The sequence below is a fragment of the Occultella gossypii genome (genome assembly GCF_019947135.1).
Taxonomy (GTDB): Bacteria; Actinomycetota; Actinomycetes; order Actinomycetales; family Beutenbergiaceae; genus Occultella; species Occultella gossypii.
The window spans coordinates 115344-226548 of sequence record NZ_JAGSHT010000013.1; the positions used below are offsets into that span (position 1 = coordinate 115344).

Consider the following 111205-nt stretch of genomic DNA (forward strand, 5'->3'; position numbering starts at 1 on the left):
TATGCCTTACTAGCGCTGTTCGGAGTCAAGGTGGTGCCGGTGCCGGGCCTACGCCGGAAGGCGAGGTTCATCCGCGAAGAGCGGCTTGCCCTGGTGCGGGCGGGCCTCAGCGACGACGACGCCGAAGAGTCTCTGGACTGGTTGCTTCAGCGGGCGTCTGCGGCATCGCCTCCGAATTAGGGCCATCCTCGTCGTCCGCGTAATCATCGGCCGCGCTCACCGCGGCCTGGTTATTGGGGGGGGAACGTACGTCATGTTCCTCACCGTCCTCTCGTTCGTTCTGCATCTGTTCGACTGTCGCCTCGACTGAGGCGAGCCGATATTGCAACTCCTGCAGGAACCCTTCGACGCGCCGTAGGTAGTCGGGCTCGTCGTAGCTGCCCCCAAACATCGGGCCATCGGCCATCTGGATCGGCTCGCGCATCTCGGCAAGGGCCTCCGCGACCTCGGTCGCGCCGACTGCCTGCAACTGCGCGACCGGGACTGCGGTCGCGTTTGCCATGCGTGCCAACGTCTGAGCCGGCGCATTGACCGGAGCTCGGACGTCGGTCGTTACCTGTTGATACCCCTTCTCGATCTGACGCCAGCGACCCTCGCTGATGCCCGCGTCTCGGGCAACGGCTCGGACTGAGAGTCCTGCCCGCTTCCTCGCTGCCGTGATCACCTGTGCGGCCGGCGAGGGCCCGTACTCGTTCATGGCAGCAACGGTGGCACGCGAACATGTGCGAAGTCCACTACGCAGGCATACGCGAATCTTCGCAGTTACACGGCTGTAACTATCGAACACCGCAGGTCAGAGCACATTCCGTGCGTAGTTCGCGCGTAGTAGTTGCACTACGCACTCCTACGCACTACAGTTTGGGGCATGGCAAAGACAAGCGCACCGCCCGACGTCTGGTGGGAACTCCGGGTCATCCGGGAGAAGGACGGGCACTCCCTCACCTCGCTGGCCAAGGTCGCCGGGATGTCGCTCGGCTACCTCTCGGACCTCGAGAACGGCCGCCGCTGGCCCAACGCGACCATGACGAAGAAGCTCGCCGTCGCGCTCAACGTCCCCGTGTCCGTGCTCGAGAAGCCGCGGGAGGTGGGGTGATGTCCTCCTTCACCTTCCAACCCGGCGCCTTCTCCCGCGAGATGGCAGCCGCCTACCTCGCCGGGGCCAGCGTCCGCAAGGTCGACGAGTGGGAGAAGAAGGGCCTGCTGGTCGGCCTCGCTCTCGACGGCCGCCGCGTCTACACCCGCGAGGAGCTCGACCGCTTCATCGCCAGTCGCCCCGAGTGGGCCAACCGCAACGACGACGCCTAACTCACCGCACGACAAAGCCCGGCCTCACCGCCAAGCAGGACCGGGCTTCATCTATCCACAAGGAGTATCGCAGATGAGCACCGACCTTGTTCAGCACGCGTTCCACGGCCAGTCCGTTCGAGTGATCACCGATGAACACGGGGACCCGTGGTTCGTCGCGGCCGACGTGGCCACGATCCTCGGCTACCGAATGGCGTCGGACATGACCCGGCGACTCGACGACGACGACAGGGGTACGCGCTCAGTGCGTACCCCCTCCGCCGACCAGCAGATGACCGTGATCACCGAGGCCGGCCTGTATGTCGCAGTCCTCGGCTCGATGGTCCCGGGCGCGAAGGAGTTCAAGCGCTGGGTGACTCACGAGGTGCTCCCCACGATCCGCCGCACCGGCTCCTACGCCACGCCGGTACTGACCGGTCCCGAGCTCATGGCCACGGCGCTTCTCGAGGCGGCCAAGACGCTCGAGCAGAAGGACGCCCGGATCGCGGAACTCACGCCGTCCGCGCACTCGTGGGACGCGCTCGTCGCTGACACCGGTGGCGACTGGTCCATGCGGGACGCGGCACAGATCCTCTCGCGTGACCCGGAGATCGAGATCGGGCAGAACCGGTTGGCGAAGTTGCTGCGGGAGATCCACTGGATCGACCGGCAGGGCATCCCGTACCAGGCGCAGGTGAACACGGGCCGGATGTCCGCGAAGCCGCAGACGCGCCTCTCACACCGGACCGGTGAGCGCATCGCGTGCGACCCGCAGGCTCGCGTGACGCTCAAGGGTCTTGGGTGGTTGCACTCGCACCTCGGTGGCGTCGAGCCGCTGGACGCGACCGAGCGCCGGTTGACGGTGGCCCGATGAGCAACGACGACGCCGTCACCCCGACCGAACTCGACCGGGACGAGTGGGACACCGCCGCCCAGTGGCACCCCCGCCCCGTCCCCACGCACGACCGCGACGCGCTGATCCAGCAGGTGGCCGCGCGCTACCGCAGCGAGGGTGTCCGTATGGCCGAACTCGTGGCCATCCTCATCGTCGACGACATCATCCTCCCCGCGCTCACCGCAGCCCGCGAGATCGGCCGCATGTCCGGCTACGGCCAGGGCTACATGGCTGGCCTCGACAAGGGCACCGTCGAGCGGGCAGCGCAGGCCGCACGTGAGCACCACGAGCGGGTCGAGCGCATGGCCGAGCGGCAGCAGGCGCGCTGGTCGTCAGTCAGTGGGCTTGACGGCATCGTCGCCGGCGCGGTGGCGACTGGCGGTCGCGTGATCTGCACCTACCCGCCGCGCACCGGTCCCGAGCCGTTCGCCGCCACCGATGGCGACGTGGCCGGGCACATGGAAGGGCGCGCGTCATGACCACCGCCGACGTCCTCTACGCCGCCGAGGCTGACCGCGCCATCGAGGACGGGGAGATCGAACCCCACGAGCGCGCCGAGTTCATCGCGCAGCTGCGTGAACAGGACAACTACGACAACGCCGAGCACGAGGCGGACATGGAGAGGGACGAACGATGAGCACCTACGCCACCCACGCCGAAGCGCGCGCCGCCGGCCAGCACTCCCGGCGCCACGTCACCCGTCAGGCGCAGGACGAGGCCCGCGAGGACTACAAGGCCTACGTCGGACCCGCTGCTCGTCGCTCTCGGGTCGAGTACATGCGGCGGTACCGGGCACTGAATCCCGAGGAGCGCCTGCTGCTGGCGATCTTCGGCGGCTCCATCGAGGCCATGGACAAGGCGGCCGTCCGATGAGCACCGACCCCCGCCCCCTGGATGAGCGCGACCCTGCCACGCCGGCCTCCAAAGGTCTCGGCTTCATCCTCGACCTCGCCGTCCTCGTCCTGTTCGTCGGGTCCCTGGTCGCGCTCGCGGTGGTGCTGACATGACCTCCCCCGACCCGACCCCGAAGCCGCAGCCGCCCGCCTGGTCGCCCCGAGTCTGCGCCGCGTGCGGATGGACGAACAACACCCGTGACCCCCACTGCCGCGGCAATAGCAAGTGCCCGTGGTGGAGGTGCCACCGGTGCCGCGTCGCCAACGACATGCACGGCAACCACGCGGGGCCGAAGGAGGAGACGAAGTGAGCGCCATCGAACTCGCCATGGACGAACCCACCTACCACGATGTGGAGCAGCGTTCGCCCGAGTGGTACACCCTGCGCTGCGGCATGCTCACCGCGTCGGCCATCGGGCAGATGGTCACATCCGCAGCACCGGGACCGGACTCCTACGACTGCCCCGAGTGCCAGGCCGCCGAGGGATTCGATTGCGTCTCGCTGCGCGACAGCAGCAAGCCGATCAAGACCATGCACCCCGGCCGTGCGAAGGCTGCACGCGATGGAGCAGCGACCGCGGCACCTGTCCTCAGTGTCACCCCTGCGGCCGAGGCCCGACCATGGCTCGCCACCCTCGCCGCCGAACGCATCACCGGTCACGTCGAGCAGACACCGACCACCAAGGACATGTGGCGCGGCATCGACTCCGAGCCCTACGCCCGCGACGCCTACTCCGAGCACCGAGCGCCGGTCGTCGAGGTCGGATTCGTCACCCGCGACCTAGGAGGCGGGCTGACGATCGGCTACTCCCCCGACGGGCTGGTTGGCAACGACGGGCTGATCGAGATCAAGGCACCCCGCGCCAAGGGTCACCTGCTGACCGCCGTCGAGGACACGATCCCGACGCAGTACATGGCGCAGCTCCAGACCGGGCTGCTGGTCACCGGGCGGCAGTGGATCGACTACATCTCCTTCGCTGGCGGCATGGCGCTGTGGTGCAAGCGAGTCACGCCGATCCCGCAGTGGCAAGAGGCTCTGACCTTCGCTGCCCGCACCGCTGAGGGTGCCATCAACGAACTGACCGAGCGCTACCGAGCAGCCGTCAACGGGCTGCCGGTGATGGAGCGCATCCCCGACGCCGACGAGATCGAGTTCTGACATGGACATCACCGACGCGCTCGCACCGACGAGCGACCAACTGGACGCGGTTGAACTGGTCAACCCGCGCACCTTCACCATCGACACCGGTTCGCGGCTGGGTAAGCGCGAGGGCAAGACCGTGGCCGAGATCCGTCTGGTCAACTTCGACCGTGTCTGGCGGCCAAGCAAGGGGATGCTCGACGTCCTCGCCGGATGCTGGGGCACCGATGCCAAGGCGTGGGTCGGCCGCTCCGTGACCCTCTACTGCGATCCCGAGGTCATGTTCGGCCCGAACAAGGTCGGCGGGGTGCGCATCAGTCACCTGTCGCACATCGACAAGGCGCGCACCCTCAGCATCCGCGCATCCGGGCAGGGGAAGAGGAAGGACTGGCACGTCGAACCCCTCGCCGCGCCCGTCCCCGAACCCACCGCCGCCCAAGTCGCCGCATCCACCGACCACGCCGAACTCCGCGCGTGGTGGCAGGTCTCCGGTGACGAACGCCGCGCGCAGATCCAGGCGCGCGCATCCGAGCTCAAGACGCCGGCCAACGTGACCGACGCGGACGAACTCACCGACGCCGAGTTCGCAGCCCTACACCCGGAGGCCTCCTGATGCGCACCCACCTGATCCACCACCGCATCCCCATGCGTGTCCGTGACCGCGTGTACGTGGCGGTCCTGTGCCTGTTCCTCCTGGCTGCTCTCAGTGTCGGCGTGTGGGCGTTCGGGCGAGTGTTCATGGGGGGCGGGTTCTGATGGCGACCGTCACCACCCCCGAGCAGTGGATGGAAGCCCAGCAGGAGGCGTTCGAGCAGGGCCACTGGCTCATCGTCGTGGAGAACGGCTGGCGGCCCTGGATCGTGACCGAGGACGACCGTGGCAACTCGTGGGCGCACTCGTGGCACCAGGAGGACGAGGTGTACCCGTACAAGTCGTCCGAGTCGCTCCGGTTGCCGCTGGAAGTCCTCGCCCAACGTGAGGTCGCGCCCGAGGTCCGGAGTGACGGCACCCTCCGCTACCCGCCGACCGACGACCTCGCCCGCTACAAGGCGTTCACCGAGGACGTGATGGCGCTCGTGGCGGAGTGGGCATGTCTCGATGACGGCGCACTGACCGAGGTCGTCGCACAGATCCGCGACGCTGCCGAGCGGGCGGGGGTGACGAAGTGAAGCGCCCTCCCTACGTCCGCACCATGGGTCAGGCCGCGAGGGGGGAGGGGTGATGGGCGCGCCATCGCACGACACGACACCCATCGCCCGCACTGACCACCAGTGCCAGCAGTGCGGCCGGACGATCCGCCCCGGCGAGAAGTACCACCGGTGGGACGGCCTCTACGACGGCACGTGGCAGACGACCAAGACGTGCGCCCAGTGCCGACACCTGCAGGACGACCTCTGGAACGTCGACGAACGTAGCGAGGACTTCGAGACGGGTGACGAGGCATACGCCTGGCTGGGTGAAGTCGACTGGAACGACGTCGTGCTTCGCACCGGCGACCTGCTGTGGAACCTCCGGCGCGACGGGTTCCGCCTCCAGTGGGCGGACCGGGTCTACCCAAAGTCCACCCCATGACCCGCCGCGAGGACTGGGGACCCTCATTCGGCGTCGATGAAAACTCCCCCACGCCCCCCTTGAACACAGCAGCACACCGACCACCCACCGACACCGAACGAGGCGAGCTGATGGACGCGCTCGCACGGGATGTGGCGGCGATGAGAGACAGGAGAACGAGATGAGCGAGTACGTGCCGAACGCGGACGACGTGCGCGAGTCGTATGCGATCGCCCAGCCCAGGAAGCACATGCGCCAGTCGCGCGCCGAGTTCGACCGTTGGCTGGCCGCGCACGACGCCGAGGTGGCCGAGAAGGCGTTGCGCGAGTACGCCGAGGCTGCTGGCGAGAACGAGTCGATCGACAACTGGACCGCCGCAGAGGTGCGTCAGGACGTCGAAGCGTGGATCAGCGATGGCATCGCATGTGAGGCGGTGACCCGATGAGCACCCGCGAGCGCATCTGGCACCACGCCTACTGCCGCTGGTACGACCACCGTGCGCTCGGGCACCACGGGCGAGCGGCTGCGTGGGGATGGGTCGCTGACCGGCTCGTCGCGCGTGAGGCGACCCGATGACCCACGAGCCCACCAGCGCGCAGGAACGGGCCGAGTGGCTGAGGTTGGCGGACCGTGCGGCGACCGTTGTGCACAAGGCTGCGAACGGGTACGGGGCCGTCTCCATGGTCACCGGGTCCACTCTCCTCGCCCTGGCTGAGGACGCCCTGCCGAGGCTGGTGGCGGACGTGGAGTGGTGGACGCACAAAGTCGGCGAGCACGAGCGGCGAATGTGGGCATCCGTCCAGGAGCGCGCAGTCTGGGACCACGAGCGCGGTGAGCACGACGGGCCGCTGCCAGTCACGCCCTGCCCGATCTGCGAGCGTGAAGTCGCCATTGCCGAGGTCGACGGAATGCACGCCCTCATCCAGCGGCAGGGCGACCTCCTCACGGGCGTCGTCAACGCGCTCAGGGGAGATCCGCCGCCCCTGGTCTCGTGGAGCCACCACGACGCACCAGAACTCGCTGCCGACGCCGAAGCAGAGGTCGAACGGCTGACGGCCCGCACGGTCACGACAGCTGCCGAACTCGACGCGCTGCCCGTGGGGAGCGTAGTGCTGGACCGAGACGGTGACGCATGGCAGAAGGGCGCCATCGGTCGCGGCTGGTCCTGCACCGTTCAGGTGCTCAACTCGCACGACCAGCCCTCACACAGCGTCGCCGCCATCCTCGGGCCGCTGACCGTGGCGCACGTCGCCCCGGACCACGGATCGCCCGAGCGGGAGTCTTCGGCGGGTGGGCGACCATGAGCCCCGACGATCGCCACGGCCTCGGATGGCAGAGCGTCCGAGGCAACGTCATCTGCCTCTGTGGCGAACAGTTCCCAACCAACATGCGGCTCAGCACGCACGTCTCCAACATGCGCGCATGGGCACGACGGAAGGGTGCGCGATGAGCCCCGACGCCCCCGACCGCGACGACGCTCGCGACAACCCTCGCGCGTGGATGCGGGACGCCGTCTGCGCCGAGATCGCCGGCGACCTCTGGTTTCCCGAACGAGGCGAAGGAGGCATCGACGCGGCCGTGGCCATCTGCCGCACCTGCCCCGTCATGGAGCAGTGCCGGGAAGCCGGGCAGGGCGAACGGTTCGGCATCTGGGGTGGCATCACGGCCAACGCCCGAACCAGGACCGGAAAGAAGACGGCAGCGTGAACAACTACGACACCTTCCCCGACAACGTCCGCGTCACCATCCAGCCGAACGGGCTCACCGGACGCATCGTCGCCCGCTGCCACAACAACCCGTTCATCGAGCGGTACCGGGTCCTCGTCGACAACACCACCACGACCCTCGACATCGAGGCCAGGAGGCTCCGACGCCGCGACGACATCGACATGCGACCACGACCAGGAAGGGGGCCACGGTGAGCGCACGACCAGCCCAACGCACGGCGATGCTCCGCGCATGGTGGGTGCACGACACCCTCCAGACGGCGCGGCGCATGATCGGCGAACCAGACCCCGCATGGCAGATCGCCGCCCGGCAGAACCGGGCCGACCTCGAAGACGTCCTTGCGGGGCAGCAGGACCGGCATGTGCGACACGGGGAGGTGACGTAGGTGGCACTAGCGCCCCCCGCCCCATACTTCGGCGGCAAGCAGCGGATCGCTCAGCGTCTCGTAGACCTGCTCCCGGCGCACGAGCACTATGTGGAGCCCTACGCGGGCGGGCTGTCCATCCTCATGGCCAAACCGCCGTCGAAGCTCGAAACGATCAACGACCTAGACCAGGACATCATGACGTTCTGGCGGGTCCTGCGTGACCGTCCGGCCGACCTTGAGCGCGCATGTGCGCTGACCCCCCACTCTCGCGCCGAGCACCAGGTGTCACGCGATCGCACCGGACTCGACGACATCGAGCGGGCCCGCCGAGTTTGGGTCTCCCTCACCCAAGGCCGAGGTGGGCAACTCATGCGCACCGGGTGGAGGTTCTATCTGAACCCTGCCGGGACGTCCATGGGGATGCCCGGGTATCTCGATGGCTACGTGGACCGCCTCGCGCCAGCTGCGGAGCGGTTGCACCGGGTGTCGCTGGAATGCCGCCCCGCGATCGAGATCATCGAGGCATACGGCGGCAGTCCGGACACCTTGCTCTACGTGGATCCGCCCTACCTCGGCGAGACCCGCGGCGGACGCCACGCCACCAACGCCTACGTCCACGAGATGAAGGGTGAGGACGAGCACCGCGAACTCGCCGCCGCGCTCCATGCCGCCGCGGCGGCAGTCGTGCTGTCCGGCTACCCATCGCCGCTCTACGACGACCTCTACGCCGACTGGCACGTCACCGACATCTCCGCGTGGACCGGGCAGGGCAACCACGGCCGATCCTCCGGCGGTGCGCGCACCGAGCGCCTGTGGTCCAACGTGCCGCTCGGCCACCAGCAGATGTTCGATCTGGAAGGGACCGCCTGATGGCCCGCGACTTCACTCTCAAGCCATATCCGCCGTTCGACGGGTCGGTGCCGCTGGACGTCTACCGAGCTCGCATGGCGCGGGACTACGGCCTCCAACGTGCCGAGTTCCTACGTCAGGGCCGCATGGGGCAGGCGCGGGACGAGAACGGGAAGCTCCTCTACCTCATCACCGACCGCGGCGAGTGCCGCAGGACCCGCGATATCCCGAAGCGAACAAGGGCGGCCGTCCTCGCCCGCGACGGCCATGCGTGCGTCAACTGCGGCGCCACGCGATCGCTCGAGCTCGACCACATCGTTCGGTACATCGATGGCGGCAGCGACGAGCCCGACAACCTCCGCACGCTGTGCCAGCCCTGTCACGCGAAGCGAGGTGGCCGACCATGACGTGGTTCAAGGTGGACGACACTCTCGCATTCCACGCCAAGGTCATCTCCGCCGGGAACGCAGCCATGGGCCTCTGGGTCCGCGCCGGCTCGTGGTCCGCACAGCAGCTCACGGACGGGCATGTCCCCGCCCACATGATCCCCGCGCTCGGCAACCGCGCCCAGGCGAACGCACTGGTTCGCACCGGGCTCTGGGTCGACGACGACGAGGACGGCTACCGGTTCCACCAGTGGGCCGAAGAGGGCCGCCAGCCGTCCCGCGAAGAGGTCGAGACGAAGCGCCGCGAGTGGCGCGAGAAGAAGCAGCGGCAGCGCCGCGGCCCCTCGGGACAGTACGAGACGTCCCCAGGGGAGTCCCCCGGGGACACTCGCGAGACTCCCTCGGGGAGTCCCGCCGTCCCGTCCCGTCCCGTCCCGACCCGACCCATAGATGGGGTTCTTTCCGTAGGTGGATCCGGGCAACCAAGTCCAAATCGTCACTTACGTATCGCGCAAGACGAGACCGGATTGGACTTGGACTGATGGCATCGAAAATCGAGATCGACCGCCTCGCGCACATGGCCAACGCCCTGCGCCCCGACTGGCCCATCCGGTCCCTCGTCACCTACCTCGCCCGGGAGCACGTCGCCCGCGGCTACCAGGACCTCGCCAAGGCCATCGCCCACATCGCCACCGACCCGGCGACGTCCACGCCTGCCCGCCTCGGCGAGTCCGGCCCGTGGTGGCCGACCCTTGGGACCACGTCACCTGTCATCGGCCCCGGACGCGCCCGCTGCGACCAGTACGGCCACGAGCACTACCCCGCACACAACTGCCCCGGCTGCAGGACCGACGCGCTCACCGGAGTTCGACTGCCGGCACCGCTGCCCGAGGACTACACCGACGCTAAGACCGCAGCCGCAGAAGGAGACCGATGACCACCTTGACCCTCGCCATCCCCGCCCCATGGTGGCTCTCGTCGAACCAGCGCATCCACCGCATGCAGGTCGCGGGACGCACCAAGATCATCCGGGCAGCAGCCGCACGAGCCGCACGCACGATCGGCCGCACGTTCGAGCAGGTCCACGTGTGCGCGTTCATCCAGTACCCCACCGCGGCGAAGGCTGACCCGCCGAACGCATGGCCCACCGTCAAGGCCATGCTCGACGGACTCACCGACGCCGGGATCTGGGAGGACGACGACAGCAAGCACGTCATCGCCACCGAGTTCCGACGCGAGGTCGGGAAGTCGCCACGAGGGGAGTACCGGGTGCGGTTGGTGCTCACGGATCAGGACGTGCCATTCGCTGCACAGAACACCATCCTGCGCGACCTGCTGGTCCACCGCGGGATGCCAGACGCCCAGATCGACCTATGCCTCGGTGGTGCGTCATGAGGATCCTCATCCGGGCACGTGGCTGGACTCTCGACCTCGACGTCGACCGCACCCCGAAGCCCAAGCCTGCCGACCCGACCGTGGGCACGCATCCGACGGGCGGGCTGACCGCATCCGTTGGGCACGGTGCGGCACCACGCACCAACGCCCGTAACCCGTTCCCGCGTGCTGCCGGGTTCGGGTCCGACCTTGAGGAGAAGCGATGACCGAGACCGACCCGTACTGGTGCGAGGCGTGCCAGGAGTATCACGTGGTGCCGTCCATCGCGCGAGGCCACGAGCAGTCCGCACATGCCGACCAGGAGGACCCGTCATGACCACGGCCGAACTGATCCCCGTGATCGTCCAGATCGTCGTACTCAACGCGATCTGGATCACCTGCGTCGTCATCTTCGCCACCGACCGCATCAAGGCCAGGAAGGAGCCCGCGAAGCCCGCCCCGAACCCCGCGGCCGGGTGGTGCGTGGCTTGCTCGCGCATCGTGCGCCGCTGGGAGCGCTGCGCGTGCGGGGAGATGTTCGCCTACAACGGCAGGTGCGTGTTCGACAACGTGAGCGTGCCCTACGTGAGCAGGCTCACCGCCGAGCAACTCGCCCACATGCCTGACGACGCCGACCGACCAGAGGAGCCAGCGTGAGCGAGCCACGGCACCAGCACTGGTGGACCCAAGGCCCGACGGGCGAGTGGGTGTGCACCGACTGCGGCGAGACCTGCGCGACCTGCGGCACCTGCGGCCGGGCGACGGGTGGTGCGCTCCTGCTGTGCGACCCGTGCCACGCCCGCGAGCGCCAGGTACTCGCCGACATTGAGCACGCGATCGGGCTCTACCTGCCATCGCCCGGACGCAGCCCGTACTCGTCCGCACGGATGGACGCCATGCGCGTCGCGGGGTCCAAGGCGGCCAGGGTGACCGACCCGGAGGACAGCATCGACTCGACCCTGTTCGGATGGGTGGCGCTCTGGACCGAGGCGAGTGGCGATGCCCAGAACCTCGGAGCACTGGAGTACCTCGCCGGCCATCTGCTCTGGGCCGCGCACAACCCCGATGCGTCACGGTGGGAGGCCTACCGCAAGTCGATCCGTGCCCAGCGTGGAGCGGCTCGCCGTGTCGCCCAGATCGCACCGCAGCCTCAGCCGGCGCCGTGCATCCACTGCGGCGGCAAGGTCGTGCAGGACTGGGCCGACCATGACTGGAACCCACTCAAGACGGGGCTGTCCGACGTCCACCGCTGCACGGGCTGCGGCACCACGTGGGGCGATCACGCGCACTGGCGATTCGCCCAGCGGCACACGATCTTCGCACTGCCGACCGACGACCCGGATCGGCTCGTCACCCTGGCCGACGCACGGACGATCTTCCCCGACGTGCCCGCCGGGACGTGGCGCACGTGGATCAAGCGCAGCCGTGACGAGCACGCCCGCACCGTTGCCGAGTGCGACGCGTGGGACGACCGATGGACTGCCTACGAGGACGCGGGCTACCTCGGACCGATACCCGAGGCGCCCGAGATCGTGGAGGCGGTGTGCTCGCGCGGTGAGACCGACCAGAAGGTGAAGCTCTACCGGCTCGGGGATCTCGACGCGCTGGCGATGCGACGGGTCAGCGAGACACGCCGTGGTCGACCCGCGAGCGCTATGCAACTCACGGGAAGCACCGTCTGCTAGCATCGGGAATTGAAACGCCAGCCTGTAGTTGGCGACCCAGAAGGCCTCCGAATCCATCACGGATCGGAGGCCTTCTCCCGTTCCCCCGACGTTGCCGCAGCGGACCCACGGTCTAGTACCTCGGGTGAAGCGTGGCGAGCCCTGCCTGCGTCGGGTCCAACCCAGCCCAAGCCGAACGGGTGGTGGTGATACGTGGCCGCCCGCACCACCTCGATGCACAACCGCATGTACGGCTCGCAGCACCAAAAGCTGCGGGCATGGTGGGACGAGCAGATCCAGGCAGCGGCACGACCTCAGTGCTACCGGTGCGCCGAGCCCATCGGACCCGGCAAGGCGTGGCAGCTCGACCACATGGACGACGGACCGCGAGCGTGGGTTCCGATCGACCAAGACCGTTGGCCGAGTCACAAGGCATGCAACCTCGGAGCAGGTGCGGCCAAGGGCAACGCGCGACGGGGGGCCACAATTTTTGGTAGCGACCATGCGCCTGACCCCGCTCTGCAAATTTCCTCTCTCTCCGAGCCGGCCGAACCCTCTCCCGTGGACCCCCGCCTAGCCTGGACCCCCTCTGACCTGCGGTTTTACCCATGGTTGGCCGATCTCGCGGACGTGCCGGAGGATGCCAGCGCTCCTCTGATGATGTCGCCGGTTCCTGACGATGCGGTGTGTTCCTACGCGTGGGACGGGTGCACTCACGCACCGGCCGGCGGGACTGGGATCGCGTGGATCGAGCAGACGCAGAAGATCACTCTCCGCTGGTGGCAGCGACTGTCGGTCACCCGCCAGCTGGAGCACCGAGCAGACCTCTCCCTGTGCTTCCGCGAGAAGGACGAGAGCGCGCCGCGCCGGTCGGGTAAGTCGATCGGCATGAAGGGCCAGGCGCTCTGGCGCTTGCAGTTCGGTGAGGTGCTGTTCGGCGAGGTTCAGACCATCATCCACACCGGTTCGGACATGGCGATCTGCCGTGAGATCCAGCGGCAGGCGTGGCGCTGGTCGGAGTCGGTGCAGTGGGTGGTGACTCGCGGCAACGGCAAGGAAGCGATCGAGACGCCCGCGGGTGACCGGTGGCTGGTCCGGGCTCAGGATGCCGTCTACGGCTACGACGTGTGCCTGGGCATGGTCGATGAGGTGTGGAACGTCAAGCCGGACACGGTCTCTGAGGGCTTGGAGCCGGCGACGCTCGAGCGGCAGTCTCCGCAACTGGTCCTGACGTCGACCGCGCACCGTCGGGCCACGTCGCTGATGCGGTCGAAGCTGGTGGCGGCCATGTCGCTGGCGGACCCAGGGACGCTGCTGCTGCTGTGGGGCGCTCCGATGGGCTCGGACCCGTCGGACCCTGCCGTGTGGCGGGCCGCATCGCCGTACTGGTCCGAGGATCGCGCGCAGTACATCGCGGCGAAGTACGCGAAGGCGGCGTCCGGCCAGGACGATCCTGAGTTCGACGACCCGGACCCGATGAAGGGGTTCGAGGCGCAGTACCTGAACATCTGGCGGGTCAAGGAGCCGAGGCAGGTTGGCCGGCCCGTGGTCGACTCGGAGGCGTGGGGCCGCATCATCGGCACCATCCCGGAGCGCGTGCCCGATGCGGTGGCGATGGAGTCGTGGTTCGACGAGGGCGTGTCGGTCGCGCGGGCGTGGGTGCAGGCGGATGGCCCGGTGATCGTGGCCGTGGTCGACTGCCCCGACATGCCGACCGCCGTCGAGACGGCCGCGTCCTACGGCTCCGACACCATCCGGGCGGGCGCATCGCTCGCCGAGCATGCCGCCTGGGAGTCGCAGGGCATCGAGCCCGAGAAGGCGACTGGCGGGGTCCGCGCGAACGTCGCCGAGCTCGCTGCGGCACTCAAGGAGCACCGGTTCGTGCATGCCCGCTCAGGCGTGCTCACAGAGCAGGTTCTGGCGCTCCGGGTGGCTGAGGGCGTGGACGGTCCCCGCGTGGTCTCCAAGGGCCGTGCTGACGCCGTGAAGGCCGCTGTCTGGGCTGTGACGGCGGCGCTCGAGGTCGGCACCTACAACGTGATGGATTCGATTCTGTGAGGGAGGCGCCATGAAGGCTCTACGCGCAGTGGCGCTCGACCTGTTCGGGATCGCCTGCCTGGTGGCGTTCGCCGCGATCGTGTGGTGGCCGTCCTCGCTGCTCGTGCTGGCAGCTGCGTCCCTGTGGATCTCCTGGAGGCGCTCGTGAGTCTGCTGTTCGGTGAGCGTCGCGCGATGACGTCGTGGATGGATGAGGGCACGGTGACCGCTTCGGGCCGCCGCATCTCGCCGGACACGGCCAAGTACCTCGCGCCCGTGTTCGCGTCCTGGCGTCACATCTACGACTACATCTCGACGCTGCCCGTGGTGGCGTACCGGATGAACGAGGACGGCACTCGGGCACGCATGAACTCGATGCCGCCGCTGCTGGCCGCCCCGGAGAAGGGCACGGGGCCGGCACTGACCGGCTACGGCATCGGTCAGTGGTTCGGTCAGGCGGCACTGTCGCTGGCGGCCTACGGGAACGCCGTGGGGATCGTCCGCGACACCGACAAGTACGCGACCATGAAGCCGACCGACGTCCGGTGGTTGCGGCGCTCGGACTGGGGCTTCGACGAGAATGAGCGCGTCTGGCGCGTCCACGGCAAGGTGACGCCGTCCGAGCTGATCGTGCACATTCCGTGGATCCCGATGCCGGGCTACGTGCTGGGACTGTCCCCGATCGACCACTTCGCGACGATGGTCGCGGCCGGTCTGTCGGCGCAGGAGTACGCGGACGTCAAGCGCGGTGGTGGTATCCCCCCGGCGATCTTGAAGAACACGAAGCGGACCCTGGACCCGAAGCCTGCCGAGGCGGTCCGTGACCGTGCGGTGACGGCGTTCGCGTCGGGTAAGCCGTTCGTCTCGGGCAACGACTGGGACCTGTCCATCGTCAGCATCCCGCCGGCTCAGGCGCAGTTCATCCAGACGCTCAAGATGACGGCGACGGGCATCGCGTCGATCTACGGCCTGGACCCGCGCGAGGTTGGTGGCGAGGCGGGCGAGTCGCTGACGTACTCGACGGACGAGTCGCGGGCGCTGAACCGGGCGAACAACATGCGCCCGTACATCGAGCGGCTCGAGCAGGCCGTTGGTCGCCTGCTGCCCAACGCGCAGTCCGTGAACCTCGACACCGACGCCACGATCCGGACGGACATCAACACCCGGACCAGCGTCATGGTCCAGGAGATCAACGCGGGCGTCGCGAGCCGCAACGAGTGGCGAGCCCGAACCGACCGTCCGCCCATTCCGGGTGGCGATGTCTTCAACGTGCCGCGTCAGTCAGACCCGGCCGCAACCGAAAGGGAAGGGGCGCCGTCATGACGGACGCTGAGCGACGGTTTGCGTCGCAGTTCAACGAGGGCGCCGACGTTCCTGTCCAGGTGCGCGCCGCCTCGGTCAAGACCATCGGCGGGTATGCGGCGAAGTTCGACCGCATGAGCCAGAACCTGGGGGGGTTCAAGGAGCGCATCGCCCCCGGGTTCTTCAACTACTCGCGCTCGCAGGGCTGGCCGCAGGTGCTGGCCCGCTACAACCACGACGACAACATGCTCCTCGGCACGACGGGCGCGAACACGCTGCGCCTCGACGTCGACAGCGTCGGACTCACCTACGAGGTGGACGTGCCCGACGCCCGCGCCGACGTCTACGAGCTCACCCAGCGCGGTGACGTGCGGCAGTCCTCGTTCGCGTTCTACGCCGACGAGGACGCGTGGGACCAGGACGACACCGGGTTCGCGCGCCGGACGCTCATCTCCGGCCGCCTGTTCGACGTGGCCCCGGTGAACGTGCCCGCGTACCTCGACACGTCCGTCGGTCTGCGCTCGCTGGCGACGTTCATGCACGCCGACCCCGACGAAGTGAGGGCGCTCGCCGCGGCCGGCGAGGTGCGCAAGCTCTTCGTCCGCACCGACAGCGCTCCCACCGCCCCGACGTTCGGCGGTCTCATCGGCGGCCTGCCGAACCTCTGACCCCCGCTCACGCACGGAGGACAACCTCTGCGCGCCGTGCGGTCAGCAGTACCCCGCTCCATCCCGGGCGACAACTCCTGGGGCTCATCCACCATCACCACCAGCCCCCAGGAAGGGGACCATCATGTCGCTCTACGTGAAGGCTCTCGAGGAGATGCGAGACCTGCTCGCCTCCCAGAAGGCCGAGATCATCAACGCCGCGCTCCGCGAGAAGCGCGCGCTCACCCCCGACGACCAGTCGAAGTCGGACAACCTGGACACCGCCCTGGTGGACGCCGACAAGCGCCTCCAGGCCGCTCGGCAGCACGAGCAGCGCGAGGCCGACATCGAGGCGTCCCTGACCCAGGGTCGCAAGGGCGCCGGCACCGAGGAGCGGTCGGACTTCGACAAGTTCATCCGCGAGTCGCGTGCGGGTGACGGCTTCGACCTGCAGTTCCGGGCGAGCGACATCGAGCGCCGGGCCATGTCCGCCACGGGCGGCACCGGCAAGGCGTCGGTGGCGTCCACCCTCTGGGAGTACGCGGTCGAGGCGTCGGAGATCCTCGCCTACGCGCAGGTGATGTCGACCGCGGACGGGAACACCATCCCGATGCCGAAGGCCACGGTTCACGCCGAGCCCGGCGCGACCGACATCCCGGCCAACGACCCGATCCCGGAGGACGACTCCACGATCACCACGGTGGACCTGTCGGTCGCCAAGCGCGGCTACCTCACCTTCGTGCCGAACGAGCTCCTGCAGGACGCCACGTTCGACGTCGAGGGCTACATCGCCCGCAACGCCGGCCGAGCCCTGGGGCTCAACGTGGCGCAGGCCGCGGTGGCCGCCGCGATCGCCGGCTTCACCACGCAGGGTGCGGTGACCCCGGCGGGCGTGCTGACGGGCCTCGGCGCCCAGAACGAGGTGGGTCAGGGCTCCGACCTCCTGGTGGACCTGTTCCACTCGGTGATCGCGCCGTACCGCACCTCGGCGTCGGCCGCGTGGGGCGTGGCGGACCTGACCGCCGCGGTCCTCCGCAAGCTCAAGACGAGCACGGGTGACCTGGTGTGGCAGGACGGCCTCACGGCGGGCAACCCGAGCGTCGTGCTCGGCAAGCCGGTCTTCATCGCCCCCGGCTTCGACACCTTCGCGGCGTCGAAGAAGCCGATCTTCTTCGGCGACTGGCAGGCGCTGGTGGTCCGCATCGCGGGCGGCCTGCGGTTCGAGCGCTCGGCCGAGGCCGGGTTCAAGAACGACCAGACCGCGTTCAAGGCGATCGTGCGCCGCGGTGCGGTCGCGCTCGACCCGAACGCCGTCAAGTTCCTGGCGACCCCCGCCGTCTGACCGAACGGAGCGGGGCGGCCCCGCGTCGCCCCGCTCCCTCGGTCTCGTCACCGCTTCGGAGGTAGTCATGAAGGTTCGCATCAAGGTTCGTCCGACCGGTTCGGTCAACGGCCACCCGTGGCCCGCTGTCGGCGAGGTCATCGACCTGGCCGACGTGTCCGCGCTCGGCATGATCGAGGCCGGTCAGGTCGAGGTGGTCACGGAGCGCGCGGCGAAGGTCGAGACTCGTCCTGCAAAGGACACCGCCGCCGCCGAGACCCGCATCCGCACGCGCCGCCGGAAGGTCTGACCGTGGCCGTCACGGTCGCCCAACTGCTCGCGCGGGTCGGCGCCGAGGCGTCCGAGACGGCCGAGGCGTCCCGCATCCTCCTGCTCACCGAGCAGATGGTCGGGGACTACATCACTGAGCACACACCCGACCCGGACACGCCGCTGGTCATCCCCCCGGTCGTCCTCGATGAGGCCGTGTTCCGGTGCGCGGTGGACCTGTGGAACAAGACTCAGGCGCCCAACGGTGTGCTGATGACGACGTTCGACGACGGCGGCGACGGGTCGGCGGTGGCGCTGCGCGTGTCGTCCGATCCGCTGCACGCCGCACGTGTGTTCCTGGCGCCCTACGTCCCCCCGCTGGGGTTCGCGTGAACGCGGTCACGGCCGCGGCCAACGCGCTCGCTGACGCTCTCACGGCGGCCGGGCTCAAGACCTACGGCGAGGTGCCCGAGAAGGCGTCCGCGCCGTTCCGGTACGTCCTCATCGGCGGTGTTGTCACGGGCCAGTCTCTCGGCTCCTGGCTGGCGGTCCTGCGCGTCGTGTGCGTGGCGAAGCCGGGGACGAACGCCGTGACGTCCGAGCGGGTCATGGACATGGCCGTCGGCGTGATCAACGCGACCGCCGACCTCGACGGCTACGAGGTGGCAGCCGACGCCGTTGATGAGCCGGCTGAGTTTCAGATCAACGGGCAGCCCACCCTTGCGGCTGCCGTCAACGTCACCGCACGCCTCTCGCGTGCTCAGATGAAGGGCTGACCATGGCAACCACGAGGATCAACGGCCGGGACCTGGTGGTCCTGATCGACTCCATCGACCGATCCGACGAGACGACGTCCGTGACGTTCGGGTACGGCACGCGGCAGACGTTCACCGACATGCGGGGTTCGATCCCGAAGCGGTTGGACATGACCATCCTGCAGGATCTTGCGACGGGCTCGCTGTACAAGCTGGCGATGGCCGGCGGCGGTGCCCAGGTGACGGGCGTGCTCAAGCCGCTCGGCAACGCCGCACCCTCCGTGACACAGCCGCACTACTCGTTCAACGTCACGCCGTCCGGCCCGACCGGCGACGCCTACATCGGTGGCGACGCGGCGGAGGACGGGTCGCAGACGCTGACCGTCGAGGTGCAGTGGCTGATCACCGACTGGCTCGAGGTGACGGCGTGAGCGAGCCGCAGTCGACCTCCACCGCGCTGGAGTTCTACGAGTCCGTGACGGGCGAGGAGCGCGGCCTGGTGAACCGGGCGTTCGGCAACCCGCTGGCGCACATGGCGAAGGCCGACCCGGAGACGTGGGTTGAGGCGCTCGTGTTCCTCGACCTGCACCGGCAGCGCGAGCCCGACCCGAAGGCGCGCGCGTCGGCGCTGACCGTCGGCGAGTTGCAGTCGTGGTTCGCCGAGAAGCCCGCCGAAGGTGGCGATGCCGCGGGGGAAGCCTAAGAGAGGATGCGCGCGGGATGGCCCGGTGGTGTCTGACCACGGACCAGCCGGTCGCGTCCTGGATGGTGCTCACCGAGTTGGAGCGCCGTGAGTTCTACGACGAGGCAGTGAAGATGAACCGCCGGATCCGGGAGGGGGCCCGTCATGCCCGCTGAGGTTCGATTCGAGGGCGGGGAGTCTCTGGACGCCCTGGCCCGCGTGATGCGCAAGGTCGGCGACGGCAAGGACATCAAGAAGCGCCTCGCTGCCGCCCTGCGCGAGGCCGGGCAGCCCGTCACGGACGACATGCGGTCGACCCTGGCGTCGAAGCTCCCGAAGCGCGGTGGGGCATCCCGGGCGCTCACCAGTAAGAAGCGGCTGTTCGCGGTCCGCAACCGACTGACGAGCGCGGAATCCCAGGGAGCCGGGATCAAGATCGTCTCGACCGAGAAGAAGCACGACTACGCCTCGCTCGAGAAGGGCACGCTGCGGCACCCGATATACCCGGGTCGCCGGCCACGCCGCTCGTGGCGCTGGGAAGAGCAGAAGGTCCCAACCAAGGATCTACTCGCTGACGTCATCGCCGATCACGAGTCCGACTTCCTCGAGGCTGCTGCTGACGCGATGTTGCAAGCTGCCCGCGAGATCGAGCAGACGCTGAACAGGGAGGTCTGATGACTGCCGCTGTCGAGTTCACCGTCATCGGCACTGACAAGGCGTCGTCCACCTTCGACGAGGTCGCCACCTCTGCCGAGCGGGCGTCGGACTCGATCGAGCAGTCCTCGCGCAGTGCGACGGCGAGCATGGACGGCATGTCCGAGGGCGCGGGCACCCTCGCAACCCTGGGCGCTCAGGCCGGTGGCGCGCTGATGGGGCTCGGCGATACGGTCGGCGGCCCGTTCGGTGCGGCCATGCAGGTGGGTGGCGCGGCGCTGACGACGGCTGCCGACGCGGGCGACCTGTTCGAGGCGGCGATGGTCGGCGGTAAGGCCGCGGTGGACGCGGTCAAGAACTCCGCGATCGCGCAGAAGGTCGCTCTCGTCGCGGGCACGATCGCCACGGGTGCGGCCACGGCTGCTCAGTGGGCGTGGAACGTGGCGATGAGCGCGAACCCGATCGCCCTGATCATCATCGGCATCGTGGCCCTGATCGCCATCGTCGTGCTGCTGGTCAAGAACTGGGACACGGTGAAGGCTGCGGGTGCGGCTGCGTGGAACTGGATCAAGGGTGTGTGGGCGTCGGCGTCGGGATGGATGAACACCAACGTCGTGCGACCCATCGCGGGCTTCTTCTCCGGCCTCTGGGACGACGTGAAGAGTGTCTGGAACGGCGCGACGTCCTTCTTCGAGGGCATCGGCTCCGGCATCAAGAGCGCCTTCCGGTCCGCGTTCAACTCGGTCGCCGGCTTCTGGAACAACTCGGTCGGGGCTGTCGGGTTCACCGTGCCGGACTGGATCCCCGGCGTCGGTGGCCGGTCGTTCTCCGTCCCGAACATCCCCATGCTGGCCCGCGGTGGCGACATCGCCCGCGGCGGCTGGGCCGTCGTCGGTGAGCGGGGCCCTGAGGTCGTGAGCCTGCCGACCGGGTCTCGGGTGCACCCCAACGGCACCGGCCCTGGTGGCGTCCAGATCATCGTCAACCCGCAGCCCGGCATGTCCGAGGAGGCCATTGGAGCATCGGCGGCTCGGCAGTTGACGTTCGCGATGCAGGGATGAGAGGGAACGCCTGATGGCTTTCGTGCCGAAGACGGACTGGGTGAACGACTCGCCCCCGGGTTTCGAAGCGGACGAGATGATCCGCATGCAGATCGGGATCGCTGACGCTTCTGCCGATGCAGCGTCCGCCCAACTGGCCGCGGCACAAGCCACGCTGGACGCCTCGACGGCCCTGACGACCGCCGAGACGCTCAGCTCCTCCGGCCTGATCCGTGGCGTCAGCGGTCGCAACTACCGGCTCGTGTCATGTGCGCTCCGCAACCCAGGCGGGACGACGTGGGGCGTGATCTCCGACGCCACCCACACCTCAACAGGCGTGGCCTCCGTGGAGACGATGGCCGACCGGGTCCGCGTGCACTACGACTTCACGGGGCTGCGGGTGTCGTCGCTCCAGGCGACCACCGACGAAACCATCACCGAGCACGGCATCACCGCCGGCGCCTCGGTCGGCGTGAGTTACGCCGACATCTACCTGTACCGCGCGGGTGAAGGGATCGGCGACTACGTCGTCTACACCGCCGGCGCGTGGTCCTCGTTCGCTGGGGTGTTCACGATCCTGGACTACGGCGTCTTCGGCCCTGGCGTCTTGCAGCTGACGCACCAGTCCGTGGGCGAGTCGACCAACCCGATCGGCGGCGCCACCGCCCGTGACCCGCAGTGGCGGGTGGGGGTGGCGTCGATGTCGCAGACGCTGACCCAGGTGCAGTTCATGAACCTCGGCGCAGCCACCATGGCGGGCGCGGCGGTCAACACGATGAAGGCGTGGGTGTGGCGGGGTGGGCGCACGCAGAAGACCCCGATTGACCCGGCCACGGTGAACATGGCGGGCGGCAACCTGTGGGTCACCGGCCTAATCGAGGTCTGACGCCACGACCGCGTGGAACTCGTGAGCGCACAGGCACGCCTCGGCGTAGCCGGACGGGTTCACACCCCAGTCGCTGGCTCGGCATACGGCCCGGAACCTGAACCGACGGGCCAGCCACGACGGCCGCTCTCGGGGGTGCTGGCACTCAGGGCACAGGTCCATGCCTCATCAGTACAACGGGCCAGGCGTGCCGCGGGCGTGATTGACGTTTCCGTTACCCAATCGTGAGCATGGAGAGGGGAACGCCCCGTGTACCTCGGCCCTGAGAACTACCTTGGCACCACCGCCTACCTCGGGCCGGATGGCGACGTCGCCCCGACCTTCCCGCTCGGCACGCTCGCGGTGACGGTCGATGGCGTCACGTTCTTCGGGTCGGTCGCCGATGGTGACTGGTCCGTGCAGGAGGAGGGTATCGAGGGCTGGTTCGATGGCGCACCGGTGCGGTCGGACGCCCCGGACCGGCCGGGCCAGCATGGGCAGTTCGGGCTCCCCGCTTACCGCGGTGGGCGCACGGTCGGGCTGTCGGTGCAGTGCGAGACCCGCAGCGACCTCGACATCGGCGCCGCGCGTCGTGTGGTCACGTCGATCCTGGCTGACGGCGAGTACGGGCTGCTGACCGTGGTCGAGCCGGATGGGCACACCACGAGCGCCGCGGTCCGCCTGAACGGGCAGCCGCTGGTGCGGACCGATGGTTGGCGGTCCGCCACGGCGCAAATCGAACTGTTCGCCCCCGACCCGTACCGGTACGGCCCGAAGCGCCAGCACTACACCACGTTGCCCGAGCTCGTCGGCGGCCTGGAGTTCGACCTGTTCACCGACGGAACTGTGGACACCGGCTATCTCGAGTTCGGGGAGCAGGGCTCCACCGGCCGCGTCATCCTCACGAACGAGGGCACCGCCCCATACTTCCCGGACTTCGAGGTCCGTGGGCCGGCGCCGGGAGGGTTCACCTTGACGAACGTGGAGACCGGGCGGCAGATCGTGTCGTCGACTGTGATCCCCGCCGGCTCGACGCTCACCGTGCGGTCGGCGATCGGTGTGGCGACTCTCGACGGCGTCGACAGGTCCGGGCAGTTGGTCCGCCGCGAGTGGACCCCGGTACCCAAGCAGGGCTCATCCGAATGGGCGTTCTCCGCTCCGACGTTCACCGCCGCCGCGCTGGTCGCCTCCGTGCGTGATGCGTGGTGGTGACGGTGGAGATCCTCGCCGGGGAGATGGTCACCGGCCGCCGGCTAACCACGCTGCCGATCACGGCAGGTGGGTTCACGGCCGCGCTCGGGGCCAACGGTGAGGTGACGTGCACGATCCCGTTGCGCGACCGCGAGGTACGCACACGGGTTGGCGAGTTCTTCGGCCAGCTCGAGCCGTGGCGTTCGTTCCTCGCCTGCCAGGTGGGTACGCAGATCGGCGAGGCTGGCCCGATCGTGGCGCACGACTACGACGACACCACCGGCAACCTGACGGTCAAGGCGATCGGCCTGCGTGGCATGTTCGCCCATCGGCTCGCTGTCGACGCCACGGCCGCCGAGCCGCAGAAGACGAGCCTGTCCTACGGCCCTGGGTCGTTGGGCACTATCGGGAAGCGGCTCGTTCAGCGCTCGCTCGCGAACCCGGGCGGCACGCTGCCCATCGTCCTCCCGCCCGACGAGGGCGGAACCGACACACGCACCTACCCGGGTCACGAGCTGGTCAAGATCGACAAGGCTCTCGCCGACCTGTCCGACGTCGAGGGTGGCCCTGAGTTCTCGTTTGAGCCGCGCCTGACCTCCGACGGGAACGGCATCGAGTGGGTCATGCGCACCGGCATCACGGGCGACCCGCTGCTGCACCAGTCCGGCGATGACTGGCCGTGGGACCCGAGCGCCAGCGGTGGTGTCATGAGCCTCTCGGTCGGCCGAGACGCCTCCACCCGCACGAACTCGGTGTGGGTCACCGGCATGGGCATGGACACGGCAATCCTGCTGTCTCGCGCGACCGGCGCGGACGAGTGGGCGCGCGGATACCCGCTGCTCGAGTCGACCTACTCGCACTCCACGGTGGGCAAGCAGGCGACGCTCGACCAGTCGCCGCCGGCCTACCGCGACCAGGGGTCCGCCCCGTGGACGACGTGGTCGCTGCAGGTCGCGCGGGACACGTTCCCGACCCTTGGCGAGTACCGGCCGGGCGACTGGGCCGCGGTCCACATTGGCACCGACCACGCCTACCTGCAGGCTGGGGTGTACCGGTCCCGGATCGTGTCCATCAAGGCGTCGGCTGGATCTGCTGTCGTCGACATCGAACTCCGACCGACTCTGGAAAGGCGCTGACGTGGCTGACGCTGACGGCTGGAACGGTGGACGCCGCAACGACGAGTCCGGGTATGGGCGGCTGCTGAACATCATCCGTGCCCAGGAGGATCGGATCGCCGCGCTCGAGCGTGGCGCGCCGTTGCGGGCGGCCGGGATCGGCATGTCTCCCGAGGGGATGGTCATCGGGTCATCGCTCGGCGTGACGGGTGACCTCGACGTGTCGGGCGGCGCCGACTTCACCGGCGACACGACGATCGGCGGCACCCTCGGCGTCTCGGGCGATGCCACGTTCTCCGGGGACACGACGATCGGCGGGAACGCGGCCATCACCGGGACACTGTCCTTGCCCAACGGGATCATCGACAACGACGCACTGGCGAGCCCGGTCGAGTTCGACCGCTCGGGCGGCGGCTCGTCAGGCTTCGTGGTCCCCACCACCCGCACCCTCGTTGCGTCCATCACCCTGGACGTGCCCGCGGGATATTCTCGCGCGATCGTGTTCGCGGTCGGATCCGCGTCGGCTCAGAACACCACGGCGGCACCGACCTACCTGTACGTGGGTGCGCAGATCGGCTCCGCGCTGTCGAACCTGACCTATGACCAGGCGCTGGCCAGTGGCCACGCGAACGCGACAGGGTCGGCGTCGCGTCTGCTGACCGGCCTATCGGGCGGGACTATCAGCGTGGCCACCTGCGTCTATGTCGACGCGGGACCCTGGACAGGTCCGAGCGTGGCGAACACTGACGCGATCGCGATCTTCCTGCGCTAGGGAGCCTCGGTCGGGTCGGCCGGGATGATGACCTCAGTGTTCGGAGGCTCGCCCGGTCCGACGAATACCGGCGTGTGCTCCTCGGCCGGCTCGGGTGCTGGCGCCGGCTCGGGGGCAGGTGCGGGTGCGGGCTGCTGGGTCACGACGGGCTCCGGTTCCGGTTCGGGCGCAGGGACAACGGGCGCGGGCTCGGGCTCGACGACAACCTCAACGGTCGGCTCGGGCTCGGGAGTGGGCGTCGGCTCGACGACAGCGACGGGCTCCACGGTCGGCTCAGGTTCGGCCTGCTCGATCTGAGAGAGCGACCGGGGCAGCGGCTCCGAGTTCGCGTTCGCAGTGGCAGCAGCAGTCACGCCCCCGGCCACGACGACGAACGCCGCCACGGCACCTACGACAACTGACTTGGCACTCATCTTGCTCCTAGACTGGGACACATCGACTCCTTAGTAGTCGGTCACGCCCCCGGACTGTTCGCAGCAGTCGCGGGGGTCTCTGGTGTGTCCCGGATTCTACCGCGCTCAGCCGTCATCCGGGAAGGGAACCCCACCATGGCAATATTCCGAGGCTTGTTCGTCCGCAAGGACGCCACGAGGGGCACCACGCCGAACGAGGCGAGGAAGGCGCTCGCGGGACTGTTCGACGCGTTCGGTGTCCTGGTTCCGGGTAGCGTCACGGGCACGGCCGGATGGGCGTACCTGGTGTCGTCGGTCACGGTGGCCGCCTCCCGGCAGCCGAGCGATGGCGCGGTCCTGTACGGGAACTACGGGGCGGTGACCGTCGGCACGAACGGCGTCGGTGACACCATCCCGCCCGCGCCCGGCACCGGGTCCCGCATCGACATCATCTACGCCCTGCACCGCGACGTGGACAACGCGGACGCCGACTCCGAGGCGATCATCGCGGTTGCGTCCGGCACTGCGTCCGGCTCGCCCGTCGCGCCGTCGATCCCGACCGGCGGCGTCGAGCTGGCCCGGGCGACGGTCGCGGCGGGTGCGACGAACACCGCGCACGCCAACGTGACGATCTCCGCGGCGAACCGACCCACCGCCCGCCTGCGCGGCACCCAGCCACCCGAGGTGTTCACCGCCCCGGACGGCGGGTGGCCGAACTCCCTGGTCAAGGCGACGTCCGGCATCCTCACCCAGATCACCATCCCGTCCGCGACCTTCGCCCGCACCGTCGACGTCGACGTCGTCGTCTCGGCGTCCGTCGGAGCAGGGGAGGCGTGGGAGGTGCGGCTTACGTCGTCCCTCAGCACGACACCCATCAACTCGACCAACCCGCCCCCGCTGGCCGGCGGCGCCAGCGCACTCGCCCCGTTCGCGTCCGGGGTGTCCGTCGGCGGATCCACCGCCGTCCACGGCACCCTCACCATCGCCGCCGGGGTGGCCCAAGTCCTGCGCGTGTGGGCGATCGGGAGCGGCACGTTCAACCCGACTGGCACCGCGTTCACGCAGCTACGCGTCCGCGCCTACCCGGCCTGATCCGATGAGTGACGTCGTCATCGGCCAGATCATCCAGGCAATCGGCCTCGTCGTCGTCGCGTTCGTCGGCGGGCGGAAGCTCAACCGCATCGGCAAGGACGCACGCACCAGCGCCACGCAGACCGAGAACGAGCACTCCGACGGCGACTATCCGAATCTCCGGGACGAACTCACCTCGGTACGCACGTCCGTCGAGAAGGCCGTCCACGAGATCGGCGGAGTCCGTTCAGAAGTCGGCGACCTCCGGGGTGAAGTCGGCGACCTCAGAGGCGAGCTCCGTGGCGTTCGTAAGGACGTCGTCGGGCTGCACCAAGAGGACGCGCAGATCCGGGACGAGCTCGCCCTGGCGGTAACCGAACGAGAGCGCCGGCTGACCAGCCTGTCCCGGTCCATCCCGGGCGTGGTCGCCGAGTTGATCGCCGACAAGTTCCAGGAATGGACGCGACCGAAGGAGGAGGGCGAATGAGTAAGCCCGTGCCCAACGGCGGCCGCTACCCCGGCGCCGACTGGGACCCGATCAAGGGCCGCTCGACGCGAGTCAACCGGCCCGTCCGGATGACGGTGCACATCACCGCTGTCCGCGCGAACGACATCTACGGCCCCGGCAAGGGCCCGTCCGGCACCTACGCCCACCTCCACAACTCCCGCGACGGCGACTTCCGCCAGCACCAGGAGCTGCACCACCGCACCTACGCCGACCTCGACGGCAACGGCAAGACGGTGTCCGTCGAGAACGAGGGCCGCGAAGGCGACAGCCTGACCGCCGACCAGGTCGACAACCTGGCCCGCCTGTTCGCGTACCTCGTCACCGAGTACGACGTCCCGAACCGGATCGCCACCTGGAAGGACACCCGCGGGCTCGCGTGGCACCGGCTCGGCGTCTCCGGGAACTTCGGCCGCTTCTCCACCAAGGACCGGCGCACGTGGTCCGCCGCGCAGACCGGGGAGCGGTGGACCGAGGACCGCGGCAAGACGTGTCCCACGAACAGGGTCATCGACCAGATCGACGACATCTTCAACCTCGCCCAGCGCTACATCACCGGGAAGGGCGCCACGCCCGCACCGACCCCCGAACCCGCACCCAGGAAGGCACCCACCATGTACGTCACCAAGTACGGCCGCAACGCCTGGCGCCTCATCACCGGCGACTACATCATCGCCATCCCCGAGGCCGACTACAACGCGTTCGTGAAGGCCGGCGTCCCGCACGAGACGCTCACCAACGAGCTGATCAAGACGCTCGAAGCCCACCTCAAGTTCGGAGCCTGATCATGCCCAGCCCCAAGGTCCGCCAGTACATCTACGGCATCCTCGTGACGCTCGCACCCCTGGCCGTGATCTACGGCTTCGTGTCCGAGCAGGAGGTTGCACTGTGGCTCGCCGTCGGTGCGGCCATTCTCGGCAACGGCCTCGCCCTCGCCAACACGCCCGGCACGCCGAAGCATCGAGCCGAAGAGTAGCCATGCACCGGCGGCGGGAGTGGCTCGACGTGGACACCGACGACGACGGCACCGTCCTGGCGGTGGCCGTCGAGCAGCTCGCCCAGTACGACGACCTCTGCTCCGACTGACCGAATCCCTGGAAGGGGTCTGACTGATGGTGGCTGTCCATATCGACCTGCGAACCCCTGCCACTCCCGAGCCGGTCCCGGCGGTCGGGTCCGTCCTGTGGCAGCCCACGCGCCGCCGTCACATCGACACCCCCGGCTCCGATCACGTGGTCACCCCGGCCGCTTTCGTTGCCCGGCTCGTTGACGGCACGGTGACCGTGGACGTGGACCCGACTGGCGCGGACTGGTGCTGGCAGGTGGCCGAGCGTGTCCCCTACGGCGCCATCCGCCACGTCGTCGTTCCTGATGTCGAGTCCGTGGAGTACGGCGCGCTCGTTGACGTGGACCCGGCCACGTTCGAACCCACGGCCGAGCCCGAGGCGGCATGGTTCCTCGCGCTCGAGGGCAAGGCTGACACCCCCCCGCTGCGGCGCCAGGTCTACGTCGACGCCACGGCAGGGTCGGATGCGCATGACGGCCGGAGTCTCGCCCAGGCGTTCGCAACCATCCAGGCCGCGGTGGACGCTCTGCCTGAGGGCGGGACGGTGCTGGTCGCCGATGGAACCTATGCGCCGTTCACGGTCACAACGTCAGGCGTCCACGTCGAGTCCATCGGCGGCCGCCGCGAGACGATCATCGCGACCACCGACCTGGCCGAGAATGGCGTGACGTTCCTCGGAGCGTCCTCCCTCTCGACTTTGGTGCAGGTGGGGATCCGGGGCTTCACCATCGTTGGGCCGGGCAAGGCCTCAGGCGGGACCGGCGTCGGCATCCACATCAAGTGGGCCAGCGTGGATCTGACCGTCGAGGACTGCTGGGTCACCAGCTGGGGATCGCACGGCGTTGCCGCCGAGGACTCCTACTCGATGTCGTTCGTCCGCACGCTCGCAGACCAGAACGGCGGCGACGGGTTCCACGGCGCGACGAACTTCAACAACGTCACCTTCGACCGCACGATCTCCATCCTGAACAACGGGCGCGGGTACGCGATCGTTGGCGGCACGACGGTCCTGTTCCAGAACGCCGACGCCGAGTCGAACACGGGCGCCGGGTTCGATCTGCGCTACGTCGTCGCGGCCACTCTTCTCGGGTGCCACATGGAGAAGAACGGGCAGGACGGGTCGAGCCCCAACATCTACCTCCACTACCGCGCCGGCCTCTCCGAGAAGGCGTCGTCCACGAACGTCACGGGCTGCCTGATCCAGGGCTCGGCAGTGACGCAGCGAGGGCTCGTCATCGACGGCGCCTCACGCACCACCATCCAGGGGAACTGGTTCGCCGGCCACGTCGTGGATCACGTGCAGACCACCACCAGTGCGGACCGCACGTGGATCGGCCCGTGCACGTACAGCGGCGCGGCGGCCGAGATCACGGACCTGAGTTTCACCACCGTGCGGATGGACTACGACTACACGGCGGGCAGCGCCCGGACCGACGTGCTGCGGTATGTCCCCCGCGCTCTGAACCCGGCCATCCTCACCCGTGGCCAGACCTGGTTCGCCACCACGGACCAGCTCAAGGTGCGCGACACCACGCGCGTGCGCACCGTGTTCTCCGGCGTCGAGGGAACGGCCACGCTCGACTTCCCGTCGATCGCCGCAGGCGGATCGGCCGACCTGACGATCATCATCGCCGGAGCGGTGGTGGGTGACCGCATCGCCTTCGGCCCGCCGGTCCTGCCCGCGGGGCTCATCCCCCAGGTCTACGTGTCCAACCCGGACACCGTGACCGTGCGCCTGACCAACGTCACTGGCGCCGCCATCGACCCCGCCTCGTCCGGGTGGAAGGTCGCCGTCCTCAAGGCATGACGCCAACGCTCGGCATCCAGTGAGGAGGTGACCGCCATGTTCCGCTTCTTCTTCGGCTTCCTCGGCTGGGGTGACGAACTCATCTGAGTCGCCGCCCGCAGCACGCTCGCCCCCGCTCGGCTCCGGCTGGGCGGGGGCGATTCCGTCGTTGGCGCATGTGTGCACCTCTGTGTGAACCTAGCCTCTCACCGGCCCTACGACGAAGGCCCGGAACCGTTGAGATTCCGGGCCATCCATCCGAGCCGCCTCAGGGAATCGAACCCTGGACCTTCTCATTACGAGTGAGACGCTCTGCCGACTGAGCTAAGGCGGCGGATGCCCCGCAGGTGGAGCCGCGGGGCGCGCCCACTGTACCCGCCGCCGTCGGCGTTGACCAAAACGGTGACGGTGTGATCCGGGCCTCAGCAGGACAGCCCGTCCTCCGGGACGGTCCCCTCGACGAGGAACGCATCCACGGCATCGTCGATGCAGCTGCCCGCCCCGTAGGCGGTGTGGCCGTCGCCGTCGTAGGACAGGAACACGCCCGAGGAGAGCTGCTCGGCCATCGACTCGGCCCACTCGTACGGGGTGGCCGGGTCGCGGGTGGTGCCGATCACGAGGATCGGCGCGGCACCCTCCGCCGTGAGCGGCTCGCGCACGGCCGTGGACTGCACCGGCATGGTGGCGCAGCCGACCTCGCCGTAGCCGTTGTACGGGCCGAACAGGCGGGAGATCTCGGTGAGTTCCTCGACCTCGGCGCGCATCGCGTCCAGGTCGATCTCGACCGGGTAGTCGAGGCAGTCGATCGCCCGGAACGCGCCCTGGTCCTCGGGGTAGTTGCCGTCTTCGTCCCGGTCGAGGGCGTAGTCGGACAGGAACCGGATCTGGGACCCGTCCCCCTCCTGCAGCGCGGTGATCGCGCTGGTGAGCGAGGCCCACGACCCCGGGTTGTAGAGCGCCACGATGATCGAGTTGAGCAGGTCCGCGTCGTTGACGGGACGGTCCGGGTCACCGCTGTCGACGGGGGTGTCCGCAAGCTGCTCGAGCAGCGCGATGGTCTGGTCGATGCCGGCCTCCACATCACCGGTCAGCGGGCAGTCGGTGCCGGCCTGGCAGTCCTCGAGGTAGGACCGGTAGGCCAGGTCGAACCCGCCGGTCTGGCCGCGGATGATCTCGCCGTAGCTGAGCGCGGGGTCGACCGCACCGTCGAGCACCAGGCGGCCGACGTTCTCCGGGAACATATCGGCGTAGTGGGCGCCGAGGAACGTGCCGTAGGAGAAGCCGAGGTAGGTCAGCTGGCTCTCCCCCATGACCGCGCGCAGGATGTCCAGGTCCCGGGTGGCGCTGACGGTGTCCACGTGCCCGATCAGCGGACCGGTGTTCTCCGCGCAGGCCTCGCCGAAGGCGGTGTTGCCGTCGACGTAGGCCTGGAAGCCCTCATCGGTCTCGACGTCGAACTCGGTGCCGTACCACTCCTCGAGCTGCTCCGAGTCGTAGCAGCGCACCGCTGACGACTGCCCCACCCCGCGCGGGTCGAAGCCGACCACGTCGTAGTTGCGCAGGATGTCGCTGCCGAAGTAGGCAGACGCGGACTCGGCCATCTCGATGCCGGAGCCGCCTGGCCCGCCAGGGTTGACGAACAGCGAGCCGATCGGCTCCCCGACGGCCTCGAACACCTTCACCGCGATGGTGATCCGTTCGCCGCCCGGGTCCTCGTAGTCCAGGGGCATCTCGACGTCCGCGCACTGGTAGTTCGGGTCGCACTCGGACCACTGCGGCTGCTGGGAGTAGAACTCCTCGAGTCCCTCGGGCACCGCACCCCCGCCGGCGGCCGGTGGCTGCACGAGTGGCGCCGGCGCGGCGCACCCCGCGAGCAGGGCGATGCCGGCGAACACGGCAGCGACGGCGGACGAGCGGCGGGATGGGGTGCGCACGAGGGCAGCCTATAGAAGCAAACTGACGTGTCGGCGCCGGGTCGAGGGCAGAACTGCCCGACGGCGGAGGTTCCGTGCGCGTGGACGTCGCGTTCGCGATCGGTTCAACGGTGTCGGAGTCGGTTCCGAGGGTCGGGCGGTTCATGGGGCAATTCGGTTCGGTGCGCCGGCCTGTTCAGCGTGGCGGCGGTTCCGCTCCGCGCGGTTCAGTTCTGTGGGCGCAGCGCGACCGTCATCGCCTCGATCGCGAGCAGCGGCGCGGCACCGGCCGCGATCCGGGTGCGCGCCACCCCGACGGACTGCATGCGTTGCAGCGACTGCTCGGGTGCGGATCCGGCCGCCATCTCCCGCACCGCGGACTCGGCGGCCCGGTTCATCAGCACCTGGTCGCTGTCGAGCTGGACCACGAGGACGTCCCGATAGAACGAGAGCAGGTCCACCATCGCCCGGTCGAGGACGTCGATGAGCGCCCGCCGGGCCCGGCGCTTCTGCTCCTCCTCCAGCTGGCGCACCTGGGCCCGCAGCGCGGGCGGGATGGTGCCACCCTCCTCGGCCCCGAGGTTGCGCAGCAGTTCTGCCTTCTCCACCGCGTCCCGCTCGGCGGTGGCGACCTTGCTCTCCTCGGTGGCCTCGTCCACGAGGGTGCCAGCGGCCAGGATCGCGTCCCCGACGCCGCGGATCGTCGCCGGGATGGCCAGCACCTTCGCCCGGTACTCGCGGGCCTTCGGGTTCGCGGCGAGCCGACGTGCCATCCCGATGTGACTCTGCGCGGCGAGGGCGCACTCCATCGCCAGATCCGGGTCCACGCCGTCGGAGCGCACCAGCAGGTCCGCGACGGCCTGGGCCGGCGGCACCCGCAGGTTCACCAGGCGGCACCGGGACCGGATCGTGACCAGCACGTCCTGCGGGCTCGGCGCACACAGGATCCAGACCGTCCGCGGCGGCGGCTCCTCGATGGCCTTGAGCAGCACGTTCGAGGTCCGCTCGACCATCCGGTCCGCGTCCTCCACGATGATCACGCGCCATCGACCCTGCGACGGCGCGCGCTGCGCCAGGCCGATCAGGTTCCGCGCCTCGTCGATGCTGATGACCACCTTCTCGGTGGCGAGCACGGTGACGTCCGCGTGGGTGCCGGCGAGCGCCGTCTGGGTCTCGTGCGAGGTGCCGTCGACGTCCGCGGGGTCCTGCAACGCGGCGGCGAACGCGCGGGCGGCCACGGATCGGCCGGAGCCGGGCGGGCCGGTGATCAGCCAGGCGTGCGTCATCGCCTCCGGGCGGCGCACGGCCTCGCTGAGCACGGCGACGGCCTCCGGCTGGCCAACCAGGGCATCCCAGACGCTCACGGCCGCTCCCCCGCAACCGCGCCCGCGAGCAGCGCATCGACCCGCACCCGGATCGCCGCGGCGAGCTCCTCGCGCGGCCGCGCGGCATCGAGGACCAGCCAGCGGACCGGATCGGCGGCGGCCCGGTCGAGGAACGCCTGCCGGGTGCGGACGTGGAAGTCGGAGCCGGCCCGTTCGAGCCGGTCCGGGGCGTCGCTGAGCCGCTCGGTCAGCAGGACCGGGTCGAGGTCGAGCAGCACCGTCAGGTCCGGCAGGAGCGAGCCGGTGGCCCACAGGGAGATCTGCTCCACCTCCTCGGCGGGCAGGACCCTGCCGCCGGCCTGGTAGGCCACGGAGGAGTCGAGGTACCGGTCGGTGAGCACGGCTGCCCCGCGCGCCAGCGCCGGGCGGATCAGGGACGCGACGTGGTGGGCCCGGTCCGCGGCGAAGAGCAGTGCCTCGGTGCGCGGATCCAGGTCCGACCCGTGCAGCAGCAGGTCCCGCAGCGTTCGCCCGAGCTCGGTGCCGCCGGGCTCACGGGTACGCACCACCTCCCGGACACCGCTGGCTGCCAGGGAGTCGGCGAGCAGGCCCAACTGCGTCGACTTGCCGGCGCCGTCGCCGCCCTCGAAGGAGATGAAGAGTCCGGTCACGTCCTGCAGCCTAACGACGCCCACCGACGGAGCGGACCACGTGCCCCTGCCGACCGCCTGCGCTGCCATTCGCCGGACGGCACAGGCCACCGGATGCGACGATTCAGCATGCGCGTGTTGTGCTCCACGACCGCCGGCGATGGCCACTTCGGTCCCCTCGCGCATGTGGCTCGCGCCTGCGTCGATGCCGGGCACGACGTACTCGTGGCCGCGCCGGCGTCCTACGCCGGAGCGGTCGCCCGGGCCGGCCTGGCCCACGCCCCGTTCGCGGACGTGCCGCCGGAGCTGATCGGCCCCGTGATGGCGACCCTGCCCATGCTGGGCTTCGATGAGGCCAACGAAACCGTGACGCGGGAGATCTTCGGCCGCCTCGACGCCCAGCATGCCCTGCCCGGCGTCCGCCGCACGGTCGAGGCGTGGCAGCCGGACGTGATCCTGCGCGAGCCGATGGAGCTGGGATCGCTCGCTGCCGCTGAGGCGAGCAGCATCCCGCACGTCGAGGTCTCGATCGGACTCACCTCGATGATGAGCTGGGCGATCGGCCAGATCGCCCGGCCGTTGGCCGAACTGGACGCACTGGCCGGCCTCCCCGAGGGTCGACTCCTGGCAGCCATGCGGTCCGCGCCCGCCTTCTCCGCGATTCCTGCGATCCTCGACGACTCAGAAGCCATCCCTGGCGAGGCCGGCCCGAACCGCCCGGTCACCCGGTACCGAGCCGACACGGCGCGGGGCGCCGGACGCCTGCCTGCGGCATGGGGTGAGCCGACGGATCCCCTGGTCTATGTGACGTTCGGGACCGTCGCGGCCGGTCTGGACCACCTCTCCGGACTCCACGAGGCGGCCCTGGCCGCCTTGGCCGATCAACCCGTCCGGGTGCTGATGACCACGGGTCTCGCCGCGGGGGCGCTCGTCCCGCCGCCCTGGCCCAGGAATGCCCGGGTCGAGACGTACTGGCCACAGGACGACGTGATGCCGTTCGCGGCGGCCGTGGTGGGACACGGCGGATTCGGCACGACCATGTCGGCGCTGGCCGCGGGCGTTCCGCAGGTGCTCATGCCGTTGTTCGCGATCGACCAGCGCATGAACGCCGATCGGGTCGCAGCGATGGGCGCCGGCATCCGGGTCGAGGATCCCCCCGCGGGCGCCGACCAGTTGGCGCAGGCAGTGACGTCGGTGTTGGCCGATGACCGGTACGGGGCGCGCGCGCAGGAACTGGCAGCCGAGATCGCGGCACTGCCCGAGGCCGCCGCACTCGTGCCGGAGATCGAGCGGATCGCCGAAGCGCGAACGGGTGAGTAGTCGTCGACCCACCTCTCGACCCCTACTGCGCGACGGCCCTCACCATCGCGGCGAGGTCGGCCGGCCCTCCCACCGGCCAGCCCGCCTCGGCGGCAGCGAGCCGGAGCGCCCCCACCACGGGCATCTCGGCGGTGCGCAGCAGTGCCGCCGGGAACCCCGTGGCCAACGCGGCGCGGACCCCGTCCCGGACCGGGCCGTCGGTCGTGAGCAGCGAGCCGGCGAGCACGATCTCCGCGGGGGTGGGGTCCGCGACCACCTGTGCGGTGCCGACCAGTGCGGCGACAGCGTCCGCGATGATCACGCCGGCCACCTCGTCCCCAGCGGTGGCAAGGCTCGCCACCAGCGGCGCCACGGCGCCGTACTGGGCGGGTGCCATGGAGTGCACGGCGACGACGAGTGCCTGGCGTGCCTCGACGCCGTCGGGGACACCGGCCCAGTCCAGGACGGCGGCGGTGAGCGCAGTGCCCGGGCCGCGCCCGTCCAGCTGCGCGGCCGCGGCGCGCAGCCCCGCCAGCCCGATCCACACGGCGGACCCGCCGTCGCCGAGGATCCAGCCCATGCCGTCACATCTGGTGGTGACCTCGAGCCCGGCCCACGGGTCACGGGTGGGCCCGATGGCGCCCCGGACACGGTCCGGGACCCCGACCCGGCACGCGACGGCGCCGGTGCCGCTGAGCAGCAGCATCCCGTCCGGGGCCTCTGCGGCCGCCGCGTAGGCGATCGTCAGGTCGCCGCGGACCTGGGGGACGCCGGGCAGGCCGGCGTCCGCCCAGGCGGCGGCCGTCACGTCGAGCACCTCGCGGACCGGTTCGCCGGTGCCGGCGCCTGCCATGCCGAAGAACCCGGACACCTCGATGGCGTCGGCAACCAGCCCTGGCTCCCTGGCCCGGGCGGCCACGAGCGCGGCCGTGAGCGTCTGGGCCAGGTTCGCACGGACCGAGCCGGGCGAGCTGCGGATGTTGCCACCCGGGCCGGTCCGGTAGCTCAGCACCGGGCCGCCGGCAAGCCCGACGGCCACCTTGCTGGACGTACCACCGACGTCGGCCCCGACGATCACCCGGCGGCGCACACCCACCGGACCGGCCTCACTCACCGGGAAGGACCACCCCGAGCTGGCGGCGGGCCTCGTCCATGGTGGCCATCACCGCGATGGTCCCCTCCGGGTCGTGCCGCGGGGAGAACGTCTCGCCGGCGTGCACCCGGCGGGCCACCTCCGCGGCCTGGTAGGCGAACCCGGCGCTCACCTCGGGCGAGAAACTGCGGGCCTCACCGTGCCGTGGGCGCACCGTGACGGTCGTGGGTGCGTAGAACGTCCCGGCGAGCTCGATCCGCCCCTCGGTGCCGTTGATCGTCGCGGCGTTCGCGGTCGCCGAACGCATCGTCGCGTGCAGTAGCGCCACCGCCCCGGCGGCCGTCCGCAGCGTGATCGCCTCCGTGTCGTCCACGCCGGTCGAGGTCAGGGTGCCGACGGCGGTGACCTGCTCCGGGGGACCGAGGATGTCGTGCGCGAACGAGACCGGGTAGACGGTCAGATCGAGCATCGAACCGCCCGCCAGCGCGGGGTTGCGCATCCGGTGCGTGTCACCGAGAGTGCGCATGTCCTGCCCGTGCTCGGCGGTCACGCTGACCACCTCACCGATCTCACCGGAATCGAGCACCCCGTGCACGGCGATCATGTGCGGCAGGAACCGGGTCCACATCGCCTCCATGGCGAACAGGCCACGGTCGGCGGCGGCAGCGAACAGGCTCCGGGCCTCGCCGGCGTTGCGGGTGATCGACTTCTCCACCAGCACGTGCTTGCCGGCCCCGAGCGCGAGCAGGGCATGCTCGAGGTGCGCCGAGTGCGGGGAGGCGATGTAGACCGCCTCGACCTGCGCGTCGGCGACGAGTTCCGCGTAGCTGCCGTACGCCGTCGGGATCCCGTACTCGTCGGCGAACGCACGGGCGCGCCCGGCGTCCCGCGAGCCGACCGCGACCACCGACGACGAGGTGTTCGCGGGGATCTCCGCGGCGAACTTCCGGGCGATGCCCCCGGGGGCGAGGATGCCCCAGCGCAGGGCGGGGGCGTCGGCGGGGTCTGGGGCGGTTTCGAAGGCAGGGCCGAGTGTGCTCACGCACACACCTTAGGGTGCGGCGACGGGCCGCCCGGCGTCGCCGTCGCGGCCGTCGGGCTCAACACGATGGCCCGACGGCGAGGGCCCGGTCGGTTCGGGCCCTCACCGGCGCGGGGCTACTTCTTCGCAGTCGTCTTCTTCGCGGCGGTCTTCTTCGCGGCGGGCTTGCGGGTGGTGCTCGCCCGGCCGGCAGGCTTCTTGGCCGGGCCCTTCGCTCGCTTCTCGGCGATCAGTTCGTAGGCCCGTTCGGCCGTCAGGGTCTCGACCGGGTCGTCCTTGCGCAGCGTCGCGTTCGTGGTGCCGTCGGTGACGTACGCGCCGAACCGCCCGTCCTTGACCACCACCGGCTTGCCCGAGACCGGGTCCTCGCCGAACTCCTTGAGCGGCGGTGCCGACGTGGCCCCGCGACCGCGCTTGGGCTGGGCGTAGATCTCCAGCGCCTGCTCGAGGGTGACGTCGAAGATCTGGTCCTCCGACGCCAGGGAGCGGGAGTCCGTGCCCTTCTTCAGGTACGGCCCGTACCGGCCGTTCTGGGCGGTGATCTCGTCCCCGGACTCCGGGTCCTTGCCGACCACCCGGGGCAGCGACAGCAGCTTCAGCGCGGAGTCCAGGTCCACCGTGTTCAGGTCCATGTCCTTGAACAGCGAGGACGTGCGCGGCTTCGCCTTGACCGCCTTCTTCGCGCCCTTCTTCGGCGCCTCGGCGTCGTCCGGCTCGGGCAGGATCTCGGTCACGTACGGTCCGTACCGGCCGGACCGGGCCACGATCTGGTGCCCGCTCTCTGGGTCGGTGCCGAGCTCACGGTCGCCGTCACCGCCGGCCTCGAAGAGCTCTTTCGCCTTGGCGAGGGTGAGCTCGTCCGGGGCGATGTCCTCCGGGACGCTCGCGCGCCGGGCCTCGCCGCCCTCCTCCAGCGGGGGTGCCTCGATGTAGGGGCCGTACCGGCCGACCCGCAACACGATGTCCTCGCCGACGCTGATGGAGTTGATCTCCCGGGCGTCGATCTCGCCGAGATCCTCGACCTGGTGCTTCAGCCCTTCGACGCCGTCGCGCCCGAAGTAGAACCCGGCCAGCCAGTCCACCCGGTCCGCCTCGCCCGCGGCGATCCGGTCCAGGTCGGACTCCATCGCGGCGGTGAAGTCGTAGTCGACCAGCCGCGGGAAGTGCTCCTCGAGCAGACGCACCACGGAGAACGCGAGCCAGCTCGGCACCAGGGCCTGGCCCCGGCGCAGCACGTAGCCGCGGTCGGTGATGACGCCGATGGTGGCCGCGTAGGTCGACGGGCGGCCGATCCCCCGTTCCTCCAGCGCCTTGACCAGGCTCGCCTCGGTGTACCGGGGCGGCGGGGACGTCTCGTGACCATCGGCCACCAGCTGCTCGGTGGCCACACCGTCGCCGACCTGCAGGTCCGGCAGCCGGGCTTCCTTGGCGTCGCCCTCCTCGTAGCGCTCGACGTCCCGGCCCTCTTCGTACGCGGCGAGGAAGCCGCGGAAGGTGATGACCGTGCCGGACGCCGCGAACTCGGCGTCGCGCCCGTCGGTTGCCGTCGTGCCCAGCCGGATGGACGCCGTCGACCCCTTGGCGTCCGCCATCTGCGAGGCGACGGTGCGCTTCCAGATCAGCTCGTACAGGCGGAACTGGTCGCCGGCGAGTTCGCGGGCCACCTGGGCGGGGGTCCGGAAGGAGTCCCCGGCGGGGCGGATCGCCTCGTGGGCCTCCTGGGCGCCCTTCGACTTGGTCGCGTACATGCGCGGCTTCGCCGGGATGTAGTCCGCGCCGTACAACTCGGTGGCCTGTTTGCGGGCGGCCGAGACGGCCTGACCGGACAGCGCCGAGGAGTCGGTACGCATGTACGTGATGTACCCGTTCTCGTACAGAGTCTGCGCGGTCCGCATCGCCTGCCGGGAGTTCATCCGGAGCTTGCGGGACGCCTCCTGCTGCAGCGTGGAGGTCGTGAACGGGGCGGCCGGACGGCGGGTGTAGGGCTTCTCCTCGACGGAGCGCACCTGTACCTGGCAGCCCTCGAGCGCGGTGACCAGGCCGCGTGCGTCGGCCTCGGTGAGCTGGACGGCGGCGCGGGTACGAAGCACCCCGTCGTCACCGAAGTCCTTGCCGGTGGCCACGCGGGCGCCGTCGACGGCCACAAGCCGGGCTCCGAACGAGGTGCCGGCGGTCTGCTCGCGGCCACCGGTGAACGTGCCCTTGATGTCCCAGTACTCCGCGCTGCGGAACGCCATCCGCTCGCGCTCACGCTCCACCACCAGGCGGGTGGCGACGGACTGCACCCGGCCTGCGCTCAGGCCCTGGCGGACCTTGCGCCACAGCACCGGGGAGACCTCGTAGCCGTACAGGCGATCCAGCAGGCGGCGGGTCTCCTGGGCGTCGACGAGGCGGGTGTCCAGGTCCCGGGTGTTCTCCAGGGCCCGCTGGATGGCCTCCCGGGTGATCTCGTGGAACACCATCCGCTTGACCGGGACCTTGGGCTCGAGCACCTCGAGCAGGTGCCACGCGATGGCCTCGCCCTCGCGGTCCTCATCGGTGGCGAGGTAGAGCTCGTCGGCGCCCTTGAGGAGTTTCTTGAGCTCGGCGACCTTCTTCTTCTTGTCCGCGTCGACCACGTAGTAGGGGTCGAACCCGTTGTCCACGTCGATCGCGAACTTCTTGTAGGGCCCCTTCTTCATCTCGGCGGGCAGCTCGGAGGGCTGCGCCAGGTCCCGGATGTGTCCCACGCTGGCCTCGACGTCGAAGTCGGAGCCCAGGTAGCCGGCGATGGTGCGAGCCTTCGCCGGGGACTCGACGATGACCAGCCTGCGATGGGGTGTGGTCACACGGACCTTCCTTCTCAGTTCGCGCCGACCGGACACGGCGGCGCGTTTAGGGGGACACTGCGGCTCGACGGTACATCGTCTTTCGGCGGATCGTCGCGGATCCTGACCCGGCACCGGCCCTGTCGGGCCCGCTGGGGGCCGTTGCGCGCCGGCCGGATCGTCACATCACGCACCCGAGCCACCGGCGCCGCTCACCCTGGGGCGAGCGTGGTACCGCCGCTGGAACGAGGGTACCTCTCCCCAGGCCCGTGACCGGTTCCGACCCACATCCGCGGCTAGTGTCGGTGCCACGGGATCGGACTCCGGGTCGCCCACGCGACCGTGTTCCGACCGGGTCGCCACGACCGGCGTCCCACCCGCCACCGCCTCTCGCACCCACCGGAGCACCATGTCCCAGCAAGCCCCTGCGCCCGCAGCCGCCCGCCGACTCGAGCCGTCCGACGTCGCCCGCGCCCAGGCGATCGTCGAGCGCATCGGCACCTCGTTCCGGAGCCGGGTGGTCGGTCAGGGCAACCTCCAGCTGAGCCTGGTGGTGGCCCTGATGACCGGTGGGCACGTGCTCCTGGAGTCGGTACCGGGCCTGGCCAAGACGACCGCGGCGGCGACGCTCGCGGACGCGGTGCAGGGCTCGTTCACCCGGATCCAGTGCACCCCGGACCTGCTCCCGGCGGACATCGTCGGCACCCAGGTGTACGAGCCGGCCACCGGCCAGTTCAGCACCCAGCTCGGCCCGGTGCACGCGAACTTCGTGCTGCTCGACGAGATCAACCGGTCCTCGGCGAAGACCCAGTCCGCGATGCTCGAGGCGATGCAGGAGCGGCAGACTTCGATCGGCGGCGTCATCCACGAGCTCCCGAAGCCGTTCGTGGTGCTCGCCACCCAGAACCCGATCGAGCAGGAGGGCACCTACGAGCTGCCCGAGGCCCAGCTGGACCGGTTCCTGCTGAAGGAGATCCTCACCTACCCGAGCCACGCCGAGGAGATCGAGATCCTCGACCGGATCGAGCGCGAGGTGTTCGACCAGGACCTGCCGGCCGGGTCCCAGGTGAGCCTGGACGAGGTGCGCTACCTGCAGGGCGTGGTCAAGGGCGTCTACCTCGACCCGGCCATCAAGTCCTACATCGTGGCCCTGGTGCAGGCCACCCGGCCGCCGTCGCGGGCCCTCGGCGAGCGCCTCGGCCGGTACCTCACCTGCGGCGCGAGCCCGCGGGCGTCGATCACGTTCCAGCAGGTGGCCCGGGCTCTCGCGGTCGTGGCCGGGCGTACCTACGTGATCCCCGAGGACGTGCAGCGGCTGCGCCACCAGGTGTTGCGGCACCGGATCATCCTGAACTTCGAGGCGGTCTCGGACCGGGTCACCGCCGAGCAGGTGGTGGACGCGGTCTTCGCGGCCACCCCCACGCCGTAACGGAGCCTCGATGTCCTCCCTGTTGGTCGAGGTCCGGACCAAGATGTCGATCCACGCCCACGAGAAGGTGCGTGGGCTTCTGGCGGGCGAGTACGCGTCCGTGCACAAGGGCCGCTCCATGGACTTCGACGACCTGCGCGAGTACCAGCGCGGCGACGATGTCAAGGACATCGACTGGAAGGCCACCGCCCGCAGCGGACACGTGCTGCTGAAGCGGTACGTGGCGGTCAAGAAGCACAACGTGCTGCTCGTCGTGGACACCGGCCGGACCATGTCCGCGACCGCCGCCGGCGGTGGGAACAAGCGGGACGTGGCGGTGCTCACCACCGGCGTGATGGGCCACGTCGCCACCCAGCACGGCGATCTGGTCGGCCTGGCCTGTGGCGACGCCGACGGCGTCACGTACCTACCCCTGCACGGCACCTCCGGGCACCTGGAATCGTTGCTGCAGCGCATCCACGCCAGGATCCGCACCGACGGCGCCGCCCAGGACCTGCTCGGGCTGCTGGACTCCGTGCGGCGGGCCATCACCCGGCGGATGATCGTGCTGATCGTCACCGACGAGGTGGAGCTCGGCCCGGCCCACGAGGAGGTGCTGCGCCGGCTGCGGGTGCAGCACGAGGTGCTCTGGCTGACCATCTCCGACGCGCTGCTCACCGACGACCGCTTCGCCGGGCGGGACCTGCTCGACGTCGACGAGCTCGAAGGGCTACCGGCCGCGCTGCGGGACGACCCGCAGCTGCGCCGCGAGCACGCCGCCGCCCTGGCGGCCGCCCGCGGCGGCCGGGACGCGCTGCTACGCCGGGTCGGGATCGCGGCGGAGCGTATCGGCTCCGACGCGGAGGTCATCCCCGCCGTGTTCCGGCTCCTCGAGAAGCAGCGGGCCGCCCGTGGCTGACGACCTCTACGACCCGTGGCACTACGGCGCCCTCTGGCCGGTGCTCGGTGCGCTGCTCGTGGTGGCCGTGCTCGGCTGGTTCGGGTACCTGTTCTGGAGCACCCGGGCGGTGCCGGCGACGGCGCAGTCGGCCCCCATGCACGGCCGCAGCCTGGCCGAGCTGAAGCAGGCGCACCTGGCCGAGCTCCACGCCGTCGGGGTTGAGCACGCCGCCGGCCGCCTGCCCGAACGGGACGCCTACCAGCGCCTCAGCGCGATCGTGCGGACCTTCGCGTTCGCCGCTTCCGGGGTGCCCGCGCACACCATGTCCCTGGCGGACCTGAAGCGGCACCATCCCGGGGTCCTTCCGGCCGCGATCGAGCAGCTGTATCCGGTCGAGTTCTCCGCCCCCGAGGCCGGCGTGGACGCGACCGATGGCCGCGGCGGCGCGGCCGACGTGCCGGGCGCGGTCGCTCTCGCGGCCGGTCTGGTGGGAGGTTGGCGATGACCGTCTCGATCCTGTGGGGCTGGCTGATCCCGGTGCTCCTGGTCGCGATCGCGGCCGGCGCGTGGTGGTGGTGGCGCCGCACGGCGGCCCGCACGTCCGCCGACGCCGTCCGGGTGGCGCACTCGGAGCGGCTCACGTCGTTGCCGCGCTATCGCGCGCTGGCTGCCCGACGGCGGCAGCTGCTGACCGCGATGACGGTCGCCGTCGTAGGTCTCGCCGTGGCCGGTACCGTGCTGCTGGCCCGCCCGATCGGGGCGTCCGCGACCGAGCCGGAACTGCACACGCGCGACATCATGCTCTGCCTGGACGTGTCCGGATCGATGGACTCCTTCAACGAGGAGTTGCTGGCCACGTTCGCCGAGCTGGTGCCGCAGTTCGAGGGCGAACGGATCGGCATGACGATGTGGGACAGCTCCGCCGTGACCGTGTTCCCGCTGACCACGGACTACGCCTACGTCACCGAGCAGCTGACGATGCTCTCGCAAGGGTTCGCGGAGAACGACTTCGCCCAGCTGCGAGGCACCTACTACGGCGAGGGTGGCTCCTCGCTGATCGGGGACGGCCTGGTCTCGTGCGCGCTCCGGTTCGATGCGGTCGACACCGACCGGTCCCGCTCGATCATCATGGCCACTGACAACTACGTGTCCGGCAACCCGCTCGTGACCCTGCCGGAGGCGGCCCGGCTAGTGGCCGACCGTGACATCCGGCTGTACGCGCTGAACGTGACGTCCTGGGGTGAGAGCGACGAGAGCCTGGAGCTCGCCGAGGCCGCGGAACTGACCGGCGGGTCGAGCTACCTGATCGAGGAGCCGGAGGAGATCGCGGCGCTCGTAAACACGATCGCCGATTCCGAGGCGGCCGCGTTCACCGGCGCACCCCAGGTGCTGGAGTACGCGGCTCCCGGGGTGTTCCTGGCGCTCGGCGGGGCCGGCCTGGTCGCGTTGATGGGTCTCGCGTGGAAGGCCGGGCTATGACGTTCCTGCCCGTGGCCCCGTGGTGGCTGATCGCCGTGTTCGCCGCGGTGACCGTCGGCTTCGCCGTGTGGGCGGGCCGGCAGGATCCGCGCCGGCGCCGGGCCTGGCTGCGCCGGGCCGGGATCGCCGCGCTGCTCGCCGTGATCGCGCTGCGGCCGGGTATCCCCGACCCGGACGCCCGCGCCGCCAACACGAACGTCGACGTGTTCTTCGTGGTGGACACCACGAGCTCGATCGTCGCCGAGGACCACGACGGCGGCCGGCCCCGCCTCGAGGGCGTCGCCGAGGACGTGGTCGCGATCGCCGACGCTCTACCGGGCGCCCGGTTCACGCTGCTCACGTTCGACCAGATCGGCCGGGTGGAGCTGCCGCTGACCGACGACACGACGGCGCTGCGCACCGCCGTGGAGGTGCTCCGGCCGGAGATCGCGTTCTACTCGGCGGGCAGCTCGCCGCTGACGGCGGTCGAGGTGATGACCGAGCGGCTCACCTCGGCGCAGGAACAGGAGCCGGACCGGACCCGGGTCGTGTTCCTGATGACCGACGGCGAGACCACCACGAGCTCCCCGCCGGAGGCCTCGTTCGCCTCGCTCGCGGACCTCGTCGACGATGGCGCGGTGCTCGGGTACGGCACCGCGGAGGGCGGGCGGATGCTGGAGCACACCGGCTACGACTCCGAGGACCGGTACCTCCAGGACAACAGCCAGTCCCCCAGCACGGACGCGATCTCCCGGATCGACGAGGCGGCGCTGACGGCGATCGCCGGCGAGCTGGGCGTGGACTACGTGCACCGGACCGCGCCGGGCGGTCTGGAGGACGTCGTCGACGTCCAGACCGGTGGCCTCGAGGTCACCGATGAGGAACTGGCCGGGCGGGCCGACCTGGGCTGGCTGCTCGCCGTGCCGCTGCTCGCACTGGTGCTCTGGGAGGGGGCGCTGCTGGTCCCCGAACTGCTCGCGATCGGCCCGGCCCGGCGCCGCGGCGCCGACCGGGACCGCAGCTCGATCAGAGCCGACCGGGACCGCACCCCGACGAGCGGCGACCGGGTACCCACGACCGGAGCCGACCGGGGTCGCCCCACGCCAGACGGCGGGCCGGACCGCGCGGCGACCGGTGCCGACCGGGACCGCACCACGAACGGAGCCCTCCGATGACGACCCCGACCACCGCGCCGCCGTCGACCCCTCGGAACCACGACGGTGCTCGGCCCGGCCCCGGGACCGGTCCCCGCACCGACTCCGCCCAGCCCGGCAGCACCGACACCGCCGCCGTCAACGACCAACACAGGCTCCGCCGTCGACGGCTCCTGCGCTGGTCGATCGGACCGGCAGCGGTCGCCCTGCTGATCGCCGGCAAGCTGCTCGGCACCCCGATCCTGAACGCCACCGCGGTGTCGGCGTACGAGGCGGGCGTCGCGGACCCGATGGAGTACGAGCGCAGCCAGCGGCTGTTCACCCTCGCCGGCTTCGCGAATCTGTTCGAGCGCGAGGTGTCGCCGTTCAACCAGGGCGATGTGCTGTTCCGGCTCGGGGACCTGCCCGGTGCCCAGGCCCAGTTCGAGCAGGCCCTCGGTCTGGCCGGCCCGGACCGCGCCTGCCAGGTGCGGGTGAACCTCGTGCTCAGCATCGAGGCCCAGGGCGACGCGCTCGGCGACGTCCCCGGCGCACAGGCCCACTACGACGCGGCCCTGGCCGTCATCGACGAGGCCGCGTACTGCTTCTCCGAGCAGGCCAGCAGCGAGGCGTCCGAGGCGGGCGATCGGCTGATGGAGGCGCAGGAGCGCATCGAGGAGAGCTCGGACCCGCAATCAGGCGAGGGCGAGGGGGAGGACGGGGACGAGGGGGAGGACGGCGAGGACGAGGGCGAACCCGAGTCGGCGCCCGACCAGAGCACCCTCGAGCAGCTGGAGGAGCAGCAGGCCGCGGCCGCCGAGGAGCGCGCCGACGGCGAGCAGAACCAGGAGTCGCGGGACTACGAGCCCGCGGAGTACGACGACGCCCGGTGGTGAGGACGCATCGCGAGCATCGCGAGGGTCGCCACCGCTGACGCCGCGATCACCGACGAGCACGAACCGACGTAGGCGATCACCTCGCCGGGACGTTCGTAGACCGGCACGTTCAGGGCTGTGATGGCGCCGATCACCGCGCCGAGCAGTCCGGTCGCGATGGCCACGACACTGAGCAGCGTGACCGCGTTCGCCGTCGGCGCACCGCGGTAGCCGCGGGGCAGTGAGCGGCGCCGCACGGAGCGGGCCGCCTCGATGATGAAGTACCAGAACGCGGCGACGGCGAACGCGGCGACCACGTCGGATGCGCGGTGCCACTCTCCGGCCATCGTGGCCAGGCCGGTCAGGGCCGCGTAGACGGCGCCGCCGACGGCGACGGGTCCGCGCCAGCGGTGCGGGGCGATCAGCAGTGCCGTCGCGGCGACCGACGCGGCCACCGTGGTGTGCCCCGAGGGGAGCGAGTTGGACAGGGCCAAGGTGGCGCCGAGATCCGGTCGAGGCAGGACCGCCTTGAGGATCTGGGTGGTCACGTTCGCGCCGACCAGCAGGAGCACCGCAGCCCCGGCGATCGACCAGCGGCGCTGGGCCACCGCGATCACCACGGCGGCCACCACCGCACCGGCAACGAACGGCACCGAGACCACGTCCAGGATGGGGAGCATCGCCTGGGTGAGGGTGAGCGGGCCGGCGTCCGCACCGGAGAGCGCGGCGTCGTCGATGAGCTGCCCGAGCCGGGTCGTCACGAAGAACCACCACGTGACCACCAGGACCGCGGCGGATGCGAGGGCCGCGAGCAGCGGGGCAGTCAGCCCGCGCCTCCCGCGGGCGTCGAGAGGCGCCGGGGTCGGAGCCATGGTCACAGCAGTCATCCTCCACGGTAACCATGGCGCGAGGCCAGATACCGCGCCGACGTGCGCACGGGTGGTGAGACTCGTGTGTAGATCTGTTGGTCCGCCGTCGTCCGGGCCTGGCGCGGGTGCGCCCGCGAAGGTGGCTGCGCGGCGCGCGGGTGCGGCGCCGAGGTGTGCGGCGCCCGGGTGCGGCGCCGCCGCGGTCACTCGGGCAACAGCAGGAGCCCGTCGAGGATCAGCCCGCGGACGTCCGGCAGGACGTCCGCCAGGATGTCGGCGGGACGGGTGTCGGTGAGCACCGCGACCCCCGACGCGATCTGTCCGACCGTGAGTTCGCCGTCGCTCGCTCCGACCACCGCGGCCAGCGCGGTGCCCGCGCGCACGGTCCGCGCGAGACCGCCCCCTTGACGCAGCACGATCACTTGAGGGTCCACCTGACCGGGCGTGTAGTGCCGTTCCTCCGTGACGTCCCCGGCCACGCGCAGCCGTTGGTCGGCGAGCCGTTCGTCCTCGAGGTGCGCGAGGCGGTCCTTTGCGGCGAGGGTCGCGGCGATCGTGGGCCCGAGGGTGGGCGCCAGGGTCCCGGTGATCTCCTCGCACCGGTGCCACGGCTGGGCAGCGGGCCGCTGCGGCTTGTGCAGGGTGACGTAGCCGAACCCGACGGCGTCCACTCCCCTGGCCTCGAAGTCGTCCAGCCAGGCGGTGTAACCGCGCTGCCAGGCGGCCGCGTCACGGTCCGGTGTGATGCCGCCGTCCCGCAGCCAGGTCTCGGCGTACTCGGCAGGGTCGGCGTACTCGCGCTGGATGACCCAGCCGTCGAGGCCGCTGTCGGCGAGCCATTGCTGGACCCGGTCGAAGGCACCCTCCCCGCGGTGCACCTCCCAGTTGGCGAGGAACTGCGCCGTGCCGCCCGGTGCGAGCACCGCGCCGACGCCGGTGATCAGGTCACGGACGAGGTCATCACCGCGGCGACCGCCGTCGCGGTAGGTATAGGTCTCCATGGCCTGAGCCGCACCCTCGGTCGCGCGCGGGGTGATCACGAAGGGCGGGTTGGAGACCACAAGATCGAACTGCTCGCCCGCCACGGGTTCGAGCATCGAACCTCGCCGCAGGTCGACGGCGCAGTTGTTCAGGGTCGCATTGAACGCCGCGAAGGCGAGGGCCGCGGCGGAGATGTCGGTGCCGACCACCGACTGCGCGAAACCGGCCAGGTTGAGCGCCTGGATGCCGCTCCCCGTGCCCAGGTCCAGCGCCCGCCCGACGGGGGTGCGTACCGTGAGTTCGGCCAGCGTGCGCGAGGCGCCGCCCAGGCCGAGGACGTGCTCGGCACCGACCGCGTCGCCTGTGGTGGCCTCGCCGAGGTCGGCGGCGAGCCACAGGCCGCCGCCGGATGTGTCCACCGGGCGTAGGTCGACGCGGGCCGTGACCCGGTCCTCCGGTGCCGTGCCGGCGGCGGTCAACAGACCGAGGCCGGCGGCGCCCTCGACACCGAGGTGCGGGAGCGCACCCGTCGCCTCGGCGACCGTGACCTCGTCGCCGAGGATGAAGAGCCGGAGGAGGGCAGCGGCCGGATCGTCGCTGCTGCGGGCCGTCCGGATCGCCGGGAGCACCTGTTCGCGCGCCATCGCAGCCGTCGCGACGGCGCCGAGCACGTCGCCGAGCGTGTCGACGTCGTAGTGGCTGTGTAAGAGATCGGATCGCAACAGGTCGATCTGCTGGGGCGAGCCGCCGATGCCTGTCACAGCGGCCAATCGTAGAGGGCGACGGGCGCGTGCCACGACGGTCGCCATAGACCACCCCTACGACAGTCGAGAGAGGCTACCTCGGAGGGCTGTTGACGGAGGGTCATCGATGCGTCCCGGAGCTTGATTTTGGGTGGTTGGGATTGGCTGATGTCCCTGTATCCACAACGGAAATCGGGGTTCTTGCGCTGTCGGTGGAGCGTCCTAGAGTGGAGGCCAAGCAGTCAAACATACGTACGAAACCGGCAGGGTCCCCGGGACCCGGAACTTCGATGGGGAGGTGAGCACACATGGACGACACCACAACCACCACCAGCGGTGGCGGCTCCGGCAGCAGCGGCGGCAGCGGTGGCCCGTCGGGTGCGGGTGTGGCGCTCGCCTCCCGGATGCACCTGTCCCTGGCGGAGTTGATGTCGGGGTCGTTGGATGACCAGCTCATCGCGATCGAGGCGATCACCCAGTCCATCGCGACCGCTGATCCTGTTGCCGAGTCCGACCGGTACGGGTCCCGGTTCCTGGGCCACGCAGCACTACGGACCCACCTGATCACGCAGGCGTTGACCGGTGCTCAACTGGACTGGATGGGCGCCGAGGCCGAGGCCGGGACCTGGGACACCAGCAAGGGGTTCCGGACTTACCCGCACTACGTGGCCAAGACCTACGGCATCAGCGGTGCCAACGCCCGCCGCATGTCCACCCTGGCCACCGGTCTACGCAACAGCCTGCCCGCGACCCGCACGTGGTTGCGGACCGGGCAGATCGGCATCGACCAGGCCCAGATCCTGCTCAAGGCCACCACCACCCAAGCCGCGGTCGACGGCCTCCAGTACCCCGCCACCCCCACCGACCCCGCCGGGGACGACGGCTCGGGCGACGCCGGCTCGGGCGACACGGACCCGACCACGGTCACCGACACCACCGACGGCGCTGACGCCACCGACGGTCCTGACACGGCCGAGGGGACCGACCCGGCAGGCGAGGGCGCGACCGGCACCGGCGACGCCGGCGACGGGACCGACCCCACGTCCTCCGACGCCGGCGACGGGACCGACCCCACGTCCTCCGACGCCGTGGGTGGCACCGACACCACCGGTTCTCCTGCGACCGGTGGTGGTCGGGTGCAGACGGTGGAGGAGTTCCTCCTGAGTAATGCCGCCACGCGGTCTCCGGAGGACCTGCGCAGGCTGGTCGATCACTTCGTCGCGATCGCCGACCCCGACGCCACCAATAAGGCGCACCGGGCTGCGGCCGACCGTGAGTTCTTGAACATCGACCGGACCATGGACGGCTACCACGTGGCCGGGTTCCTCACCCTCGAACACGGCCAGTACATCCGCACCGCCCTCGAAGCGATCATGGGCAAGCCCGCCGCCGGTGAGACCCGCACCTCCGGTCAACGCCGCGCCCAAGCCCTCAGCGACCTCGCCCACATGATGTTGGACCAAGGCAAAGTCGGCACCTCCGCCTCCGTCCGCCCCCACCTCGGCGTCCTGATCAGCTACCCCGAATTCCTCGACGCCATCAACACCACCGACACCACCGAAGCCGCCAACGCAGCCGAAGCCGCCGAAGCAGCCGAGGCCGCGGAAGCAGCCGAGGAAGCAGCAGCTGACGAGGCACCCGAAGCTGCGGATGTGGCCAGCCCGACGGCACCCCCGCCGACGATCACCGAACCCCTGCCCGGCCTGGCCACCACCACCGACCCGACCGACCGCCGCCCCCGCAGCAGCGACGGCAGCCCGAGCGGCCCGAGCGGCCCGTCCGGCCAGGCCGCGACTGGCAAGGTGGCCACCCCGGCCCCGGCGGACGAGCCCGGCTCTCCCACGCAAGCACCCACCCCGGCCCCGGCGGACGAGCCCGGCTCTCCCACGCCAGCACCCACCACGCCGACCGGGCCCAACACAGCAGATGCCACCGGGCCGACGAGCGACACGAGCGCACCTGCGGAAGCACCCACCCTGCCGTCAAGCACGCCGGACAGGACCGGTGTGCCCGACTGCCAATCGCCGCCCGTCGGGCCACTGGGCCAACCCATCACCGGCACCGGCACCGATAGCACCGCTGTGCCCCGCACCGACAGCACCGCACTACCCGGTGCGACCGGCACCACCGTGCCCGGTGCCAACGGGACCGCCCTGCCCGGTGCCAACGGGACCGCCCTGCCCGGTGCCAACGCGACCGCTGTGCCCGGTGCCAACGGCACCGCTGCGCCCGGTGCCAACGGCACCGCCCTGCCCGGTGCCAACGGGACCGCCCTGCCCGGTGTCAACGGCACCGCCCTGCCCAGCACCGAGCGGGACTGGGCCGCGCTCCTCGCCGCCGGACCCGCGACGTTCATCGACAACACCGGACCCGTCCCCCGCGACCTGCTCGACCGCATCATCGGCTGCGCCGGCGAGATCTACCGCATCATCTTCGGACCCGACAACGAAATCCTCAACCACGGCCGCGCCCACCGCCTCTTCACCGCCGCCCAACGCCGAGCCCACGTCGCCCGCGACCGCCACTGCGTCCACCCCGACTGCACCGTCCCACCCGAACGCTGCGAATCACACCACAGCACCCACTGGGCCAACGGCGGCAACACCGACCTCCACGACGCAGCCCTGCTCTGCTACCACCACCACCACTGGGTCCACACCCACAACATCACCATGACCAGACGCCACGGGAAATGGCACTTCTACAAGCCAGACGGCACCGAAATCCTCCCCACCCGAAACCCCTGGAACTGACGCGGCCCGCGAGGACCGGGTCAAGCGGATCCGTTGGGGCGGCTCGCGGGCCGCGCAGCCGGATCCACGCGTGACCGCCACGCCCGGGGTGCACCGTTCGCCCGTTGGACACCATCTGGATGCAGGTTGTCTCTACCTTGTCCCTATGGACGAGACGAACAAGGCGGTGTCGCCTGCGCCAGGTGCCTCGAGCACCGACAGCGATCCGAAGGCGCCGCCGAGCCGGATCCTGACCTGGCCGGTGACCGCGTGGGCGCTCTGGGACTGGGGCTCCGCAGCGTTCAACGCGGTGATCACCACGTTCGTCTTCACGGTCTACATCACCTCGGACGCGTTCGGCCCGGGCGCGGAGTCCACGCTCGGGTGGGTCCTCGCCGGAGCGGGTGTTCTGATCGCATTGTTCGCTCCCATCACGGGCCAGAGCGCGGACCGGGCCGGTCGACGCACCCTCTGGCTGACGGTCAACACCCTTCTGGTCGTGATCGCCTCGGCCGGGCTGTTCTTCGTCCAGCCCGCGCCCGAGTACCTCTGGCTCGGCCTTCTCCTGCTCGCCGGCGGCAACATCGCGTTCGAGTTCGCCTCCGTCAACTACAACGCCATGCTCAACGAGATCTCGACGGCGAGCACCGTGGGGCGGGTGTCCGGACTCGGCTGGGGACTGGGCTACATCGGCGGGATCGTGCTGCTGCTGATGGTCTACTTCGGCCTGATCAACCCCGAGGTGGGCGTCTTCGGTATCACCGGCGAGAACGGCATGGACGTCCGCGTCACCATGCTTCTTTGTGCCGCCTGGACCTTGCTGTTCTCGATCCCAGTGATCCTGACGATCCGGGACAAGCCCCGGGCAGCCACGGCGCGAGCCTCACGACCCGGTCTTCTCGAGTCCTACCGCCTGCTCTTCCGCACGATCGCCGATCTGTGGCGTGCGGACAAGAACACCGTTTTCTTCCTGATCGCCTCGGCTGTGTTCCGCGACGGCCTGGCCGGAGTGTTCACATTCGGTGGGGTGATCGCGGCCGGGGTGTTCGGGTTCAGCGCTGGGCAGGTGATCATCTTCGGCGTCGTGGCGAACGTTGTCGCCGGGGTCGCCACGATCGCGTTCGGTGCCCTGGACGACCTGCTCGGCCCGAAGCGCGTCATCGTGCTCTCATTGACGTGCATGATCATCGCCGGCACCCTCATCTTCTTCTTCCACTCCGGCGGAACCACGGTGTTCTGGATCCTCGGGTTGATCCTGTGCATCTTCGTTGGGCCGGCCCAGTCCGCCTCGCGCACATTCCTGGCCCGGCTCATCCCTGCGGGTCGCGAAGGTGAGGTCTTCGGTCTCTATGCCACGACCGGGCGAGCAGTCAGCTTCATGGCGCCCGCCGCGTTCTCAACGGCGATCCTCGTGGGCGTGGCCGTGACCGGGCAGACGAGGGATCAGGCGCAGTACTGGGGCATCCTCGGCATCATCCTGGTGCTGCTTGTCGGCCTGCTGCTGCTCATCCGGGTGCGCCCGCACGAGCACCATGACACGGCGCTGGAACAGCCGCCCGTCACCGGCTGACGCCCACGACGGGACCGTCCCGCCGGGGTCCCACCCAGACGCCTCGACCGGGCGCCGCTGTCGGTCGTGGTCCTGAAGCGCGTGCTCGCAGCGACGACCGACGGGCGAACTCGACGTCGTAGCCGGGTCAGGCCCAGTCGGTGACCTCGAGACGGCGTCCGGCCTGCGGTCCCGCTGCCGCGCGGGAGCGCAGATCATCGAGCGTGTCCAGGCCGGCCCGCAGGTAGCAGCCGGAGAGGTTGTCCAGCTCGCCGGCGGCGATCGCCGCGACGATCCCCACCACGGCCTCGGGTGGGGTCCAGTCGGTCCGGCCCGCGTGCATTCGCATCCCGGTGGACATGTCGGTCGGCACCACACCCGGCGCCACCTCGAACGCCCGCAAGCCGCGCGAGAAGCCGGCCGCGTGCAGCCCACCGCCGATGCGGAAGAGTGCGGTCTTGGCCGCGTTGTAGGAGCTCATCTCCGCGAAGTCGCGAGTGCCCGCCCCGGAGTTGAGGTCCACGACCCGTCCGCCGCCGCGACTCAGCATGCCCGGCACCACGGCCCGAGCCAGCAGGAACGGCCCGTACACGTCCGTGACGAGAACCTCGCGCCACTGCTCGGGATCCGCCTCCCAGAGCGGCACCTCGGCATCCACCAGGCCGGCGTTGTTGACGAGCAGATCCACCCCACCGAGGGCATACTCGGCCTCGGCGACCGCGGCATCGACTGCGACCCGATCGGTCACGTCCGCTGCCAGGACCACGGCACGACGACCACGGGCCTCGACCTCCTCGGCCACGCCCGTCAGCCGGTCGACGTCACGAGCGAGCAGCGCCACGTCCAGCCCCGCGTCGGCCAACCCGAGAGCGAGGTGCCGTCCGATGCCACGACTCGCGCCGGTGATCAGAGCGGTACGCGCGGAGTTTGGATCCATGTCCTCATCGTGCCATTGCCAACGCCTCGCGGATGGCGCGCTTGGCAGACTAGGAGTCATGACAGAAGACGCGGTGGACGTCAACGCGAAGTTCGATCTCTTCGCCGAGCACTGGTCGCCGAAGCTGGTCGCGCGCCTGAACGACTACGAGGTCAAGCTGGTCCGGATCAAGGGCGACTTCGTCTGGCATACCCACGAGGAGACCGACGAGTTGTTCCTCGTGCTGGACGGACTGCTCACCATCCAGCTGCGAGATCGGGACGTGGTCCTTGGCCCGGGTCAGCTGTTCGTCGTCCCGCGAGGCGTCGAGCACTGCCCGCGCGCGGACGAGGAGGTCAGAGCGCTACTCCTGGAGCCCGCGGGGGTGGTCAATACCGGTGACGCCGGAGGTGACCTGACAGCCGTGGTCGAGCAGATCTGATGAAGAGCCGGTGGGCGCCCCACGACCCTCACGGTCGTGGGACGCCCACCGGTGGAGGCGCGAGCGAACTCAGCCTGCCGCGATCTGGTCCGCTTCCCGTTCGGCCTGGGCCTCGTTGGCGGCGTCCACCTTCGATGCCCGCAGCCGAGAGGCGATGATCGCGCCGAACGCGATCAGGGCGGCCGCCGTGGCGATCGCGATCCGGACCACGTGGTTGGCGTCGGCCGGGATGCTCAGGAGTACCACGGCCGGTGCGATCAGCAGCGAGACCAGGTTCATCACCTTGATCAGCGGGTTGATGGCCGGTCCGGCGGTGTCCTTGAACGGGTCACCGACCGTGTCACCGATGACCACCGCGGCGTGAGCCTCGGAGTTCTTGCCGCCGTAGTGGCCGTCTTCGACGATCTTCTTGGCGTTGTCCCAGGAACCACCGGAGTTCGCGAGGAACACCGCCATCAGAACCCCGGCACTGATCGCGCCGCCGAGGAACCCGGCGAGCGCACCGACACCGAGGCCGAAGCCGACCGCGATCGGAGCGAACGCCGCCAGCAGACCCGGCGTCACCAACTCCCGCAGCGAGTCGCGGGTGCAGATGTCCACGACCTTGCCGTACTCCGGCCGGGTCTCGCCGGTCATGATGCCCGGGAAGTCCCGGAACTGGCGGCGCACCTCGAACACGATCGCCCCGGCCGCCCGCGTCACGGCGTCGATCGCCAGCCCGGAGAACAGGAACACGGTCGCAGCCCCGAGGATCACGCCCACCAGGGTGATCGGGGAGACGATCTCGTAGCTCAGCATCGACGCCACGAGATCGTTTCCTCGAGCCGCCGGATCGAAGCCGATGTCCGCCAGGGCCGTGTTCACCGCGTCCCCGTAGGAGCCGAAGAGTGCGGTCGCCGCGAGTACGGCGGTCGCGATCGCGATGCCCTTGGTGATCGCCTTGGTGGTGTTCCCGACGGCGTCCAGGTCGGTCAGGATCTGGGCGCCCTCCTCGTCGACGTCACCGGACATCTCGGCGATGCCCTGCGCGTTGTCGCTGACAGGCCCGAACGTGTCCATCGCGACGATGACACCGACGGTCGTGAGGAGCCCACAGCCCGCCAGCGCGATCAGGAACAGCGACAGCCAGATGGAACCGCCCGCGAGCAGGAACAGCCCACACAGGGCGGCCGCGATGATCCCCGCCGTGTACACGGCGGACTCGAACCCGACGCCGATGCCGGACAGCACCACGGTGGCGGCGCCCGTCCGGGAGGTGGCCGCCACGTGCTTGGTCGGCTTGGACGTGGTGCCGGTGAAGTACCCGGTCACCGCCAGGATGATCCCGGCCAGGATCACGCCGACCAGCACGGCCGCGGCCGTCACCAGCCGCGGGTCACCGGCGTGCTCGGCGAGATCGGCGCTGACGCCGGGGATCGCCGCGAAGGTCGAAGGCAGGTAGATGAACGCCGCCACGGCCGCGAGGCCGGCGCCGACGAGAGCGGAGATGTAGAAGCCGCGGTAGATCGCCCGCAGCCCGCTCTCCGTGCCACGCACGCGGGTGATCGCCACGCCCAGCACCGCCACGATCGCACCGATGGCGGTGACGATGAGCGGGAACACCAGCCCCTGCTCCCCCATGGTCGCCTTCCCCAGGATGAGGGCGGCCACCAGCATCACGGCGTAGGACTCGAACAGGTCCGCGGCCATGCCGGCACAGTCGCCGACGTTGTCACCGACGTTGTCCGCGATGGTGGCGGCGTTGCGCGGGTCATCCTCGGGGATGCCCTTCTCGACCTTGCCGACCAGGTCCGCGCCGACGTCGGCGGCCTTCGTGAAGATCCCGCCGCCGACGCGCATGAACATCGCCAGCAGCGCCGCGCCGAAGCCGAAGCCCTCCAGCACCGCAGGCGCATCCCCGCGGAAGCTGAGCACCACGGCCGCGGCACCGAGCAGGCCGAGGCCCACCACGCTCATGCCGACCACGCCACCGGTGCGGAACGCGATGCGCGCCCCCTCGGCGCGCCCGTTCGGTCTCGTCGCGGCGGCCGCGACGCGCAGGTTCGCGCGGGTCGCCAGCCACATACCGAGGTACCCGATCGCGGCGGAGAAACCCGCCCCGAACAGGAACGCGACCGACCGGCCGATCTTGATCGCGCCGTCACCGGGCAACAGGAACAACAACCCGAACACGACGACGGCGAAGATCGCCAGCGTTCGGAACTGCCGGCTCAGATACGCCGAGGCCCCCTCTTGGATAGCGGCGGCGATCTCCTGCATCTTCGGCGTACCCTCACCGGCGGCGAGAACCTGCTTCCGCAGGATCACCGCCAGGACCAGCGAGAGAACCCCGATGACAGCGATCACCGACACAATGACAACGCTCGTGGTTCCGAGCTCGAGCATCCGTCCTCCTCGACGAACTACACACACGTCCCAGGCATCCGTGTCGCCTTGGGCTGAGCGAGAGTCTAGCCAACGGGGGAGACGCCTTGAGCCACTCCGCGCTCCGGAACCGACGGTGCGGTCGCTGTCGAACGGAGAACGGCCACCGCGCCCAGGTAGTCGGGCGAGGAAAGATAGCCGAGCGGACCGTCGAGGTAGGCGCTCAGCACCCGGCCGCCCGACGCCGTCAGCTCGTACACCTTGCGTTTGGCGCCGGTGCCGGGCGCGGGCTGCGCGGCGTGAGTGATGAGGTTGAGGCCCTCGACCCGCCGCAGTGCGCGGTGCAGGCTCTGCTCGTCCACGGCGAGCCGCCCGCCGGTCGCACCGGAGATGAAGTCCCGCACCTGCGCTGACCAGCCCGGCCCTTCGACCAGTGCCAGCAGGATGAGCAGCATCAGCGCACTCTTCTTGTGGGTGTCGGTCCAGGACGCGAGGACGTGCGACTCGTAGTCCGTGAGTTCCGCCGGGCCCGGACCCGGGCCGGTGCCGGCCACCGTCAGACCTCCACGCTCTCGTAGCCGCGGGCGAACAGGGCGCCGAGCGTGTGCACGAGCAGCCCGATCCCCCAGCAGATGCTCATCGCATAGAGCGGCCCGGCCCACCCGTGGTTGAGCGCCGCACCATTGCCGGTCAGCTCCAGCAGCCCGGCGTACAGCCAGAAGCTCCCGTTGATGAGCAGGTAGGTCGCCACGTGGACGAAATACAGCCCGTAGGCGCGCTGGTTGATCCCGGCCCGGTTGCGCGCCAGGAAGACCACGACGTAGGCGGCGACGGCCGCGAGCAGCAGCGCGCTGACGACGCTGATGTGGTGCTCGGCCACGAGGGCGGTCCAGCCGTGGACGACGAGCAGTCCGACCGCGAGGCCGGCGAGGTACCGGGCAAGAGTGCCGTTGGATACCGGCGTTGCCCCGACCGGGCGAACATTCATGGCGCGAACCCTTCGGTAGTAGACCATTGGAATACTACCGCAGGTAGAACAAGGGTGCATGGTGGTTCAGCCCGCTCTGACCTCGAACCGCTCGAATCCGACCTCGGCGACCGCCGTGGCGAGGCGGTCGAACCGCTCGGCCCAGCCGACGCCGTCGGCCGTGAAGCCGTCCCGTGCCCCCTCGGCCCGGGCGCGCTGCAGCGCGTAGTGGCGCACGCCTGCGGCGTGCAGCCGCCGGGCCAGGGCGAGGACGTCGACGGCGGAGCCCGGGTGGATCGTGGTGCGCACCTCCACGTCGGCCGGGGAGGCCAGGGCCAGGTCCAGGCTGCGCCAGGCCGCGGCTCCGCCGCCGGTGCGGATGACGTCCGCGTAGCCGTCGGGCTCGGCCTTGATGTCGAGTCCGATCCACTCGACGGACTCGGCGACGGCGGCCAGCCTGCTCGGGTAGGCGCCCGCGGTGTGCAGGCCGACGCCGAGGCCGAGGTCGCCCACCTCCTCGATCGCACGGCCGAGCGTGAGCTGGCGGGTGGGCTCGCCACCGGAGAACACGACGCCGTCGAGCAGGCCGACGCGCGTCGCCAGGAAGCCGAGCACGTCCGCCCAGGCGACCACACCCGGGGTGCGGGTCGGGATCAGGTCCGGGTTGTGGCAGTACTCGCAGTTCCACGGGCAGCCCTGCAGGAACACGGTCGCGACGAGACGGCCGGGCCAGTCGCACCCGGACATCCGGGTCAGCCCGGCCACCTGCAGGTCCGCCGCCGACCCACCCGGGCGAGCAGGCGCCGTCGGGCCGCCCATCGCCCCAGCAACCGCCGACCCACCCGCGCGAGCAGGCGCCGTCGCCGTCACACCGTCTCCAACACGGGCGCTCGGAGCCCGGCCGCCGTCTCCGTGAAGTGACGGCGCTCGGCGTGCTCGCCCTTCTTGCCGATGTTGAACGAGCTGACCGGCCGGTGGTAGCCCATCACGCGGGTCCAGACCTCGCAGACGACGGGCGGGCCGTCCGGGTCGGCGGCGGCGCAGCGCGGGCAGGTCGGCTGCTCCCCCGCCAGGTAGCCGTGCGCCGGGCAGATCGAGAACGTCGGGGTGATGGTCAGGTAGGGCAGTGAGAACCACTCGAGCGACCGGCGCACCAGCCGCTGGCAGGCCTCGGCGTCGGAGAGCCGCTCGCTCATGTACAGGTGCAGCACGGTGCCGCCGGTGTACTTGCGCTGGAGGTCGTCCTGGCGGATGAGGGCCTCGAACGGGTCGTCGGTGAAGCCCACGGGCAGCTGGGAGGAGTTCGTGTAGTACGGGTTGGCGTCGGTGCCGGCCTGCAGGATGCCGGGGAAGCGACGGCGGTCCTCCTTCGCGAACCGGTACGTGGTGCCCTCGGCCGGGGTGGCCTCGAGGTTGTACAGGTGGCCGCTCTCCTCCTGATAGCCGATCAGGCGCTCGCGCACGTGGTCCAGGACCCGGGCCACCAGCGCGTGGCCGCGCTGGTCGGTGAGGTCGTAGGCATCCGCGGTGAAGTTGCGGACCATCTCGTTCATCCCGTTCACACCGAGCGTCGAGAAGTGGTTGTCGAGCGAGGGCAGGTACCGCCGCGTGTACGGGTACAGGCCCGCCTCGAGCCAACCTGCGACGGCGGTCCGCTTGAGCTCCAGGGACTCCTTGCCCAGGTCCAGCAGCCGGTCCAGCGCCGCCACGAGCCCCGCCTCGTCGCCCGCGTGCAGGTACCCGAGTCGGGCGCAGTTGACCGTGACCACGCCGATCGACCCGGTCAGCTCCGCCGACCCGAACAACCCGTTACCCCGCGCCAGGAGCTCACGCAGGTCGAGCTGGAGCCGGCAGCACATCGAGCGGATCATGCCGGGGTCCAGGTCGGAGTTGATGAAGTTCTGGAAGTACGGCAGCCCGTACTTCGCGGTCATCGCGAACAGCGCTTGCGCGTTCGGGGAGTCCCAGTCGAAGTCCTTGGTGATGTTGTAGGTGGGGATCGGGAACGTGAAGACCCGCCCGCCGGCGTCACCGGCGGTCATCACGTCGATGTAGGCCCGGTTGATCAGGTCCATCTCGGCCTGCAGGTCGCCGTAGCTGAAGTCGCACTGCTGCCCGCCGATCATCGGGATCTGCTCGCGGAGGTCGTCGGGGCAGGTCCAGTCGAACGTGAGGTTCGTGAACGGGGTCTGGGTGCCCCACCGCGAGGACGCGTTCAGGTTGTGGATCATCTCCTGCAGGCACTGGTGGACCTGCTCGTACGTCATCGCGTCCACGCGCACGAACGGGGCCAGGTAGGTGTCGAAGGAGCTGAACGCCTGCGCGCCGGCCCACTCGTTCTGCAGGGTGCCGAGGAAGTTCACGATCTGCCCGACTGCGGCGGAGAGGTGCCGCGGCGGCCGTGCTGCGATCGCGCCGGGCACCCCGTTGAAGCCCTCGTGCAGGAGCGCGCGCAGCGACCAGCCGGCGCAGTAGCCGGAGAGCATGTCGAGGTCGTGGATGTGCAGGTCCGCCTCCCGGTGGGCGCGGCCGACGGCGTCCGGGTAGACGCTGTCCAGCCAGTAGTTCGCGATGACCTTGCCGGAGGTGTTCAGCATCAGGCCGCCGAGCGAGAAGCCCTGGTTCGCGTTCGCGTTCACGCGCCAGTCGCTGCGGTCCAGGTAGTCGTCCACCGTCGCGATCGGGTCGACGAGGGCGCGCGCAGGGGAAGTGCCCGACGGCGTCGCGCTGGTCGCGGGCGCGGCCGACGGCGTCGCGCGGGTCGCGGGCGCGGCCGACGGCGTCGCGCGGGTCGGGCGGGCAGGTGGGAGGGTCTGGGTGCTCACGGTGGGCTCCTTGGTCAGGATGGATTCGACATCTCGACCGTAGGACTGCGCAAGGCTAGATGTTGTGGTGCAACACGCCGTCAATTACTACATGTTGTGGTTTGCTGACGTGGAGTGCGAAAATACCAGGACGTTGGTCCCTGGCGGCACCACAATCGGGGTGGGCCGACTCAACGGTTCGGGACGCCCGGTCGTCTACCTCTATGAAGGCCGGCCCGACGCCGGCCGCACCGGGACTCGCGCCGGACGCGCGTGCCGGTCACGTTGCAATGAGGGGACATCATGAGCCACTGGGAACCGGTCCTGTCGGACCTGGTGCGCCAACGAGGGGGTGCGTTGGTGCGGTACGCGACCCTGCTCTGTGGGGATCGCGCGGAGGGTGAGGACCTCGTCCAGGAGGCTCTCACCAAGGTGTTCGCGGTGATGCGTAGGCCACCCCGCGGCGACGACGGCGTGGCCGTCGAACACGCGGAGGCCTACGTACGCCGCACCGTGCTGACGCTCTACCTGGATGGGTACCGACGCCGACGGCGCTGGGCGGCCGTGCGGCACTTACTGCCCGGTTCGGAATCCACGTCCGGCCCCGAGAAACACAGCCCGGACCGCCTCGACGTGGACCGTGCTCTGGCCGTCCTCGGACCCAAGCAGCGCGCCTGCATGGTGCTGCGCTACTACGCGGACCTGACCGTGCCGCAGATCGCCGACGAGCTCGGCGTGAGCCCCGGCACCGTGAAACGGCACCTGCATGACGCGGGTCTGCACCTGGTGGCCGAACTCGATGAGTCCCTGGAAGGAGAACGGCGATGAACCTCGAAGACATGCTCCGCAACGAGGCGCGCGCGAGCGCGCCCAACCCGCTGACCTCCCGCACCGGTGAGCTCATCGCCGGGGTCAGGCGCCGCCGTCGGGCTCGCGCCGCCGGCGCCACGATGGCGAGCGTCGCCACCGTGGCCGCGATCGGCGTGATCGTGTGGCAGGTGAGCGACCTGGACCGGGACCCACTGCCGCCGGCCCAGCCGGTCGAGGTGTGCACGCTGACGATCGACGACCTCCTGCCGGACGGTGTCTCGTCCGCGGTGGCGTCCTCGACGATCGCGCCCGACGGGCAGGGACCGGCGGCGGTGGTCACGACCCTCTTGGAGAACCCAGACGACGGTGACTTCGACGTGCCGGTCAACTCGATCTCCTCCTACGCGGTGGACCCGGTGACCGGCGCGATCCGCGGGTACCACCTGGACGGCGAGTCGGCCGAATCGATCACCGTGCCGGCCGGCAACGCGGCCGACTGGTCGGCCACGTTCGAGTTCTCGGCGTGCGAGGGCGAGTCCCTCGCGGACGGCGACTACGAGCTGTACCAGGTCGGCTCCGTCGTGGATTCCGGACGGTGGGCCACGGACGCGGTCACGTTCTCGATCACGGACGGCGCGGTCGGCGCCACGGAGCCGGCCACCGAGGAGCCCACGGACGAACCCTCGAACGAGCCCTCGAACGAACCCACTGACAACACGACCGATCCGGAGACCGAGGAGCCGCCCGACCCGGTCGACGCCCTCGAGCCGGCCCCGGTGTTCGAGCCGATGTGTGGCGACGCCTGGGCGCCGCCGACCATGAACACCGGCCTGGAGCTGACCGTCGAATGGCCGGACGGACCGTTCGTCTCCGACCCGACCTCCGGCGACAACTCCATCTCCCTGGAGCCCACGGCCCGCAATGTCAGCTCGGAGTCGGTCGCGCACGGGGTCTACACCTGGACGGTCGTCGTCCGGGACGGCGTGGTCGTCTCCCCCGAGTATCTCGGCAGTGACGACACCCGCGATCTCGCCCTCGGACCGGACGAGACGCAGGCCTTCAACGCCGGACACTCGCTCGGGGACTTCTGCGCACCGGGCTGGTCCCCGTCGGTCCCGCTGGAGCCGCTGGACCCGGGCCAGTACGAGGTGTACGTGATGCTCATGGATCTGGACCTGTACTGGAGCGACGGCACCCGCAACATCCTGGCCATCGCCCCGGCCGGCGCCATCGACATCACCAACTGACGCCGGCCGCCTCCCCGGCACGCGCACGAGCTCGCTCACACCCACCAGGTGTGGGCGAGGTCGTGCGCACCGGCGTGCCCGGGGTTACCCAACCGTGCCCGGGGTTACCCAACGATTCGGGGGTGCGGTGCGTCATCATGAGTAGAGGCGCCCAAGGTGACGAGGTGGGTGATGAACGGCGAGGATGCCCTGACCGAACTGGTCCGCGAGCGCGGCACGGCTCTGCTGCGGTACGCCTCGCTCCTGGTCGGTGAGCGGCGCGGCGCCGAGGACCTCGTCCAGGACGCGCTCGTCAAGGTGTTCGCGGGAACGCGCCGCCCGCGTGAGATCGAGGACGTCGAGGCGTACGTGCGCCGGGCTATCCTCAGCCTCTACCTGGACTCCTACCGGCGACACCGGCGCTGGGCCAAGGTGCGGCACCTGTTCGTGGTGCCCGAGGGCGTCGCGTCGGAGCCCGACGGCGTCGTGTCGGCCCGCGTGGACGTCATCGCCGCGCTGCGCACCCTGAGCCCGCGCGAGCGCGCGTGCGTGGTGCTGCGCTACTACGTGGATCTGAGCGTCCCGCAGATCGCCGACGAGCTCGGGATCGCCCAGGGCACGGTGAAGCGGTACCTGAGCGACGCCAACGCCGCGCTTGCTGAGCAGCTGGGCAGGCCACGCGGGACGGGCCGGCCGGCCGCCGCCGAATCCGGACCGCGAGCCGAGTCCGCGTCCGCGTCGAACCCGCTCGACCGACTGGCCGAGGCCGAGGCGGCCGGGCGCCATCGGGCCGAGCCGCTGCCCACCACCGCCGGGGAGGCGACGTCATGAACCTCAGCGAGCTGCTCGGGGACTCGGCCAGCGAGGTGGTGCCCGAGCCGGAGCCGATGGCTGCGCACCTGGGCACCATCCGCCGTCGGGTCCGCCGCCGTCGCACCCTGAACCGGGCCGGCTCCGGGGCAGTCGGCACGCTGTGCGTGGCCGGACTCGTCGCCGCGGGCGTGCTCACCTGGCAGAACAGCCGGCCCACCTGGGTGCTCGGCCCCACGTCGGAGGCCTTCGCGGCCTGCGGTCTGAGCGCTCCGGACGCCGTCGAGTTGCCGCAGGCCATGATCGAGGCCGACGCCTGGCTGGCGGCGAGCAGCCCGACGGTCGCGACGTCCGACGCACCGCGGATCGATGTGATCACCCACCTCACCAACATCGACGACACCGACTTCACGACGCCCGCCGCGGGTACCGACGTGCTGCTGCTCGACCCGGACACCGGTCTGGTGGTGGGAGTCGGTGTACCGGGCCCCGGGGCGACGTCCGCCGATGCGGCCGAGCTGCCCGTCGGCGGCTCCGCATCGGTGCTCGCGCGGGTGTCGCTGGTCTCGTGCGGCGGCAGCGGCGTGGCCCGCGGCGCACCGGTGCCGGACGGCACCTACCACCTGGCCACCACGGACGCCCTGAGTGACGCGGTCGGGACCTCGCCGGACGGGACCAGCGACGGGACAGACGGCACAGACGCGCCGGTAGCGGCTTGGCTCGCGGGTGGTCCGCCGCTGCTGATCTCGGGCGGCGTGGCGACGGTGCCCGACGGGGACGGTGGCGGCCCGACGCCGGACCCCGAGGACGATGGCGGCACGACGTCGGAACCGGAGGAAGGCGCCACGGTGGCCTTCACGCCGGTCTGCGGCGCAATGATCCCGGCGGCCCCGGAGAACCCGATGTGGCTCACCGTCGGCACCGATACCGGTCCGCACCTGCCCAGCACCGACGCCGACGCGGGCCCCGGAAGTTCCAGCGGCATCACGCTGGACCTGACTCTCGGCTCGCTTGCTGACGTCAGCCTGGACGGCACGCTGTCCGAGGTCACCACCGTCATCACGGACCTCGACGGCGTAGTGGTGGAGCACTGGACGGCCGACGGCGAGCTGCCCTTCGAGGTCGCTGCCGACGGACAACTGACGCTCTCAGGCGCGGCCTGGCACCCGCTCACCGCCGCCTGCGCGGGCGATCCCGAGGGGCCGATCGCGGACGGCGACTACCGCCTCTTCGTGGGCATGTCCCTGATCGCCGACGGCGCCGGGTTCGAGCACACCGCATCCTGGCTGCTGCTCAGCGCACCCCTGGACGTCACGATCGATGGAGGTGCGCTGACGGTCACCGCGGGGATGCAGGAGACACCTTAGAACAGGACATTTGCGCAGGTCAGACCCTGTTACTTAACGGGCGTTAGACAAAATCGAAGATCGGGACTAGCGTTCTCGGACGTCGGCAGAGTCGCCACGTCCAAGGAGAACCCCAATGTCGCAGGCCCCGATCCACGTCCCCCTCACCCGCCGCGGTTTCCTCACCGTGGCCGGCGTCACGACCGCCGGTGTCGCCCTCGCCTCGTGCTCGTCCGGCGGTGGCGGCGGCAACCGCTCCGACCCGCGTGACGCCGTCGAGCTGGAACTGCCCACCTACGTGGCGCCCCCCGAGATCCCCGGCGGCCTGGTCAGCGAGGTGGAGGGCATGCCCGCGATCTACACCCAGCCGATCTCCGAGTACACCGACTCCGTGACCGAGGTGCCGCTCTCCGGCGGTGCAGTCACCACGTTCCAGGTGCTCTGGGGCGCCCCGCCGCAGGACGCGCCCGCCAACGAGTACTGGGTGAGCCTGAACGAGCGACTCGGCGGGGAGTTCAAGCCGACCCTGGTGGCGTTCGACACCTACAACGAGAAGATGGCAACCACCATCGCCTCCGGGGAGATCCCGGACCTGTCCTTCGTGCAGGACACGAACGCCGTGGCCGCGCAGGCCATCGGCGACGGCGTGTTCGCGGACCTGTCCGAGGTGCTCGCCGGGGACGGCATCCTGCAGTGGCCGAACCTGGCGAACGTCGCCTCCAACGCGTGGACGGCGTCGGCCAAGAACGGGCACATCTTCGGCATCCCGAACGAGGACCCGTACCTGACGAACTTCCCCGCGATCCGGTACGACCTGATGGCCGCCGCGGGACACGACGCGATCCCGGCCGACGCGGACGGCTACCTGCAGATGATGAGCGACATCGCCGCGCTCGGGTCCGTCAACGGCAAGCAGCACTGGGGCATCGCCGCGTTCGACGGCAAGGCCCAGTCCTACGTGGAGTGGATGTTCCGGGCCGGCACCACCTGGCAGGTCGACGACGCCGGCAAGGTCGTGAACATCATCGAGACCGACGCCTACGCCGACGTCCTCGCGTTCCACAACAGCATGTGGAACGCCGGCGTCTACCACCCGGATGCCCTGGCCCTGGCGACCCAGGGCAACCAGGCCGCCGAACTGTTCACGAACGGCCAGGTGGCGCTCACGGTGGACTCCTTCAACGGGTTCTTCGGGGCCGGGATCTTCCGGGACACCGTCGACATCACCCCCGGCGCGGCGCCCGGCCTGTTCGTCCCGCCCGCGTTCGACGGCGGCGACCTGCTGATCCAGCGCAACGACGGCTACTGGGGCATGGTCGCGATCTCCGCGAAGGCGGCCGAGGACCCGGAGCGTCTCGCCGAGCTGCTCAACGTCATCAACTACTGGCGCGCCCCGGACGGTAGTTCCGAGGCCCTCTTCATCCACACCGGTCTGGAGGGCTACAACTTCGAGTTCGGCGCGGACAACGAGATCGTCGACCTCGGCGACGAAGCCGCGAACGCGGACCGGGCGGCCCTGCAGTGGCTGGGCGCCTTCAAGTCGCCGTCGTTCAACATCCCGGCGAACGCGCTGGAGTTCGTGGACAACTTCCGCGAGAGCGTCGAGGTGCTGATCGCGGCGACCGTGCCGAGCCCCGTGGTCGGGATCTACAACGAGCCGGCCGTGGAGAACGGGTCCCGGATGTCCGAGGTGGACACCGACTACCGCGGCGGGATCGTCTCCGGCCGGATGGACCTGAGCGCGATCGAGGAGTACCGCGAGGCGTGGCGGTCCGCCGGTGGCGACGCCGTCCGGGACGCCTACCAGGCCGCGCTCGACGAGGCCTGAGCCGGTGGCAGTCAACGCACGCACGTCGGCCTCGGACCGGCCCGGTGGCGTGGTGGAGACCGCGGGGGCCGGCGTGCTCGGCGGGAAGGACGCGCGCCCTGCGGGGTCGACGGGCGGGCGCGACGGCAACCCTGGCGGCCCGCGCGGGGGCGGCCCCGGCCGCGCTCGTGGCCGGGACGCGCGAGGGCGGGCCACCACCTGGACGCGGATGAAACGCGAGCGGGCCACCTACCTGTTCATCGTGCCCGGTCTGCTGTTCTTCCTGATCTTCGCCTACCTGCCGCTCGCCGGGAACGTGGTCGCGTTCCAGGACTACTCCCCGTACTGGGGCATCGGCGGCTCGGAGTGGGTGGGGCTGGAGAACTTCGCCGCGATGTTCAACGACCCCCAGTTCATGCGGGCGCTGACGAACACCCTGGTGATCTCGTTCCTGCAGATCGTGTTCGCCTTCCCGGCCCCGATCCTGCTCGCGCTGCTGCTGAACTCGCTCATCTCGGAGCGGATCAAGCGGGTGGTGCAGTCGATCGTGTACCTGCCGCACTTCATCTCCTGGGTGATCGTGATCGCGATCTGGCAGCAGGTCCTCGGCGGGGCCGGCCCGGTGGCGGAGCTGTTCTCCGCCATCGGCATCGACGGCGTGAACATCATGTCCGACCCGGACACGTTCAAGGCGCTGGTGGTCTCCCAGGTGATCTGGAAGGACATCGGCTGGGGCACGATCATCTTCTTCGCCGCCATCACCTCGATCCCGAACGAGCTGTACGAGGCGGCCGCCGTCGACGGCGCCGGGTCGATGCGGCGCACCTGGCACGTCACCCTGCCCGGACTGGTGCCGGTGATCACGCTGCTGCTCATCCTGACGATCGGGAACGTGCTCACCGTCGGCTTCGAGCAGCTGCTGCTGCAGCAGCCCGCCGTCGGGTCCGCGGCCGCGGAGGTCCTGGACACGTTCGTCTACTACCGCGGCATCGCGGGCGGCGACTGGGGCCTGTCCACGGCCGCCGGTCTGTTCAAGGGCGTGATCGGCACCATCCTGGTCATCGCCGCCAACAAGTTCGCCAAGCGACTCGGCACGGAAGGACTGTTCTGATGGCGGCCCTGCTCCCCACCGCTACGCCCACGAGGGGACCTCAGGACCGGCGCCGGTACCCGAGCCGCCCCGTCTGGATGGGAGTCCCGTCCAAGCCCATCCAGGCGGCCAAGGTCGTCACGATCGCGTTCATCGTCCTCGTGATGCTGTACCCGTTCGTGTACGTGATCGCGATGAGTTTCGCCTCCCGCGAGGCCGCCGCGTCCGGCGGCCTGTTCCCGACGTCGTTCTCCCTCGACGCCTACCGCTCCATCCTCGGCGGGGACGTGGTCACCCGGGCGATGCTGGTCTCGATCGGGATCACCGCCGTCGGCACCACCCTGTCGATGATCTTCACGACCACCCTCGCCTATGGACTGATGCGCACCCGGGACGTGCCCGGCGCGAAGTTCGTACTCGTGCTGGTGCTGTGCACCATGCTGTTCGGGGCCGGGATCATCCCGAACTACCTGCTGGTCCGCTCCCTGGGGATGCTGGACTCGTACTGGTCGCTGATCATCCCGGGCCTGATCTCGGCGTTCAACATGGTGGTGGTCCGGAACTTCTTCATGGGCCTACCCTCCGAACTGCTCGAGTCGGCCCGCCTCGACGGCGCGAGCGACCTGCGCATCTTCACCCAGATCGTGCTGCCGCTGTCCAAGGCGGTGCTCGCGGTGATCGCGCTGTTCTACGCCGTCGGGTACTGGAATGCGTTCTTCAACGCGATGATCTACCTCAACGACACCACGAAGTGGCCGATCCAAGTGGTCCTGAACCAGTACGTGGTGCAGGGCTCGGCGCTGACCTCGATCCAGGCACCGGACCAGCCGCCGCCCCCGGGGCAGACGCTGCAGATGGCGGTCATCGTGGTGGCCACGATCCCGATCCTGCTGCTCTACCCGTTCGCGCAGCGGTACTTCACGAAGGGCGTGCTCACGGGCGCCATCAAGGGCTGACCGGCGTCAGTCCTCGTCCGGGGCCAGCGCGGCGATCAACGCATCGATCGTCCGCCTGGTCACTGCCTCCATGTCCACCGTCCCGGGAGCGAGCAACCATTGGATCTGCAACCCGTCCATCACCGCGATGATCGCCGTGGCCGTCTCGGCGATGTCCGCGTCGTCGCGGAGCTCGCCGATGTCCCGGGCGTCGGCGAGCGCCTCGGTGACCATGGCGCGCAGCCCGTCGTAGCGCGCCCGGAACCACTCCTGCGCCGGGTGGTCGGTGGTCACCGACTCCGCGGACAGCACCGTGTACAGCTGCGTGATGCCGGGCCGGGTGGCGTTCCGGGCGGCGGTGTCGACGAGGTGGTGCAGGAACTCCAGGCCGCGCAGGCCGTGGCCGTGCCCGGCCTCCTCGATGTCCGCCATGTCCCGGTGGTGCAGGAGCTCGGTGAGCAGCTGGTCCTTGCTCTTGAAGTGGTGCAGGATCCCGGCCGCGGAGATGCCGACCTCGTCGGCGATCTCGGCCAGGGACGCGTTGTAGAAGCCCCGGGTGGCGAACGTCTGCGAGGCCACCTCGAGGATCTCCTGCCGGCGGCGCCTGGTGCGCTGCTTCTGCACCCCGTCCGCACGGGCGGACGCCGCCACGTCCGGATCGATTCCCATGTCGGCGACTGTAGACGACTTCTCCGGCCCGTCCGGCCCACTCGAAACCACCCCGTAGCAACGATCGGATCTCGATGACCTCCCTGCCCACCGATGACCTTCTCGCCCGGGTCGCCACCCTGACCGTCGCCGAGAAGGTCACCCTGCTGACCGGCGCCACCGCCTGGACCACCCACGCCCACCCGGCGATCGGCCTGGCGGAGGTCGTGCTGTCGGACGGCCCGGCGGGCGTGCGCGGCATCGAGCCCGGCACGTCGACCTCGCTGCCGGCCCCGAGTGCGCTCGCCGCCACCTGGGACCTCGAGCAAGCAGCGCGGATCGGCCGGTTCTTCGCGGCAGCAGCCCGGCGTCGGGGCGTGGACGTGGTCCTCGCCCCGGTGCTGAATCTGCAGCGCATCCCGGTCGGCGGACGGCACTTCGAGAACTACAGCGAGGACCCGTACCTGACCGGGGAGGTCGGCGCCGCCGTGATCGCCGCGATGCAGGACCTCGGCGTGGCCGCCTGCGCGAAGCACTTCGTCGCCAACGACTCCGAGACCGACCGCACCACCTACGTGGCCCGGGTGGACGAGGTCACCCTGCGCGAGGCGTACCTGCCGCCGTTCCACCGGGGTGCGGTCGAGGCCGGCGCCTGGACCGTGATGTCCGCCTACAACGGCCTCGACGACGGCGAGGAGTCCGCCCCCGCCGGCGAGCACCGCCGGCTGCTGACCACCCTGTTGAAGCAGGAGTGGGGCTACGACGGGCTCGTGGTCAGCGACTGGGCGGCGGCCCGCACGACGGCCCCGACGGCGAACGCCGGCATGGATCTGGTGATGCCCGGACCGCACGGCCCCTGGCAGGACGCGCTCGTCGCGGCCGTCGAGTCCGGCGAGGTGCCCGAGTCGGTCATCGACGACAAGGTGGTCCGGTTGCTGCGCCTGGCCGAACGCGTCGGCAAGCTCGACGGCGTGGGTCCCGCGCCGATCCCGGCGCACCTCGTCGAGGAGGGCCGGTCGGTCTCGCGCGACCTCGCGGCGCGCGCCACCGTAGTGCTGCGCCGCGGTGCGGCGTGGCCGCTCGCGGCGGCCGCTGCACGGCCGGACGCGACCGCGGCCAGCTCGGCCGCCCGTCCGGCCGGCCCGACGATCGCGCTCATCGGCGCCAACGCCGTCGAACCCTACGTCCAGGGCGGCGGCAGCGCGAAGGTGCGCGTGGAGCACGAGGTGAGCCCCCTCGAAGGACTCACCGACGCGCTCGACGGCGCCCCCGCCGTCGTCCGCTTCGCCCGCGGCGGCGCGGTGCTCGCGCACGCCCCGATGCTCGGGACCGACCTGATCACCGACCCCGTCACCGGCGCGGCGGGCGTGCACCTGAGCGCCCACGACGCCGGCGGCGCGCTGCTCGCGCAGGAGTCCGCGGCCCGCACCGACTGGACCTGGCACTACGGCTTCCCGGCGGACACGGCCGAGCTGGTCCTGCGCACCACCGTGCACCTGACCGGGGACGGCAGCCACGAGCTGGAGCTCGGCGCGATCGGCTACCACGACGTGCTCGTCGACGGCGAGCTCGTGGCCAGCGTCCGCGACGACGACGGCGCCCAGGCGGTGCTGAACTCGTCGGTGAACGCGCCCCTCGGGGTTCGGGTACCGGTCGTGGTCGAGGGGTCGCGGGATGTCGGGGTCGAGCTGCGCCTGCACGTCGTGGACACCGGCCAGTACGGGCGGCTCATCAGCGCGACCCTGCGGCACGCGCTCCCGGGCCCGGACACCGGCACCGAGATCGACGAGGCCGTGGCCCTGGCCGCCGAGGCGGACGTCGCGGTCGTGGTGGTCGGCACGAACGGCGAGGTGGAGAGCGAGGGCTGGGACCGCGCGTCGCTCGCGCTGCCGGGGCGCCAGGACGAGCTCGTCCGCCGGGTCGCGGCCGTGAACCCACGCACCGTGGTGGTGGTGAACGCGGGCGCGCCGGTGCTGCTGCCGTGGCTCGATGAGGTGGACACGGTGCTGTGGGCGTGGCTGCCGGGGCAGGAGTTCGGGCACGCCCTCGCCGACGTGCTGCTCGGCCGGACCGAGCCCGCCGGGCGACTGCCGTGGACGCTGCCCGCGAGCGCCGACGACGTGCCGGTGCCGGACGGCGTGCCCGTCGACGGCGTCATCGACTACCGCGAGGGCACGGACGTGGGATACCTCGGCTGGCAGCGCCTGGGCCGCACACCGGCGCTGCCGTTCGGGCACGGGCTGGGCTGGACCGACTTCGCCCACGGCGAGGCCGCCGTGATCTGCGAGCCCGACGGCGGACTCACGGTGGGCGTCGACGTCACCAATGTCGGACCGCGGGCCGGGCGCGAGGTGGTGCAGGTGTACCTGGAACGGCCGGATGACCCAGGAATGTTGCGGCTGGCCGGGTTCGCAGGCACGGACCTCGCTGCCGGCACCGGGGCCACGGTGACCGTGCGGGTGCCCGCGCGCGCCCTCGAGCGGTGGGGCGTTGCTGGATCGGGATCGCCGGGGTGGCGGCGGGTCGGCGGCACCTACCGGGTGCACGTGGGCCGGTCGGTCGCGGACATCCGCGCCACCGCGAACGTCACCGTCGAGGGTGCGGACGTGCCCGTTGCCGACGCCGTGGTGCACGCATGACGCCGGCCGCGTCCGTCACCCACCCGCCGCTGAGCCGGCTCGCCGCGACCCGTCCGGACGTCACCGCGCGCTCCTTCGTGCGCCGGGCGGGCACCCGGATCGTGGACGGCACCGGCGCACCCGCGCTCGAACGCGGCGTGGGCATCGGCACCTGGCTGCTGCCGGAGGGCTACATGTGGGGATTCCGGCCGGCCGGGCGACCCGGCGCGGGCATCCCCGCGCAGTCCCCCCGGGAGATCGAGGCCCTGTTCACCGACCTGGTCGGCCCCGAACGCGCCGCGGCGTTCTGGACCCGGTGGCGGGCGTCGTTCTTCACCGAGGCCGACGTCGCCGAGATCGCCGCGCAGGGGTTCGACCACGTCCGCCTGCCGATCAACTCCCGCATCGTCATGGATGACTCGGGCGCCTTCCGCTCCGACGGGTTCGCCCTGGTCGACGCGTGCATCGAATGGTGCCGCGCGCACGGCCTGCATGTCGTCCTGGACCTGCACGGCGCGCCGGGCGGGCAGACCGGCACCAACATCGACGACTCCCCACGAGGCCGTCCGGAACTGTTCACCGACCCGAGGTACCGCGACCTGACCGTGGCGCTGTGGGCTGAGCTGGCCCGCCGGTACTCCGGCGAACCGGTGGTCGCCGCCTACGACCTGCTCAACGAACCGCTGCCGAACTCCTACGCCGCCGCCCACGCAGGCGACCTGGTCAGCCTGTACCGCGACCTCACCGCGACGATCAGGGCCATCGACCCCGACCACCTGATCATGTACGAGGGCCTGCACTGGGCCAGCGACGTCTCGATCTTCACCGAGGTCTGGGACGCGAACTCGGCGATCCAGTTCCACCGGTACTGGGCGCCGCCGGACCGGGCCGGCATCGCGCGCTACCTCGAGGTACGGGACCGGCTTGGCCTGCCGATCTACATGGGCGAGGGCGGCGAGAACGGCACCGACTGGCTCGCCGCCGCGTTCGGGCTGTACACGGCACACGGCATTGGCTGGAACTTCTGGACCTGGAAGAAGATCGACAATCCGCACTCCCCCGCCGTGGTCGTCCCGCCTACCGGTTGGGACGCGGTCTCCGGGTACGCGGCCGGCACGCACGAGCGGCCCGAACCCGATGCCGCCTGGGCCACGCTGCTCGCCCTGGTCGAGGCGGTGCGGCTGCCGAACTGCACCTGGCACGGTGAGGTGATCGCGGCGCTGCTGCACCGCACGCCGGTGACCCTGCCGGCCTACGCGTTCGCCGGTGCCGGCGCGGGTGAGCGCAGCATCGTGTCGAGCACCGCCGCGGAGTCGGCCGACGCCGCCGACGAGCCGTGGGCCGACGACCCCGTCACCATCCGCTACACCGGCGGCGAGCCGCACGTGAACCCGTTCGCCGCCGACCCGGCCGAGCGCGCCCGAGCCGGCACGTTCGCGGCGCACCTGCGCGCCGGGGACCGGGTCGACTACGACCTGCACGTCGCCGAACCCGCCGCGGGCGCGGGCGGCTCACCCGAGACCACGGTGACCCTGCGGACCGGGCGAGTTACGCCGTCGGGCATCACGCCGACGGCGGCTCCGCCGACCGGGCCGGCCGCGTCCGGCACCCTGGCGGTGCGGCTCGGCGGTGTCACGGTGCCCGGCGCCTGGTTCGGGACCACCTGGCGCGGCTCGACGCCGACGGTCCCCGGCCCCACCACCCTTCGGATCGGCGTCGAGGACGGCGCCGTCGACCTGATCGAGATCGCCGTGCGCTGACCCGACCGGGCCGGCCTCGCGCACCCGCTCCGAGCGCGCTGCGGCGGAGTAGAGTTCGCATCCCAGCCACTTCCCGAGGTGTGCCATGCCCGTCCAGGCCGATCGCGTCGCAGCGTTCCACCGCCTGCACTCCGGTGGCACGTTCGTGATGCCGAACCCCTGGGATCCCGGGAGCGCACGGGTCCTGGCAGGTCTCGGGTTCCCGGCGCTGGCGACAACGAGCTCCGGGTTCGCGTGGACCCGCGGCCGGGCGGACACCCAGGTCGACCTCGAGCAGGTGCTCGCGCACCTGCAGGACGTCGCCGGCGCCGTCGAGGTACCGGTGAACGCCGACTTCGAGGGTGGCTACGCGGTCGATCCCGACCAGGTCGCCACGAACGTGGGCCGCGCCGTCGCGACCGGCATCGCGGGCCTGTCCATCGAGGACTCCTCAGGCGACCCCGCCGAACCCCTGCTGCCGTTCGAACTGTCCGTCGAGCGGGTGCGGGCGGCGCGGCGTGCGATCGACAAGAGCGGCACCGGGGTGCTGCTGACCGCGCGGTCGGAGGGCTTCGTCGTCGGCCGCCCGGACATCGTCGAGACCCTGCGCCGGCTGCGCGCGTACTCCGAAGCGGGCGCCGACTGCCTCTACGCGCCCCGGATCACGACGGTCGTGGACGTCGAGGCGGTCGTGGCCGCGGTGGCGCCGAAGCCGGTGAACCTGCTGATCAACGCGCCGTTCATGACCGTGGCGCAGGCTGGCGCGCTGGGCGTACGGCGGATCAGCGTGGGCGGCACCCTCGCCCGCGCGGCGTGGGGCGGCTTCCTCGGCGTCGCACGGGAAATAGTGGACGCCGGCACGTTCTCCGGTTTCAGCGACCTCCCGAACGTCGACGGGCTGTTCACCACCGACTGAGTGTCCCGAGGCGGTTGACCGGCCACCGATCTGGGCAGGACGCACCAGCGCACCGGCGCGCCTCGGGGCGGCTCAGCCCAACAGCCGCCGCCGAGTCAGCACCAACAGCGCGCCGGCGACGGCCATGGCAACGGCCAGCCCCAGGGCAGGAGCCACACCGTCGGAGGTACCCGTCGCCGGCAACGTCGGCGTGCTCGGTGGCGGCCCTGGCTGGGCCGCCGTCGGGTCCTCACCGGGCTCGGCCGGCAGCCCGAGCGCCGCGGGAACCGCCTCGACCGTGACCACCAGATCACCGCCCCGACCACCGTCACGGTCGACGACGGCGAACGTCGCCTCGTAGGTGCCCGCCTCGGTGTAGGTATGCGTCACCGGCGGATCGGCCGGGCCGACCACCTCGACCACGGGTGATCCGTCGCCCCAGTCCACGATGTAGGTGAACAGGTCGGCCATGTCCGCGCTCGACGAGTCGTCCGCGCTCACCTTCAGCGTGAGCGGTTCGCCGACGACGGCGGTGCGCGCGCCGTCCACGATCGCGCCCGGCCCGGTGTTGCTGACCTCGATCGCACCCGTGGCGTCGGCACCGAGGCCATCGACCTCGGCCCGGACGTCGACGTCGTAGGTCACCGGACCGTCGTCGATCCCGAACGCCTCGAGCTCGGCCCAGGTGAGCGTCACCTCGGCGCCGGTCGCGTCGGAGAAGTCGCCGTCACCGTTCAGGTCCCATCCGATGACGGCGGTCGTGCTGGATCCGGCCGCGGACAGCGTGATGTCCTCACCCTCGGCGATCGCGTACGGGCCACCGGCGGCGACGACGGGAGCGACCTCGAGCTCGGCGTCGTCGTCGCTGGCGCCGAACCCGTCGTCCGGCACGAAGGTCGCGACGACGGTCTGCACGCCGGCGCCGAGCGCGGTGTCCAGCTCCGCGGTGCCCGCGAGCAGCGTGACGGTACCGAGCACGTCACCGCCGCTGCTGAACGTCACCGATCCGGCAGCAACGACGCCGGCACCCGCGGCCGTGACGTCGGCGGTCAGGGTGACGGTGTCGCCGTCGACGGCGGTCGTCGGAGCGGTCAGGACCAGCGTGGTCGGCATCGCCGTCGGCCTGATCGCGACGGTCTGCGAGCTCGGTGCGAACGTGTCGGTCCCGAGGTATTCGACGGTGATGTCAAAGGCCGCGGTGCTCGTCGGGGTGTGACTGCCCGTCCAGGCGGGCAGATCGGCAGCGTCGAGCTCCGAGACGTCGCCGTCGACCGTGACCCGCACGCTGCCCTCCATGACGGCGGATCCGTCACCGGTCACCGTGGCGGTGATGCCCAGTGGCTCGTGCGCCCGTGGTGCTTCCGGGCTGACGGTGACCGCGGTGGTCGTCGGGGCCACCACGAGCAGCTCGATCGGGTCGGCCGCGCTGTCGGTCCACCCGTCGGCACCGGTGTACGCGGCGGCGATGGTGTGGGTCCCGCGCGCCAGGCCCGTGAGGGTGACGGTGACCTCGCCGTCGGCGTCCGGGGTGCCCGCAGCGACGGGCGCGCCGCCGTCGACCGAGTAGGAGACGGTGCCGGCGTCGACCGGGTCGCCGCCGGAGGCCACGGTCGCCGTGACGGTGACGTCTTCGCCGCTGCCCACGCTGGCCGGCGCGTCGAGCACGATCGAGGTCGCCGCCTGCGCGAGCACCTCGACCTGGACCGCCGTCGAGGTGGTCCAGCCGTCGGCGCCCGTGTAGGTGGCGTCGATGGTGTGGGTACCCCGGGCCAGGCCGGTGAGCGTGAAGGTCACCTGCCCGGCGGTATCCGGGGAGCCGGCACTGACGGGTGTGGCGCCGTCGACGGCGTAGCTGACGGAACCGGCGGTGACCGGGCTGCCGCCGGCGCCGGCGATCGTGGCGACGACGTCGAGGTCCGCACCCACAGCGACGGTCGCTGGTGCGTCCAGTGCGATCGTGGTGCCCTCCGTCCCGAGCACGTCGACCGGGTCGGCGGCGGAGTCGGTCCAGCCGTCGGCGCCGGTGTAGGTGGCGGCGATGGTGTGGGCGCCGCGGGTGAAGCCAGTGAGCGTGAAGGTGACCTCCCCGCCGTCATCGGGGGTACCGGCGGCCACCGGGGTGCCGTCGTCGAGGACGTAGGTCACGGTGCCCGCGGTGACCGGCCCGTCCGCGGCCGAGACAGTGGCGGTCACCGTGGCATCGGTACCGGCGGCGACCGTCGCGGGCGCGTCGAGCGTGAGCGTGGTCGGCGACTCGACCAGGACGGTGGCCGGGTCAGCCACGCTGTCCGCGAGGTCACCCGCGCCGGTAAAGGTCGCCGTGATCGAGTGGCTGCCACGCGTCAGGCCGGGGACCGAGAACGTGATCTCGCCGTCGGCGTTCGGCGTGCCGGCCTCGACCGGAGCACCACCGTCGAGCGCGTACGCGACCGTGCCGGCGGCGACGGGCACGCCGTCGCCCGTCACGGTGGCCGTGATCACGGCGTCGTCGCCCAGCTGCACCGTCGCCGGTGCCTCGAGGGCGATCTGGGTCGCAACCCCGGAGGTCAGCTCCAGGCACCAGTCCTCGAAGAGCCGGCCGCCGTCGCCCGGAGCGTTGTCGACGATGTAGAGCGACCAGGTGCCGTTGGCCGAGGTTCCCGCGAACGCCTCGGCGAATGTGGCGGCGGCGGACGGCGCCGGGGCCGGGGCCGGGAAGGTGTCGTGCACGTTGTCGAGGTTCGTCGGCGCGAACGTGCCGCCGGCACTGAGCGAGACGAGCGGTTCACCGTCGTCGGAGAACACCAGATCGGGCAGATCGGCCAGCACGCCACCGACGTCGCTGAGGAACATGAGGTTGTCCCCGTCGGGTGAGACCAGCATGACGTCGAGGTCACCCGTCGAGGTGTGCTCGAGCCCGTTCAGATGCACCTTGACGTCCGTCACGCTGCCCGCACGGTCGTCGACGAAGATTCGAAGCGGGTAGACCCGCGCGGGGCCGACCTGCGGGATCTGCGTGGGCGCCGGGTTGGGCGGGTTGCAGTAGAGGTCTCCGTCGACCTGGGTGTCGTCGTCGGCCTGCAGCGTGAAGGCGGTCGCGCTGGGGAGGTAGGTGGCCGTGCCGAGATAGTCCACCTGGATCTGGTCGATGCCCTCACGGCCCCAACTGGCGAACGAGACGGTTGCGACACCGTCGACGACATCGGCGGGATACGTCACCGCGCCCGGGATGGAGAACCCGACTGTTCCCTCGGTCACCGGTTCCCCGTTGGACGCCACGTATGCGGTCATCGTGAGCAGTTCGCTGGTCGAGGCCGGGTTGGGGGTCGCGCTCGCCGTGATGGCCGTGGGTGCGGCGGTGTCCGTCGTCGTGATCGTGAGGCTCCAGCCGCCCGCGATCGCGCCGGCGTCCCCGGTGCTGTCGTCGACGACGTACAGACGCCAGGTGCCGTTGGGGTCGATGCCGCTGAACGCGCCGGCGAATGTCGTCGCACCACCAGGGGTCGGCGCGGGCGCCGGATAGGCGTCAACAGTCGTCTCGACGTCCTGCGGCGCGTAGGTACCCGCGACCAGGCTGCCAGCATCGGGGAACTCGATCCCGCCGTCGGCGATCGTGAGATCGACATCGTCGGCGCTGACGGTGAACGTCGCCTCACCGACGTCGGACATCACCACGAGGTTGTCGCCGGTGGGCGCGACCAGCAGCATGTCGACGTCGTTGACGAAAAGATGACTCAGGCCGGTCAGCGCGACCGAGACGTTCGAGACCGCTCCGGCCAGCCCGGAGACCGCAATGTTCGAGGGATAAGGGTCCGCAGGGCCGAACTGGTCCGGTGACCCCGCCCCGGGGATGCTGATCGGGCCCATGCTGGTGAAGGTCGTCGGACCGTCCGCTCGGGCCGGTGCCGCGAGGCTGATTGCGCCGACCGTGGTGAGGGCGAGTGCCGCTGCTGCGACGGCGGCCAGCCGTGCACGTGCCGTTTCTGTCATGAGTGCGCGCATGTATAGCCCCCGAGCATGCCCGCGCATCGTTTCCCCGAATACGGGCTTCCATTCCCGCGCGATCGCGCAAGCTTCCTCATCCTTCCGGTTCGGCGAGGGATCGCACAACAGTCGGCGGGGTCATCCGCAGAGATCGAGACCTTTCCGTGACCTTCCGCTCTTTGGGATGGTTCATCTCGGCAACCGAGCCACGTCCTGGTCGGCGCCGTGGTCCGGTTTGGCGCTAACGTACGCGCATCGGGGTCGCACCAGCGGATCCCTCGGATGCCGCGGGCGTGGCAGAGGTGAGCAGGTCATGGTCGGAGTGACGCGACGTTCGGTGCTGCGCGGCGGGGTGGCTGCCGCCCTGCTGCCGCTCACGGTCGGGGTACTGGCCGGCGCACCAGCCACGGCCATGGCCATGGCGACCGTCGACGTCGGCGTCGTGACCCGGAGCGCGGTCGAGGCCGCCGTCGGGACCCGGGTGCGCGTGATCGGGGCGGGCGGCGTGAGCACGGGCACGCTCCACCGCGTCGACGACCTCCGCCACGCCGTCGCCGGACACCCGGACGCGTTCGCCGCGCGGCTGCGCCTCGACGGCGATGCGGAGCTGGGACCGGGCCTGGTCGACCTCGAACTGCCGGGTCTGCGCGTGCCGGGCGTCGGTCTGTTCATCACCGGCGTGCCCGGGGCACGCACCGCCGACCTCGTCATCGATCGTCGCTCGGTGGCCGAGCACCTCGGCACCGGCACGGCCTGACACCTTCACCCCTCGACCCGACAGGAGCGCGCCATGGAACCCTTCCTCGGCACCATCCAGCTGTTCGCCTTCCCCTTCGTACCCCGCGGTTGGGCGGCGTGCGACGGTCGGCTGCTGGCGATCAGCCAGAACGCCGCCCTCTTCTCGCTGCTCGGCACCCAGTACGGCGGTGACGGCCAGACCACGTTCGCAGTTCCGGACCTCCAGGGCCGGGTTCCGATCGGCCAGGGGCAGGGCCCAGGACTCAGTCCCCGCACGATGGGTGAGAGAAGTGGTCAGGAGAGCGTCATGCTGGTCACCAGCCAGATCCCGAGCCACTCACATGCGATCAACGCGGCGGGTGCCGCGACCACGAAGTCGCCGGTCGGCAATCTGCCCGCGGTCGCGACCGGCGGTTCGGCCTACGGCGCCACTGCCGTCGGGTCGATGGGCCCGGGCATGGTGCAGCCAGCGGGACAGAACCAGCCCCACGAGAACATGCAGCCCTACCTCGTCGCGAACTGGTGCATCGCCACCGAGGGGATCTTTCCCAGCCGCGACTGACGACGTTCCGGCGCGCGCATGGGCCGGTTCCCGCGTGGCAGGTACCGGCGCCATCCGGGCGGGGCCGCGCAAGATCCTAGACGTCGGTGACCGGGGCGTCCGGCGCGACGGGCATGGCCCGCTTGTGCGCGGTCCGTGCGAAGGCAGCCTCGATCGTCTCGCGGTCCTTCTCGGCGACGGTGCCGCCCTCGAGGTAGGTGTCGATCGCCTCGTAGGTCACCCCGAGGGCCACCTCGTCCGGGTTACCGGGCTTGCCGTCCTCGAGGTCCGCGGTCGGGACCTTCGTGACCAGTTTCTCCGGCGCACCCAGGTGGGCACCGATCGCCCGGACCCGGCGCTTGGTGAGCCCGGCGAGCGGGGTCAGGTCGCAGGCGCCGTCGCCGTACTTCGTGTAGAAGCCGGTGACCGCCTCGGCGGCGTGGTCGGTGCCGATCACGAGCAGGTTGCGGGCGCCGGCGATCGTGTACTGGGCAACCATCCGCTGACGGGCCTTGATGTTGCCCTTGACGAAGTCCGCCGCGGACTCGCTGGAGGCGGTCGTGCCACCCGCCAGGACCGCGGCGACCATGGCGTCCGTGGGCTCGGCGATGTTCACGGTGAGCACCTCGTCGGCCTCGATGAAGGAGATAGCAGCCTGCGCGTCGGCCTCGTCCGCCTGCACCCCGTACGGCAGCCGGACCGCGACGAACGCGGCGTCCCGGCCCTCGGCGCGGAGCCGCTCGACGGCCAGCTGCGCAAGGCGTCCGCCCGTCGTGGAGTCCACCCCACCGCTGATGCCCAGGACGTACCCGGCGGCTCCCGTGCGGCGCAGGTACTCGGCCAGGAACCCGATCCGGCGCTCGGCCTCGGTGGCCGCGTCGAACTCGGCGGGGACGCCGAGCTCGTCGATGATGCGCTGCTGCGTGGGCGAGAGCTGGCGGGTCTGCGTGGTGGTCACGTTCACACGGTAGCGATCGGCCGAGGGCCGGTGCCAACGTGGCCGGCGATGCTCGCGATCAGGGCGCGAACTCCAGGAGCAGACCCAGCACGATCAGGGCACCGGCCTTGTCGAGCGGGTTGTTGTTGTTCCCGCACTTGGGTGACTGCACGCAGCTCGGGCAGCCCGTCGCGCAGCGACATGACGCGACGGCGTCCCGGGTCGCGGCGATCCAGGTGCGGGCTGCGCTGAAGCCGCGCTGCGCGAACCCGGCGCCGCCGGGGTACCCGTCGTACACGAACACGGTGGGTTCGAACGTGTCGGCGTGGATCGCCGTGGAGAGCCCGCCGATGTCCCACCGGTCGCAGGTGGCGATCAGCGGGAGCAGCCCGATCGCCGCGTGCTCGGCGGCGTGCAGCGCCCCCGGCAGGTCCGCGGGGCCGACGCCTGCCTCGGCGAGCACCGAGGCGTCCACGTGCCACCAGGTGCCGGTGGTGTGCAGGGTGCGATCGGGCATCTCGAGCGGGTAGGACGCGATGATCTCCATGCCCGGCAGCCGGCGGCGGTCATAGCCGTTCACCCGGGCCGTCACCTCGAGGTGCCCGTAGTTCCACCGGACCGGCCCCCACTGCTGCTCGGTGTCCGTGCTGACGATCCGCACATGGGTGTCGGAGCGCGCCCGGGTGCGGTAGCCGAGGTTCTGGGCGGTGACGAGCGCGACGTCGTCGCCGTAGTGCTCCACCCGGTAGGTGCGGCCCTGGTGGGTGTACACCGCGCCCTCGTGCACGGTGGCGTCGGCACGGTCGCCGTCGACGGTGCCGAGGACGCGGCCGGTGCCCTCCTCGACCACCTGGACCTGGGCCTCGCTGCCGCCGCGCAGGTCGGTGAGCCCGGCGGGGTGCTCGGGGCGGGCGTAGTTCCAGTACCAACCGCCGGGACGACGGCGGAGCAGCCCCCGGGCGACGAGTTCGTCCGGGAGCGCGGCGTCGGCGAGGCCGAACCTGGCCAGGTCGGCTTCCGTCAGCGGGAGTTCGGCGGCGGCGGCGCACAGGTGCGGGGCGAGCACGTAGGGGTTGGCCGGGTCGAACGCGGTGGCCTCGACCGCGACGCCGAAGATCGCCTCCGGGTGGTGCACCAGGTAGGAGTCGAGCGGGTCGTCGCTGGCGATGAGCACCGCGAGACCTTCCGCACCGGCTCGCCCGGCCCGGCCGACCTGCTGCCACAGCGACACTCGGGTTCCCGGCCAGCCGGCGATCAGGACGGCGTCGAGGCCGGAGATGTCCACGCCGAGCTCGAGGGCGTTCGTCGAGGCGAGCGCGAGCAGGTCCCCGGTGCGCAGCGCGGCCTCGAGCTCGCGACGCTCCTCGGGCAGGTATCCGCCCCGGTAGGCGGCGACCCGGTCCGCCAGGTCCTCCGGTCCGTTCGGGTCCGGTGCCGCGCCCGGGGCGCGCCAGCGGCGGCCGAGCCGGTCGCGGGTGTGGACCGCGATCACCTCGGCGCCGATCCGTGAGCGCACGAACGCGAGCGTGCGGCGCCGGGCCCGCACGAGGTCGGTGAGCAGGTCCGCGGTCTCCGAGAGCGCCGACCGCCGCGGGCCGTCCTCGGGGGCGCCGCTCGGCACACCCGGCGGCGGGTCCTGGTCGACGAAGTCGTCCTCGGCGACCTCCTCGGCGTCGGTGAGCAGCGGCGGCATCCACAGCGCGATGGTGCGCCGGCCGGCGGGCGAGGCGTCCTCGGTGACGGCGTGCACGTCGGCGGCGTCGACCCCGAGCAGCCGGGCCGCCGTCACCTCCGGCTCCCCCGTCGTCGCCGACGCCATGATCGCCGTCGGGCGTGCCCCGTAGTGCTCGGCCAGCCGCAGCAGCCTGCGCAGCACCAGCGCCACGTGCGCACCGAGGACCCCGCGGTAGGCATGGCACTCGTCCACGACGATGTACCGCAGGCCGCGGAGCAGACGCTGCCAGCGTTTGTGCCCGTTGAGCATGGAGAAGTGCAGGAAGTCCGGGTTCGTCAGGACGATGTCGGCGTAGTCGCGGGCCCAGTCGCGCTCGTTCAGAGGGGTGTCGCCGTCGCACGTCACGGCGCGTACATCCCGGACGCCACCGGCGCGGAGCAGTTCCGTGAGCCCGTGCAACTGGTCCGCCGCCAGGGCCTTCGTGGGACTGAGGTAGAGGACGCTCGGGCGCCGGGTGAGCGTGGAGATCCTGGTGCCCGGGGTCTGGGCGCGGATCGCGGTGATCGCCGGGAGCCATCCGGCCAGCGACTTGCCGGATCCCGTGGAGGTCGCGAGGACCACGTGCTTCCCGGCCCAGGCGGCCTCTGCGGCCTCCACCTGGTGCACCCAGGGCTCGGTGATACCGCGGGCACGGTAGGCGGTGACGAGGTCCGGATCCGCCCACGGTGGCCACGCGGCGGTCCTGCCGGCGCGGGCCGGCATCCGCTCGACGTGCAGGAGACTGTCCCGCTCGCGACGACCGGTCAGGAGCACCTGCAGTGTGTCCCGATCGGCCATTCGCCGATTGTCGCAGCACGGTCGGACACCAGGTGTTCGCAACGACCGGGCGGGCGGCCCGGTCAGGCGCACCCGAGCAACGTCCATCAGCGCTCGTCGGCAACGCGCGTGATCGCCTGTGACGCAGCGGCAGCCAGCGACGTAGCGAGCCCTCAGCGACGGAGCGAGTCGTCAGCGGCGGAGCGAGTCGTCAGCGACGGAGCGAGTCGATCATCCGGTTCAACGCGGCCTCCGCGAGTTCCGGTTCACCGCCGTCGGCGATCCAGATCGCCGCCTCGTTCATCGCGCCGCCGAGCAACGCACCGGCGGCACCGGGGTCCACGGCCAGATCGTCGAGCGCGGCCAGTCCCTCGGCGAGCAGGTGCGCGGAGTGCTGGGAGTCCATCCGGCGCCAGGACTCCCAGCCGACCACGGCGGGTCCGTCCACGAGCACGATCCGGCGGATGCCCGGCTGCACGGCGGCGCGCAGGAACGCCGCGCTCCCGTCCTTGAGGGCCGGCCATCCCACGCCCGGGGCCGCCTGCGCGACGGCGTCCGCGATCACGGCGTGCGCGTCGGTGAGGACGGCCCTGAACAGCCCCAGTTTGTCGCCGAAGTGGTGATAGACCGCGCCCCGGGTCACACCCGCCGCCTCCGCCACCCGCTCGAGTCCGACGGCCGCGTAGCCGTGCTCGGCGAACAGCTCACGGGCCACCTGGCGCAGCCGTCGTTCGGTCGCCTCACTCTGCGCCTTGGTCGCTCTGGCCACGGCCGACTCCTTTACAAACAGACTGTACGTATCCTACCGTGACCTCTATACATACACACTGTATCTAAGTGGAGGCATCGCATGATCACCGGTATCTACCCGGTCCTGATGAGTACGGACGTGGCGGCCAGCGCCGCCTTCTTCACCGAGCGGTTCGGCTTCGAGACCGTGTTCGAGGCCGACTGGTACGTCTCGCTGCGCCGGGACACGTGGGAGCTGGCGTTCGTCGACGCCGACCATCCGACGATCCCCGACGGCTTCCGCGCCGCGGCCACCGGGGTGCTGGTCAACATCGAGGTGGATCGCGTCGACGAGGAGTACGCCCGGCTCACCACTGCCGGCGACGTCGGCGTCGCGCTTGAGCTGCGCTCGGAGGACTTCGGGCAGCGGCACTTCATCGTCGTGGCGCCCGGCGGCGTCCTCGTCGACGTGATCGAGCCGATCCCGTACGCGGGCGAGTTCGCGGCGCAGGGCTGATCCCGATGTCGCGTGACCCCGGCGCGACTACGCGGTCGCCGGTTGCGGCACGTCCGTGGCGGCGAGCGTCAGATAGGCGAATCCCATGACGTCCCGGTGACCGCGAAGCCAGATCGAGCGCTGCTCGTCCAGGCTCTGCCGGACCGCATCGGCGTCCGGGTGATCCGGGTGGGCGGCGAGCCAGAGTTCCCGGTCGGCCATATGACCGGACTCATACTCCGCCCACTCCTCCCGCGTGACGGTCTCGGTGCGGATCGGGCGGAAGCCAGCGGAGATGGCCTGATCGACCAGATCGGCGAGCAACGGGCAGTCCTCGGCGGTGGTGCCCTCCCACATGTTCGCGAGCTCGGTGGCCGTGGGTGGGTGTTCCCAGTACTCGACGCCGAACAGCAGCCGCCCGCCGTCCCGCACCCGGCCGCGCAACGCGGTGAGTGCCTCCGGTATCGAACCGAAGGCGTGGAAAGCGCCGATGTTGAGCACCACGTCGGCAGGTTCGGTGTGCTGGGCGGCGGAACCCTCAACGAAGTCCACGCGGTCCCCGAGTCCGCGGCCCGCAGCGGCGCCACGTGCTCGCTCGAGGTCCGGGCCGTGGACGTCCACACCGACACCGCGAGTCTCCGGCGCCCCGGCCAGCGTCATCAGCAGGAGTTCGGCCCAGCCGCAGCCGAGATCCACGACCAGCGCCGGGCTGGTCGCTGCGAGGTCGGCCGCGAGGCGATGAGCCCGTTGGGATGAGAGCGGGGCGTTGAAGGTCAGCAGGCTCCCCGAACCCGTAGGCGGCGGAGCAGAACCGTCGGCCGGCGCAGCGGCGCTGTCGGTCGAAGGAGCGGTGGCCTCGCCTGAGACGGCCGGGGCGTCGTTCGGTGTCGGGGTCATCGCAGCGACCCTGTACCACCGATCCGCCACCGTCAACGCAATTCCTGGCCGCGTGGGGTGGAGTCATCGAGTGCGGCGCCACGTCGGCCCGGCGCACTTCGGTCCGACTCATCCCCGTCCGACCGGCCCGGCCCGGGCCTGCGCGGTTGCCCGCGCCGACCATCCGGGAACCGGCGTGACCGGGACCCCGACCTGCACGGTCACCATGCCGCCCGCGGACACGACGCAGGAGTCGAGCTCGACTCCATGGCGTTGCGCGACGCCGCCCGCGACCGCGCACGGATCGCCAGAGCGGCTCACCGCCACCTCCGCACCGGCGATGGCCGCGAGATCGGCCGCACCCTGCGCGAGACCGCGCGCACTCGTGACCCGGGCCAACCCGCCGACCAGCACGGCGAGGATGAGCGCCGCCGCGACGATGGCGAGAACCAGGACCGTGGCCGATCCGCGGTCCCTCTCGCCAACGCGGACGAACACACCCCGGACGAACCGGGCCCCGGAACTCGAGTCGCTCAACGCGGTGGGTGTGAATCGCACAAGCGTCGCGGCTCGATCCCGGGCAACCGAACTACCCGCCCTGGCAGGCGCGACCGCCGCAGGTGTCACGGCCCGCTCCCGGGTTCGGCGCGTGCGGAGAACTCGGCTGAGGCCACCAGGCCCGCGGCCCCGAGCGGGCCGGTGTCCACGGGTGCGCTGACGCGGACCACCACCCACCCGTCGGCGGAGGTCACCGAGACCTGGGCCTGCTCGCCGGCGAGGTCGGCGGCGATCGCTGCGACCTGCGCCTCGCCGGAGCCGAGTGCGGCCGCGCGAGCGCCCGCTCGGGCGGCGTCCGTGCACCGCACCTGGGCGGTCGCCGCCGCTGCCACGAGCAGGACGGCAACCAGCACCAGGACGACGGCGGGCAGCACGATCGCGAATTCGGCCGTGACCGAACCCCGCTCGTGGTGGGCAGCACCCCACTCGCGACAGGAATGGCCCAGCTCTCGTCGGGCAGATCCCCACCGACGGTGAGCGGCGTGCTGTCGTGGCGGGACCTGTCCCGGGCGGACCGGGCCCGTGCCGACCTGGCCCGTGCGGACCTGGCTCGGGCGGACCGGGCCCGTGCCGACCTGGCCCGGCCCGACTTGGTCGCGACTCCCGGCTGCCCGCACGGATCAGCCGCCCACCGACAGCGCCTGCCGGATGATCCCGAGCAGGAGCCCGCGGACCTCGTCGCTGCGCAGGATGACCAGGAGCAGCCCGGCGAAGGCCACGGCCGCCAGGGTGGCGATGGCGTACTCCGCGGTGGCCATTCCCGCCTCCGCCGTGCGCCGCACCAGGACGTACCGGCGGCGCAGACCCGACACGAACCGGCGCCACGCGGTGGCTCCGAACTTGGCGATTCTCATGGTGTTCCTCTCGTCTCCGGGATCGATCGATCCCGTCCTGCCTCCACTGTGGGCTCCGCCCCCCGTCGGCCGCTCCGCGCACCGGGCCTCCTGTGGACGACCAGACATCGGCCGGCTGGCCGTGTGCGCCTGGGAGTCAGGGACCGAGCAGGTCGAGCCCGGTCGACAGCAGCACCGGGACCAACCCGAGCAGGACGAAGGACGGGAGCAGGCACAGCCCGAGCGGGAGGACCAACTGGACGCCCAGTCGGGCCGCGGCCTCCCGCGCGCTTGCCCCGCGGCGGGCTCGCACGCCCTCCGCGGCTTGGCGCAGGCCCGCCCCAGGAGCGACGCCGTCGCACCAGGCCGGGGCCAGGGCCCGGGACACGGCAGCCCAGCCGTCGTCGACGCCCAGCCAGGCCTGGTCCCAGTCGGCGCCGAGCCGGAGAGCGCCGGCAACGCGCCGGAGCGGCTCGCCCTGCTCGGCGGGCAGCGCATGCCCGAGGGCATCGAGCGCGGCGGGGATCGAGACGCCGGCAGTGAGCGCCGCGTCGAGCAGATCGAGCACCACCGCGGGATCGACGACCGGGCCCGACTCCCGGCTACGTCCAGGTACTGGTGGGAGCCGGCTCCGCGCCGGTCCGCCGGCCTTGCCCGCAGGCGCCTTGAGCCGCGTGGACGGCGCGTACGCAAGGGGCGCGCGTCGCACCGCCCACGGCACCGCTGCCAGCACGACGAGCGCGGCGGCGAGCCAGGCCAAGCTCATGACCCACCCGCCCGTCCGGCTCGACCCAGCGTCGCGACCCAGGCAACCCTCATGACCGACCCACCCGCCCGGCTCGACGTGACGTCGCGACCCACACCAGCCTCATGAACCACCCGCCCGTTCGGCTCGACGCACCAACGTCGCGACCCACCGTCGGCCCGCGACCACCAGTCCCACCCCGAGCACGAGACACCAGCCGCCGATCCCGCCGCCGAGCAGTACCCCGAGCGGATCGGCACCGAGGCCCGTGCCGAGCAGCACACCGGCCAGTGGCAACCAGGCGAGCAGTCTCGCCGTCGACCTGGGGCCGGCGAGCGCGGTGCGCCGGGCCGAGGCGGCCTCGGCCGACTCGACGATCCCGCTCGCACAGCGCTCGAGAACATCGGCCAGTGGCGTGCCGACGCGATGAGCGATCCGGCACGCCGCGATGGCACCCGCCACCTGGGCGGCATCCGGTCCGTGCCCCACCCGCGCGGCGAGCGCCGCGAGCGGCCCCGGGACGCCGGATGGTCCGCGATCGACCTCCGTGGATGGCGACTCCATGCCCGGTGAACTCCGTGCAGCGGGCGTCCGGGGCCTCAGGTCGATGGCGTGGGCAACGAGGTCCGCAGTCGGGTCGGGTCGGGCGGAGTCGGTACCCGCGAGCGCCCGCTCCCACGCGGACTCGACGTCGGCGCCGGACCGCAGCCTCGCGGCGACCTCAACGAGCACCTCGCCGAGAGGGATCGGTCGGTCACGGTGCCGCCAGGGGACCCATCGAAGCCCTCGGCGATCGACCCCGGCGCTGGAGCGTCGGTCCCTGCGGCCGCGTCGCCGTCCCGAGCCCTGCGGACGCGGGGGCGCGCCACGGTGACCGGGTGCCGTGAGCAACCACACGGCCAGGACGCACAGCACGGCCGCCGCCACGGCCGCGACGCCGACCGGCCGGGCGCCGGGTGCACCGCCCGCCGCGCCCAGAGCACCTGCCGCCGCCACGAGCACCCCGCTCACCGCGCCGCGTCCAGCCGCTCGGCGAGCGCCGGCCAACCGGGCCCCCAGCACCACCCACCGAGGCCGTCACGACCCATCGCGACCTCGCAACGCATGCCGTCACCGCCGTCGGGCGAGAGAACCGCGACCTGGTCCACGTGCCGCCGCCCCTCGGTCCGGCGCAGGTGCACCACCGCGTCGAACGCACTGAGCGCCTGGACCGCGACGGCGGCCGGACTCAGCCCGGCGAGCGTGCCCAGCGCGGCCAGGCGGGCCGGCACATCCGTGGCGGCGTTGGCGTGCACCGTGGCCAGCCCGCCGTCGTGCCCGGTGTTGAGGGCGCCGAGCACCTCGCGGACCTCGGCGCCACGGCACTCCCCCAGCACCAGCCGGTCCGGACGCATCCGCATCGCCGTCCGCACCAGGTAGTCCAGCCCGATCCCGCCGACGCCCTGGACGTTCGGCCGCCGGACCTGCAGGTGCACGACGTGCGGATGGTCCGGCGCCAGTTCCGCGGCCTCCTCGATGCACACGATCCGTTCGTTCGGCGGCACCAGCGAGAGCATGCTGGCCAGCAGCGTCGTCTTCCCACTGCCGGTGGCGCCGCTGACCAGGACGTTCGCGCGCACGCGCACGAGCTGGGCGAGGATCTGCGCGGACCGGTCGTCGAGGAAACCGTCCTCGACCAGTTCGGCGAGCCGGAACGCCCGACGGCGGACCGTGCGTAGGGAGACCAGCGCACCTTCCGCACTGAGCGGGGCGAGCACGGCGTGCAACCGGGTACCGTCCGGCAGTCGCCCTTCGGCAACTGGCGCGGCGTCATCCAGCCTCTGGCCCGCGACGGCGGCGAGCCGAGTGGCGAGGACGCGGATGTCACCGAGACCCACCGCCGGGACCCGTCGCAGGCCGTCACCGCGATCCACCCAGACACCGTGATCGGCGTTCACCAGGACGTCGGTCACCCGCGGGTCGTCGAGCAGCGGCTGCAGCACCGGTCCGGCGCCGAGGAGTTCGGCCCTGGCATCTCGCTCCAGCGTGATCAGGTCCCGGTCGCCGATCGGGCTGGAGTTCTCCCGGACCGCCCGTGCCACCTGGCCCGCGTCCGGCGCACGGTCGGTCCCGAGCAGCCGGTCGCGGACCTGGTCGACGCCGGTCTTCCTCGTCGGCAACCGATCGCGCACCTGGGCGACCTCGGTGAACGTCATCGTCGGATGCCGTTCAGTCGGCGAGGCCGAGGGCGCCGACGAGGGTGCGCGCGCCGCGGATCAACGGGCCCCGTCTCTGCTCCCCCGGCGCGACACCCCGTTCGACGGCGGCCGCGAGGGACCGTTCGGGGCGCATGGTCAGCTCCAGCGGCAGCTCGCAGGCCTGGGCGATCTCCTGGGCGGTCAGCCCGCCCGGCGCCGGCCCCCGGACCACCAGGCGCACGTCCGCGCCGGCAAGCGCGCGGGCCAGCACCTGCGCACCCGCGGCGGATACGACGTCACAGGTCGCGGCCACGAGCACGACGTCACAGAAGGGCACCCAGTGGGCCTCACCGGACTCGGCCGCACCCCGGGCGAGATCGAGGACGAGGACGTCGTGCCCGGCGGCAAGCGCCTCGAGCACGGGGATCTCCGCCCCCTGCGACGGACCGCCCCGCCAGTCCGCGGAGAGCACGTGCACTCCGTGCCACACCGGGAGCGCCACGGAGAGCGACTCGGAGTCGAAGCCGCCCCGGTCACCAGCGAGGTCGCCCCAGCGGACGCCGCCCTCGTGCTCGATGCCCAGGATCAGCTCCACGCCCGCCCCGGTCAGGTCCAGGTCCGCGAGGGCCACGCCCAGCCCGGCATCCGCGCAGGCCCGGGCCAGCGCGGTGGCCAGCGCCGAGGTGCCCACGCCGCCGCGGGCACCGATCACGCCCACCACCTGCGCGCGCCGTGTCCGGGTACCGGCACGCGCCCGGGCGAGCACCTGCTCGGCCGCACCCGGCAGCACGAGGCACGCTCCGCCGTCGGGCGCGGTTGCCCCAGGCACCACGCTCACCCACGCGGACCGGTGCCGGACCTCGGTCCACGACGGGTCCTGCGGGCCCCACTCGGTGGCACTGTCCAGTAGCAGACCGGCCTCCGGCGGACCGGCGGCCGGCGGGTGGATCGCCAGGGGCACCCCGGCGAGCGAGGTCACGGCCCGCACCTCCTCGATCAGGGCGGCGTCGGCCGAACGCAGGGCGATGATCGGTTGCTCCAGGGACACCGTGACTCCTCGGGTCGGGCCTTGAGCGTGCCCCGCACGGCCGCGCCCCCGGCTGCTCAGCGCGCCCCGTTGTGGACGGTGAGGGGTTGAGGCCTCGCCTGTGGACACGGATGCCGATCCCTTCCCAACCCCGGCAGGAGGGAGTAGAAATGGAGGACAACTCCAGCAGCGGCGAGTACCCACGCGCGATAGGTCCACGAATAGGACCGGGCGACCGGGATCCGTCCCGTAGCGACCCGCACCGGAAATGCACGCTTGATCGCTCGTACGCCACTGAAGGTGACAACGGCGCCCAAGGGGCGCCGTTGTTGCGTGATTCCGGTGCCGGCCCGGTTCGGCGCGCCCTCCGGATCCGCGCCGTCCGCATCGCTACGGTGACTCCACACGACGATCTTGGAGGATCCAGTGAGCACCGACCCGCCCAGTACCGGTGACAAGGACGAGGTGAACCCCGCGCCCGCCGACGACACCGCCGTGACTCCAGACGCGCCCGCGCAGGGCGGCGTGCTGCCCAGCCCGTCGGGGGACGCCGGTCCAGCGGGGCCCGCCGGCTCCTCGGACCCCGCCGCTGCCCCTCTCGAGGAGCCCGTCGCGCCGGTCTCCGAGACCGACCTTGCCGATGAACCCACGGCGGCCGGGACCGACCTGCCCGCCGCCGAACCGGTGACGGCCGCCGGGACCGACCTGCCCGCCGCGACCGAGTCCCCCACCGCCACGACCAGCCACGTCGAGGACACCCCTCGGGCCCTCGACGCCGACGAACCCCTGGAGGACGACGTGCCCCCTGCCCCCACCCGCGAGGAGGACGAGGCGATCCGCGCCGAGCGAGCACGCCGGTTCGGCCGCCCGTCCGGCGAGAGCGCCGCATCCGCCGACGAGGCCGGCACGACCGCTGCCGGCACCACGGCCGGGACGACCTCGACCGACGCCACGGGCACCGATGCCGGACCGAGCACAGTCGCGGCCGGCACCGCTGCCGGTGTGGCCGCCGGGTCCGCCACCGAGACAGACACCCCGGCCCCGGTGACACCGTCCGAGACCGCGGCCCGCGGCGCCGATGACCCCTTCGAGGACTGGGACGACGGCCCGCAGTCCCGCACGAGCGCGCACTGGTGGGGCATCCTCATCGCCGTCGTGTTCACCCCGGTCGCGTGGTACCTCATCGCCGATGGCGGTGACCGCATCGCGCACGCACAGAACACGAATCTCGACCAGATCAACGTGGCCGGGTTCATCGAGCTCGGCGGGGGCATCCTCGCCCTCGTCGCGCTCTTCATCGCGGCCCGCTGGTCCTCGGTGGGCTCGATCATCATGGGTTCGGTCGGCGTCGTGGTCGGCGCCGCGTTCCTCGCCGTGCCCCGCTTCGTGATGGACCTCCTGGACGAGCAGGCCGCCCCGGTCTTCGATCGGCTCGGGCAGTTCGGCACGAACATCTACGACCACCTCCTGTCCGACGGCCAGACCGGTCGCCTCGTGGCCTACGGCATCGTCCTGATCTTCACCGGCGTGGTCTCCCACGGCGCCCGCCGACAGGGTCGCCGCGAAGAACGACGCAAGACCGCCGCCGGGCTCGACTGATCCCCACCGACCCCACGGGGCGGTCCGGTGCCTCGGCGCCGGGCCGCCCCGTTCGTCGTCGTCCCGCAGTTGGGACCGGCCTGCCGGTGCCCGCGCGATGGGCATAGGCTGACCCGCGAAACCATGCACCGTCGATGTTGCTCGGAGGAACCGTGACGGACCAGCACAACCCCGCCCTGGAGAACCTGCTCTCGGAGACGCGGTCGTTCCCGCCGGATGAGGAGTTCGCCGCGCAGGCGAATGCGCAGCCGGAGTTGTACGACCGCGCGGCCGCGGACCGGCTCGGGTTCTGGGCCGATCAGGCGAACACGTATCTGACCTGGTCCAAGCCGTTCACCGAGGTCCTCGATTTCTCCGGCGCCCCGACGGCCCGCTGGTTCGCCGACGGTCAGCTCAACGCCGCCTACAACGCGGTCGACCGGCACGTCGAGGCGGGCAACGGGGACCGGGTCGCGATCCTGTTCGAGGGCGAACCGGGCGATACCCGCACGCTCACCTACGCCGACCTCAAGGACGAGGTCTCCCGGGCCGCGAACGCCCTCGAGGCGCTCGGGGTCCAGACCGGCGACCGGGTCGCCATCTACCTGCCGATGATCCCCGAGGCCGTCATCGCGATGCTCGCCTGCGCCCGGATCGGGGCCACCCACTCGGTGGTCTTCGGCGGCTTCTCCGCCGAGGCCCTGTACTCCCGGATCACCGACGCCGACGCGAAACTGGTCATCACCAGCGACGGCGGCTACCGCCGCGGCAAGCCCAGCGCCCTCAAGCCGGCCGTCGACGACGCCCTCACCAAGGGTGAGACGAACGTCGCGCACGTGCTCGTGGTGCGCCGCACCGAACAGGACGTCGCGTGGACGCAGGGCCGCGACGTCTGGTGGCACGACGCGCTCGCCGACGCCTCACCCGAGCACACCCCGGTCCCGGTGGACGCCGAGCACCCGCTGTTCATCCTCTACACCTCCGGCACCACCGGAAAGCCCAAGGGCATCCTGCACACCACCGGCGGCTACCTGACCCAGGCCGCCTACACCCACTCGGTCGTCTTCGACCTCAAACCCGACACCGACGTGTACTGGTGCACGGCCGACGTCGGCTGGGTCACCGGGCACTCCTACGTCACCTACGGCCCGCTCATCAACGGCGCCACCCAGGTCCTCTACGAGGGCACCCCGGACACCCCGCACAAGGGCCGCTGGTGGGAGATCATCGCCAAGTACAAGGTCACCATCCTCTACACCGCACCCACCGCGATCCGCACCTGCATGAAATGGGGCGAACAGATCCCCGCCGAGTTCGACCTGAGTTCCCTGCGTGTGCTGGGCAGTGTCGGTGAGCCGATCAACCCCGAAGCATGGATGTGGTACCGCCGCGTCATCGGCGCCGACCGCACCCCGATCGTGGACACCTGGTGGCAGACCGAGACCGGCGCGATCATGATCTCCCCGCTGCCCGGCGTCACCGCCGCCAAGCCCGGCTCGGCACAGACCCCACTACCGGGCATCAGCGCCGACATCTGGAACGACGCCGGCGAGCCCGTCGGCAACGGCGGCGGCGGATACCTCGTCCTGGACGAACCCTGGCCCTCGATGCTGCGCGGCATCTGGGGCGACGAGGAACGCTTCAAGGACACCTACTGGTCCCGCTTCCCCGGCACCTACTTCGCCGGCGACGGCGCCAAATACGACGACGAGGGCAACATCTGGCTCCTCGGCCGCGTCGACGACGTCATGAACGTCTCCGGCCACCGCCTCTCCACCACCGAGATCGAATCCGCGCTCGTCTCCCACGACTGGGTCGCCGAAGCCGCCGTCGTGGGCGCCTCCGACGACACCACCGGCCAAGCCGTCGTCGCGTTCGTCATCCTGCGCGGCGACGTCGTCGAACGCGCCGACGAGATCGGCGAGGGCCACGACGTCGTCGCCGAACTACGCAACCACGTCGCCAAAGAAATCGGTCCGATCGCCAAACCCCGCTCCATCCTCGTCGTCGCCGAACTCCCCAAAACCCGATCCGGCAAGATCATGCGCCGCCTCCTACGAGACGTCGCCGAACACCGCCCCGTCGGAGACGTCACCACCCTCGCCGACACCTCGGTCATGGACCTCATCTCCACCGGCCTGAACGCCGCCCCCGCCGCCGACTGACCGACCCCGGCAGGCCGGGCGTTCACGATCTCGCTCATGACTCACGTCGTGGGCGAGATCGTGAGCACCCACCTGGCGCGGCGTTGGGGGTAGCCTCAGGACCCGTGACCGTCGACCCCTCGATCATCCTCGGCGAGGGCCCCTGGACCCACCGGATGGTCGCCGCCAACGGCGGCCGGTTCCACGTGGCGCTGGCCGGCCCCGACGACGGTGAGGCCCCCCTGGTGGTACTGCTGCATGCCTTCCCGCAGTTCTGGTGGGCCTGGCGTGCGCAGCTGCCGATCCTCGCCGAAGCCGGCTATCGGGTCGCGGCGATGGACCTGCGCGGCTTCGCCGGCTCGGACAAGCCGCCGTCGGGACATGACACCCCCTCGATGGTCGCGGACGTGAGTGGCGTGATCCGGTCCCTGGGCGCCACGGAGGCCGTGGTCGTGGGACACGGCATCGGTGGCCAGGTCGCCTGGTCGATGCCGAGCATGGCGCCGCGCGTCACCCGGGCCATCGGCGTGGTGGGCGCGCCGCACCCCGTGTTCCTGCACTCGGTGTCCCATCGCGCGGCGCCTGCCGGGACGATCGGCAGGCTCGCCAAGTTCCAGGTGCCGTGGTTCCCGGAGCACTCGCTCACCCGCGGCGACCTCGTCGCGCGACTGCTGCGCGCGTGGGGGGCACCCGGCTGGGAGAGCCCGGACGTCGATCTGTACACGGATGCGATGCGGCTGCCGTTCGTGGCCCACAGCGCGATGGAGCAGATCCGCTGGCTGGTGCGCTCAACGCCGCGCACCGACGGCCGCCGGTTCAGGTCCGCGGTCTCCGCCCCGGTGGGGGTGCCGGTGCTGTCCCTGCACGGCGCCAAGGACGGAAACCTGCCCCCACGCGCCTGCCGGCGCGACGGCGAGATGGTCACCGCCCGGTACAGCCGGGTAGTGGTCGACGGCGCAGGTCATTTCCTGCCGGAGGAGTCACCTGAGGAGGTGGGTGAGCTGTTGCTCGCCTGGCTCGCTGAGCTGCCCGGAACCGACCCGCGCTGACCTGGGCACGCCCCGCCGCGACGGTGGCGTTGGCGGTGCGCCAACAACCGCCCTAATGTGGCGCACGGACACGCTGGGCCTGTCACGGTCTGCCCCAAGGCTTGGCGGGTGGCAGACTGTGGTTTACCTCACACGCCTGCCCGGTGGGCAACGAACAGGGAGATTCGATGAACGAGACCGTGGTCCGTACCGCACCGCTCTTCGCCGAACTGAGCGACGAGAGCTATCTCGCGGTGCGGGAGCGGATGGAGGCCCTGACGTTCCGGCGCGGCGAGGAGATCTTCCACGAGGCGTCGGCCGGGGACCGGCTCTACGTGATCGGCTCCGGCAAGGTGAAGCTCGGTCACATGGCCCCGGACGGCCGCGAGCACCTGCTGGCCATCCTCGGCCCGGGAGAGATCCTCGGTGAGGTCTCGCTCTACGACCCGGGCCCCCGCACCGCCACGGCCACGGCGCTGGCGACCACCGAGATGGTCGAGCTGAGCCATCAGGGGCTGCTGCAGATCCTCGACGCTCGCCCCGAGGTGTCCCAGCACCTGCTCCGGTCGCTGGCCCTGCGCCTGCGCCGCACGAACGACAAGGTCGCGGACCTGATCTTCTCCGACGTGCCGGGCCGCGTCGCGAAGGCCCTGCTGGACCTGGGCCGCCGGTTCGGTGAACGCACGGACGCCGGGCTGAAGGTCACGCACGACCTCACCCAGGAGGAACTTGCCCAGTTGGTGGGCGCGACCCGTGAGACCGTGAACAAGGCCCTGGCCGAGTTCTCCTCGCGGGGCTGGCTGCAGCTGCAGGGCCGGTCCGTCATCCTCATCGACATCGACCGGCTCACCCACCGCGGTCGCTGACCCCCACCCCGGACCACCCCGGCCCCGACCCCACACCAGTCACCGATCGCGCGGAAACCCTCGGTCAACTCGCGTGCGACCGAGGGGTTGCGCGCACTCGGCCCAGTGCGGCGGCGACCTGGCGTGGGATGAGCGTCGGCTGATGGACATCGGCGGCGGTGAATCGCAGGATCACCGTGTCCGTGCGAGACGCCAAGGCGTTCTGCCGGGCCCGGTCGCGGAACTGCGCCTCGGGAGCCGAGTGGATCGCGACACCGTCGATCTCGACCAGAACCCACGAGCCGTCCTCGCGGAGCCAGCCCATGTCGCCTCGAGCGATGAAGGCACCGCGTGAGTCGGTGACCACCACTTGAAGGTCATCCGGCCGGAGACGGGCGTCCACGCAGACCAATCTGGCACGCGTCTCGAGCGGCGACTCGGCCCGGCCGTCCACCAGGTCCCACCACGGAGCGAGTCTCGCGGCGCCTCGCCTGCCGCGAACCCGACGGCGGACCTCGGCGAGACCCTCTGCGTCGAGTTGGCGGCGGAACAGGGTCGAGTCGAGCACGGCAACCGCGGTCTCCCGGTCCATCTCAGGCAACGCCTGGACCAGTGCGGAGCGAAGGTCGGCCACGGCCCGCCCGCGCAGCCTGGCGACCCGAAACCCCTGATCGAACCGGCGGACCCGGATCGACGCAGGGCCGCGGTTCCCGCGGGCCCCCGGCAAGCTCACCTCGGGTGTGATCCGGGCCGGCAGACCCCACACCTCGTGGAGCGCGAGGGCGCACATGCCAACAGCGATCGCGTCCGGGCCGGCACCCAGCAGTCCGAGCCACGCAGCACGGCGTCGCTGGTGATCGTGAAGGTCGCCGATCGCGGGCTCACCGCAGTCATACACACCCCGCACGAGGCGACGCCACAACCCACTGCGCACAAGATTGGCGATCCGCAGTTCGGAGATACCGAGGCGTGCGCACTGTGCGGTGGTGATCAGCCCCGCCTGCCCGCGCGCGACCCGTAGCGCGGACTCCGGTTGCCTGACACCTGCCATGCACCCAGCACACCATCGTCCGGGCACTACCGACGTGCCCCTGTGGACAACGCCGACCAGCGCCGGCTCGCCGCCCATCCCCGGCGGCCCCCGTACCGTCCCGCAGGGCTCGGCGAGCGCGCAGTTGTCACGTTCCAGGCCGACGGGAACAGAGGGCAACAGCGCGCTCGACCGAGGCGGGCGGACAGCCGGGGGCAGCCGGGTGGGTGGACAGGCGGGTGGGTGGTCCCGGCCGTCCAATCGTCAGTCGGGCAGGACCTCGACGGTCAGTTCGACCTCGACGGGGGCGTCGAGCGGGAGGACCGCAACGCCGACGGCGGAGCGTGCGTGCACGCCCGCGTCACCGAAGATCTCCTGGAGCACGTTCGAGGCACCGTTGATCACGCCGGGCTGGCCCGTGAAGGAGGGGTCGGAGGCGACGAACCCGACGACCTTGACCACGCGGACGATCCGGTCCACCCCGCCGACCAGCGCCACCACGGCGGCCAGGCCATTGAGAGCGGCGACCCGAGCGAGCGCGGTCGCGTCGGCCGGGCTGACGAGCCCGTCGGCCTCGCCGACCTTGCCCGTGTGGGCCATCACGCCGTCGACCATGGGCAACTGCCCCGACGTGTGCACCAGGTCACCCTGGCGCAGCGCCGGCACGTACGACGCGACCGGTGGGACGACGTCGGGCAGCGCGATCCCGAGCTCGGCGAGGCGCGCCGATGCGCTCACGCCTTCTCCCGCTTCAGATAGGCGACCAGTCCCTGACCATCAGGACCGGGCACCACCTGAACGAGTTCCCACCCGTCGGAGCCCCACTGGTCGAGGATCGCCTTCGTCGAGTGGATGATCAGCGGAATGGTCGCGTACTCCCAAGTAGCCATGCCGCTGATCCTAGGCTCTAGTTGTTGCGCGGATCGACCCCTCGGCGCGGCTTCGTCGCCGGCCACTTCTGGCTGATCAGTTCGTTGATGGCGTTGCGATCCGTGTCCGCCAGTGCCATCCGCCAGGACTCCACCGTGGGTGCGCGGCGCAACAGCGCGCGGCGCTCCCGCTCGGTCATGCCGCCCCAGACACCGAACTGGATCCGGTTGTCCAACGCGTCGACCAAGCACTCCAGGCGAACGGTGCAGGAGAAGCACACCTCCCGTGCCTGCCGCTGTGCCGCGCCCTGCACGAAGAGGTCATCGGGTGACTTCTGCGCACACGCCGCCTGCAGCGTCCAACTCTCATCAAAACGTACGTCCACAATGACCTCCACGACGAGACTGCCTGCCAGTCACCCGACAGGAGGGCCGTCGTCCCTGAAAAAATACAAGGACTTCGAGCGCTCCCCCTATGTGCGGAGTTATACACCTCCGCACGGACAAAAGACAGTCCCCACCGACCTGCGGACCGAACCGGTTCGGCAGGCGGTCGCACTCGGGCCTGTCCGGTTCGGCCCTGGCCGCGGATGCCCGGGCCATCGGGCGTGAGTGGGGACGGTCCTTCGATGGTGCCCCGGCCGTGTCCGGTTCCCCGAATGTGCGTGCGCAGGCGCGGCGTGCGCCGCGATGCGCGGAAGGGTGGCCACACCCGGAGCACAACGTATCCTAGAACGCATGGCACCTCCTCCCCGGTCGACTTCGCGCGCCGTCAACGCGGCACAACTGGTCTCCCTGTTTCTCGCGTTCCTCCTGGTCGCGGGGGTCGGTGGCGTCCTCTCGGCCGGCTTCATGATGCCGTTCGTGACGGCGGTCGGCGCGACCACCGAGGCCTCTACCCGGCTGTTCGACGAGCTGCCGACGGAGCTGGGCTCGGAGGAGCTGTCCGAGCAGACCGTGATGAACGCCGCGGACGGGACCCGGCTGGCCACGTTCTTCCTCGAGAACCGGGTCGTGGTGCCGCTGTCCGAGATCTCGCCGTACATGGGTGCGGCCGTGATCGCGGTCGAGGACCAGCGCTACTACGAGCACGGCGGCGTGGACCCGGAAGGTCTCTTCCGGGCCGCAGTGCAGACCTTGACCGGTGGCGGGCTGCAGGGTGGCTCGACCCTGACCCAGCAGTACGTGAAGAACGTGCTCATTGAGGCCGGCCGGAACGCGAACGACCCGGCGGCCATCGAGGCCGCGCGGGAGAGCACCATCGGCCGCAAGCTCCGCGAGGCCAAGCTGGCGATCGCGCTGGAGCAGGTCCGCACGAAGGACGAGATTCTCGAGGGATACCTCAACATCGCGCAGTTCGGCCCGTCCCAGTACGGCGTCGAGGCCGCCGCCCAGTACTTCTTCTCGATCAGCGCCGCCGAGCTCAGCCTCGGGCAGTCCGCGATGCTCGCCCGGATCACGCAGAACCCGGCGAAGTGGAATCCGGTCAACAACCCGGAGACAGCGGAGGCGGGTCGCAACACCGTGCTCGGGCTGATGCTCGCCCAGGGAAAGATCACGCAGGAGGAGTACGACGTCGCCGTGGCGCAGCCCATCGCGGACATGATGAACGTCTCGAACACCCCGGTCGGCTGCTCGAACGCCGGCACCGCCGCGTACTTCTGCGACTACGTCAAGTCCGAGATCCTGAACAACCCGATCTTCGGCGAGACCCAGGCGGAGCGGTACCAGTTGCTGGTGCGCGGTGGGCTGACCATCAACACCACGATCAATCTCTCGATGCAGGCGCAGGCCTACGCCTCCCTCGTGGACGCGATCCCCGTCGATGACCCCTCCGGGGTCTCCACCGCCGTCTCCACGGTGCAGCCCAACACCGGCCAGATCCTCGCGATGGCGCAGAACACCCTCTATGGCAAACCCACGGAAGGCGCCTCCAGAACCACCGAGGTGAACTTCAACGCGGACACCAGATACGGCGGCTCCCGCGGATTCCAGACCGGGTCGACGTTCAAGGCCTTCGTGCTGACGCAGTGGCTCATCGACGGGCACTCCCTCAACGACAGGGTGGACGGCTCCCAGGGCCAGAGCTTCCCGAAGAACTCATGGGAAACGTGTCTGCCCGAGTACATCGACAGCAAACCCTACGAACCGAGGAACCTCGAGGGCATCGGCAACGGTCCGATGACCGTGCTCGCGGCCACCGAGCAGTCCGTGAACACCGCGTTCGTGAACATGGCGAACCAGATGAACCTCTGCGACCTCGCGAACACCGTGCAGGGCATGGGCGTGCACCACGCGACGCTGGCGCCCGGCACCACGTTCGACAACGGTTTCGAACTGAACGTGCTCCCGTCCATGTCGCTCGGCGCGAACGAACTGGCGCCGCTGACGATGGCCGCCGCGTTCGCGACCTACGCCTCCGGCGGCGTGTACTGCGAGCCGATCGCGATCCTGTCCATCCAGAACTCGGACGGCGAGGAGCTCCCGGTCCCGCCGCAGACCTGCTCGCAGGCGCTCGAGCCGAACATCGCGAACGCCATGAACTACGCGCTCGGCCAGGTCGTCGCGGACGGCACCGGCCGGCCGAGCCGGCTCTCGGACCGCCCCTCCGCCGGTAAGACCGGAACGGCGAACGACGACTCCGCGGCCTGGTTCGTCGGATACGTGCCCCAGCTCGCGTCGGCCGTCTGGGTCGGCTTCTCCGAGGGCACCGTGTCGATGCAGAACATCCGCATCAACGGCCAGTGGCACCGGTACGTCTACGGTGGCGCGATGGCCGCCCCGATCTGGCAGAACTACATGAATCAGGCCGTCCAAGGGTTGCCCGTGCAGACCTTCGCCGAGGCGGGCGACCGCGAGATCTACGGTGAACGCCGCCCCGTGCCGAGCGTGGCCGGACGATCCGTGGCCGACGCCACGTCGATCCTCGAGGGCGCCGGCTTCACGGTGCGGACCGGGTCCACGGCTGCAGACGACAGCGTGCCGGCCGGGTCGGTCATCGGCACCTCGCCCGGCCCGAACAACCTGGTCACGCCGGGCAGCGCCGTGACGCTGACCATCAGCAGCGGCCCCGCGCCCGAGCCACCCGCCAGTCCGACGCCCGACGACGACGACGACGGCGGCGGCGGCGGCGGTCCGGGCAACGGTAACGGCGGCGGCAATGGCGGCGGTAACGGCAACGGCAACGATGACTGATCGCCCGCGCTACCCGGGGACGCTCTGAGCACCACGGGCGCGGCCGTGCGCCGCGCCATCGGGATCGGTGCCCTCGGTGCCGCAGCGGGGCTCAGCTGGGCCCTGCTCGAGGCGCAGGCGTACACGCTGCGCCGGGTCACCGCGACCGTTCTGCCGGCCGGGGCACGGGACGTACGGGTGCTGCACATCTCGGACCTGCACCTGCTCCCGAGTCAACGGCGCAAGGTGGAGTGGCTGCGCGCCCTCGCGGACCTGCGCCCGGATCTGGTCGTCAACACCGGCGACAACATGGCCCACCGGGACTCGATGCCCGCGGTGCTGGAGGCCCTGGCGCCGCTGCTGAAGGTGCCCGGTGCCTTCGTGATGGGCTCCAACGACTACTACGAACCGGTACGGCGCAACCCCGCCCGCTACCTGCGTGACGACCCCCGGAACCCGGATGCCCCCGAGGCGCCGCCGCTGCCCGCCCGGGCGCTCGGCCAGGCGTTCAGCGCGGCCGGCTGGGCGGACCTGACCAACACCCGCGCGCAGGTCAGCGCGGGCGGCGTGACGTTCTCGTTCGTCGGGGTGGACGACCCGCACCTGGAGCGAGACCGCTTCCCGGCCGCCGGGTCCGGCGCCGGCGGCCCTCGCCGTTCCACCGCGGGTGAGCCCGTCGTACGGGTCGGCGTCACCCACGCGCCCTACGTGCGGATCCTCGACGCGATGCACGCGGACGGCTGCAGCCTCATCCTCGCGGGGCATACCCACGGCGGGCAGCTGTGCGTGCCCGGGTACGGCGCGCTCGTGACGAACTGCGACCTCGATCCGGGCCGTGCCAGTGGTCTGCACGGCTGGCCGGGCGTACGCCCGGACGTCGACGGCGGTGCCTCCGGGTCCTCCTGGCTGCACGTGAGCGCGGGGCTGGGTACGTCCCCGTTCACGCCGGTCCGGTTCGCGTGCCGCCCCGAGGCGACGCTGCTCACGCTGACCTCGGCGCGCGAACCCCGTAGTTAGTCCAGCGCAGCCTCGAGCTGGGCCCGATTCAGCGAAGAGGAATCGTGAAGGTCCGCTCACCGTTGTTGTCGCGGATCGTCACCTCGATCTGTTCGGCCTCACCCTCCGGGTCCTCGACCCGAACGGCGTGGTCGATGGCGAGACGGACGGCCTCGGGGTCCTCGGTCCGTAGGTCGATCACGACGACGACAGCGCTCGGCACCGCAGGTCCAAGCCACCCGGGCCGAAATCCCGTGGTCACGGACTCAACCGTCGGGGGCCAGTCCGGCTCGGCGGCCGGCTGCGGAAGCAACGAACGGATCGCCCAGGCCCCGAGCATCAAGGTGACGCCCACAACAAGCCCAGCAGCCACTGCGACAGCCACGACCCGCAAACCTCGCAGAGGGACGCCTCGGGCCGACACGATCTCCACGGTAGCGAGCACGGATGGTGGGCGTGTGGAGATCGAACGGACCTACAGAGGAGGTCGGATCCGCGCCGGGCGAGTGGACGAGCCCCGTGGCCCGGCGTGTGATCGTCCGCACACGAAGCCAGTTTCACTATGGGCCCCTGACTCCGCTATCCTGACTTGGCTCCCCGGGGTGTGGCGCAGCTTGGTAGCGCGCTTCGTTCGGGACGAAGAGGTCGCAGGTTCAAATCCTGTCACCCCGACAGATTGTCGCTCGGAGAGCAACGCGAAACAGGCCGGTCCCTCTCGGGGCCGGCCTGATTCGCGTGCGGTCCGCGACGCGGGGTCAGTGGCCGTCGACCGGCGCATCCGCACCGGTGGACACCGGCTCGACGGCGGTCCCCCGCCACCGGGAGATGGCACGCATCACGTGGTAGACGATCAGCGCGGAGGCGGTGCCGAGGGCGATCCCCTCGAACGTCAGCGAGCCGGCCACCCAGGTGTAGTTCGCGATGCCGACGATGAGCGCGATGCCGGCGGTGGTCAGGTTCACCGGGTCGGAGAAGTCGACCTTGGCCTGGACCCAGATGCGGGCGCCGAGCACGCCGATCATCCCGTAGAGCACCGTGGCCGCGCCGCCGAGCACACCCGCCGGGACCGTGTTGATGACCTCGCCGAACTTCGGGGACAGGCTGAGCACCAGCGCGAAGGTCGCGGCGGTCGCGTAGGCCGCGGTGGAGTACACCCGGGTGGCGGCCATGACGCCGATGTTCTCGGCGTAGGTCGTCGTCCCGGACCCTCCGCCGGCACCGGCCAGGGTGGTCGCGACGCCGTCGGCGATCAGCGCCCGCCCGGTGATCGCGTCGTAGTTGTCACCGGTCATCGCGGCGACCGACTTCACGTGCCCGACGTTCTCGGCGATCAGCACCAGCACCACCGGGATGAACAGGCCGAGCGTCGCCAGGTCGAACGTCGGCGTGGTGAACTGCGGCAGCCCGACCCAGGCCGCCTCCCCCACCTTGGTGAAATCGATCTCGCCCCGCCACACGGCCACGACGTATCCCACGAGCACGCCGAGCAGGACCGCGAGCCGCCCGAGGATGCCCCGGAACAGCACCGTGATCAGCACGATCGCCGCGATCGTGACGATGGCGGTCACCGGGGCCGCGGACACGTTGCCCCAGGCCGCCGGGGCGAGGTTGAAGCCGATCAGGGCGACGATCGTGCCCGTCACGACCGGCGGCATCACGACGTCGATCCAGCGCGCTCCGGCCACGTGCACCACGACGCCGACCAGCGCGAGCAGCACGCCGACCACGAGGATGCCGCCCAGCGCCGTCGACATGCCGTGCGTGCCCATCACGGCGCCGATCGGCGCGATGAACGCGAAACTCGAGCCGAGGTAGCTCGGCAGCCGGTTACCGGTGATCAGCAGGAACCCGAACGTCCCGATCGCGGAGAAGAACAAGGTCGTCGAAGGTGGGAACCCGGTGATCAGCGGCACCAGGAACGTCGCGCCGAACATCGCGACCACGTGCTGTGCGCCGATCCCGATCGTGCGCGGCCAGGACAGCCGCTGCCCGGGTCCGACCACCTCGCCCGGTCTGATCGTCCTGCCGTCTCGATACAACGTCCAACCCTGCACGGATGCTCCTCAGCGAAGTGTTCGGGCCACCGGCCGGGACCCGTCCGGCATCGTAGCGGCGCCACGAGGACCGGCCCGACGCCCGTTGCCCCGGTAGGCCGCGCGGAACGCGCACCTGTGCCCGTGGCAGGATCGGTGCCATGCCGATCCCCGACTTCGTCACGGACCTACGGCGGCACGTCGGGACCGAGCTCCTGTGGCTCTCCGGGGTGAGCGCGGTGGTGTTCGACGACGCCGACCGGGTCCTGCTCGGGCGCCGCAGCGACACCGGCCGGTGGGCCGTGATCAGCGGCATCCTCGACCCCGGCGAACAGCCCGCCCTCGCGGCCCTGCGCGAGGTCGCCGAGGAGACCGGCGTGAGCGCGCGGGTGGAGGCGCTGACGTCGGTGCGCACCGGCGCCGCGGTCACCTACCCGAACGGCGATCGTGCGCAGTACCTGGACCTGACGTTCTGGTGCCGGCACACGGGCGGCGAGGCCCACGTCGCGGACGACGAGTCCCTCGAGGTCGGCTGGTTCGCGGTGGATGCGCTGCCGGAGCCGCTCACCGACTCCAGCGCGCAGCGCATCGCGGACACGCTCGCCTACCGGGCCGACCCCTCGGCCGGACCCGCCTTCGAGCGGTGAGGCGACGCCGTCGCCGCAATGCCCGACGGCGTCACGCCGGTTCGTCCGTCGCCGCGCCGGGGCACGTGGCCGGGTCTCGCAGGCCGTCCCGACGGCGGAGCGTCAGTTCGCGCGCCGCCGCGCCGCCGCGGCGGCCAGGTTCCGGAGCACCGACTCGGTCGTGTCCCAGGACATGCAGGCATCCGTGACCGACTGGCCGTAGGTGAGCCCCGTCGACGCCGGCTCCTGCCGCCCGGCCACCAGGAAGCTCTCCAGCATCACCCCGGCCACACCGCGCTCCCCCGCCGCGACGATCTGCGCGATCTCCCGGGCCACCTCGGCCTGGCGGACGTGGTCCTTGCCACTGTTGCCGTGGCTGGCGTCCACCACGAGGCGCCGGGCCAGGCCGGACCGCTCGAGCACGTCGAGGGCGGCCGTGAGCGCGGGCGGGGCGTAGTTCGGTCCCCGTCGGCCGCCACGCAGGATCACGTGGGAGTCAGGGTTGCCCGCGGTGTTGACGACGGCGGCCCGGCCGGCCGCGTCCACGCCGAGGAAGGTCTGCGGTGCGGACGCGGCGACGCAACCGTCCGCGGCCACCTGGACGTCGCCGTCGGAGGAGTTCTTGAACCCGATCGGCATGGACAGCCCGGAGGCCAGCTGCCGATGCACCTGGGACTCGACCGTGCGCGCCCCGATCGCGCCGTAGCTGACGGTGTCCGCGATGTACTGCGGCGAGGTCGTCTCGAGGAACTCGCACCCGGCGCTCACGCCCGCGGCGAGCACGTCGAGCAGCACGGTGCGGGCCAGGCGCAGGCCACGCGGGATGTCGTAGCTGCCATCGAGCCCGGGGTCGTTGATCAGGCCCTTCCAGCCCGTGGTGGTGCGGGGCTTCTCGAAGTAGACCCGCATCACCACGTGCAGGTCGTCGCTCAGCTCCGCCGCGAGCGCGGAGAGCCGGTGGGCGTACTCCACTGCCGCGACCGGGTCGTGCACCGAGCACGGGCCGACCACCGCGAGCAGGCGGTCGTCCCGGCCGGCGAGGATGTCCTGCGTGTGTGCGCGGGAGCGGGCCACCAGGTCGGCGGTCGCGTCCGGCAGCGGCTGCTCGGCGAGCACCTCGCTCGGGGTCGGCAGCGGCTCCATGCGCAGCACGCGCAGGTCGTTCGTGCGTTCGGTCTGGATGGGGTTCATCTCCGGGGTGTCCTTCCGGTCCGGGCGGATCACCCCAGGTCCCGGAGCGCCCGCCTCAATGGCGAAAGGGCGGGACCGGTAATGGTCCACGCCCTGTGTCGGCTCCGGTTGCGCGCGTCAGTGGCTGAGCGCGACGGCCGGGGCCGACACGCTAAACCAATACTGCTGTGCGCAACGCATGAGGTGAGGATACACACCCGGTGAGGCTGCGCCGTCGGGCGTCTCACCACACCCGGACCCAGATACCCGGGCGGCGTGCCGTCCCCGCGCCTAGCCTTGGGGTGGGGCCCCAACGACAGGTGCGGCGTGCCATCCGCGCACCTAGCCTTGGGGTGGGGCCCCAACGACAGGAGAGCGCGATGACTGACCTTCCATTCGGCGACCGGGTTGCGATCGTGACCGGCGCCGGCTCGGGCCTGGGCGAGGCGATCGCGAAGGAGCTCGCGGCCGGCGGCGCCGCGGTGGTGGTCAGCGACCTGAACCTCGACAGCGCGACCCGGGTCTCCGAGGAGATCGTGGCGGCCGGCGGCAGCGCGTCCCCGTTCGCGCACGACGTGGCGAGCGCGGACACCTCGCGCGCTCTCGTGGCGCACACAGTGACCACGTACGGCGGCCTGCATCTGGCCGTGAACAACGCCGGCATCGGCGGCGCGCAAGCGCCCGTCGGCGAGGTCGACCTGACCGACTGGAACCGGGTCATCGACATCAACCTGAACGGCGTCCTGTACGGGATGCGGTACCAGATCCCGGAGATGCTCAAGGATCCGCGGCGCAGCGCGATCGTGAACATGGCCTCGATCCATGGCGCGGTGGCGGCGCCCGGCAACGCCGCCTACACCGCGGCCAAGCACGCCATCGTCGGGCTCACCAAGAACGCGGCCGCGGAGTACGGCCCGGCGGGCCTGCGGATCAACTCCGTCGGCCCCGCGTACATCGACACCCCGCTCCTGCTGGACCTGCCCGACGAGTTCCGTGCCGCCCTGATCGGCAAGCACCCGCTCGGCCGGCTCGGGCTGCCCGAGGAGGTCTCCGCGCTGGTCTGCTTCCTGCTCTCGGACCGGGCCAGCTTCATCACCGGCAGCTACCACCTGGTCGACGGCGGCTACACGGCCGTGTAACCGCCGTCGACCGTGCTGTCAGGCTCGCGTGGGAACCTCCCGCTGGTCCGGTCCGACGTACTCGCTCAGCGGCCGGATCAGCGCGTTCGAGGCGGCCTGCTCCATGATGTGCGCGGTCCACCCGGTCACCCGGGACGCCACGAACAGCGGCGTGAAGGTCGGGGTGTCGAAACCCATCAGGTGGTAGGCGGGACCGGCCGGGTAGTCCAGGTTGGGCTTGATGTTCTTGCTCCTCGCCATCGCCTGCTCGAGCGTGGTGTACAGGTCGCCGAGATCGGGCCGGTCGTAGTGGGCCACCAGGTCGTCCAGGACGGACTTCATCGTCGGCACCCGGGAGTCGCCGTTCTTGTAGACCCGGTGCCCGAAGCCCATGATCTTCTTCTTGTTCGCGAGCGCGTCCTCCAGCCAGGCCTCGGCGGCGTCGGCGGACCCGATCTCGTCGAACGTGGCCATCACGGCCTCGTTCGCGCCACCATGCAGCGGCCCCTTGAGCGCACCGATCGCACCGACCACGGCCGAGTGCAGATCCGCCAGCGTCGAGGTGATCACGCGGGCAGTGAAGGTGGAGGCGTTGAAGGAGTGCTCCGCGTAGAGGACCATCGAGACCTCGAACGCGCGCACCACCTCCGGCTCGGGGACCTCGCCGAACGTCATGTACAGGAAGTTCTCGGCGTAGCCGAGGTCCGCACGCGGCGGCACGAGCTCCTGGCCGCGGCGACGGCGCTGGTCGAAGGCGACGACGGCGGGGAGCTGGGCGAACAGGCGCAGAGACTTCGCGAGGCTCGCCTCGGGCGAGGGGTCCTCGGCGGCCGGGTCGTGCGCGCCGATGACGGAGACCGCGGTACGGCACACATCCATCGGGTGGCAGGTGGTGGGCAGGGACGTGATGACGTCCACGACGCCGTCGGGCAGGGCCCGCTGGGCACGCTCGGCCTCGTTCTGGGCCGCCAGCTCGGCCTCCGTGGGCAGCTCGCCGTGCCAGAGCAGGTAGGCGACCTCCTCGAACGAGCAGTGCGCGGCAAGGTCCTGCACGGGGTAGCCGCGGTAGAGCAGCGAGTTGGTCTCGGGGTTGACCTTGGAGATGGAGGTGACGTCGACGACGACCCCGGCCAGCCCCTTCTTGATGTCGGTCTCGGTCATGGTGTGTCCTCCATCGGTCGGTGGATCGGTGCTGCTGGGGTGCCGGCTCAGGGCCGGTAGGTGAAGATCTCGGAGTCGAACTCGTTGTACGCGGCGTAGTCGAGCAGCTCGTAGAGCCGGGCACGGGTCTGCATCCGGGGCACCACGCCCGCCTGGGTGCCGGCGGCCACGATCTCGTCCAGGCCCCGCTCGGCCTCCCCCATCGCCAGCCGCAGCAGGGTCACCGGGTAGATCACGATGCGCACCCCGGCGGAGGCGAGCTCGGCGGTGGTGAACAGCTCGGACTTCCCGAACTCGGTCATGTTCGCGAGCACCGGCACGTCCACCGCGGACGCCACGGCCTCGAACTCACCGAGGTCGGCCATCGCCTCCGGGAAGATCGCGTCCGCGCCGGCATCGACGAGTGCCTTGGCCCGGTCGACCGCGGCGTCGAGCCCGTCGATGGCGCGCACGTCGGTGCGGGCCATGATGAGGAAGTCCGGGTCACGCCGGGCGTCCGCGGCGGCGCGGATCCGCTTGACCGCGTCACCGAGCCCCACCACGGACTTACCGTCGAGGTGCCCGCACCGCTTCGGGTTGACCTGGTCCTCGATGTGGGCGCCGGCGAGCCCGGCGTCCTCGAGGATCTGGATGGTGCGTGCCACGTTCATGGGTTCGCCGAAGCCGGTGTCCGCGTCCACGATCGAGGGCAGGTTCGTCATCCGGGCGATCTGCCCGGAGCGGGCCGCCACCTCGGTCAGCGTGGTGAGCCCGATGTCCGGCAGGCCGAGGTCGGCCGACAGCACGGCCCCGGAGATGTAGACACCCTCGAAGCCCTTCTCCTCGATCAGCCGTGCCGAGAGCGGGTTGAACGCCCCTGGCAGGCGCAGCAGGTCCGGGCCGGCAAGGGCCTCGCGCAGCCTGCGCCGCTTCTCCGACGCACTCGTCGGTGCGTGCAACATCAGAACAGGCCCTTCGGCGAGCGCACCGTCCCGAGCAGCCCCGACCGGGCGACCACGGTGAGCTGGGACAGTTGGCCCGCCTCGAGCTCCGGCAGCCGGGCCGCGACCGCGAGGAACCGGTCGATCTCGGCCGGCTCGAGGACGCCGTCGGCCAGGGTGCGGAACTTCTCCACGTACTGCGCGCGCTCGAACGGACGGGCGCCGAGCGGGTGCGCGTCGGCCACGGCGATCTCCTCGACGATCCGCTGCCCGTCGACGGTGGTGATCTCCATCCGGCCCCCGAACGCCTTCTCGGCCGGGTCGGTGGAGTGGTACCGGCGGGTCCACTCCGGGTCCTCGGCCGTGGTGATCTTGCGCCACAGGTCCACGGTGTCCGGGCGGTTGGCCCGCTCCGGGGCGTAGGAGCGCTCGTGGTGCCAGGCGCCGTCCTGCAGCGCCACCGCGACGATGTACGGGATGGAGTGGTCGAGCGTCTCGCGGGTGGCCGACGGCGAGTACTTCTGCGGGTCGTTCGCGCCCGAGCCGATCACGTAGTGGGTGTGGTGGCTGGTGTGGATCACGATCGAGGCGATCCGGCCCGGGTCGGCCAGATCGGGGCGGGTCCGGTGCAGGCGCCGGGCCAGGTCGATGAGCGCCTGCGACTGGTACTCGGCCGAGTGCTCCTTCGTGTACGTGTCGAGGATCCCGGTGCGCGGCTCCCCCGGGCCGGGCAGCGGCACGTCGTAGGTCGCGTCCGGGCCGTCCAGGAGCCAGGCGATCACGCCGTCCTCGCCCTCGTAGATCGGCTCGGGGGACGTCTGACCGCGCATCGCCCGGTCCACGGCCTCGATCGCGAGCTTGCCGGCAAGCGCGGGCGCGTAGGCCTTCCAGGTCGAGATCTGGCCCTTGCGGGACTGTCGGGTCGCGGTCGTGGTGTGCAGGGCCTGGCCGATGGCCTGGAAGATCGTCTCGGTGTCCAGCCCGAGCAGGGTGCCGATCCCGGCGGCGGCGCTCGGCCCGAGGTGGGCCACGTGGTCGATCTTGTGCTTGTGCAGGCTGATCGCCCGGACCAGGTCCACCTGGATCTCGTACCCGGTGGTGATGCCGCGGACCAGGTCCGCACCGGAGGCGCCGGCGTGCTGGGCGACCGCGAGGATCGGTGGGATGTTGTCCCCGGGGTGGGAGTACTCGGCGGCCAGGAACGTGTCGTGATAATCGAGCTCACGCACGGCGACCCCGTTCGCCCACGCGGCCCACTCGGGGCTCACCCGCAGGTCCGGGCTGCGCCCGAACACCGTCGATCCGGGCGTGTACGGGTGCGCGAGGGCCTGCGAGCGCGCCGCCACCACCGGGGCCCGCAGCAGCGAGGCGGTCGCCACGGCGGCGTTGTCGATCACCCGGTTGATGATCATCTCGGTGACCTCCGCGGTCACCGGCACCGGGTCGGTCGCGAGCTCCGCCAATTTCCAGGCGAGCTGCTCGGATCGGGGCAGGTCCTCGTCGCTGCGGTGGGTGCGTACCTGGTGGGTGATCATGGGCGTCTCCGATTTCACGCGGTGGGTTCGTTGACCGATGGCGCGGGTGGCCCCGTCGGTGCTGGTCGTGGCGGTGCCGGTTGCAGCGCGGCGGTCTCGTAGGTGTGCAGGATGTGGCCGAGGCTCGCGCGCAGGTGCACCAGGGTGGCGCTCGAGGCGAGTTCGGCGTCTCCGTCAAGGATGGCCCGGGCCACGACTCGGTGCTCGCCGACGGACTCCAGCAGCCGGGCCGGGTGGTCCCGGGCCACGCGCCGGAGCCGACGCAGGTGCAGCCGCACCCCGTCGAGCGCCTGGGTCAGGAACCGGCTTGCCGCGGCCGCGTCGATGGCGTCGTCGAGGCGCTGCACCAGGTCGTAGTAGGCGGCCCGGTCCTCCGGGCGGCCGAGGTCGAGGTCGACGGCGGCGCCCAGGTCCGCGACGAGCGTCCGGAACGGTCCTGGGTCGCGTCGCTCGGCCGCGAGCCGAGCCAGCCGCGTCTCGACGGCGATCCGCAGGTCGAACAGGTCGCTCACGTCCGCGGGCGCCAGGTCGGTCACGACCGCGCCGCGGGCGCCGGCGCCGCGCACCAGGCCATCGGCTGCGAGCCGGGCGAGGGCCTCGCGGACGGGGGTGCGGGAGACACCCAGCCGCTGCGCCTGCTCCACCTCGCCCAGGGGCGTCCCGGGCGGTAGCCGCCAGTCGAGGATGTCCTGGCGGAGCGCGGAATAGGCCCGTGAGCCAGCCCGCATCTCGTCGCCCTCCTTGGTCAGATCTTGACCCCAGCGTATACATAAGAGCGAATTTTGGCCAGCAAGTGAGGCAAATCCGAATGATATGTATACAACCGGAGGTCCGATCGGCCTGACACCGGAATCGATCCGGCGATCCGTCGCACCGGACGAGCAGATCCGGCCACCTCGAGCACGGCAACCGGGCCGTCATCGTGGTCGTAGGCTGCGGACATGCCGATCGATCGTGCCATTGGCCGCGCCCACCGAGCCGCCGACCGCGCCACCCGGGCCGCTGGGAACACCAACGAGGCGTGGCCCCCGCCGCCCTGGGAGGAGCGCTTCCGAGCACGCCGGGTGGG

The 111205-nt window shown here is 70.9% G+C and carries 120 protein-coding genes and 2 tRNA genes (1 of these 122 running past the window's edge); 81 read left to right on the top strand and 41 right to left on the bottom strand.

Going from position 1 to position 111205, the window contains the following annotated elements; translation table 11 throughout:
- Positions 1 to 106 precede the first annotated feature (106 nt).
- On the bottom strand, positions 107 to 697 hold the full coding sequence (locus KCQ71_RS13860; protein ID WP_223406847.1) for a helix-turn-helix domain-containing protein: 591 nt from the start codon (positions 695 to 697) through the stop codon (positions 107 to 109).
- A gap of 168 nt (positions 698 to 865) precedes the next feature.
- Here KCQ71_RS13860 and KCQ71_RS13865 point away from each other — a divergent pair, with 168 nt between their 5' ends.
- The 43 genes from KCQ71_RS13865 (at position 866) to KCQ71_RS14070 (ending at position 24783) form a co-directional block, all read left to right on the top strand.
- Entirely contained in the window at positions 866 to 1093 is a 228-nt protein-coding gene (locus tag KCQ71_RS13865; RefSeq protein WP_223406849.1) for a helix-turn-helix domain-containing protein, read from the top strand.
- Positions 1093 to 1305: a MerR family transcriptional regulator gene (locus KCQ71_RS13870; RefSeq protein ID WP_223406851.1), complete on the top strand. Its 213-nt coding sequence runs from the start codon at positions 1093 to 1095 to the stop codon at positions 1303 to 1305. The genes KCQ71_RS13865 and KCQ71_RS13870 overlap by 1 nt, the downstream gene beginning before the upstream one ends.
- Before the next feature lie 73 nt (positions 1306 to 1378).
- A complete protein-coding gene (locus KCQ71_RS13875; RefSeq protein ID WP_223406853.1) occupies positions 1379 to 2158 on the top strand; it encodes a BRO family protein in 780 nt (259 codons plus the stop codon).
- Positions 2155 to 2658, top strand: coding sequence for a hypothetical protein (locus KCQ71_RS13880; protein WP_223406855.1), 504 nt, complete (start codon positions 2155 to 2157; stop codon positions 2656 to 2658). Before KCQ71_RS13875 ends, KCQ71_RS13880 begins: the two co-directional genes overlap by 4 nt.
- Complete coding sequence (locus KCQ71_RS13885; protein WP_223406857.1) at positions 2655 to 2816, top strand: hypothetical protein; 162 nt, start codon at positions 2655 to 2657, stop codon at positions 2814 to 2816. The genes KCQ71_RS13880 and KCQ71_RS13885 overlap by 4 nt, the downstream gene beginning before the upstream one ends.
- Positions 2813 to 3052, top strand: a complete 240-nt coding sequence (locus tag KCQ71_RS13890) for a hypothetical protein (protein WP_223406859.1) — start codon at positions 2813 to 2815, stop codon at positions 3050 to 3052. The genes KCQ71_RS13885 and KCQ71_RS13890 overlap by 4 nt, the downstream gene beginning before the upstream one ends.
- Positions 3049 to 3186: a hypothetical protein gene (locus tag KCQ71_RS13895; protein WP_223406861.1), complete on the top strand. Its 138-nt coding sequence runs from the start codon at positions 3049 to 3051 to the stop codon at positions 3184 to 3186. The genes KCQ71_RS13890 and KCQ71_RS13895 overlap by 4 nt, the downstream gene beginning before the upstream one ends.
- 193 nt (positions 3187 to 3379) lie before the next feature.
- Complete coding sequence (locus KCQ71_RS13900; RefSeq protein WP_223406863.1) at positions 3380 to 4231, top strand: YqaJ viral recombinase family protein; 852 nt, start codon at positions 3380 to 3382, stop codon at positions 4229 to 4231.
- A 1-nt stretch (position 4232) separates the two neighbouring features.
- Positions 4233 to 4826 carry a hypothetical protein gene (locus tag KCQ71_RS13905; protein WP_223406865.1) on the top strand — a complete coding sequence of 198 codons (594 nt, stop codon included), beginning with the start codon at positions 4233 to 4235 and terminating at the stop codon, positions 4824 to 4826.
- Positions 4826 to 4969 carry a hypothetical protein gene (locus tag KCQ71_RS13910; RefSeq protein ID WP_223406867.1) on the top strand — a complete coding sequence of 48 codons (144 nt, stop codon included), beginning with the start codon at positions 4826 to 4828 and terminating at the stop codon, positions 4967 to 4969. The genes KCQ71_RS13905 and KCQ71_RS13910 overlap by 1 nt, the downstream gene beginning before the upstream one ends.
- The gene (locus KCQ71_RS13915; RefSeq protein ID WP_223406869.1) at positions 4969 to 5382 is read left to right on the top strand and encodes a hypothetical protein; all 414 of its coding nucleotides are present in this window, start codon (positions 4969 to 4971) and stop codon (positions 5380 to 5382) included. The genes KCQ71_RS13910 and KCQ71_RS13915 overlap by 1 nt, the downstream gene beginning before the upstream one ends.
- Positions 5383 to 5434: 52 nt before the next feature.
- Positions 5435 to 5785 carry a hypothetical protein gene (locus KCQ71_RS13920; RefSeq protein ID WP_223406871.1) on the top strand — a complete coding sequence of 117 codons (351 nt, stop codon included), beginning with the start codon at positions 5435 to 5437 and terminating at the stop codon, positions 5783 to 5785.
- Between the two features lie 160 nt (positions 5786 to 5945).
- Positions 5946 to 6209: a DNA -binding domain-containing protein gene (locus KCQ71_RS13925; RefSeq protein ID WP_223406873.1), complete on the top strand. Its 264-nt coding sequence runs from the start codon at positions 5946 to 5948 to the stop codon at positions 6207 to 6209.
- Positions 6206 to 6340 (top strand): hypothetical protein, encoded by a 135-nt coding sequence (locus KCQ71_RS27330; RefSeq protein ID WP_283248694.1) that lies wholly within the window; start codon positions 6206 to 6208, stop codon positions 6338 to 6340. Before KCQ71_RS13925 ends, KCQ71_RS27330 begins: the two co-directional genes overlap by 4 nt.
- Positions 6337 to 7068, top strand: a complete 732-nt coding sequence (locus KCQ71_RS13930; protein ID WP_223406875.1) for a hypothetical protein — start codon at positions 6337 to 6339, stop codon at positions 7066 to 7068. Before KCQ71_RS27330 ends, KCQ71_RS13930 begins: the two co-directional genes overlap by 4 nt.
- 118 nt (positions 7069 to 7186) lie before the next feature.
- Positions 7187 to 7471 (top strand): WhiB family transcriptional regulator, encoded by a 285-nt coding sequence (locus KCQ71_RS13935; protein ID WP_223406877.1) that lies wholly within the window; start codon positions 7187 to 7189, stop codon positions 7469 to 7471.
- Positions 7468 to 7686: a hypothetical protein gene (locus tag KCQ71_RS13940; protein ID WP_223406879.1), complete on the top strand. Its 219-nt coding sequence runs from the start codon at positions 7468 to 7470 to the stop codon at positions 7684 to 7686. Before KCQ71_RS13935 ends, KCQ71_RS13940 begins: the two co-directional genes overlap by 4 nt.
- On the top strand, positions 7683 to 7877 hold the full coding sequence (locus tag KCQ71_RS13945; protein ID WP_223406881.1) for a hypothetical protein: 195 nt from the start codon (positions 7683 to 7685) through the stop codon (positions 7875 to 7877). The genes KCQ71_RS13940 and KCQ71_RS13945 overlap by 4 nt, the downstream gene beginning before the upstream one ends.
- Positions 7878 to 8729: a DNA adenine methylase gene (locus KCQ71_RS13950; protein WP_223406883.1), complete on the top strand. Its 852-nt coding sequence runs from the start codon at positions 7878 to 7880 to the stop codon at positions 8727 to 8729.
- A complete protein-coding gene (locus tag KCQ71_RS13955) occupies positions 8729 to 9115 on the top strand; it encodes an HNH endonuclease (protein ID WP_223406885.1) in 387 nt (128 codons plus the stop codon). Before KCQ71_RS13950 ends, KCQ71_RS13955 begins: the two co-directional genes overlap by 1 nt.
- Positions 9112 to 9636 (top strand): hypothetical protein, encoded by a 525-nt coding sequence (locus KCQ71_RS13960; protein WP_223406887.1) that lies wholly within the window; start codon positions 9112 to 9114, stop codon positions 9634 to 9636. The genes KCQ71_RS13955 and KCQ71_RS13960 overlap by 4 nt, the downstream gene beginning before the upstream one ends.
- Entirely contained in the window at positions 9636 to 10031 is a 396-nt protein-coding gene (locus KCQ71_RS13965) for a hypothetical protein (RefSeq protein WP_223406889.1), read from the top strand. The genes KCQ71_RS13960 and KCQ71_RS13965 overlap by 1 nt, the downstream gene beginning before the upstream one ends.
- A complete protein-coding gene (locus KCQ71_RS13970) occupies positions 10028 to 10489 on the top strand; it encodes a hypothetical protein (RefSeq protein WP_223406891.1) in 462 nt (153 codons plus the stop codon). The genes KCQ71_RS13965 and KCQ71_RS13970 overlap by 4 nt, the downstream gene beginning before the upstream one ends.
- A complete protein-coding gene (locus tag KCQ71_RS13975) occupies positions 10486 to 10695 on the top strand; it encodes a hypothetical protein (protein ID WP_223406893.1) in 210 nt (69 codons plus the stop codon). The genes KCQ71_RS13970 and KCQ71_RS13975 overlap by 4 nt, the downstream gene beginning before the upstream one ends.
- A gap of 106 nt (positions 10696 to 10801) precedes the next feature.
- Positions 10802 to 11125: a hypothetical protein gene (locus KCQ71_RS13980; RefSeq protein WP_223406895.1), complete on the top strand. Its 324-nt coding sequence runs from the start codon at positions 10802 to 10804 to the stop codon at positions 11123 to 11125.
- Entirely contained in the window at positions 11122 to 12153 is a 1032-nt protein-coding gene (locus tag KCQ71_RS13985; protein ID WP_223406897.1) for a hypothetical protein, read from the top strand. Before KCQ71_RS13980 ends, KCQ71_RS13985 begins: the two co-directional genes overlap by 4 nt.
- 192 nt (positions 12154 to 12345) lie before the next feature.
- On the top strand, positions 12346 to 14190 hold the full coding sequence (locus tag KCQ71_RS13990) for a hypothetical protein (protein WP_223406899.1): 1845 nt from the start codon (positions 12346 to 12348) through the stop codon (positions 14188 to 14190).
- Between the two features lie 10 nt (positions 14191 to 14200).
- Positions 14201 to 14338 carry a hypothetical protein gene (locus tag KCQ71_RS13995; RefSeq protein ID WP_223406901.1) on the top strand — a complete coding sequence of 46 codons (138 nt, stop codon included), beginning with the start codon at positions 14201 to 14203 and terminating at the stop codon, positions 14336 to 14338.
- A complete protein-coding gene (locus KCQ71_RS14000; RefSeq protein WP_223406903.1) occupies positions 14335 to 15492 on the top strand; it encodes a phage portal protein in 1158 nt (385 codons plus the stop codon). The genes KCQ71_RS13995 and KCQ71_RS14000 overlap by 4 nt, the downstream gene beginning before the upstream one ends.
- The gene (locus KCQ71_RS14005) at positions 15489 to 16139 is read left to right on the top strand and encodes an HK97 family phage prohead protease (RefSeq protein ID WP_223406905.1); all 651 of its coding nucleotides are present in this window, start codon (positions 15489 to 15491) and stop codon (positions 16137 to 16139) included. Before KCQ71_RS14000 ends, KCQ71_RS14005 begins: the two co-directional genes overlap by 4 nt.
- A 124-nt stretch (positions 16140 to 16263) precedes the next feature.
- A complete protein-coding gene (locus KCQ71_RS14010) occupies positions 16264 to 17460 on the top strand; it encodes a phage major capsid protein (protein WP_223406907.1) in 1197 nt (398 codons plus the stop codon).
- A 67-nt stretch (positions 17461 to 17527) separates the two neighbouring features.
- Positions 17528 to 17749: a hypothetical protein gene (locus tag KCQ71_RS14015; protein WP_223406909.1), complete on the top strand. Its 222-nt coding sequence runs from the start codon at positions 17528 to 17530 to the stop codon at positions 17747 to 17749.
- 2 nt (positions 17750 to 17751) lie between these two features.
- Positions 17752 to 18102 carry a hypothetical protein gene (locus KCQ71_RS14020; protein WP_223406911.1) on the top strand — a complete coding sequence of 117 codons (351 nt, stop codon included), beginning with the start codon at positions 17752 to 17754 and terminating at the stop codon, positions 18100 to 18102.
- Positions 18099 to 18485, top strand: a complete 387-nt coding sequence (locus KCQ71_RS14025) for a hypothetical protein (protein ID WP_223406913.1) — start codon at positions 18099 to 18101, stop codon at positions 18483 to 18485. The genes KCQ71_RS14020 and KCQ71_RS14025 overlap by 4 nt, the downstream gene beginning before the upstream one ends.
- A 2-nt stretch (positions 18486 to 18487) precedes the next feature.
- Positions 18488 to 18895 carry a hypothetical protein gene (locus tag KCQ71_RS14030; protein WP_223406915.1) on the top strand — a complete coding sequence of 136 codons (408 nt, stop codon included), beginning with the start codon at positions 18488 to 18490 and terminating at the stop codon, positions 18893 to 18895.
- A complete protein-coding gene (locus KCQ71_RS14035; RefSeq protein ID WP_223406917.1) occupies positions 18892 to 19167 on the top strand; it encodes a hypothetical protein in 276 nt (91 codons plus the stop codon). The genes KCQ71_RS14030 and KCQ71_RS14035 overlap by 4 nt, the downstream gene beginning before the upstream one ends.
- Before the next feature lie 17 nt (positions 19168 to 19184).
- On the top strand, positions 19185 to 19322 hold the full coding sequence (locus KCQ71_RS14040) for a hypothetical protein (RefSeq protein ID WP_223406919.1): 138 nt from the start codon (positions 19185 to 19187) through the stop codon (positions 19320 to 19322).
- On the top strand, positions 19312 to 19821 hold the full coding sequence (locus tag KCQ71_RS14045; protein WP_223406921.1) for a hypothetical protein: 510 nt from the start codon (positions 19312 to 19314) through the stop codon (positions 19819 to 19821). The genes KCQ71_RS14040 and KCQ71_RS14045 overlap by 11 nt, the downstream gene beginning before the upstream one ends.
- Positions 19821 to 20861 (top strand): phage tail tape measure protein, encoded by a 1041-nt coding sequence (locus KCQ71_RS14050; RefSeq protein ID WP_223406923.1) that lies wholly within the window; start codon positions 19821 to 19823, stop codon positions 20859 to 20861. The genes KCQ71_RS14045 and KCQ71_RS14050 overlap by 1 nt, the downstream gene beginning before the upstream one ends.
- Positions 20862 to 20874: 13 nt before the next feature.
- The gene (locus tag KCQ71_RS14055; RefSeq protein ID WP_223406925.1) at positions 20875 to 21726 is read left to right on the top strand and encodes a hypothetical protein; all 852 of its coding nucleotides are present in this window, start codon (positions 20875 to 20877) and stop codon (positions 21724 to 21726) included.
- A gap of 249 nt (positions 21727 to 21975) precedes the next feature.
- A complete protein-coding gene (locus KCQ71_RS14060) occupies positions 21976 to 22917 on the top strand; it encodes a phage tail family protein (RefSeq protein ID WP_223406927.1) in 942 nt (313 codons plus the stop codon).
- Positions 22918 to 22919: 2 nt separating this feature from the next.
- Positions 22920 to 24032 carry a hypothetical protein gene (locus tag KCQ71_RS14065; protein ID WP_223406929.1) on the top strand — a complete coding sequence of 371 codons (1113 nt, stop codon included), beginning with the start codon at positions 22920 to 22922 and terminating at the stop codon, positions 24030 to 24032.
- A 1-nt stretch (position 24033) separates the two neighbouring features.
- Positions 24034 to 24783, top strand: coding sequence for a hypothetical protein (locus KCQ71_RS14070; RefSeq protein ID WP_223406931.1), 750 nt, complete (start codon positions 24034 to 24036; stop codon positions 24781 to 24783).
- Here KCQ71_RS14070 and KCQ71_RS14075 read toward each other — a convergent pair.
- Positions 24780 to 25196 carry a hypothetical protein gene (locus KCQ71_RS14075; RefSeq protein WP_223406932.1) on the bottom strand — a complete coding sequence of 139 codons (417 nt, stop codon included), beginning with the start codon at positions 25194 to 25196 and terminating at the stop codon, positions 24780 to 24782. The genes KCQ71_RS14070 and KCQ71_RS14075 overlap by 4 nt on opposite strands.
- 135 nt (positions 25197 to 25331) lie before the next feature.
- Here KCQ71_RS14075 and KCQ71_RS14080 point away from each other — a divergent pair, with 135 nt between their 5' ends.
- The 5 genes from KCQ71_RS14080 to KCQ71_RS14100 all read left to right on the top strand — a co-directional run bounded on the left by KCQ71_RS14080 (position 25332) and on the right by KCQ71_RS14100 (position 29624).
- The gene (locus KCQ71_RS14080) at positions 25332 to 26267 is read left to right on the top strand and encodes a hypothetical protein (RefSeq protein ID WP_223406934.1); all 936 of its coding nucleotides are present in this window, start codon (positions 25332 to 25334) and stop codon (positions 26265 to 26267) included.
- A gap of 4 nt (positions 26268 to 26271) precedes the next feature.
- Positions 26272 to 26733 (top strand): hypothetical protein, encoded by a 462-nt coding sequence (locus KCQ71_RS14085; protein ID WP_223406936.1) that lies wholly within the window; start codon positions 26272 to 26274, stop codon positions 26731 to 26733.
- Positions 26730 to 27536: a peptidoglycan recognition protein family protein gene (locus tag KCQ71_RS14090; RefSeq protein ID WP_223406938.1), complete on the top strand. Its 807-nt coding sequence runs from the start codon at positions 26730 to 26732 to the stop codon at positions 27534 to 27536. Before KCQ71_RS14085 ends, KCQ71_RS14090 begins: the two co-directional genes overlap by 4 nt.
- 2 nt (positions 27537 to 27538) lie before the next feature.
- Positions 27539 to 27727, top strand: coding sequence for a phage holin (locus tag KCQ71_RS14095; RefSeq protein WP_223406940.1), 189 nt, complete (start codon positions 27539 to 27541; stop codon positions 27725 to 27727).
- 136 nt (positions 27728 to 27863) lie between these two features.
- The gene (locus KCQ71_RS14100; RefSeq protein ID WP_223406942.1) at positions 27864 to 29624 is read left to right on the top strand and encodes a right-handed parallel beta-helix repeat-containing protein; all 1761 of its coding nucleotides are present in this window, start codon (positions 27864 to 27866) and stop codon (positions 29622 to 29624) included.
- Between the two features lie 240 nt (positions 29625 to 29864).
- Here the strand turns inward: KCQ71_RS14100 and KCQ71_RS14105 are convergent.
- The 4 genes from KCQ71_RS14105 to tmk all read right to left on the bottom strand — a co-directional run bounded on the left by KCQ71_RS14105 (position 29865) and on the right by tmk (position 33512).
- Positions 29865 to 29937: transfer RNA gene (locus tag KCQ71_RS14105), tRNA-Thr, on the bottom strand.
- A gap of 88 nt (positions 29938 to 30025) precedes the next feature.
- Positions 30026 to 31537, bottom strand: a complete 1512-nt coding sequence (locus KCQ71_RS14110; RefSeq protein WP_223406943.1) for an alpha/beta hydrolase — start codon at positions 31535 to 31537, stop codon at positions 30026 to 30028.
- A gap of 206 nt (positions 31538 to 31743) precedes the next feature.
- Entirely contained in the window at positions 31744 to 32880 is a 1137-nt protein-coding gene (locus tag KCQ71_RS14115) for a DNA polymerase III subunit delta' (RefSeq protein ID WP_223406945.1), read from the bottom strand.
- Positions 32877 to 33512: a dTMP kinase gene (tmk, locus tag KCQ71_RS14120; protein WP_223406947.1), complete on the bottom strand. Its 636-nt coding sequence runs from the start codon at positions 33510 to 33512 to the stop codon at positions 32877 to 32879. Before tmk ends, KCQ71_RS14115 begins: the two co-directional genes overlap by 4 nt.
- A 93-nt stretch (positions 33513 to 33605) precedes the next feature.
- Between tmk and KCQ71_RS14125 the strand changes: the two genes are divergently transcribed.
- Positions 33606 to 34811 (top strand): glycosyltransferase, encoded by a 1206-nt coding sequence (locus tag KCQ71_RS14125; protein WP_223406949.1) that lies wholly within the window; start codon positions 33606 to 33608, stop codon positions 34809 to 34811.
- A 22-nt stretch (positions 34812 to 34833) separates the two neighbouring features.
- Here KCQ71_RS14125 and KCQ71_RS14130 read toward each other — a convergent pair whose 3' ends face one another.
- The 3 genes from KCQ71_RS14130 to topA form a co-directional block, all read right to left on the bottom strand.
- Positions 34834 to 35904, bottom strand: a complete 1071-nt coding sequence (locus tag KCQ71_RS14130) for an N-acetylglucosamine kinase (protein ID WP_223406950.1) — start codon at positions 35902 to 35904, stop codon at positions 34834 to 34836.
- Entirely contained in the window at positions 35897 to 36925 is a 1029-nt protein-coding gene (locus tag KCQ71_RS14135) for a Gfo/Idh/MocA family protein (RefSeq protein WP_223406951.1), read from the bottom strand. The genes KCQ71_RS14130 and KCQ71_RS14135 overlap by 8 nt, the downstream gene beginning before the upstream one ends.
- Positions 36926 to 37041: 116 nt before the next feature.
- Complete coding sequence (gene topA / locus KCQ71_RS14140) at positions 37042 to 39753, bottom strand: type I DNA topoisomerase (RefSeq protein ID WP_223406953.1); 2712 nt, start codon at positions 39751 to 39753, stop codon at positions 37042 to 37044.
- Between the two features lie 388 nt (positions 39754 to 40141).
- On the opposite strand from topA, the gene KCQ71_RS14145 reads away from it, so the two are divergent.
- The 6 genes from KCQ71_RS14145 to KCQ71_RS14170 are packed head-to-tail and all read left to right on the top strand — an operon-like array spanning position 40142 to position 45528.
- Positions 40142 to 41161 carry an AAA family ATPase gene (locus tag KCQ71_RS14145; RefSeq protein WP_223406955.1) on the top strand — a complete coding sequence of 340 codons (1020 nt, stop codon included), beginning with the start codon at positions 40142 to 40144 and terminating at the stop codon, positions 41159 to 41161.
- A gap of 10 nt (positions 41162 to 41171) precedes the next feature.
- Positions 41172 to 42059, top strand: coding sequence for a DUF58 domain-containing protein (locus KCQ71_RS14150; RefSeq protein ID WP_223406957.1), 888 nt, complete (start codon positions 41172 to 41174; stop codon positions 42057 to 42059).
- On the top strand, positions 42052 to 42546 hold the full coding sequence (locus KCQ71_RS14155; protein WP_223406959.1) for a hypothetical protein: 495 nt from the start codon (positions 42052 to 42054) through the stop codon (positions 42544 to 42546). Before KCQ71_RS14150 ends, KCQ71_RS14155 begins: the two co-directional genes overlap by 8 nt.
- Positions 42543 to 43520, top strand: coding sequence for a vWA domain-containing protein (locus KCQ71_RS14160; protein ID WP_223406961.1), 978 nt, complete (start codon positions 42543 to 42545; stop codon positions 43518 to 43520). The genes KCQ71_RS14155 and KCQ71_RS14160 overlap by 4 nt, the downstream gene beginning before the upstream one ends.
- Complete coding sequence (locus KCQ71_RS14165; protein WP_223406963.1) at positions 43517 to 44674, top strand: VWA domain-containing protein; 1158 nt, start codon at positions 43517 to 43519, stop codon at positions 44672 to 44674. The genes KCQ71_RS14160 and KCQ71_RS14165 overlap by 4 nt, the downstream gene beginning before the upstream one ends.
- Positions 44671 to 45528, top strand: coding sequence for a hypothetical protein (locus KCQ71_RS14170; protein WP_223406965.1), 858 nt, complete (start codon positions 44671 to 44673; stop codon positions 45526 to 45528). The genes KCQ71_RS14165 and KCQ71_RS14170 overlap by 4 nt, the downstream gene beginning before the upstream one ends.
- Here KCQ71_RS14170 and KCQ71_RS14175 read toward each other — a convergent pair.
- Complete coding sequence (locus tag KCQ71_RS14175) at positions 45492 to 46394, bottom strand: phosphatase PAP2 family protein (protein ID WP_223406967.1); 903 nt, start codon at positions 46392 to 46394, stop codon at positions 45492 to 45494. The genes KCQ71_RS14170 and KCQ71_RS14175 overlap by 37 nt on opposite strands.
- 185 nt (positions 46395 to 46579) lie before the next feature.
- Entirely contained in the window at positions 46580 to 48118 is a 1539-nt protein-coding gene (locus KCQ71_RS14180; protein WP_223406969.1) for a DUF7059 domain-containing protein, read from the bottom strand.
- A 290-nt stretch (positions 48119 to 48408) separates the two neighbouring features.
- On the opposite strand from KCQ71_RS14180, the gene KCQ71_RS14185 reads away from it, so the two are divergent.
- Both KCQ71_RS14185 and KCQ71_RS14190 read left to right on the top strand, forming a co-directional pair.
- Positions 48409 to 50853 (top strand): HNH endonuclease signature motif containing protein, encoded by a 2445-nt coding sequence (locus KCQ71_RS14185; protein ID WP_223406971.1) that lies wholly within the window; start codon positions 48409 to 48411, stop codon positions 50851 to 50853.
- A gap of 145 nt (positions 50854 to 50998) precedes the next feature.
- Entirely contained in the window at positions 50999 to 52402 is a 1404-nt protein-coding gene (locus KCQ71_RS14190) for an MFS transporter (protein WP_223406973.1), read from the top strand.
- Positions 52403 to 52529: 127 nt separating this feature from the next.
- Here the strand turns inward: KCQ71_RS14190 and KCQ71_RS14195 are convergent, their stop codons facing one another.
- A complete protein-coding gene (locus KCQ71_RS14195; protein WP_223406975.1) occupies positions 52530 to 53318 on the bottom strand; it encodes an SDR family NAD(P)-dependent oxidoreductase in 789 nt (262 codons plus the stop codon).
- A 58-nt stretch (positions 53319 to 53376) separates the two neighbouring features.
- Here KCQ71_RS14195 and KCQ71_RS14200 point away from each other — a divergent pair, with 58 nt between their 5' ends.
- Positions 53377 to 53739: a cupin domain-containing protein gene (locus tag KCQ71_RS14200; protein ID WP_223406977.1), complete on the top strand. Its 363-nt coding sequence runs from the start codon at positions 53377 to 53379 to the stop codon at positions 53737 to 53739.
- A 69-nt stretch (positions 53740 to 53808) separates the two neighbouring features.
- Here the strand turns inward: KCQ71_RS14200 and KCQ71_RS14205 are convergent, their stop codons facing one another.
- The 5 genes from KCQ71_RS14205 to KCQ71_RS14225 form a co-directional block, all read right to left on the bottom strand.
- Positions 53809 to 56124 carry a sodium-translocating pyrophosphatase gene (locus KCQ71_RS14205; RefSeq protein ID WP_223406979.1) on the bottom strand — a complete coding sequence of 772 codons (2316 nt, stop codon included), beginning with the start codon at positions 56122 to 56124 and terminating at the stop codon, positions 53809 to 53811.
- Between the two features lie 65 nt (positions 56125 to 56189).
- Entirely contained in the window at positions 56190 to 56657 is a 468-nt protein-coding gene (locus tag KCQ71_RS14210; protein ID WP_223406981.1) for a helix-turn-helix transcriptional regulator, read from the bottom strand.
- Positions 56658 to 56659: 2 nt separating this feature from the next.
- Positions 56660 to 57091: a hypothetical protein gene (locus tag KCQ71_RS14215; RefSeq protein ID WP_223406983.1), complete on the bottom strand. Its 432-nt coding sequence runs from the start codon at positions 57089 to 57091 to the stop codon at positions 56660 to 56662.
- Between the two features lie 66 nt (positions 57092 to 57157).
- Complete coding sequence (locus KCQ71_RS14220) at positions 57158 to 57940, bottom strand: anaerobic ribonucleoside-triphosphate reductase activating protein (RefSeq protein WP_223406986.1); 783 nt, start codon at positions 57938 to 57940, stop codon at positions 57158 to 57160.
- Positions 57937 to 59895, bottom strand: a complete 1959-nt coding sequence (locus tag KCQ71_RS14225; RefSeq protein WP_223406988.1) for a ribonucleoside triphosphate reductase — start codon at positions 59893 to 59895, stop codon at positions 57937 to 57939. The genes KCQ71_RS14220 and KCQ71_RS14225 overlap by 4 nt, the downstream gene beginning before the upstream one ends.
- Positions 59896 to 60177: 282 nt before the next feature.
- Here KCQ71_RS14225 and KCQ71_RS14230 point away from each other — a divergent pair, with 282 nt between their 5' ends.
- The 7 genes from KCQ71_RS14230 to KCQ71_RS14260 all read left to right on the top strand — a co-directional run bounded on the left by KCQ71_RS14230 (position 60178) and on the right by KCQ71_RS14260 (position 67919).
- A complete protein-coding gene (locus KCQ71_RS14230) occupies positions 60178 to 60702 on the top strand; it encodes a sigma-70 family RNA polymerase sigma factor (protein WP_223406990.1) in 525 nt (174 codons plus the stop codon).
- The gene (locus KCQ71_RS14235; protein ID WP_223406992.1) at positions 60699 to 61931 is read left to right on the top strand and encodes a PT domain-containing protein; all 1233 of its coding nucleotides are present in this window, start codon (positions 60699 to 60701) and stop codon (positions 61929 to 61931) included. The genes KCQ71_RS14230 and KCQ71_RS14235 overlap by 4 nt, the downstream gene beginning before the upstream one ends.
- 171 nt (positions 61932 to 62102) lie before the next feature.
- Entirely contained in the window at positions 62103 to 62741 is a 639-nt protein-coding gene (locus KCQ71_RS14240) for a SigE family RNA polymerase sigma factor (RefSeq protein ID WP_223406994.1), read from the top strand.
- The gene (locus tag KCQ71_RS14245; protein WP_223406996.1) at positions 62738 to 64087 is read left to right on the top strand and encodes a hypothetical protein; all 1350 of its coding nucleotides are present in this window, start codon (positions 62738 to 62740) and stop codon (positions 64085 to 64087) included. The genes KCQ71_RS14240 and KCQ71_RS14245 overlap by 4 nt, the downstream gene beginning before the upstream one ends.
- Positions 64088 to 64202: 115 nt before the next feature.
- Positions 64203 to 65894, top strand: coding sequence for an extracellular solute-binding protein (locus KCQ71_RS14250; protein WP_223406998.1), 1692 nt, complete (start codon positions 64203 to 64205; stop codon positions 65892 to 65894).
- 4 nt (positions 65895 to 65898) lie between these two features.
- Positions 65899 to 66984 (top strand): ABC transporter permease, encoded by a 1086-nt coding sequence (locus tag KCQ71_RS14255; protein ID WP_223407000.1) that lies wholly within the window; start codon positions 65899 to 65901, stop codon positions 66982 to 66984.
- Positions 66984 to 67919 carry a carbohydrate ABC transporter permease gene (locus KCQ71_RS14260; protein ID WP_223407002.1) on the top strand — a complete coding sequence of 312 codons (936 nt, stop codon included), beginning with the start codon at positions 66984 to 66986 and terminating at the stop codon, positions 67917 to 67919. Before KCQ71_RS14255 ends, KCQ71_RS14260 begins: the two co-directional genes overlap by 1 nt.
- A 6-nt stretch (positions 67920 to 67925) precedes the next feature.
- On the opposite strand, the gene KCQ71_RS14265 is transcribed toward KCQ71_RS14260, so the two are convergent.
- Positions 67926 to 68567 (bottom strand): TetR family transcriptional regulator, encoded by a 642-nt coding sequence (locus tag KCQ71_RS14265; protein ID WP_223407004.1) that lies wholly within the window; start codon positions 68565 to 68567, stop codon positions 67926 to 67928.
- 74 nt (positions 68568 to 68641) lie between these two features.
- On the opposite strand from KCQ71_RS14265, the gene KCQ71_RS14270 reads away from it, so the two are divergent.
- The 3 genes from KCQ71_RS14270 to KCQ71_RS14280 all read left to right on the top strand — a co-directional run bounded on the left by KCQ71_RS14270 (position 68642) and on the right by KCQ71_RS14280 (position 73819).
- The gene (locus KCQ71_RS14270) at positions 68642 to 71185 is read left to right on the top strand and encodes a beta-glucosidase family protein (RefSeq protein ID WP_223407006.1); all 2544 of its coding nucleotides are present in this window, start codon (positions 68642 to 68644) and stop codon (positions 71183 to 71185) included.
- Positions 71182 to 72924: a glycoside hydrolase family 5 protein gene (locus KCQ71_RS14275; RefSeq protein ID WP_223407008.1), complete on the top strand. Its 1743-nt coding sequence runs from the start codon at positions 71182 to 71184 to the stop codon at positions 72922 to 72924. Before KCQ71_RS14270 ends, KCQ71_RS14275 begins: the two co-directional genes overlap by 4 nt.
- A gap of 85 nt (positions 72925 to 73009) precedes the next feature.
- Entirely contained in the window at positions 73010 to 73819 is an 810-nt protein-coding gene (locus KCQ71_RS14280) for an isocitrate lyase/PEP mutase family protein (RefSeq protein WP_223407010.1), read from the top strand.
- 72 nt (positions 73820 to 73891) lie between these two features.
- On the opposite strand, the gene KCQ71_RS14285 is transcribed toward KCQ71_RS14280, so the two are convergent.
- Positions 73892 to 77767 carry an Ig-like domain repeat protein gene (locus KCQ71_RS14285; RefSeq protein ID WP_223407012.1) on the bottom strand — a complete coding sequence of 1292 codons (3876 nt, stop codon included), beginning with the start codon at positions 77765 to 77767 and terminating at the stop codon, positions 73892 to 73894.
- A 307-nt stretch (positions 77768 to 78074) separates the two neighbouring features.
- Between KCQ71_RS14285 and KCQ71_RS14290 the strand changes: the two genes are divergently transcribed.
- Both KCQ71_RS14290 and KCQ71_RS14295 read left to right on the top strand, forming a co-directional pair.
- Positions 78075 to 78518, top strand: a complete 444-nt coding sequence (locus KCQ71_RS14290; protein ID WP_223407014.1) for a hypothetical protein — start codon at positions 78075 to 78077, stop codon at positions 78516 to 78518.
- A gap of 33 nt (positions 78519 to 78551) precedes the next feature.
- Positions 78552 to 79061: a phage tail protein gene (locus KCQ71_RS14295; RefSeq protein WP_223407016.1), complete on the top strand. Its 510-nt coding sequence runs from the start codon at positions 78552 to 78554 to the stop codon at positions 79059 to 79061.
- A gap of 76 nt (positions 79062 to 79137) precedes the next feature.
- Here KCQ71_RS14295 and nadE read toward each other — a convergent pair whose 3' ends face one another.
- The 3 genes from nadE to KCQ71_RS14310 all read right to left on the bottom strand — a co-directional run bounded on the left by nadE (position 79138) and on the right by KCQ71_RS14310 (position 83237).
- Positions 79138 to 79998: an NAD(+) synthase gene (nadE, locus tag KCQ71_RS14300; protein ID WP_308116642.1), complete on the bottom strand. Its 861-nt coding sequence runs from the start codon at positions 79996 to 79998 to the stop codon at positions 79138 to 79140.
- Between the two features lie 58 nt (positions 79999 to 80056).
- A complete protein-coding gene (sftH, locus tag KCQ71_RS14305) occupies positions 80057 to 82489 on the bottom strand; it encodes a DEAD/DEAH box helicase (protein WP_223407018.1) in 2433 nt (810 codons plus the stop codon).
- Positions 82490 to 82679: 190 nt separating this feature from the next.
- Positions 82680 to 83237: a TetR family C-terminal domain-containing protein gene (locus tag KCQ71_RS14310; RefSeq protein WP_223407020.1), complete on the bottom strand. Its 558-nt coding sequence runs from the start codon at positions 83235 to 83237 to the stop codon at positions 82680 to 82682.
- A gap of 81 nt (positions 83238 to 83318) precedes the next feature.
- Between KCQ71_RS14310 and KCQ71_RS14315 the strand changes: the two genes are divergently transcribed.
- Positions 83319 to 83714 carry a VOC family protein gene (locus KCQ71_RS14315; RefSeq protein ID WP_223407022.1) on the top strand — a complete coding sequence of 132 codons (396 nt, stop codon included), beginning with the start codon at positions 83319 to 83321 and terminating at the stop codon, positions 83712 to 83714.
- Between the two features lie 27 nt (positions 83715 to 83741).
- On the opposite strand, the gene KCQ71_RS14320 is transcribed toward KCQ71_RS14315, so the two are convergent.
- The 8 genes from KCQ71_RS14320 to ssd form a co-directional block, all read right to left on the bottom strand.
- Positions 83742 to 84590 carry an SAM-dependent methyltransferase gene (locus KCQ71_RS14320; protein WP_223407023.1) on the bottom strand — a complete coding sequence of 283 codons (849 nt, stop codon included), beginning with the start codon at positions 84588 to 84590 and terminating at the stop codon, positions 83742 to 83744.
- 108 nt (positions 84591 to 84698) lie between these two features.
- On the bottom strand, positions 84699 to 85106 hold the full coding sequence (locus tag KCQ71_RS14325; protein ID WP_223407025.1) for an Rv3654c family TadE-like protein: 408 nt from the start codon (positions 85104 to 85106) through the stop codon (positions 84699 to 84701).
- Positions 85107 to 85192: 86 nt separating this feature from the next.
- Positions 85193 to 85573 carry a TadE family type IV pilus minor pilin gene (locus KCQ71_RS14330; RefSeq protein ID WP_223407337.1) on the bottom strand — a complete coding sequence of 127 codons (381 nt, stop codon included), beginning with the start codon at positions 85571 to 85573 and terminating at the stop codon, positions 85193 to 85195.
- Between the two features lie 174 nt (positions 85574 to 85747).
- Positions 85748 to 85981: a DUF4244 domain-containing protein gene (locus KCQ71_RS14335; protein ID WP_223407027.1), complete on the bottom strand. Its 234-nt coding sequence runs from the start codon at positions 85979 to 85981 to the stop codon at positions 85748 to 85750.
- A gap of 136 nt (positions 85982 to 86117) precedes the next feature.
- Entirely contained in the window at positions 86118 to 86726 is a 609-nt protein-coding gene (locus KCQ71_RS14340; protein WP_223407029.1) for a type II secretion system F family protein, read from the bottom strand.
- Between the two features lie 102 nt (positions 86727 to 86828).
- Positions 86829 to 87437, bottom strand: coding sequence for a type II secretion system F family protein (locus tag KCQ71_RS14345; protein WP_223407031.1), 609 nt, complete (start codon positions 87435 to 87437; stop codon positions 86829 to 86831).
- Positions 87438 to 87712: 275 nt separating this feature from the next.
- Positions 87713 to 88900: a TadA family conjugal transfer-associated ATPase gene (locus KCQ71_RS14350; RefSeq protein WP_223407033.1), complete on the bottom strand. Its 1188-nt coding sequence runs from the start codon at positions 88898 to 88900 to the stop codon at positions 87713 to 87715.
- Positions 88901 to 88913: 13 nt separating this feature from the next.
- Positions 88914 to 89930, bottom strand: coding sequence for a septum site-determining protein Ssd (gene ssd, locus KCQ71_RS14355; RefSeq protein WP_223407035.1), 1017 nt, complete (start codon positions 89928 to 89930; stop codon positions 88914 to 88916).
- A gap of 405 nt (positions 89931 to 90335) precedes the next feature.
- Between ssd and KCQ71_RS14360 the strand changes: the two genes are divergently transcribed.
- From KCQ71_RS14360 to KCQ71_RS14375, 4 genes are all read left to right on the top strand, one after another.
- Positions 90336 to 91508, top strand: coding sequence for a hypothetical protein (locus KCQ71_RS14360; RefSeq protein ID WP_223407357.1), 1173 nt, complete (start codon positions 90336 to 90338; stop codon positions 91506 to 91508).
- Between the two features lie 134 nt (positions 91509 to 91642).
- Entirely contained in the window at positions 91643 to 93652 is a 2010-nt protein-coding gene (gene acs, locus KCQ71_RS14365) for an acetate--CoA ligase (RefSeq protein ID WP_223407037.1), read from the top strand.
- 155 nt (positions 93653 to 93807) lie between these two features.
- Positions 93808 to 94680 carry an alpha/beta fold hydrolase gene (locus KCQ71_RS14370; protein WP_249423031.1) on the top strand — a complete coding sequence of 291 codons (873 nt, stop codon included), beginning with the start codon at positions 93808 to 93810 and terminating at the stop codon, positions 94678 to 94680.
- Positions 94681 to 94847: 167 nt separating this feature from the next.
- On the top strand, positions 94848 to 95525 hold the full coding sequence (locus tag KCQ71_RS14375; protein WP_223407041.1) for a Crp/Fnr family transcriptional regulator: 678 nt from the start codon (positions 94848 to 94850) through the stop codon (positions 95523 to 95525).
- A 64-nt stretch (positions 95526 to 95589) separates the two neighbouring features.
- Here KCQ71_RS14375 and KCQ71_RS14380 read toward each other — a convergent pair whose 3' ends face one another.
- The 4 genes from KCQ71_RS14380 to KCQ71_RS14395 all read right to left on the bottom strand — a co-directional run bounded on the left by KCQ71_RS14380 (position 95590) and on the right by KCQ71_RS14395 (position 97801).
- Positions 95590 to 96555, bottom strand: a complete 966-nt coding sequence (locus tag KCQ71_RS14380; protein WP_223407043.1) for a type IV toxin-antitoxin system AbiEi family antitoxin domain-containing protein — start codon at positions 96553 to 96555, stop codon at positions 95590 to 95592.
- A 243-nt stretch (positions 96556 to 96798) separates the two neighbouring features.
- Positions 96799 to 97272, bottom strand: a complete 474-nt coding sequence (locus KCQ71_RS14385; protein WP_223407045.1) for a RidA family protein — start codon at positions 97270 to 97272, stop codon at positions 96799 to 96801.
- A complete protein-coding gene (sp36, locus tag KCQ71_RS14390) occupies positions 97269 to 97424 on the bottom strand; it encodes a Sp36 family protein (RefSeq protein WP_223407047.1) in 156 nt (51 codons plus the stop codon). The genes KCQ71_RS14385 and sp36 overlap by 4 nt, the downstream gene beginning before the upstream one ends.
- Before the next feature lie 17 nt (positions 97425 to 97441).
- Positions 97442 to 97801 carry a WhiB family transcriptional regulator gene (locus tag KCQ71_RS14395; RefSeq protein ID WP_372454028.1) on the bottom strand — a complete coding sequence of 120 codons (360 nt, stop codon included), beginning with the start codon at positions 97799 to 97801 and terminating at the stop codon, positions 97442 to 97444.
- A 340-nt stretch (positions 97802 to 98141) separates the two neighbouring features.
- Here KCQ71_RS14395 and KCQ71_RS14400 point away from each other — a divergent pair, with 340 nt between their 5' ends.
- Together KCQ71_RS14400 and KCQ71_RS14405 are read left to right on the top strand one after the other, a co-directional pair.
- Positions 98142 to 100598, top strand: coding sequence for a penicillin-binding protein (locus KCQ71_RS14400; RefSeq protein ID WP_223407049.1), 2457 nt, complete (start codon positions 98142 to 98144; stop codon positions 100596 to 100598).
- Between the two features lie 45 nt (positions 100599 to 100643).
- Positions 100644 to 101594 (top strand): metallophosphoesterase, encoded by a 951-nt coding sequence (locus tag KCQ71_RS14405; RefSeq protein ID WP_223407051.1) that lies wholly within the window; start codon positions 100644 to 100646, stop codon positions 101592 to 101594.
- Positions 101595 to 101622: 28 nt separating this feature from the next.
- On the opposite strand, the gene KCQ71_RS14410 is transcribed toward KCQ71_RS14405, so the two are convergent.
- Positions 101623 to 101958: a hypothetical protein gene (locus tag KCQ71_RS14410; RefSeq protein WP_223407053.1), complete on the bottom strand. Its 336-nt coding sequence runs from the start codon at positions 101956 to 101958 to the stop codon at positions 101623 to 101625.
- 213 nt (positions 101959 to 102171) lie between these two features.
- On the opposite strand from KCQ71_RS14410, the gene KCQ71_RS14415 reads away from it, so the two are divergent.
- A tRNA-Pro gene (locus KCQ71_RS14415) sits at positions 102172 to 102245 on the top strand.
- A gap of 83 nt (positions 102246 to 102328) precedes the next feature.
- Here KCQ71_RS14415 and KCQ71_RS14420 read toward each other — a convergent pair.
- Positions 102329 to 103627 carry a uracil-xanthine permease family protein gene (locus tag KCQ71_RS14420; protein WP_223407055.1) on the bottom strand — a complete coding sequence of 433 codons (1299 nt, stop codon included), beginning with the start codon at positions 103625 to 103627 and terminating at the stop codon, positions 102329 to 102331.
- Between the two features lie 140 nt (positions 103628 to 103767).
- Here KCQ71_RS14420 and KCQ71_RS14425 point away from each other — a divergent pair, with 140 nt between their 5' ends.
- A complete protein-coding gene (locus KCQ71_RS14425) occupies positions 103768 to 104253 on the top strand; it encodes an NUDIX hydrolase (protein WP_223407057.1) in 486 nt (161 codons plus the stop codon).
- A 102-nt stretch (positions 104254 to 104355) separates the two neighbouring features.
- Here the strand turns inward: KCQ71_RS14425 and KCQ71_RS14430 are convergent, their stop codons facing one another.
- Positions 104356 to 105423 (bottom strand): 3-deoxy-7-phosphoheptulonate synthase, encoded by a 1068-nt coding sequence (locus KCQ71_RS14430; RefSeq protein WP_223407059.1) that lies wholly within the window; start codon positions 105421 to 105423, stop codon positions 104356 to 104358.
- Positions 105424 to 105782: 359 nt separating this feature from the next.
- On the opposite strand from KCQ71_RS14430, the gene KCQ71_RS14435 reads away from it, so the two are divergent.
- The gene (locus tag KCQ71_RS14435; RefSeq protein ID WP_223407061.1) at positions 105783 to 106541 is read left to right on the top strand and encodes an SDR family NAD(P)-dependent oxidoreductase; all 759 of its coding nucleotides are present in this window, start codon (positions 105783 to 105785) and stop codon (positions 106539 to 106541) included.
- 18 nt (positions 106542 to 106559) lie between these two features.
- Here KCQ71_RS14435 and KCQ71_RS14440 read toward each other — a convergent pair whose 3' ends face one another.
- Genes KCQ71_RS14440 through KCQ71_RS14455 form a run of 4 tightly spaced genes read right to left on the bottom strand, consistent with a single transcriptional unit; the run spans position 106560 to position 110864 of the window.
- Positions 106560 to 107681, bottom strand: a complete 1122-nt coding sequence (locus KCQ71_RS14440; protein WP_223407063.1) for a bifunctional 2-methylcitrate synthase/citrate synthase — start codon at positions 107679 to 107681, stop codon at positions 106560 to 106562.
- A 47-nt stretch (positions 107682 to 107728) separates the two neighbouring features.
- The gene (prpB, locus tag KCQ71_RS14445; RefSeq protein ID WP_223407065.1) at positions 107729 to 108622 is read right to left on the bottom strand and encodes a methylisocitrate lyase; all 894 of its coding nucleotides are present in this window, start codon (positions 108620 to 108622) and stop codon (positions 107729 to 107731) included.
- Positions 108622 to 110136 (bottom strand): MmgE/PrpD family protein, encoded by a 1515-nt coding sequence (locus KCQ71_RS14450; RefSeq protein WP_223407067.1) that lies wholly within the window; start codon positions 110134 to 110136, stop codon positions 108622 to 108624. Before KCQ71_RS14450 ends, prpB begins: the two co-directional genes overlap by 1 nt.
- A 14-nt stretch (positions 110137 to 110150) precedes the next feature.
- A complete protein-coding gene (locus tag KCQ71_RS14455) occupies positions 110151 to 110864 on the bottom strand; it encodes a GntR family transcriptional regulator (RefSeq protein WP_223407069.1) in 714 nt (237 codons plus the stop codon).
- 213 nt (positions 110865 to 111077) lie between these two features.
- Between KCQ71_RS14455 and KCQ71_RS14460 the strand changes: the two genes are divergently transcribed.
- On the top strand, positions 111078 to 111205 hold the start of the coding sequence (locus tag KCQ71_RS14460; protein ID WP_223407071.1) for a S9 family peptidase. It continues 1750 nt past the right edge of the window; 128 of the gene's 1878 nt are visible here — the first part of the coding sequence; its start codon is at positions 111078 to 111080; its stop codon lies off the right edge, out of view.

What these genes read in the sequence shown, in the direction of transcription:
- KCQ71_RS13890 (WP_223406859.1), top strand. Translation starts at nt 2,813, where the DNA reads ATGAGCACCTACGCCACCCACGCCGAAGCGCGCGCCGCCGGCCAGCAC.
- KCQ71_RS13860 (WP_223406847.1), bottom strand. Translation starts at nt 697, where the DNA reads ATGAACGAGTACGGGCCCTCGCCGGCCGCACAGGTGATCACGGCAGCG.
- KCQ71_RS14430 (WP_223407059.1), bottom strand. Translation starts at nt 105,423, where the DNA reads ATGAACCCCATCCAGACCGAACGCACGAACGACCTGCGCGTGCTGCGC.
- KCQ71_RS13935 (WP_223406877.1), top strand. Translation starts at nt 7,187, where the DNA reads ATGGGCACGACGGAAGGGTGCGCGATGAGCCCCGACGCCCCCGACCGC.
- KCQ71_RS13865 (WP_223406849.1), top strand. Translation starts at nt 866, where the DNA reads ATGGCAAAGACAAGCGCACCGCCCGACGTCTGGTGGGAACTCCGGGTC.
- KCQ71_RS13870 (WP_223406851.1), top strand. Translation starts at nt 1,093, where the DNA reads ATGTCCTCCTTCACCTTCCAACCCGGCGCCTTCTCCCGCGAGATGGCA.
- KCQ71_RS13975 (WP_223406893.1), top strand. Translation starts at nt 10,486, where the DNA reads ATGAGGATCCTCATCCGGGCACGTGGCTGGACTCTCGACCTCGACGTC.
- KCQ71_RS13930 (WP_223406875.1), top strand. Translation starts at nt 6,337, where the DNA reads ATGACCCACGAGCCCACCAGCGCGCAGGAACGGGCCGAGTGGCTGAGG.
- KCQ71_RS13905 (WP_223406865.1), top strand. Translation starts at nt 4,233, where the DNA reads ATGGACATCACCGACGCGCTCGCACCGACGAGCGACCAACTGGACGCG.
- KCQ71_RS14245 (WP_223406996.1), top strand. Translation starts at nt 62,738, where the DNA reads ATGAACCTCAGCGAGCTGCTCGGGGACTCGGCCAGCGAGGTGGTGCCC.
- KCQ71_RS14015 (WP_223406909.1), top strand. Translation starts at nt 17,528, where the DNA reads ATGAAGGTTCGCATCAAGGTTCGTCCGACCGGTTCGGTCAACGGCCAC.
- KCQ71_RS14370 (WP_249423031.1), top strand. Translation starts at nt 93,808, where the DNA reads ATGGTCGCCGCCAACGGCGGCCGGTTCCACGTGGCGCTGGCCGGCCCC.
- KCQ71_RS13965 (WP_223406889.1), top strand. Translation starts at nt 9,636, where the DNA reads ATGGCATCGAAAATCGAGATCGACCGCCTCGCGCACATGGCCAACGCC.
- KCQ71_RS14185 (WP_223406971.1), top strand. Translation starts at nt 48,409, where the DNA reads ATGGACGACACCACAACCACCACCAGCGGTGGCGGCTCCGGCAGCAGC.
- KCQ71_RS13910 (WP_223406867.1), top strand. Translation starts at nt 4,826, where the DNA reads ATGCGCACCCACCTGATCCACCACCGCATCCCCATGCGTGTCCGTGAC.
- KCQ71_RS14165 (WP_223406963.1), top strand. Translation starts at nt 43,517, where the DNA reads ATGACGTTCCTGCCCGTGGCCCCGTGGTGGCTGATCGCCGTGTTCGCC.
- KCQ71_RS13880 (WP_223406855.1), top strand. Translation starts at nt 2,155, where the DNA reads ATGAGCAACGACGACGCCGTCACCCCGACCGAACTCGACCGGGACGAG.
- KCQ71_RS14270 (WP_223407006.1), top strand. Translation starts at nt 68,642, where the DNA reads ATGACCTCCCTGCCCACCGATGACCTTCTCGCCCGGGTCGCCACCCTG.
- acs (WP_223407037.1), top strand. Translation starts at nt 91,643, where the DNA reads ATGTTGCTCGGAGGAACCGTGACGGACCAGCACAACCCCGCCCTGGAG.
- KCQ71_RS14285 (WP_223407012.1), bottom strand. Translation starts at nt 77,767, where the DNA reads ATGACAGAAACGGCACGTGCACGGCTGGCCGCCGTCGCAGCAGCGGCA.
- KCQ71_RS14350 (WP_223407033.1), bottom strand. Translation starts at nt 88,900, where the DNA reads ATGACGTTCACCGAGGTCGCCCAGGTGCGCGATCGGTTGCCGACGAGG.
- KCQ71_RS14055 (WP_223406925.1), top strand. Translation starts at nt 20,875, where the DNA reads ATGGCTTTCGTGCCGAAGACGGACTGGGTGAACGACTCGCCCCCGGGT.
- KCQ71_RS14280 (WP_223407010.1), top strand. Translation starts at nt 73,010, where the DNA reads ATGCCCGTCCAGGCCGATCGCGTCGCAGCGTTCCACCGCCTGCACTCC.
- KCQ71_RS14440 (WP_223407063.1), bottom strand. Translation starts at nt 107,681, where the DNA reads ATGACCGAGACCGACATCAAGAAGGGGCTGGCCGGGGTCGTCGTCGAC.
- KCQ71_RS14160 (WP_223406961.1), top strand. Translation starts at nt 42,543, where the DNA reads ATGACCGTCTCGATCCTGTGGGGCTGGCTGATCCCGGTGCTCCTGGTC.
- KCQ71_RS14150 (WP_223406957.1), top strand. Translation starts at nt 41,172, where the DNA reads ATGTCCTCCCTGTTGGTCGAGGTCCGGACCAAGATGTCGATCCACGCC.
- KCQ71_RS13960 (WP_223406887.1), top strand. Translation starts at nt 9,112, where the DNA reads ATGACGTGGTTCAAGGTGGACGACACTCTCGCATTCCACGCCAAGGTC.
- KCQ71_RS14010 (WP_223406907.1), top strand. Translation starts at nt 16,264, where the DNA reads ATGTCGCTCTACGTGAAGGCTCTCGAGGAGATGCGAGACCTGCTCGCC.
- KCQ71_RS14080 (WP_223406934.1), top strand. Translation starts at nt 25,332, where the DNA reads ATGGCAATATTCCGAGGCTTGTTCGTCCGCAAGGACGCCACGAGGGGC.
- KCQ71_RS13995 (WP_223406901.1), top strand. Translation starts at nt 14,201, where the DNA reads ATGAAGGCTCTACGCGCAGTGGCGCTCGACCTGTTCGGGATCGCCTGC.
- KCQ71_RS14400 (WP_223407049.1), top strand. Translation starts at nt 98,142, where the DNA reads ATGGCACCTCCTCCCCGGTCGACTTCGCGCGCCGTCAACGCGGCACAA.
- KCQ71_RS13970 (WP_223406891.1), top strand. Translation starts at nt 10,028, where the DNA reads ATGACCACCTTGACCCTCGCCATCCCCGCCCCATGGTGGCTCTCGTCG.
- KCQ71_RS14190 (WP_223406973.1), top strand. Translation starts at nt 50,999, where the DNA reads ATGGACGAGACGAACAAGGCGGTGTCGCCTGCGCCAGGTGCCTCGAGC.
- KCQ71_RS13925 (WP_223406873.1), top strand. Translation starts at nt 5,946, where the DNA reads ATGAGCGAGTACGTGCCGAACGCGGACGACGTGCGCGAGTCGTATGCG.
- KCQ71_RS14090 (WP_223406938.1), top strand. Translation starts at nt 26,730, where the DNA reads ATGAGTAAGCCCGTGCCCAACGGCGGCCGCTACCCCGGCGCCGACTGG.
- KCQ71_RS14315 (WP_223407022.1), top strand. Translation starts at nt 83,319, where the DNA reads ATGATCACCGGTATCTACCCGGTCCTGATGAGTACGGACGTGGCGGCC.
- KCQ71_RS14100 (WP_223406942.1), top strand. Translation starts at nt 27,864, where the DNA reads ATGGTGGCTGTCCATATCGACCTGCGAACCCCTGCCACTCCCGAGCCG.
- KCQ71_RS14085 (WP_223406936.1), top strand. Translation starts at nt 26,272, where the DNA reads ATGAGTGACGTCGTCATCGGCCAGATCATCCAGGCAATCGGCCTCGTC.
- KCQ71_RS14170 (WP_223406965.1), top strand. Translation starts at nt 44,671, where the DNA reads ATGACGACCCCGACCACCGCGCCGCCGTCGACCCCTCGGAACCACGAC.
- KCQ71_RS14230 (WP_223406990.1), top strand. Translation starts at nt 60,178, where the DNA reads ATGAGCCACTGGGAACCGGTCCTGTCGGACCTGGTGCGCCAACGAGGG.
- KCQ71_RS13920 (WP_223406871.1), top strand. Translation starts at nt 5,435, where the DNA reads ATGGGCGCGCCATCGCACGACACGACACCCATCGCCCGCACTGACCAC.
- KCQ71_RS13915 (WP_223406869.1), top strand. Translation starts at nt 4,969, where the DNA reads ATGGCGACCGTCACCACCCCCGAGCAGTGGATGGAAGCCCAGCAGGAG.
- KCQ71_RS14275 (WP_223407008.1), top strand. Translation starts at nt 71,182, where the DNA reads ATGACGCCGGCCGCGTCCGTCACCCACCCGCCGCTGAGCCGGCTCGCC.
- KCQ71_RS14045 (WP_223406921.1), top strand. Translation starts at nt 19,312, where the DNA reads ATGCCCGCTGAGGTTCGATTCGAGGGCGGGGAGTCTCTGGACGCCCTG.
- prpB (WP_223407065.1), bottom strand. Translation starts at nt 108,622, where the DNA reads ATGTTGCACGCACCGACGAGTGCGTCGGAGAAGCGGCGCAGGCTGCGC.
- KCQ71_RS14295 (WP_223407016.1), top strand. Translation starts at nt 78,552, where the DNA reads ATGGAACCCTTCCTCGGCACCATCCAGCTGTTCGCCTTCCCCTTCGTA.
- KCQ71_RS14215 (WP_223406983.1), bottom strand. Translation starts at nt 57,091, where the DNA reads ATGAATGTTCGCCCGGTCGGGGCAACGCCGGTATCCAACGGCACTCTT.
- KCQ71_RS14425 (WP_223407057.1), top strand. Translation starts at nt 103,768, where the DNA reads ATGCCGATCCCCGACTTCGTCACGGACCTACGGCGGCACGTCGGGACC.
- KCQ71_RS14250 (WP_223406998.1), top strand. Translation starts at nt 64,203, where the DNA reads ATGTCGCAGGCCCCGATCCACGTCCCCCTCACCCGCCGCGGTTTCCTC.
- KCQ71_RS14195 (WP_223406975.1), bottom strand. Translation starts at nt 53,318, where the DNA reads ATGGATCCAAACTCCGCGCGTACCGCTCTGATCACCGGCGCGAGTCGT.
- KCQ71_RS14005 (WP_223406905.1), top strand. Translation starts at nt 15,489, where the DNA reads ATGACGGACGCTGAGCGACGGTTTGCGTCGCAGTTCAACGAGGGCGCC.
- KCQ71_RS14340 (WP_223407029.1), bottom strand. Translation starts at nt 86,726, where the DNA reads ATGAGCTTGGCCTGGCTCGCCGCCGCGCTCGTCGTGCTGGCAGCGGTG.
- KCQ71_RS14205 (WP_223406979.1), bottom strand. Translation starts at nt 56,124, where the DNA reads ATGCTCGAGCTCGGAACCACGAGCGTTGTCATTGTGTCGGTGATCGCT.
- KCQ71_RS14455 (WP_223407069.1), bottom strand. Translation starts at nt 110,864, where the DNA reads ATGCGGGCTGGCTCACGGGCCTATTCCGCGCTCCGCCAGGACATCCTC.
- KCQ71_RS14290 (WP_223407014.1), top strand. Translation starts at nt 78,075, where the DNA reads ATGGTCGGAGTGACGCGACGTTCGGTGCTGCGCGGCGGGGTGGCTGCC.
- KCQ71_RS14125 (WP_223406949.1), top strand. Translation starts at nt 33,606, where the DNA reads ATGCGACGATTCAGCATGCGCGTGTTGTGCTCCACGACCGCCGGCGAT.
- KCQ71_RS14075 (WP_223406932.1), bottom strand. Translation starts at nt 25,196, where the DNA reads ATGAGTGCCAAGTCAGTTGTCGTAGGTGCCGTGGCGGCGTTCGTCGTC.
- sp36 (WP_223407047.1), bottom strand. Translation starts at nt 97,424, where the DNA reads ATGGCTACTTGGGAGTACGCGACCATTCCGCTGATCATCCACTCGACG.
- KCQ71_RS13980 (WP_223406895.1), top strand. Translation starts at nt 10,802, where the DNA reads ATGACCACGGCCGAACTGATCCCCGTGATCGTCCAGATCGTCGTACTC.
- KCQ71_RS14095 (WP_223406940.1), top strand. Translation starts at nt 27,539, where the DNA reads ATGCCCAGCCCCAAGGTCCGCCAGTACATCTACGGCATCCTCGTGACG.
- KCQ71_RS14145 (WP_223406955.1), top strand. Translation starts at nt 40,142, where the DNA reads ATGTCCCAGCAAGCCCCTGCGCCCGCAGCCGCCCGCCGACTCGAGCCG.
- KCQ71_RS13895 (WP_223406861.1), top strand. Translation starts at nt 3,049, where the DNA reads ATGAGCACCGACCCCCGCCCCCTGGATGAGCGCGACCCTGCCACGCCG.
- KCQ71_RS14435 (WP_223407061.1), top strand. Translation starts at nt 105,783, where the DNA reads ATGACTGACCTTCCATTCGGCGACCGGGTTGCGATCGTGACCGGCGCC.
- KCQ71_RS14260 (WP_223407002.1), top strand. Translation starts at nt 66,984, where the DNA reads ATGGCGGCCCTGCTCCCCACCGCTACGCCCACGAGGGGACCTCAGGAC.
- KCQ71_RS14380 (WP_223407043.1), bottom strand. Translation starts at nt 96,555, where the DNA reads ATGGCAGGTGTCAGGCAACCGGAGTCCGCGCTACGGGTCGCGCGCGGG.
- KCQ71_RS14240 (WP_223406994.1), top strand. Translation starts at nt 62,103, where the DNA reads ATGAACGGCGAGGATGCCCTGACCGAACTGGTCCGCGAGCGCGGCACG.
- KCQ71_RS14175 (WP_223406967.1), bottom strand. Translation starts at nt 46,394, where the DNA reads ATGACTGCTGTGACCATGGCTCCGACCCCGGCGCCTCTCGACGCCCGC.
- sftH (WP_223407018.1), bottom strand. Translation starts at nt 82,489, where the DNA reads ATGGCCGATCGGGACACACTGCAGGTGCTCCTGACCGGTCGTCGCGAG.
- KCQ71_RS14040 (WP_223406919.1), top strand. Translation starts at nt 19,185, where the DNA reads ATGGCCCGGTGGTGTCTGACCACGGACCAGCCGGTCGCGTCCTGGATG.
- KCQ71_RS14320 (WP_223407023.1), bottom strand. Translation starts at nt 84,590, where the DNA reads ATGACCCCGACACCGAACGACGCCCCGGCCGTCTCAGGCGAGGCCACC.
- KCQ71_RS14265 (WP_223407004.1), bottom strand. Translation starts at nt 68,567, where the DNA reads ATGGGAATCGATCCGGACGTGGCGGCGTCCGCCCGTGCGGACGGGGTG.
- KCQ71_RS14200 (WP_223406977.1), top strand. Translation starts at nt 53,377, where the DNA reads ATGACAGAAGACGCGGTGGACGTCAACGCGAAGTTCGATCTCTTCGCC.
- KCQ71_RS14335 (WP_223407027.1), bottom strand. Translation starts at nt 85,981, where the DNA reads ATGAGAATCGCCAAGTTCGGAGCCACCGCGTGGCGCCGGTTCGTGTCG.
- KCQ71_RS13955 (WP_223406885.1), top strand. Translation starts at nt 8,729, where the DNA reads ATGGCCCGCGACTTCACTCTCAAGCCATATCCGCCGTTCGACGGGTCG.
- KCQ71_RS14235 (WP_223406992.1), top strand. Translation starts at nt 60,699, where the DNA reads ATGAACCTCGAAGACATGCTCCGCAACGAGGCGCGCGCGAGCGCGCCC.
- KCQ71_RS27330 (WP_283248694.1), top strand. Translation starts at nt 6,206, where the DNA reads ATGAGCACCCGCGAGCGCATCTGGCACCACGCCTACTGCCGCTGGTAC.
- KCQ71_RS14450 (WP_223407067.1), bottom strand. Translation starts at nt 110,136, where the DNA reads ATGATCACCCACCAGGTACGCACCCACCGCAGCGACGAGGACCTGCCC.
- KCQ71_RS13885 (WP_223406857.1), top strand. Translation starts at nt 2,655, where the DNA reads ATGACCACCGCCGACGTCCTCTACGCCGCCGAGGCTGACCGCGCCATC.
- KCQ71_RS14030 (WP_223406915.1), top strand. Translation starts at nt 18,488, where the DNA reads ATGGCAACCACGAGGATCAACGGCCGGGACCTGGTGGTCCTGATCGAC.
- KCQ71_RS14050 (WP_223406923.1), top strand. Translation starts at nt 19,821, where the DNA reads ATGACTGCCGCTGTCGAGTTCACCGTCATCGGCACTGACAAGGCGTCG.
- KCQ71_RS13875 (WP_223406853.1), top strand. Translation starts at nt 1,379, where the DNA reads ATGAGCACCGACCTTGTTCAGCACGCGTTCCACGGCCAGTCCGTTCGA.
- KCQ71_RS14375 (WP_223407041.1), top strand. Translation starts at nt 94,848, where the DNA reads ATGAACGAGACCGTGGTCCGTACCGCACCGCTCTTCGCCGAACTGAGC.